The 114271-nt window shown below is 69.9% G+C and carries 103 protein-coding genes, 2 tRNA genes, 1 rRNA gene, 1 other RNA gene and 1 pseudogene (1 of these 108 cut by a window edge); 41 read left to right on the top strand and 67 right to left on the bottom strand.

Annotated features, from left to right (window positions below; translation table 11 throughout):
* Positions 1-447: the 3' portion of an NAD(P)-dependent alcohol dehydrogenase gene (locus ABZU76_RS09950; protein WP_354866981.1), read on the top strand. It extends 603 nt beyond the left edge of the window; the window shows 447 of its 1050 coding nt (coding positions 604-1050); its start codon lies beyond the left edge, outside the window; the stop codon is at positions 445-447.
* An 86-nt stretch (positions 448-533) separates the two neighbouring features.
* Here ABZU76_RS09950 and ABZU76_RS09945 read toward each other — a convergent pair whose 3' ends face one another.
* The 8 genes from ABZU76_RS09945 to ABZU76_RS09910 all read right to left on the bottom strand — a co-directional run bounded on the left by ABZU76_RS09945 (position 534) and on the right by ABZU76_RS09910 (position 12191).
* Entirely contained in the window at positions 534-1211 is a 678-nt protein-coding gene (locus tag ABZU76_RS09945; protein ID WP_354866979.1) for a GntR family transcriptional regulator, read from the bottom strand.
* Entirely contained in the window at positions 1208-3367 is a 2160-nt protein-coding gene (locus ABZU76_RS09940) for an alpha-galactosidase (protein WP_354866977.1), read from the bottom strand. The genes ABZU76_RS09945 and ABZU76_RS09940 overlap by 4 nt, the downstream gene beginning before the upstream one ends.
* A 27-nt stretch (positions 3368-3394) precedes the next feature.
* A complete protein-coding gene (locus ABZU76_RS09935) occupies positions 3395-4756 on the bottom strand; it encodes a sugar ABC transporter substrate-binding protein (protein ID WP_354866975.1) in 1362 nt (453 codons plus the stop codon).
* Between the two features lie 109 nt (positions 4757-4865).
* Complete coding sequence (locus tag ABZU76_RS09930; RefSeq protein ID WP_354866973.1) at positions 4866-5837, bottom strand: alpha/beta fold hydrolase; 972 nt, start codon at positions 5835-5837, stop codon at positions 4866-4868.
* Positions 5837-8206 carry a glycoside hydrolase family 95 protein gene (locus ABZU76_RS09925; RefSeq protein ID WP_354866971.1) on the bottom strand — a complete coding sequence of 790 codons (2370 nt, stop codon included), beginning with the start codon at positions 8204-8206 and terminating at the stop codon, positions 5837-5839. The genes ABZU76_RS09930 and ABZU76_RS09925 overlap by 1 nt, the downstream gene beginning before the upstream one ends.
* A gap of 10 nt (positions 8207-8216) precedes the next feature.
* Positions 8217-9086 (bottom strand): carbohydrate ABC transporter permease, encoded by an 870-nt coding sequence (locus ABZU76_RS09920; protein ID WP_255638692.1) that lies wholly within the window; start codon positions 9084-9086, stop codon positions 8217-8219.
* A 54-nt stretch (positions 9087-9140) separates the two neighbouring features.
* A complete protein-coding gene (locus ABZU76_RS09915; protein WP_354866968.1) occupies positions 9141-10106 on the bottom strand; it encodes a sugar ABC transporter permease in 966 nt (321 codons plus the stop codon).
* A gap of 57 nt (positions 10107-10163) precedes the next feature.
* Positions 10164-12191, bottom strand: coding sequence for a fibronectin type III domain-containing protein (locus tag ABZU76_RS09910; RefSeq protein ID WP_354866966.1), 2028 nt, complete (start codon positions 12189-12191; stop codon positions 10164-10166).
* A 532-nt stretch (positions 12192-12723) separates the two neighbouring features.
* On the opposite strand from ABZU76_RS09910, the gene ABZU76_RS09905 reads away from it, so the two are divergent.
* The 5 genes from ABZU76_RS09905 to ABZU76_RS09885 all read left to right on the top strand — a co-directional run bounded on the left by ABZU76_RS09905 (position 12724) and on the right by ABZU76_RS09885 (position 17676).
* The gene (locus tag ABZU76_RS09905) at positions 12724-13872 is read left to right on the top strand and encodes an AAA family ATPase (RefSeq protein WP_354866964.1); all 1149 of its coding nucleotides are present in this window, start codon (positions 12724-12726) and stop codon (positions 13870-13872) included.
* A gap of 271 nt (positions 13873-14143) precedes the next feature.
* Entirely contained in the window at positions 14144-14749 is a 606-nt protein-coding gene (locus ABZU76_RS09900; RefSeq protein WP_354867611.1) for a LysE family transporter, read from the top strand.
* Between the two features lie 63 nt (positions 14750-14812).
* On the top strand, positions 14813-16564 hold the full coding sequence (locus ABZU76_RS09895) for a sugar-binding domain-containing protein (protein ID WP_354866962.1): 1752 nt from the start codon (positions 14813-14815) through the stop codon (positions 16562-16564).
* A 24-nt stretch (positions 16565-16588) separates the two neighbouring features.
* Complete coding sequence (locus tag ABZU76_RS09890; RefSeq protein ID WP_354866960.1) at positions 16589-16987, top strand: carboxymuconolactone decarboxylase family protein; 399 nt, start codon at positions 16589-16591, stop codon at positions 16985-16987.
* Complete coding sequence (locus ABZU76_RS09885) at positions 16984-17676, top strand: epimerase (protein ID WP_354866958.1); 693 nt, start codon at positions 16984-16986, stop codon at positions 17674-17676. Before ABZU76_RS09890 ends, ABZU76_RS09885 begins: the two co-directional genes overlap by 4 nt.
* Here ABZU76_RS09885 and ABZU76_RS09880 read toward each other — a convergent pair.
* From ABZU76_RS09880 to ABZU76_RS09865, 4 genes and pseudogenes are all read right to left on the bottom strand, one after another.
* Positions 17624-18295: a TetR family transcriptional regulator gene (locus ABZU76_RS09880; RefSeq protein ID WP_354866956.1), complete on the bottom strand. Its 672-nt coding sequence runs from the start codon at positions 18293-18295 to the stop codon at positions 17624-17626. The genes ABZU76_RS09885 and ABZU76_RS09880 overlap by 53 nt on opposite strands.
* 544 nt (positions 18296-18839) lie before the next feature.
* Positions 18840-19232, bottom strand: a pseudogene (locus ABZU76_RS09875) (PGPGW domain-containing protein); the annotation flags it as partial.
* A gap of 138 nt (positions 19233-19370) precedes the next feature.
* Positions 19371-19796 (bottom strand): SRPBCC domain-containing protein, encoded by a 426-nt coding sequence (locus ABZU76_RS09870; protein WP_354866954.1) that lies wholly within the window; start codon positions 19794-19796, stop codon positions 19371-19373.
* On the bottom strand, positions 19793-20131 hold the full coding sequence (locus tag ABZU76_RS09865) for a metalloregulator ArsR/SmtB family transcription factor (protein ID WP_354866952.1): 339 nt from the start codon (positions 20129-20131) through the stop codon (positions 19793-19795). The genes ABZU76_RS09870 and ABZU76_RS09865 overlap by 4 nt, the downstream gene beginning before the upstream one ends.
* Before the next feature lie 166 nt (positions 20132-20297).
* On the opposite strand from ABZU76_RS09865, the gene ABZU76_RS09860 reads away from it, so the two are divergent.
* Both ABZU76_RS09860 and ABZU76_RS09855 read left to right on the top strand, forming a co-directional pair.
* Positions 20298-20654, top strand: coding sequence for a YciI family protein (locus ABZU76_RS09860; protein ID WP_354866950.1), 357 nt, complete (start codon positions 20298-20300; stop codon positions 20652-20654).
* A complete protein-coding gene (locus ABZU76_RS09855; protein WP_354867609.1) occupies positions 20651-21928 on the top strand; it encodes an RNA polymerase sigma factor in 1278 nt (425 codons plus the stop codon). The genes ABZU76_RS09860 and ABZU76_RS09855 overlap by 4 nt, the downstream gene beginning before the upstream one ends.
* A gap of 48 nt (positions 21929-21976) precedes the next feature.
* On the opposite strand, the gene ABZU76_RS09850 is transcribed toward ABZU76_RS09855, so the two are convergent.
* Complete coding sequence (locus ABZU76_RS09850) at positions 21977-22585, bottom strand: FMN reductase (RefSeq protein ID WP_354866948.1); 609 nt, start codon at positions 22583-22585, stop codon at positions 21977-21979.
* A gap of 28 nt (positions 22586-22613) precedes the next feature.
* Complete coding sequence (locus ABZU76_RS09845) at positions 22614-23729, bottom strand: LLM class flavin-dependent oxidoreductase (RefSeq protein WP_354866946.1); 1116 nt, start codon at positions 23727-23729, stop codon at positions 22614-22616.
* Between the two features lie 317 nt (positions 23730-24046).
* Between ABZU76_RS09845 and ABZU76_RS09840 the strand changes: the two genes are divergently transcribed.
* The 6 genes from ABZU76_RS09840 (at position 24047) to ABZU76_RS09815 (ending at position 32371) form a co-directional block, all read left to right on the top strand.
* Positions 24047-26098 (top strand): DNA topoisomerase IV subunit B, encoded by a 2052-nt coding sequence (locus ABZU76_RS09840; protein ID WP_354866944.1) that lies wholly within the window; start codon positions 24047-24049, stop codon positions 26096-26098.
* A gap of 29 nt (positions 26099-26127) precedes the next feature.
* On the top strand, positions 26128-29919 hold the full coding sequence (locus ABZU76_RS09835; protein ID WP_354866942.1) for a DNA topoisomerase (ATP-hydrolyzing): 3792 nt from the start codon (positions 26128-26130) through the stop codon (positions 29917-29919).
* A 102-nt stretch (positions 29920-30021) separates the two neighbouring features.
* On the top strand, positions 30022-30411 hold the full coding sequence (locus ABZU76_RS09830) for a hypothetical protein (RefSeq protein ID WP_354866940.1): 390 nt from the start codon (positions 30022-30024) through the stop codon (positions 30409-30411).
* Complete coding sequence (locus ABZU76_RS09825; RefSeq protein ID WP_354866939.1) at positions 30381-30659, top strand: hypothetical protein; 279 nt, start codon at positions 30381-30383, stop codon at positions 30657-30659. The genes ABZU76_RS09830 and ABZU76_RS09825 overlap by 31 nt, the downstream gene beginning before the upstream one ends.
* A gap of 42 nt (positions 30660-30701) precedes the next feature.
* Positions 30702-32015 (top strand): PepSY-associated TM helix domain-containing protein, encoded by a 1314-nt coding sequence (locus tag ABZU76_RS09820; protein ID WP_354866937.1) that lies wholly within the window; start codon positions 30702-30704, stop codon positions 32013-32015.
* Positions 32012-32371, top strand: a complete 360-nt coding sequence (locus tag ABZU76_RS09815; protein WP_354866935.1) for a hypothetical protein — start codon at positions 32012-32014, stop codon at positions 32369-32371. The genes ABZU76_RS09820 and ABZU76_RS09815 overlap by 4 nt, the downstream gene beginning before the upstream one ends.
* 87 nt (positions 32372-32458) lie before the next feature.
* Here the strand turns inward: ABZU76_RS09815 and ABZU76_RS09810 are convergent, their stop codons facing one another.
* Entirely contained in the window at positions 32459-33763 is a 1305-nt protein-coding gene (locus tag ABZU76_RS09810) for an RICIN domain-containing protein (RefSeq protein ID WP_354866933.1), read from the bottom strand.
* A gap of 73 nt (positions 33764-33836) precedes the next feature.
* On the bottom strand, positions 33837-35681 hold the full coding sequence (locus ABZU76_RS09805) for a glycoside hydrolase family 3 N-terminal domain-containing protein (protein ID WP_354867606.1): 1845 nt from the start codon (positions 35679-35681) through the stop codon (positions 33837-33839).
* Positions 35682-35847: 166 nt separating this feature from the next.
* Between ABZU76_RS09805 and ABZU76_RS09800 the strand changes: the two genes are divergently transcribed.
* Entirely contained in the window at positions 35848-36639 is a 792-nt protein-coding gene (locus ABZU76_RS09800; RefSeq protein WP_354866931.1) for a hypothetical protein, read from the top strand.
* Here the strand turns inward: ABZU76_RS09800 and ABZU76_RS09795 are convergent.
* From ABZU76_RS09795 to ABZU76_RS09770, 6 genes are all read right to left on the bottom strand, one after another.
* A complete protein-coding gene (locus ABZU76_RS09795) occupies positions 36636-36830 on the bottom strand; it encodes a hypothetical protein (RefSeq protein WP_354866929.1) in 195 nt (64 codons plus the stop codon). The two genes, ABZU76_RS09800 and ABZU76_RS09795, sit on opposite strands and share 4 nt — an antisense overlap.
* Positions 36827-37114: a YbaB/EbfC family nucleoid-associated protein gene (locus tag ABZU76_RS09790; protein WP_354866927.1), complete on the bottom strand. Its 288-nt coding sequence runs from the start codon at positions 37112-37114 to the stop codon at positions 36827-36829. Before ABZU76_RS09790 ends, ABZU76_RS09795 begins: the two co-directional genes overlap by 4 nt.
* Entirely contained in the window at positions 37098-37244 is a 147-nt protein-coding gene (locus ABZU76_RS09785; RefSeq protein ID WP_354866925.1) for a hypothetical protein, read from the bottom strand. Before ABZU76_RS09785 ends, ABZU76_RS09790 begins: the two co-directional genes overlap by 17 nt.
* Positions 37245-37322: 78 nt before the next feature.
* The gene (locus ABZU76_RS09780) at positions 37323-37640 is read right to left on the bottom strand and encodes a hypothetical protein (RefSeq protein ID WP_354866923.1); all 318 of its coding nucleotides are present in this window, start codon (positions 37638-37640) and stop codon (positions 37323-37325) included.
* Positions 37641-37719: 79 nt separating this feature from the next.
* A complete protein-coding gene (locus ABZU76_RS09775) occupies positions 37720-38520 on the bottom strand; it encodes a thioredoxin domain-containing protein (protein ID WP_354866922.1) in 801 nt (266 codons plus the stop codon).
* A gap of 5 nt (positions 38521-38525) precedes the next feature.
* Entirely contained in the window at positions 38526-39083 is a 558-nt protein-coding gene (locus ABZU76_RS09770; RefSeq protein WP_354867604.1) for a MauE/DoxX family redox-associated membrane protein, read from the bottom strand.
* Positions 39084-39171: 88 nt separating this feature from the next.
* Between ABZU76_RS09770 and ABZU76_RS09765 the strand changes: the two genes are divergently transcribed.
* The 4 genes from ABZU76_RS09765 (at position 39172) to ABZU76_RS09750 (ending at position 44229) form a co-directional block, all read left to right on the top strand.
* Positions 39172-40002 (top strand): glutamate ABC transporter substrate-binding protein, encoded by an 831-nt coding sequence (locus tag ABZU76_RS09765; protein WP_354866920.1) that lies wholly within the window; start codon positions 39172-39174, stop codon positions 40000-40002.
* Complete coding sequence (gene hrpB, locus ABZU76_RS09760) at positions 39999-42422, top strand: ATP-dependent helicase HrpB (RefSeq protein WP_354866918.1); 2424 nt, start codon at positions 39999-40001, stop codon at positions 42420-42422. The genes ABZU76_RS09765 and hrpB overlap by 4 nt, the downstream gene beginning before the upstream one ends.
* 104 nt (positions 42423-42526) lie before the next feature.
* Positions 42527-43441 (top strand): ATP-binding cassette domain-containing protein, encoded by a 915-nt coding sequence (locus ABZU76_RS09755; RefSeq protein ID WP_354866916.1) that lies wholly within the window; start codon positions 42527-42529, stop codon positions 43439-43441.
* A complete protein-coding gene (locus ABZU76_RS09750) occupies positions 43438-44229 on the top strand; it encodes an ABC transporter permease (protein ID WP_354866914.1) in 792 nt (263 codons plus the stop codon). Before ABZU76_RS09755 ends, ABZU76_RS09750 begins: the two co-directional genes overlap by 4 nt.
* 39 nt (positions 44230-44268) lie before the next feature.
* Here ABZU76_RS09750 and ABZU76_RS09745 read toward each other — a convergent pair whose 3' ends face one another.
* The gene (locus ABZU76_RS09745; protein WP_354867601.1) at positions 44269-44829 is read right to left on the bottom strand and encodes a TetR/AcrR family transcriptional regulator; all 561 of its coding nucleotides are present in this window, start codon (positions 44827-44829) and stop codon (positions 44269-44271) included.
* 45 nt (positions 44830-44874) lie between these two features.
* On the opposite strand from ABZU76_RS09745, the gene ABZU76_RS09740 reads away from it, so the two are divergent.
* Positions 44875-46011, top strand: coding sequence for an FAD-dependent monooxygenase (locus ABZU76_RS09740; protein WP_354866912.1), 1137 nt, complete (start codon positions 44875-44877; stop codon positions 46009-46011).
* A gap of 205 nt (positions 46012-46216) precedes the next feature.
* Here the strand turns inward: ABZU76_RS09740 and ABZU76_RS09735 are convergent, their stop codons facing one another.
* Both ABZU76_RS09735 and ABZU76_RS09730 read right to left on the bottom strand, forming a co-directional pair.
* Entirely contained in the window at positions 46217-46879 is a 663-nt protein-coding gene (locus ABZU76_RS09735; protein WP_354866910.1) for a response regulator transcription factor, read from the bottom strand.
* Entirely contained in the window at positions 46876-48438 is a 1563-nt protein-coding gene (locus ABZU76_RS09730; protein ID WP_354866908.1) for a histidine kinase, read from the bottom strand. Before ABZU76_RS09730 ends, ABZU76_RS09735 begins: the two co-directional genes overlap by 4 nt.
* Positions 48439-48512: 74 nt before the next feature.
* On the opposite strand from ABZU76_RS09730, the gene ABZU76_RS09725 reads away from it, so the two are divergent.
* On the top strand, positions 48513-48722 hold the full coding sequence (locus ABZU76_RS09725) for a hypothetical protein (protein ID WP_354866906.1): 210 nt from the start codon (positions 48513-48515) through the stop codon (positions 48720-48722).
* Positions 48719-49447 (top strand): hypothetical protein, encoded by a 729-nt coding sequence (locus tag ABZU76_RS09720; RefSeq protein ID WP_354866904.1) that lies wholly within the window; start codon positions 48719-48721, stop codon positions 49445-49447. Before ABZU76_RS09725 ends, ABZU76_RS09720 begins: the two co-directional genes overlap by 4 nt.
* Here the strand turns inward: ABZU76_RS09720 and ABZU76_RS09715 are convergent.
* Both ABZU76_RS09715 and ABZU76_RS09710 read right to left on the bottom strand, forming a co-directional pair.
* Positions 49429-49650, bottom strand: a complete 222-nt coding sequence (locus tag ABZU76_RS09715) for a hypothetical protein (protein WP_220246592.1) — start codon at positions 49648-49650, stop codon at positions 49429-49431. The two genes, ABZU76_RS09720 and ABZU76_RS09715, sit on opposite strands and share 19 nt — an antisense overlap.
* A gap of 10 nt (positions 49651-49660) precedes the next feature.
* Positions 49661-50791, bottom strand: a complete 1131-nt coding sequence (locus ABZU76_RS09710; protein WP_354866901.1) for an inorganic phosphate transporter — start codon at positions 50789-50791, stop codon at positions 49661-49663.
* 322 nt (positions 50792-51113) lie between these two features.
* Between ABZU76_RS09710 and ABZU76_RS09705 the strand changes: the two genes are divergently transcribed.
* Positions 51114-52562, top strand: coding sequence for a nitrilase-related carbon-nitrogen hydrolase (locus ABZU76_RS09705; RefSeq protein ID WP_354866899.1), 1449 nt, complete (start codon positions 51114-51116; stop codon positions 52560-52562).
* Between the two features lie 150 nt (positions 52563-52712).
* Positions 52713-53582 carry an alpha/beta hydrolase gene (locus ABZU76_RS09700; protein ID WP_354866897.1) on the top strand — a complete coding sequence of 290 codons (870 nt, stop codon included), beginning with the start codon at positions 52713-52715 and terminating at the stop codon, positions 53580-53582.
* A 5-nt stretch (positions 53583-53587) separates the two neighbouring features.
* Here ABZU76_RS09700 and hutI read toward each other — a convergent pair whose 3' ends face one another.
* The 5 genes from hutI to hutH are packed head-to-tail and all read right to left on the bottom strand — an operon-like array spanning position 53588 to position 60411.
* Positions 53588-54733 (bottom strand): imidazolonepropionase, encoded by a 1146-nt coding sequence (gene hutI, locus ABZU76_RS09695; RefSeq protein ID WP_354866895.1) that lies wholly within the window; start codon positions 54731-54733, stop codon positions 53588-53590.
* Positions 54721-56025 (bottom strand): formimidoylglutamate deiminase, encoded by a 1305-nt coding sequence (locus tag ABZU76_RS09690; protein ID WP_354866893.1) that lies wholly within the window; start codon positions 56023-56025, stop codon positions 54721-54723. Before ABZU76_RS09690 ends, hutI begins: the two co-directional genes overlap by 13 nt.
* A complete protein-coding gene (locus tag ABZU76_RS09685) occupies positions 56022-57218 on the bottom strand; it encodes an allantoate amidohydrolase (RefSeq protein WP_354866891.1) in 1197 nt (398 codons plus the stop codon). Before ABZU76_RS09685 ends, ABZU76_RS09690 begins: the two co-directional genes overlap by 4 nt.
* A complete protein-coding gene (gene hutU / locus ABZU76_RS09680; RefSeq protein ID WP_354866889.1) occupies positions 57215-58882 on the bottom strand; it encodes a urocanate hydratase in 1668 nt (555 codons plus the stop codon). Before hutU ends, ABZU76_RS09685 begins: the two co-directional genes overlap by 4 nt.
* Positions 58883-58884: 2 nt before the next feature.
* Positions 58885-60411, bottom strand: coding sequence for a histidine ammonia-lyase (gene hutH, locus ABZU76_RS09675; protein WP_354866887.1), 1527 nt, complete (start codon positions 60409-60411; stop codon positions 58885-58887).
* A 141-nt stretch (positions 60412-60552) separates the two neighbouring features.
* Here hutH and ABZU76_RS09670 point away from each other — a divergent pair, with 141 nt between their 5' ends.
* On the top strand, positions 60553-61338 hold the full coding sequence (locus tag ABZU76_RS09670; RefSeq protein WP_354866885.1) for an IclR family transcriptional regulator: 786 nt from the start codon (positions 60553-60555) through the stop codon (positions 61336-61338).
* 63 nt (positions 61339-61401) lie between these two features.
* On the opposite strand, the gene ggt is transcribed toward ABZU76_RS09670, so the two are convergent.
* From ggt to ssrA, 4 genes are all read right to left on the bottom strand, one after another.
* Entirely contained in the window at positions 61402-63189 is a 1788-nt protein-coding gene (ggt, locus tag ABZU76_RS09665) for a gamma-glutamyltransferase (RefSeq protein ID WP_354866883.1), read from the bottom strand.
* Between the two features lie 200 nt (positions 63190-63389).
* On the bottom strand, positions 63390-64196 hold the full coding sequence (locus ABZU76_RS09660) for a hypothetical protein (protein ID WP_354866881.1): 807 nt from the start codon (positions 64194-64196) through the stop codon (positions 63390-63392).
* Complete coding sequence (locus ABZU76_RS09655; protein ID WP_354866879.1) at positions 64165-65232, bottom strand: type IV toxin-antitoxin system AbiEi family antitoxin; 1068 nt, start codon at positions 65230-65232, stop codon at positions 64165-64167. The genes ABZU76_RS09660 and ABZU76_RS09655 overlap by 32 nt, the downstream gene beginning before the upstream one ends.
* A 304-nt stretch (positions 65233-65536) precedes the next feature.
* Positions 65537-65909: a transfer-messenger RNA gene (ssrA, locus tag ABZU76_RS09650) on the bottom strand.
* Positions 65910-66095: 186 nt separating this feature from the next.
* Here ssrA and ABZU76_RS09645 point away from each other — a divergent pair.
* From ABZU76_RS09645 to ABZU76_RS09625, 5 genes are all read left to right on the top strand, one after another.
* The gene (locus ABZU76_RS09645; RefSeq protein ID WP_354866877.1) at positions 66096-66782 is read left to right on the top strand and encodes a sensor domain-containing protein; all 687 of its coding nucleotides are present in this window, start codon (positions 66096-66098) and stop codon (positions 66780-66782) included.
* Positions 66779-67912 carry a sensor domain-containing protein gene (locus tag ABZU76_RS09640; RefSeq protein WP_354866875.1) on the top strand — a complete coding sequence of 378 codons (1134 nt, stop codon included), beginning with the start codon at positions 66779-66781 and terminating at the stop codon, positions 67910-67912. Before ABZU76_RS09645 ends, ABZU76_RS09640 begins: the two co-directional genes overlap by 4 nt.
* Positions 67913-67966: 54 nt before the next feature.
* Positions 67967-68608: a response regulator transcription factor gene (locus ABZU76_RS09635; protein ID WP_354866873.1), complete on the top strand. Its 642-nt coding sequence runs from the start codon at positions 67967-67969 to the stop codon at positions 68606-68608.
* Between the two features lie 79 nt (positions 68609-68687).
* Positions 68688-68924, top strand: coding sequence for a hypothetical protein (locus tag ABZU76_RS09630; RefSeq protein WP_354866871.1), 237 nt, complete (start codon positions 68688-68690; stop codon positions 68922-68924).
* Positions 68925-69018: 94 nt separating this feature from the next.
* Positions 69019-70356, top strand: coding sequence for an acyltransferase (locus tag ABZU76_RS09625; RefSeq protein ID WP_354866869.1), 1338 nt, complete (start codon positions 69019-69021; stop codon positions 70354-70356).
* Here ABZU76_RS09625 and ABZU76_RS09620 read toward each other — a convergent pair.
* The 9 genes from ABZU76_RS09620 to ABZU76_RS09580 form a co-directional block, all read right to left on the bottom strand.
* Positions 70346-71242: an amidohydrolase family protein gene (locus ABZU76_RS09620; RefSeq protein ID WP_354866867.1), complete on the bottom strand. Its 897-nt coding sequence runs from the start codon at positions 71240-71242 to the stop codon at positions 70346-70348. The genes ABZU76_RS09625 and ABZU76_RS09620 overlap by 11 nt on opposite strands.
* A complete protein-coding gene (smpB, locus tag ABZU76_RS09615; RefSeq protein WP_354866865.1) occupies positions 71239-71721 on the bottom strand; it encodes an SsrA-binding protein SmpB in 483 nt (160 codons plus the stop codon). Before smpB ends, ABZU76_RS09620 begins: the two co-directional genes overlap by 4 nt.
* Before the next feature lie 64 nt (positions 71722-71785).
* Entirely contained in the window at positions 71786-71971 is a 186-nt protein-coding gene (locus tag ABZU76_RS09610) for a hypothetical protein (RefSeq protein WP_354866863.1), read from the bottom strand.
* Between the two features lie 167 nt (positions 71972-72138).
* Positions 72139-73032: a permease-like cell division protein FtsX gene (gene ftsX / locus ABZU76_RS09605; RefSeq protein ID WP_220246575.1), complete on the bottom strand. Its 894-nt coding sequence runs from the start codon at positions 73030-73032 to the stop codon at positions 72139-72141.
* Between the two features lie 58 nt (positions 73033-73090).
* Positions 73091-73780, bottom strand: coding sequence for a cell division ATP-binding protein FtsE (gene ftsE / locus ABZU76_RS09600; protein ID WP_220246574.1), 690 nt, complete (start codon positions 73778-73780; stop codon positions 73091-73093).
* Positions 73781-73986: 206 nt separating this feature from the next.
* Entirely contained in the window at positions 73987-75090 is a 1104-nt protein-coding gene (prfB, locus tag ABZU76_RS09595) for a peptide chain release factor 2 (RefSeq protein ID WP_354866860.1), read from the bottom strand.
* Positions 75091-75153: 63 nt separating this feature from the next.
* Complete coding sequence (locus ABZU76_RS09590; protein WP_220246572.1) at positions 75154-75654, bottom strand: helix-turn-helix transcriptional regulator; 501 nt, start codon at positions 75652-75654, stop codon at positions 75154-75156.
* A 259-nt stretch (positions 75655-75913) separates the two neighbouring features.
* Positions 75914-75987: transfer RNA gene (locus ABZU76_RS09585), tRNA-Met, on the bottom strand.
* 53 nt (positions 75988-76040) lie between these two features.
* Positions 76041-76658 carry a TetR/AcrR family transcriptional regulator C-terminal domain-containing protein gene (locus tag ABZU76_RS09580; RefSeq protein ID WP_354866858.1) on the bottom strand — a complete coding sequence of 206 codons (618 nt, stop codon included), beginning with the start codon at positions 76656-76658 and terminating at the stop codon, positions 76041-76043.
* 77 nt (positions 76659-76735) lie between these two features.
* On the opposite strand from ABZU76_RS09580, the gene ABZU76_RS09575 reads away from it, so the two are divergent.
* A complete protein-coding gene (locus ABZU76_RS09575; RefSeq protein WP_354866856.1) occupies positions 76736-78142 on the top strand; it encodes an FAD-dependent monooxygenase in 1407 nt (468 codons plus the stop codon).
* Here ABZU76_RS09575 and ABZU76_RS09570 read toward each other — a convergent pair.
* The 3 genes from ABZU76_RS09570 to ABZU76_RS09560 all read right to left on the bottom strand — a co-directional run bounded on the left by ABZU76_RS09570 (position 78135) and on the right by ABZU76_RS09560 (position 83242).
* Complete coding sequence (locus tag ABZU76_RS09570; protein WP_354866854.1) at positions 78135-79343, bottom strand: cytochrome P450; 1209 nt, start codon at positions 79341-79343, stop codon at positions 78135-78137. The two genes, ABZU76_RS09575 and ABZU76_RS09570, sit on opposite strands and share 8 nt — an antisense overlap.
* 770 nt (positions 79344-80113) lie before the next feature.
* Positions 80114-80187: transfer RNA gene (locus ABZU76_RS09565), tRNA-Met, on the bottom strand.
* A 67-nt stretch (positions 80188-80254) separates the two neighbouring features.
* Positions 80255-83242 carry a UPF0182 family protein gene (locus ABZU76_RS09560; protein ID WP_354867599.1) on the bottom strand — a complete coding sequence of 996 codons (2988 nt, stop codon included), beginning with the start codon at positions 83240-83242 and terminating at the stop codon, positions 80255-80257.
* Between the two features lie 165 nt (positions 83243-83407).
* Here ABZU76_RS09560 and ABZU76_RS09555 point away from each other — a divergent pair, with 165 nt between their 5' ends.
* Positions 83408-83968, top strand: coding sequence for a PPA1309 family protein (locus tag ABZU76_RS09555; RefSeq protein WP_220246568.1), 561 nt, complete (start codon positions 83408-83410; stop codon positions 83966-83968).
* Between the two features lie 81 nt (positions 83969-84049).
* Here ABZU76_RS09555 and ABZU76_RS09550 read toward each other — a convergent pair whose 3' ends face one another.
* A complete protein-coding gene (locus tag ABZU76_RS09550; protein WP_354866852.1) occupies positions 84050-85171 on the bottom strand; it encodes a PDZ domain-containing protein in 1122 nt (373 codons plus the stop codon).
* An 89-nt stretch (positions 85172-85260) separates the two neighbouring features.
* On the opposite strand from ABZU76_RS09550, the gene ABZU76_RS09545 reads away from it, so the two are divergent.
* Positions 85261-86688, top strand: a complete 1428-nt coding sequence (locus ABZU76_RS09545) for a zinc-dependent metalloprotease (RefSeq protein WP_354866850.1) — start codon at positions 85261-85263, stop codon at positions 86686-86688.
* 688 nt (positions 86689-87376) lie between these two features.
* On the opposite strand, the gene ABZU76_RS09540 is transcribed toward ABZU76_RS09545, so the two are convergent.
* Complete coding sequence (locus ABZU76_RS09540) at positions 87377-87889, bottom strand: M48 family metallopeptidase (protein WP_354867596.1); 513 nt, start codon at positions 87887-87889, stop codon at positions 87377-87379.
* Positions 87890-88110: 221 nt separating this feature from the next.
* Here ABZU76_RS09540 and ABZU76_RS09535 point away from each other — a divergent pair, with 221 nt between their 5' ends.
* The 3 genes from ABZU76_RS09535 to ABZU76_RS09525 all read left to right on the top strand — a co-directional run bounded on the left by ABZU76_RS09535 (position 88111) and on the right by ABZU76_RS09525 (position 91575).
* Entirely contained in the window at positions 88111-89148 is a 1038-nt protein-coding gene (locus tag ABZU76_RS09535; RefSeq protein ID WP_354866848.1) for a hypothetical protein, read from the top strand.
* Between the two features lie 54 nt (positions 89149-89202).
* Positions 89203-90534, top strand: a complete 1332-nt coding sequence (locus ABZU76_RS09530; RefSeq protein WP_255638686.1) for an AarF/ABC1/UbiB kinase family protein — start codon at positions 89203-89205, stop codon at positions 90532-90534.
* Positions 90535-90636: 102 nt separating this feature from the next.
* Entirely contained in the window at positions 90637-91575 is a 939-nt protein-coding gene (locus ABZU76_RS09525) for a hypothetical protein (RefSeq protein WP_354866846.1), read from the top strand.
* Positions 91576-91994: 419 nt separating this feature from the next.
* Here the strand turns inward: ABZU76_RS09525 and ABZU76_RS09520 are convergent, their stop codons facing one another.
* The 6 genes from ABZU76_RS09520 to ABZU76_RS09495 form a co-directional block, all read right to left on the bottom strand.
* Positions 91995-92177: a hypothetical protein gene (locus ABZU76_RS09520; RefSeq protein ID WP_354866844.1), complete on the bottom strand. Its 183-nt coding sequence runs from the start codon at positions 92175-92177 to the stop codon at positions 91995-91997.
* Positions 92174-93175, bottom strand: a complete 1002-nt coding sequence (locus tag ABZU76_RS09515) for a class I SAM-dependent methyltransferase (RefSeq protein WP_354866842.1) — start codon at positions 93173-93175, stop codon at positions 92174-92176. Before ABZU76_RS09515 ends, ABZU76_RS09520 begins: the two co-directional genes overlap by 4 nt.
* A gap of 594 nt (positions 93176-93769) precedes the next feature.
* Positions 93770-94027, bottom strand: a complete 258-nt coding sequence (locus ABZU76_RS09510) for a hypothetical protein (protein ID WP_354866840.1) — start codon at positions 94025-94027, stop codon at positions 93770-93772.
* Positions 94024-94368 (bottom strand): WhiB family transcriptional regulator, encoded by a 345-nt coding sequence (locus ABZU76_RS09505; RefSeq protein ID WP_354866838.1) that lies wholly within the window; start codon positions 94366-94368, stop codon positions 94024-94026. Before ABZU76_RS09505 ends, ABZU76_RS09510 begins: the two co-directional genes overlap by 4 nt.
* 154 nt (positions 94369-94522) lie before the next feature.
* Positions 94523-94783: a hypothetical protein gene (locus ABZU76_RS09500; RefSeq protein ID WP_354866836.1), complete on the bottom strand. Its 261-nt coding sequence runs from the start codon at positions 94781-94783 to the stop codon at positions 94523-94525.
* Between the two features lie 210 nt (positions 94784-94993).
* On the bottom strand, positions 94994-97087 hold the full coding sequence (locus tag ABZU76_RS09495) for an ATP-dependent DNA helicase UvrD2 (protein WP_354866834.1): 2094 nt from the start codon (positions 97085-97087) through the stop codon (positions 94994-94996).
* Between the two features lie 64 nt (positions 97088-97151).
* On the opposite strand from ABZU76_RS09495, the gene ABZU76_RS09490 reads away from it, so the two are divergent.
* Positions 97152-97880, top strand: a complete 729-nt coding sequence (locus tag ABZU76_RS09490) for a DUF4191 domain-containing protein (protein WP_220246559.1) — start codon at positions 97152-97154, stop codon at positions 97878-97880.
* 64 nt (positions 97881-97944) lie between these two features.
* Here ABZU76_RS09490 and ABZU76_RS09485 read toward each other — a convergent pair whose 3' ends face one another.
* The gene (locus ABZU76_RS09485) at positions 97945-98430 is read right to left on the bottom strand and encodes an RDD family protein (protein WP_354866831.1); all 486 of its coding nucleotides are present in this window, start codon (positions 98428-98430) and stop codon (positions 97945-97947) included.
* Positions 98431-98605: 175 nt separating this feature from the next.
* Between ABZU76_RS09485 and glnA the strand changes: the two genes are divergently transcribed.
* Both glnA and ABZU76_RS09475 read left to right on the top strand, forming a co-directional pair.
* Complete coding sequence (gene glnA, locus ABZU76_RS09480; protein ID WP_354866829.1) at positions 98606-100030, top strand: type I glutamate--ammonia ligase; 1425 nt, start codon at positions 98606-98608, stop codon at positions 100028-100030.
* Between the two features lie 263 nt (positions 100031-100293).
* Entirely contained in the window at positions 100294-102426 is a 2133-nt protein-coding gene (locus ABZU76_RS09475) for a hypothetical protein (protein ID WP_354866827.1), read from the top strand.
* 165 nt (positions 102427-102591) lie between these two features.
* Here ABZU76_RS09475 and ABZU76_RS09470 read toward each other — a convergent pair whose 3' ends face one another.
* The 3 genes from ABZU76_RS09470 to ABZU76_RS09460 are packed head-to-tail and all read right to left on the bottom strand — an operon-like array spanning position 102592 to position 106161.
* Positions 102592-104763 (bottom strand): xanthine dehydrogenase family protein molybdopterin-binding subunit, encoded by a 2172-nt coding sequence (locus tag ABZU76_RS09470; protein WP_354866825.1) that lies wholly within the window; start codon positions 104761-104763, stop codon positions 102592-102594.
* Complete coding sequence (locus ABZU76_RS09465) at positions 104760-105722, bottom strand: xanthine dehydrogenase family protein subunit M (protein ID WP_354866823.1); 963 nt, start codon at positions 105720-105722, stop codon at positions 104760-104762. The genes ABZU76_RS09470 and ABZU76_RS09465 overlap by 4 nt, the downstream gene beginning before the upstream one ends.
* Positions 105709-106161 carry a (2Fe-2S)-binding protein gene (locus ABZU76_RS09460; RefSeq protein WP_354866821.1) on the bottom strand — a complete coding sequence of 151 codons (453 nt, stop codon included), beginning with the start codon at positions 106159-106161 and terminating at the stop codon, positions 105709-105711. Before ABZU76_RS09460 ends, ABZU76_RS09465 begins: the two co-directional genes overlap by 14 nt.
* 217 nt (positions 106162-106378) lie before the next feature.
* On the opposite strand from ABZU76_RS09460, the gene ABZU76_RS09455 reads away from it, so the two are divergent.
* On the top strand, positions 106379-106945 hold the full coding sequence (locus ABZU76_RS09455) for a TetR/AcrR family transcriptional regulator (RefSeq protein ID WP_354866819.1): 567 nt from the start codon (positions 106379-106381) through the stop codon (positions 106943-106945).
* A gap of 67 nt (positions 106946-107012) precedes the next feature.
* Here the strand turns inward: ABZU76_RS09455 and ABZU76_RS09450 are convergent, their stop codons facing one another.
* The 6 genes from ABZU76_RS09450 to ABZU76_RS09425 form a co-directional block, all read right to left on the bottom strand.
* Positions 107013-107645, bottom strand: coding sequence for a class I SAM-dependent methyltransferase (locus ABZU76_RS09450; RefSeq protein ID WP_354866817.1), 633 nt, complete (start codon positions 107643-107645; stop codon positions 107013-107015).
* Entirely contained in the window at positions 107642-108073 is a 432-nt protein-coding gene (locus ABZU76_RS09445; protein ID WP_220246551.1) for an acyl-CoA thioesterase, read from the bottom strand. The genes ABZU76_RS09450 and ABZU76_RS09445 overlap by 4 nt, the downstream gene beginning before the upstream one ends.
* Positions 108074-108094: 21 nt before the next feature.
* Positions 108095-111070 (bottom strand): bifunctional [glutamine synthetase] adenylyltransferase/[glutamine synthetase]-adenylyl-L-tyrosine phosphorylase, encoded by a 2976-nt coding sequence (locus tag ABZU76_RS09440; protein WP_354866814.1) that lies wholly within the window; start codon positions 111068-111070, stop codon positions 108095-108097.
* Between the two features lie 55 nt (positions 111071-111125).
* On the bottom strand, positions 111126-112256 hold the full coding sequence (locus ABZU76_RS09435) for an inorganic phosphate transporter (RefSeq protein WP_354866812.1): 1131 nt from the start codon (positions 112254-112256) through the stop codon (positions 111126-111128).
* A gap of 94 nt (positions 112257-112350) precedes the next feature.
* Positions 112351-113100 carry a type 1 glutamine amidotransferase gene (locus ABZU76_RS09430; RefSeq protein WP_354866810.1) on the bottom strand — a complete coding sequence of 250 codons (750 nt, stop codon included), beginning with the start codon at positions 113098-113100 and terminating at the stop codon, positions 112351-112353.
* Positions 113097-113525 carry a rhodanese-like domain-containing protein gene (locus tag ABZU76_RS09425; RefSeq protein WP_354866808.1) on the bottom strand — a complete coding sequence of 143 codons (429 nt, stop codon included), beginning with the start codon at positions 113523-113525 and terminating at the stop codon, positions 113097-113099. Before ABZU76_RS09425 ends, ABZU76_RS09430 begins: the two co-directional genes overlap by 4 nt.
* A gap of 125 nt (positions 113526-113650) precedes the next feature.
* Here ABZU76_RS09425 and ABZU76_RS09420 point away from each other — a divergent pair, with 125 nt between their 5' ends.
* Entirely contained in the window at positions 113651-114094 is a 444-nt protein-coding gene (locus ABZU76_RS09420; RefSeq protein ID WP_354867594.1) for an Lrp/AsnC family transcriptional regulator, read from the top strand.
* 85 nt (positions 114095-114179) lie between these two features.
* On the opposite strand, the gene rrf is transcribed toward ABZU76_RS09420, so the two are convergent.
* Positions 114180-114271: ribosomal RNA gene (rrf, locus tag ABZU76_RS09415) — 5S ribosomal RNA — on the bottom strand; the annotation flags it as partial.

Below are 114271 nucleotides of genomic sequence, written 5' to 3'. Positions count from 1 at the left end.
GTCACCGTGCTGAGCCAGAGCCTGAAGAAGCAGGAAGATGGCCTGAAGCTCGGCGCCAAGGACTACTACGCCACCAGCGACGAGGCCACTTTCGACACCCTGCGCGGCCGGTTCGACGTCATCCTCAACACCGTGTCCGCGAAGCTGCCGGTGGACCTCTACCTCGGCCTGCTGCGGGTCGGCGGCGCGATGGTGAACGTCGGCGCGCCCGGCGAACCCCTGTCGTACAACGCTTTCTCGCTGCTGGGTGGCAACAAGACGCTGGCCGGCTCGATGATCGGCGGCATCGCCGAGACACAGGAGATGCTCGAGTTCTGCGCCGAGCACGGCATCGGCGCCGAGGTCGAGACGATCTCCGCCGACCAGGTCAACGAGGCCTACGAGCGCGTGGCCACCAGCGACGTGCGCTACCGCTTCGTGATCGACGCCTCCACCATCACGGCGTGACCGACCCCAATGTGGCGTTCGGTGCGCTCAACGCACCGAACGCCACATTGGGTGCGCTCAACGCAACCAACGCCACATTGGGGTGCTCACATGCGGGACAACAGCCGGTCGCGCGCCACTTCCAGGTGCGCGGCCATCGCTTTGCGCGCCGCCACCGCGCTGCCCGACACGAGCGCCTCGACGATGTCGCGGTGCTCCGAGATCGTCTGCTCGCCGAACGGCTGGTTGTAGTTGAGCCGGAAGAAGTGCAGGTGGCAGTGGGTGCGGGCGAACGCCTGCTCCACCGCGGCGTTGCCCGCGATGCGCAGCACCAGCTCGTGCAAGCGCGCGTCGTGCGCGGTCAATGCCTTGTAGTCGCTGTATGCGTCGTGCGCGGGCGCGGCGGGGCACGTCGCCAGCTCCGCGCGCAACGCCGCCGAATGGCCGTCCGACATCGCCTTCGCGGCCAGCCCGGCGCTCGGCGGCTCCAGCAGCATCCGCAGCGAGTACATGTCGTCGACCTCGCGCCTGCTCAGCAGCTCGGTCACGCGATAGCCACGCAACGGCAGGCGGCTCACCAGCTCCTCGGATTCGAGGCGCGCCAACGCTTCCCGCACCGGCGTGCCCGAGACCCCCAGCTCCCGCGCGATCTCGTCGATGTTCACGCGGGCGCCGGGCGCGATGCCGTCGTTCATGATGAGGGCGCGGAGCTGCTCGTAGACGCCGTCGGCGAGCACCTGCCGGGCCGGCAGCGCGACGAGCCCGCGCTCCGCGCCCGGCTTCATGCGCGGTCCACAGTGGACAGGTCGAGCAGCAGCGCCTGCGCCGGGTCCAGCACCGGCATCGGCAGGCCCGCCACCGCGAGCACGGCACCCGAAAGTTCCAGCGGCCCGTCGACAGCCCGCGTGAACCACTCCGGCGCCGCCACCTCGCGCAACGACGGCAGCCCGGCTTCGGTCCGCACGCGAACGCGATACAACCGCGACCGGTCCAGCCCCGGCAGCCGCACGCGTCCGGGCTGTCCCGCCGCGCCCGTCGCCAAGCGGGCCCAGCAGAACAGCGCACGGGTGTCCGAAACCACGCCGTGCAGGTACGCGTCGGCGTCCGGCAGGTCGGCGCGGACCACGCGTCCGCCGTGCAGCAGCGGCCGGAACTCCTTGTACAGCCGCGCCCACGCCGTGAACGCCGCCAGCTCCTCCGGCGTGCTGCGCGTGAGGTCGGCCTCGATCCCCGCGTGGCCGAACAACGCCGTGACCAGCCGGAACGACAGGTCCGTCACGCGTGCGGTCGTGTGGCTGCGCTCGGCGCCGACGTGCGAGCCGATCACCTCCGGCGGGATCAGCTGCGCGGTCCAGCGCTGGATCGCCTGCCGTTCGAGCGGGTCGATGCAGTCCGACGCCCACACGCGGTCAGTGCGGCTCAGGATCCCCAGGTCGACGCGGCCGCCGCCGCTCGCGCAGCTCTCGATCTCCAGCATCGGATGGCGGAGACGCAGCTCGTCGAGCAGCCGGTACAGCGCGAGCGTCTGCGCACGCGAGCCCGCCCGGCCCGTGACCCGGTCGTACGCCTCGTGCAGCTCGCGGTTGTGGTCCCACTTGAGGTAGTCGACGCCGTACTCGCCCACCAGCGCGTCGAGGGATTCGAGCAGGTACTGGTACGCCTCGGGGTGCGCGATGTTCAGCGGGTACTGGTTGCGCGAAGGCGCGCCCAGGTCAGCGGGCCCGAGAAGCCACGAAGGGTGCTCCCGGGCCGTGTCGGAGTCGAGGTTCACCATCTCCGGCTCGACCCACAGCCCGAACTCCATCCCCAGCGCGTGCACGCGTTCCACCAGTGGCGTAAGGCCTTGCGGCCAGACGGCGCGGTCGACGGTCCAGTCGCCGAGGCCCGCAGTGTCGTCGCGTCGGCCGCGGAACCAGCCGTCGTCGAGCACGAGCCGTTCCACGCCGGCCTTCGCGGCCAGCTCCGTGAGCTCCAGCAGGCGGTCGAGGTCGTGCTCGAAGTACACGGCTTCCCACGTGTTCAACGTCAACGGCCGCGGTTTGCCCGTGTGCGTGGCCCGCGCGCGGTGATACGCGTGGAACCGCGCGGCGAGCCCGTCGAGTCCTTCGTCCGACCAGGCGAAACACACTACGGGCGCCACGTACGACTCCCCCGCTGCGAGCCGGACCTCGCCGGGCCGCAGCAGTTCACCGCCGCCGAGCACGCTCGCGTGCACGCCGGCGCCTTCGGGCAGCTGCTCGGCGAACCACTTCTGGTCGCCGCTCCACGCCACGTGCATACCCCAGACTTCCCCTGAGGCGAAGGAAAACCCGGGCTCGCCGACCGTCAACAGGTACGGCGAGTCCGCGCCCGGCTTGCCGCGGCGCACCTCGCGCACGTGGCCCCCGTACGCCAGCGGCACCCGCTGCGGGCTGCGTTCCCGGCACCACTTGCCGGTGAAGTCGAGCACCTCCGCCGCCCGCCGGGGCAGCGGCAGCACGGCCACCACCCCGGCGAGGTCGTACGGTTCGGCGCCCGCGTCCGCGTGGCGGGTCACCTCGGTCGCGACCTCCAGCACCCCCGAAGGGGTCAGCCGGTAGGTCAGCTCCACGTCCAGCCCGGACGACGCGTCGGTGAGCTCCAGCGTCAACGCACCGTCGTCCTGGGAGAAGCCCCGCAGCACCGGCCGCGGCACCGCGCCGCGCCCGGCGGTGTGGCCCGACACCGCGGGGATGCCGGACCACGTTTCCGCTTCCGTGGGCCACACGGAAAACGGGCGGGGCACGTCGGGTGCGTTGTTGAGCACCGCTCCGCCGGCGGTCAGCCGCAGTGCCTCGGCGTCCACTTCGGACAGCACGCCGAGGTCGGCGCCCCAGTGCAGCACGCGCGGCACCGGCCGGCCGAGTTCCACGGCGAAACTCGTGCCGGCGGCCCGCAGGCCGACCACCGTAGGGCTGGACATGTCCTCACTCCTGACTCCCGGGCGTTCCTACTTCTTGGCGAGCAGCGAAACGCTCTGCTTCTCCATGTCGGGGAACACGTCGTCGTTGCGGTTGTGCGAGTAGAACGACTCGAGCAGCGGCTCCTCCGCGGCCTGCACGGCGGCGCCGTTGGCGTAGACCTCGGCCGGGTAGAGCGAGCCGTTCTTCAGCATCGCGGTGAACACCGACAGGTCCACACCCTGCGGCTTCATGGCCGCGGTGGTCGCGTCCATCGAGGCCGGGATCGACGGGAAGAACGTGCCCGTCTTCGACGCCGCGGTCTGGCAGTCCTGCGAACCCATGTACGAGACCCACTTCCAGGTCAGGTCGGGGTTCTTCGTGCCGGCCCAGATCGTGTTGCCGTTGGAGTTCGACGTCAGCGCGCGGGTCTTGCCGTCGGGCCCGGTGGGCGGCGCGGCGATCCCGATCTTCACACCCGGCAGCTTCGCGAAGCTCGGCGCGGACCAGGAACCCGAGAGCTCCATGGCGACCTTGCCCGAGCCGATGAGGTCGGCGTCGCTGACGGTGGCCTGGCCGCCGCCGGTGGTGAACGTGCCGAGCTTGGGCGCGAGGCCGCGGTCGGTGAGCGTGCGGATGTAGTTCACGGTCTTGACGAACCGCGGGTCGCTGTAGTTGAACTTCGTCGGCCATTCCGGCTTGTCACCGAGGCGCCAGCCCAGCGTCGAGGCGAACGCGCTGAAGGTCACCTGGCCGATGAAGTCCTTCGCCGCGAGCTGGCCCATGCCGTAGGTGGCGACGTTGTTCTTGTCGAAGCCCGGCTGGTCGCCGCGCACGCCCTTCTTGTCGACACTCAGGTGCGCCACCATCTTGTCGAACGTGCCGCCGTCGTCGGGATTCCAGCTGAGGTTCTGCACGTCGGCGGCGGTGTAGCCGGCCTTGGTGAGGGTATCGGTGTTGTAGTAGAGACCGGCCGACGCCCAGTCGAGCGGCAGGCCGTACTGCTTGCCGTCGGTGAACTTCCACGAGTCGACGCCCACGGAGAACTTCTTGAGGTCGAAGTTGTCCTTTTTGATGTAATCGTCGAGCGGCAGCAGCTGATGCTGGCTCGCGTAGGCCTGCAGGAACTGCACGCTGTCCTGGAACGCGTCGGGCGCGGTGCCCGCGACGAACCCGGCGGTGAGCTTCGTGAAGTAGTCGGCCACGGTGTACTGGGAGATCTTCACCGTGGTGCCGGGGTTGGCCTTCTGGAAGGCGTCGGCGCACACCTGGTAGGCGGCGGCCTGGTGGTCGTCCCAGGTCCACCAGTTCACGGTGTTGCCGCCGGCGTCGGCCGAGCCACCGCCGCAGCCGGCCAGCACTGCTCCGAGCACCGCCGCCAGCCCGGTGGCGGCCCAAGTGCGGATCTTCATGGGATTCCTCGATTCCGCGCCACTCGGACGCTTCTCCACTCCACTGTGGAATTGAAACTGGGGATGTGAAACTGTGAATTTCAAAACTGCGGATCTGAAAAGGCGAGTTTCAGCTGCCCGGGTTGAGCAGCGGCGCGAACGTGGCGAGCACGTTCTCGAGGTCCTGGCCCCCGCCGGCCTCGTGCCCGTTGTACTCCCACACGTCGAGGTGTTTCCGGCCGCGATAAGCGTTGTAGGCGCCGAAAACCGTCGACGGCGGGACGATGTCGTCCATCAGCCCGATCGAGAAGTGCGCCGGGGCGGTGGCGCGGCTCGCGAAGCCGACACCGTCGAAATAGGACAGCACCTCGAACGTCCGCTCGACCTCGTGCCGTTGTGCGGCCAGGTAACCGGCGAGCTCGGTGTACGGCGCTTTGCCCGCGATCAGCGAGGCGCGCCGGAGGTCACACAGGAACGGCGCCTGCGCGTAGAGCGCCGCGACGTCGGGCACGAGTGCCGCCGCGGCCAGCGCGATTCCGCCGCCCTGGCTGTTGCCCGCCACCGCGACCCGGTCCGGGTCGACGACGTCGAGTGCCCGCGCGGCCTCCACCGCGCGCGCCGCGTCGATGAACACGCGGCGGTAGAAGTAGGTTTCACGGTTTTCGATCCCGCGGGTCAGGAACCCGGGGAACGACGGGCCGCTGCCCACCGGGTCGCCGGTCGTGCCACCCGCGTGAGCGCCGCCTTGGCCGCGCACGTCGACCTGCAGCTGCGCGTAGCCCGCGCAAGCCCAGACCAGCTCTTCGAGCGCGCTGCCGCGGCCGCTGCCGTAACCGTGGAACTGCACGACGGCGGGCAACGGGCCGGGCTGGTTCCGAGGCACGCGCAGCCAGGCGTGGATGAGGTGGCCGCCGAAGCCGGCATAGGTCACCTCGAACACGTCGAGCGTCCGCAGCGCGGTCTCGACCGGCGTCGCGGTCACGTCGAGCTCGAACTTCGCCGCGTCCGCGAGGGTTTCCCGCCAGAAGTCGTCGAAGTCTTCCGGAGCTTGGTACGCGCTGGTGTAGGTACGCAGCTGCGCCAGCGGCAGGTCGGTCAACATCAGAACTCACCGTCCAATTCGGACACTTCACCGGCGGCGACCTTGAGCGTCGTGCCGCCACCCGGCCACCGGACCACGACGTCGTCGCCGGCCTCGCCGGACAGCCGCGTCACACTCGCCGACACGACCTTTCCGGCCTGCCAGCTGACGTCGACCGCGAGCCCGCCCCGAGCCCGTAGCCCGTGCGCTGTGCCGTCCGGCCAGGCCGAGGGCAACGCGGGCAGCAGGTCGATCGCGCCGGCGTGGCTCTGCACCACGAGTTCCGCGAGCCCGGCCGGGAAGCCGTAGTTGCCGTCGATCTGGAACGGCGGGTGCGTGCTGAACAGGTTGGGCAGCAGCCCGCCCCACTCGGAGCCGTCCACGGGCGCGTCGCGGTGGCGGTCGCCGGTGAACGGCTGGGTCGCCTCGGAAAGCAGCGAACGCGCGGTGTCGCCGTCGCCGAGGCGGGCGCGCAGCGCGATCTTCCACGCCCACGACCAGCCCATCGCGCCCGGTCCGCGGCGGTCCATCAACACGGTCGCGGCCGCGCCGAGCTTCGTGCCGGCGGTGATCTGGCCGAGCGGGTAGACGGCGATCATCTGCGACATGTGCCGGTGCTGGGGGTCCTGCTCGGGCGGATCCTCGGCCCACTCCGCGAGCCAGCCGCCGTCCGTCACGCGCAGCGGACGAAGGCGCGGCAACGCGGCGGTGATCTCGGCCGTCACCGGGTGCTCGATGCCGAGCGCTTCGGCCGCCGCGAGCGTGCGGGAGAAGACCGCGCGGATCAGCGCCGTGTCCATCGCGACGGACCAGGTCAGCGACTCGGGCTCGCCGGCTTCGGAGACGAACAAGTTCTCGGGCGACGTCGACGGGATCGTGTCGAGGAAACCGTCCGGGCCCTCGGTGAGCCAGTCGAGGCAGAACTCGGCGCAGCCCTTGAGCAGCGGCCAGGCCGTGTCGCGAAGGAACGCGGTGTCGCGCGTGAAGTCGTAATGGTCCCAGGCGTGCTGGACGAGCCAGGCGCCACCCATCTGCCAGATCGCCCACGACGGGTTGCCGTGGCCCATGCCCACCGGCAGCGCCCAGCCCCACGGGTCGGTGTTGTGGTGGGTGACCCAGCCGCGGGTTCCGTAGAGCTCACGCGCGACGTCGGCGCCGGTCACGGCGAGCTTGCGCAGCAGGTCGAACAGCGGCGTGTGGCATTCGCCGAGCCCGGTCGTCTCGGCGGCCCAGTAGTTCATCTCGGTGTTGATGTTCACCGTGTAGTTCGACGACCACGCCGGGCGGAGTTCTTCGTTCCAGATGCCCTGCAGGTTCGCGGGTGGCGCGCCCGGCCGGGACGACGTGGCCAGCAAGTAGCGGCCGTAGGCGAACATCACCGTGGCGGTGAGCTGTTCGTCCTTTCCGGACAGGACGTCGGCGGCCACGTCGTAGGTGCCGGCGCGGTGGTGCCCGAACCGCAGGCCGGCCGCGGCGAGCAGTGGCCGGAGGTCGGCTTCGTGCGCGCGCAGCAGCTCGTCGGCGCCTTCGGCCAACGAGGTCGCGGCGGTTCCGGCGGCCACGGCTTGGTGACGTTCGCGCGAACGCGGCGCCGTGCCCGTCCAGACGTCGGCGGCGTTGGTGGAGCTGGACACGGTGAGCAGCACCCGGGTGGCACCGTCGATCGCCAGCCGTTCGTCCGCCGTGGACACTGAACCGTCGGTGTCGAGCCGGAGAGCGAGCGCTCCGAACGGGTCGTAGCCCGGCCTCGCCCGGTCGGCGTACCGCAGCGGCTCGGCGACCTCCGGTTCGTGCTTCGGCGCGCCGTCCACTGGCAGCTCGATGCCGAGCGTGATTCCGCTGTCCTCGACGAGCCGCGTCACCTCACGCAGGGGCGTGCTCAGCTCGACGCCGAGGGCGATCGGCGCCGACGTCGTCAACGACACCACCAGCGCACCGGCGGGCCGGCTCGCCCACACGGAACGGTCCACAGTGGTCTCGCCGAGCGACAACCGTTCAGTCACCACGCCGTTGGCCAGGTTGAGCTGACGGCCGTGGCTTTCGCCGTCCGGCAGCGTCACCCAGACGTCGCCCCACGGCAGGAATTCCTGGCTGTACGGACCTTCGAACGACATCAGCAACGCTTCGGCCCGCCGGTAGTCCCGCGCCCGCACCGCCTCGCGGACCTCCGCCAGCCGCGGCGGTCCGGCACCCGCGGCGACGACGTCCGCCAGCGCGTCGACCGGGCCCGCGGGAGTGCCGGACCAGACCGTCGAGTCGTTGAGCTGCACGCGGCTACGGCCGGCGCCACCGAACACCATCGCGCCGAGCCGGCCGTTGCCCACGGGGCTCGCCTCGGTCCACTCGGAGGCGGGCGCGGCCCAGCCGAGGCACAGATCTTCGTTCGTCACAGCAGTTCTCTCACTTGAGCCCGGTGAACCCGATGGAGTTCACGATCCGCCTGCCGAACACCATGAACACGAGCAGCATCGGCAGCGCGGCGATGATGGTGGCGGCCATCAGGCCCGACCAGTCGAGCGCCTCCTGCGGCGAAGACTGCTTGAACACCGCCAAAGCCAGCGTCAGCGGGCTCGTGGACGTGTCCGAGGAAACGAGCAGTGGCCAGAAGTAGTCGTTCCAGGTGTTGATGAACGTCAGCAACGCGAGCGTCGCGATCGGTGCCGAGCACATCGGCAGCACGATCCGGAAGCACACGCGCAAGGGTCCGGCGCCGTCGATGATCGCGGCTTCCTCGATCTCCGTGGAGAGCCCGAGCATGAACTGGCGCAGGAAGAAGATGTTGAACGCCGAGAAGAACGCGTTGGGCAGCACCAGGCCGGCGAACGTGTTGAGCAGGCCAAGGTCCTTCACCAGCACGAAGTTCGGCAGCAGCGTGAGCACCTGCGGCACCATCAGCGCCGTGAGCAGGATGGAGAACACGGTGTTGCGCCCGCGCCAGTGCAGCCGCGCGAACGCGTAGGCCGCGATGGCGGAGAAGAACACCGTGCACACGGTGAGCAGTGCCGCGTAGATGATCGAGTTGCGCAGCGCCAGCGTCAGGCCGAGCGACGCGCCGGAACCGCCCTGCGCCGCGGCTTCCGCCGGTGAAGCCAGCCCGAGCGCGCGCTTGAAGGCGCCGAAGGTGAAGTCGACCGGGAAGAACGACGAAGGGTCGGTGGAGAGCGAATAGTTGTTGGACAGCGCGGTGCGCAGCATCCAGTAGAACGGGAAGATCGTGATCAGCAGGATCACCACGACGTAGGCCCAGGCGAGGATCCGGCCTGCGGACACGGGCTTGCGTGTGCGGGCGGGTGCCGGTCGAGTCAGCGTAACCATGTCCCTGCCCTAGTTCGTGTCGGATTCGTTGGCGCGCGCCATGCGCAGCTGCGTGAACGTGATGGCTATGAGAAGGACGAACAACGCCAGCGACATCGTGGCCGCGTAGCCGAAGTCGAACTGGCGGAACGCCTTGTTGTAGATGTACATCTGCAGCACGTTGGACGCGTTCTCCGGCCCGCCCTGCGTGGTCACGGCCACGATGTCGAAGATCTGGAACGAGCTGATCACCGTGAGGATCACGACCATCACGAGGATCGGGCGCAGCAGCGGGATCGTGAGGCGGCGGAACATCTGCACCTCGCTCGCGCCGTCGATGCGGCCGGCCTCGTAGATCGTGGCCGGGATCGTCTGCAGGCCCGCGAAGATCAGCACCGCGTTGTAGCCCATGGACTTCCACACGTTGATCGCCGCCAGCGTCGGCACGGCCCAGCCGCCGGAACCGAGGAACAGCACGGGGTGGCCGAAGATCTTGGTGAGCAGCACGTTGAGGATGCCGAGGCTCGGGTCGAGCATCAGCGACCATGTGAGCGCCGTGACCACGCCGGAGATCAGGAACGGCAGGATCATCAGGCCACGCACGGTCGTGGAGGCCGCGAGCCGGTGCAGGATCACGGCGGTCAGCAGAGACACGAGCATGCCAAGGACCACCGACAGCACCACGAAGTAGATCGTGACGAGCAGCGACTTCCAGAACACCCCGTCGGCGACGAGCTCGGTGAAGTTGTCGAGCCCGATCCACTTCGGCGCGGACAGCACGTGGAACTCGGTGAAGCTCAAGTAGATGCCGCGGATGGTCGGGTAGGCGAAGAACACGCCGAACCCGAGGATGGCGGGCAGGACCAGCAGCCACGCGATCTTGGCGTCGTGCCGGTGCGCGGCCGCGCCGGGCTGTCGTTTGCGGGGTCTGTCCACACGGGACGCCGTGGTGGCGCCTCGCACGGGAAGGCTGTTGTTGTGCGTGGTCACCACCACGGCGTCTCCTCACTCGTGTCCGTGAGTGGCGGCTCTCACCGCCACTCACGGGGGTTGTCAGACGGTCAGCTGGTCCACGTCGAACACGCTGTCGCTCGGGTTGCCGAAGATGACCTGGTTGTTGCCGGCCATCAGGTAGATCGGCACCGTGATCGTGCGTGCGGTGTTCCAGTCGTTGTCGTTCGTGCCCGGCGCCGGCAGCCGGAACGAGCTGCCGTTGACCGTGACCACGGCCGAGCGGCTGGTGTCACCGTCGACGTAACCGAGCTTCACCAGGTACGTGCCTTCGGCGGCGACCTTGATGTTGTTCATGGTCAGCAGACCGCTGCCGCCGATGTAGCCCACCTTCTTGCCACCGGAGCAGGCGCAGTCGTACACCGTCGCGCCGCCGCCGGGGCTGCCGTTCTCCGCCTCGTAGACGACCGGGCCGTAAGCCGCGGGCGTCACGTAGGACACCGCGGTGCTCGCTGCGGAGCTGCGGCCGAGGCGGTCGTGGGCCACCACCGTGAAGGTGTACGACGTCGAGGGCTTGAGGCCGTTGACGGTCGTGCTGGTGCCGGTGGCGGAAGCGACCTTGTGGCCGCCGGCGAACACGTCGTAGCCGGTCACCGGGGCGAGCTTGCCCGCCGACGCGTCCCAGGCCAGCGAGACGCTGGTCGGGGTCGAGGCGGTGCCGTGGACCACGGCGGGCGCCGAGACCTGCACCGGGTTGACCGGGGTCAGGCGCAGCAGCCTCGAGCCGTGGACGGGCAGGTTCGCGGTGAAGGAACCGTTGGCGAGCCCCAGTTCCTGGTGGCTCCAGAGGTCACGAGCCTTGGCCGCGCCGGTGAGGCCGAAGTCGCCGAAGTTCGCGGTGACCGACGTCGGGGCGGAGCCGAGGTTGAACAGCGCGACCGTGTAGCTGCCGTCGGCGTTGCGGGCGTACCAGACCTGCTGGTCGCTCTTCTGGCTCACGGGCTTGGCCGGCACACCGGCCTGATCCACGGCGATGACCTCGTCGTTGGTGAGCAGCTTGGTGCCGTAGTCGTCGAGCTGCGTGAGGTCGTCACCCAGGTAGAGCGGCGCGGCTTCGATGGCCCACAGCGTCATGTAGCTCTGGCGCTCGGCCTCGGTGATGCCGTCCATCTTGCCGCTGCCGACATCGAGGGAGTCGAGGTTGTTCCAGTGGCCCGGGCCGGCGTCGGGGATGTACTGCACGACGTCGTTCCAGCGGCCCTTCACCGAGTTGTTCCAGGTGACGAGGGTGTCGCAGTAGCACTCGACGTCGGTGTCGATGCGCCAGCCGTTGGAGTTGGCCTTCCAGGTGTCGATCTGGTTGTGCGACAACGACCACGACAGCACGAACTGCATGGGCCGGCCGGTCTTCTTCAGCGCGGCGGACCAGGCCTTCACGTCGGGGGTGTTGTCGTGCGCCGCGTCACCCTTGAACGAACCCGGGCCGACGCCGTCGAGCTTGAGGAAGTCGACCCCCCAGCCGGCGAGCACGTCGGCCTCCGACTGGATGTAGGCCTGGGCGCAGGGGCTGGCGAAGTTGATCTGGTACGACTGGTTGTCCCAGCCGCTGGTCTGGCGCAGGTCGGGGTAGACGAGGTCGCGCGTGTGGCAGTCGGTGGTGCCGAAGATCGGCGAGTTGCCGTCGTTGTAGGCCTTGAGGTCCAGGCCGACCGCGAGGTAGGAGCCGAGCTTGAGGCCCTTCTTGTGCACGTAGTCCGCGACGTAGGCCATGCCGTCGGGGAACTTCTTCGCGTCGACGACCGGGCGGCCGTACTGGTCGAAGGAGCCGACCCAGCCGGCGTCGATGTTCACGTACTCGTAGCCGTGCTGCTTGAACTTCGCCGCCAGGATGTCGGCCTGCTGCAGCACGTGCGCTTCGTTGAGCCAGCTGCCGCCGCCGGTCGGGTTCACGCCGGGGTAGTTCGTGGACTCGAGGCTCCAGCTGCTCCAGCCCAGGTAGGGCTTCTGGGCGATCTGGGTGCTGTTGCTGTTCGAGGCGGTGCTGTCCTGGGTGGGAGCCGCCGGTGCGGCCGTGGCGGGGATCTGGATCGCCGAAAGCGTCAGCACCGAGGCGGCGATCCCGGTGAGCACGGCGAACTTCCGTCTCCCGGTTCTGCCCGATGTTGGCCTGACAACCATGACCACTCCTTTGAGGTCGGACCTTGGCACCGGACGGCCCGCGCGCCGCCCGGCGTTCCTGCTGACTTCAGCCACTTCGGGGGTGGGCTTCAGTCGCTGTACGCGCCCAGACATCGGAGGTCCCGGCGCGGAAAGTCACTCGTTGACGGCGTTCTTCGCGAAGCGCTTCCGGGTGCGCGACGGTGACAGATCGCCGTCCCGCATCCCGGGACCTCGACCTTTCGCCCCGCTGCCACCACAGACACCTCTTTCGAACCGCAGATCCTATAGGATATGTGAAACGAGATTCTCACCTCGCGCTTCGGCGGTGTCAACGAGGTCGCGGACAAAGATCTGACGAATACGGCCCGGAGTCCAGCGGCCGCGAACACGGGCAGAATTAATTTGACAACTGACGGTGAGAGCCGCAGGTGGGAGCACCCGGGGTCGGGAGCTTCGTAGTCACGATCGTTATCTGTCGGTGCGGGCGGATAGCGTCGGCCGCGTGCTGAAAACCCTTGCCGTGGAGAACTACCGGTCGTTGCGCGATCTGGTGCTGCCGCTGTCGGAGCTGACGGTGGTCACCGGCGCGAACGGGAGCGGGAAGTCGAGCCTCTACCGCGCCCTGCGCCTGTTGGCCGACGCCGCGCACAACGGCGCCGTCGCCGCGCTGGCCCGCGAAGGCGGCCTGCCCTCCACGCTGTGGGCCGGCCCGGAGGCGATCGGGCGCGCGGTCCGTTCCGGGCGCTCCCCGGTGCAGGGCACGCGCCGCACCCAGCCGATCGGCCTGCGGCTGGGGTTTTCGGACGACGAGTTCGGCTACGCGCTGGATCTGGGCCTGCCCCGCCCGGGTCCTTCGATGTTCTCCCTCGACCCGGAGTTCAAGCGCGAATGCATGTGGTCCGGCCCGGTGTTTTCGTCGCGCGCCGTCCTCGTCGACCGCGCGGGCCCCACGCTGCGGGCCCGCGACGACACCGGCGCGTGGCCGGCCGAGCCGCAGCCCATCGGCCTGACGGACAGCATGCTGAGCTCTTTCCCCGCCCCGGAGCTCCTCCTGCTGCGCGAACGCATCCGCGCGTGGCGCTTCTACGACCAGTTCCGCACCGACGCCACCGCGCCGGCCCGCGAATCCCGCATCGGCACCCGCACCCCCGTCCTCGACCACGACGGCGCCGACCTCGCGGCGGCTCTGCGGACGATCCAGGAGTTCGGTGACTCCGCGGCGCTGGAGTCGGCTGTCGACGATGCTTTTCCGCGGGCCTCGGTGGACATCGGCTCGGCGGACGGTCGGTTCGAGCTGCGGTTTCAGCAGCACGGGTTGCTCCGGCCCCTGACGGCGGCCGAGCTTTCGGATGGGACGTTGCGGTATCTGTTGTGGGTTGCCGCGTTGCTGAGCCCGCGGCCGCCGGAGCTGCTGGTGCTGAACGAACCTGAGACGAGCCTGCACCCGGAGCTGCTGCCGGCGTTGGCGGCGTTGATCACCCGGGCGGCCCGCCGGACGCAGCTGGTGGTGGTGTCGCACTCGCAGCCGCTGGTCCGAGCGTTGGACTCGACGGGCGCGGCTTTGCTGGAGTTGGAAAAGGACTTCGGGGCGACTGTCCTTTCCGGACAGGGTCGACTGGATCGACCTTCGTGGCACTGGCCGAAACGCTGATCTTTCCCGCCACCCAGCGGCGAAAACGCACCCGGGCAACGATCTCCGACCGGCGTAGAGCCCAGCGCGCCCTCCGTGCCGCGTCCTTTGCGGACTCGGTAGCCCGTGCCGTCGTGGCCCTGCGCGGTGAAAATCGGTTGCCCACCGAACCATCCGGGGTCAGGCTTCCGGACATGACCACTACCACCACACCGCACCGCACGCCGATCGCCCCTGCCCGGGTGCGGCGTGGGCAGCAGTGCGAGCCACGGGGGTGTGGTCGGGCGCGGTCGTGACGGCGGCGGTGGTCGCCGGGGCGCTCGCGGGGTACGGGATCGCCGTGCCGGTGGGGGCGGTCGGGGCTGTGCTGGTGGGGCTGGCGGCGCGGACGTCGCCGCGGGTCGCCGCGGCGGCGGCGCTCGGGGTGGCCAGTGCGGATGGCGTCTACGCCGTCGTCGCGGTGAGCGGTGGGGCGGCGCTCGCGCCGGTGTTGGCGCCGGTCTCGGGGCCGTTGCGGTGGGCGTCCGTGGTGGTGCTCGTGGCACTCGCGACACACACGGCGGTGGGCGGGTGGCGGAGGTACCGCGCCGGCGCAACGCCCGAAGCCGAGGCCGCCCCACCGGGACCAGCGCGCGCGTACGTGAGTTTCCTCGGCCTCACCCTGCTGAACCCGGCAACGATCGTGTACTTCACGGCCCTCGTGGTCGGCGGCACGGCGACGGGCACGGTGTTCGCGCTGGCCGCGTTCGTCGCGTCGGCAAGCTGGCAGCTGCTGCTCGCGGGCGGCGGGGTGTTGCTGGGCCGCGTGCTCGCCGGCTGTCGCGGGCGGTTGGGGACCGCACTGGTGTCGAGCGTCGTGATCGTCGTGCTGGCCGTCCGCCTGGTCTTGCCGGAGTGAGCGATTTACATCCGAGCCGGCAGCCGGTAGAGATGATCATCAAGTGAACCGGAGGTTCCGACGATGGTGCGTCCTGCCGTAGTTCTCGCGGTGCTGCTGTTCGGGCTTTCCGGCGTGACCCCGGTCGCGCAGCCGCAGTGGCACCGGCAGACGCCACCGTTGAGTACACCGTGGACGGACGCCGTCTCCCCCGCCAACGCGTTGCCGGAGTACCCGCGCCCGCAGCTGACCCGCGACGAATGGCAGAACCTCAACGGAGTCTGGGAGTTCGAGACCGGGACCCCCGAACCACCCTTCGGACGGCAGCTGCCGGAACGGATCCTCGTCCCCTACCCCGTCGAATCGGCGCTGTCCGGCATCATGCGCCACGAGACCCGGATGTGGTACCGCCGCACCTTCGACGTCCCGGAATCCTGGCTCTCCCAACGGATCCTTCTGCACTTCCAGGCCGTCGACTACGACACCACCGTCTACGTCAACGGCCGCGAAGTCACCCACCACATCGGCGGCTACGACTCCTTCACGGCCGACAGCACCGACGCCCTGACGACCGGTCCGCAGGAACTCGTCGTCGGCGTCACGGACACGACCGGCAACGGGCAGCCGCTCGGCAAACAACGCGCACCAGGCGCGGGAGTCTTCTACACCCCGTCGTCCGGAATCTGGCAGACGGTGTGGCTGGAACCGGTGGCGCCCGTGCACATCACACGCGTGGACACCACTTCGAACACCGCAACCGGCGAGGCCACCCTCACCGTCCAAGGCGCCGACGGCACCCCGTTCCAAGCCACCGCCTCCGACCACGGCCACGTCGTCGCCCGAGCCGAAGGCACCGCCGGCCACCCCACCACGATCACCCTCCCCCATCCCCGCCTGTGGTCGCCCGACGACCCTTTCCTCTACGACCTCCGCGTCACACTGTCCACAGGAGACACCGTCGGCTCCTACTTCGGCCTGCGCTCCATCGCGGTCGAAAACCACCGCATCCTCCTCAACGGCAAGCCGTCCGTCCAGCTCGGCCCGCTCGACCAGGGCTTCTGGCCCGACGGCCTCTACACCGCCCCCACCGACGCCGCCCTGGAATTCGATCTACAGCAGGAAAAGGCCCTCGGCTTCACCATGGTCCGCAAGCACCTCGAGGTCGAACCCGACCGCTGGTACTACCACGCCGACCGCCTCGGCCTCCTCGTCTGGCAGGACATGCCGGCGATGACGGAAAACGTCACCCCGACACCCCCGGCCCGCGCGAACTTCGAGGCCGAGCTGCGCCGCGTGATCGACCAGCACCGCTCGTTCCCCTCCATCGTCACGTGGGTCCCCTTCAACGAGGGCTGGGGCGACTTCGACGTCGCCCGCGTCGCCGACGAGATCGCCGCCTGGGACCCCACGCGCCTCGTCGACGCCGAATCCGGCGTCAACTGCTGCCGCTCCCAACCCGACACCGGCCACGGCGACCTCCTCGACGACCACACCTACCCCGGCCCCGGCACCCCACCGCCGGACCCCGTCCGCGCCACCGTCGACGGCGAGTACGGCGGCCTGGGCCTCAAAGTCCACGGCCACGAGTTCGACCCGCCAGGCAGCTTCGCCTACGAACTGGAACCCGACAGCGCAGCTCTGACCACGCGTTACGTCGAGCTCCAGCACCAGCTCGTCACCGAGGTCCGCCGAGGCCTCTCCGCCGCCGTCTACACGCAGCTCACCGACGTCGAGAAGGAAGTCAACGGCTTCCTCACCTACGACCGCCGCGTCCGCAAGCTCGACTTCGCGGTGGCCCGCCGAGCGAACCTCGCCGTGCGATCCGCCGCGCGGTGACCCCCGATCCCATACGGTCGGAGCATGACCGAAGAAGAGCGTTACGCACTCGGCCTCGACACCATGAACGCCGTGAACGAAGGCAGCGCCCAGAAGGTGCTGGACGGGCTGGGCGACATCGCGCCCGACATGGCGCGGCAGATCGTGTCGTGGGGGTTCGGGGAGATCTACTCGCGGCCGGCGCTCGGGCCGCGCGACCGGCAGCTGCTGACGATCGGCATGCTGACCGCGATGGGCGGGTGCGAGCCGCAGCTGGAGCTGCACATCGGGACGGCGCTGAACGTCGGCCTGACGCCCGCGGAGATCGTCGAGGCGCTGCTGCAGTCGGCGGGGTACTGCGGGTTCCCGAAGGCGCTCAACGCGACCGCCGTGGCGAAGAAGGTCTTCGGCGAGCGCGGCCTGCTGCCGGTGGGTGAAGCGTGAAGGTCGTCCTGTTCGGGGCGACCGGGATGGTCGGCCAGGGCGCGCTGCGGGAGTGCCTGCTGGACGATCGCGTGGAGCGGGTGCTGACCGTCGGGCGGGCGGCGACCGGCACCCAGCACCCGAAGGTGACCGAGCTGGTGCCCGACGATCTCGGCGACCTGAGCCCGCACGCCGAGGAGCTCGCGGAATACGACGCGTGCTTCTTCTGCCTCGGCGTCTCGTCGGCCGGGATGCCGGCTGAGGAGTACGAGCGGATCACCTACGCGCTCACGCTTTCCGTTGCCCGCACCTACGCGCAAGCGCGGCCGAACGCGACCTTCCTCTACGTCTCGGGCGCCGGCACCGACAGCACGGAACGCGGCCGCGTGCGGTGGGCGCGGGTGAAGGGCGCCACGGAAAACGCCCTGGCCCGGCTGCCGCTCGACGCGTACGCGTTCCGGCCCGGCTTCATCCAGCCACAGCACCGCATCACGTCGAAAACGCCGCTGTACCGCGGGATCTACCGCGTCACGGCGCCGCTTTTCCCGCTGCTCCAACGGTTCCCGGCGATGTTCATCACGACCGAGGTGCTCGGGCGCGCGATGATCTCGGTCGCAGCCGACGGCTACCCCCGGCGGATCCTGGAGTCGCGCGACCTCAACGACCTCGGGCGACGAGACCGGCCAGGAGGTTCGCCAGGCCTTCGGTGAGGTTCTCCGCGAACAGGTCGGCGCCGGGGGCCACACCCATTTCGGCGCTGGCCGTGGCGACGGCCTCGGTCGGGTTGGCGTAGGGCCACAGGCCGGCGACGATCACGAACACCGCGCCCGCGAAGTGCGCGGCGCCGGTGCGTGAGAGTTCCGGGACTTCGTCGCGCACCAACCCGGCCAGCCGGTCGATGTTGGCGGCCGCGCGGTGTTTGAAGCTGCGCGCGGTGTCCACGGAGATGTTGCGCTCCAGCACCGACGCCATGGAGCTGATCAGCTCGCACAGCAGCCGGTCTTCCTGAAGCGTGCGGGCGATCGTCGCGGCCACGCGTTCCTCGCGCACGAAGCCGGGGCCGTCGACCGATACGACGGTGAGCGCCCGCGCGGCGACGTCCAGCCACCGCCGCCACACCTCGTCGAGCACCTCGAGGAAGATCGCTTCGCGGCTGTCGAAGTAGCGCAGCACGTTGGACTTCGCGAGGCCGACGCGATCGCTGAGCTCACGCAGGCTGATGTCGGCGACCGGCCGTTCGCGCAGCATCGCCGTCGCCGTCGCGAGGATCGTGGCGCGCCGGGCCTCGACCTGCTCGGGGCGGCGGGCACGCTGGAAACCGGTGCTCACGGGCCTGAGGTTAGCAGCCCAGCAGTCTGTTAACCCGTCGAGATGGCCGACTGGCGGACGATAAAGAACCACTGGCCTCTTGAGTCGAACGCTGTGGCCCATCTCCCACGAACCCGCGGACGTCCGGCTTCCCGAACGTCCTCGGGTTCGCGGTAAAAGCGGGTCAGGAGATGACGAGGCTGGCGATCTTGCCCTCGCGCAGGTCGATCGTCATCGTGCCGGTGCCGTTGAAGCGGTTGCTCTTCACGCCGAGCGTGAGGACGTAGTTGTCCGCGCCCTCGCCGGGCTTGATGCCCTTCACGGTGAAGTTCGCCCCGACCCCGATGTTGTCGGTTTCGTTCCAGCTCAGCACGCCTTCGTGGCCGTGGAACTTGCGTCCCCAGTCCTCGAGGAACGCGTCGGAGGTGAAGGCGTCGACGAAGCTCTCGGCGTCGGCCTTGTTGGTGGCGTCCACGAACTGCTGGATCGCGGCCGGCACCTGCGGGGAGTCCGAAGTGGTCATACTCGGATTCTGCCCGGAGGGCGCCGAAAGCGCCTCCCCCTCACGGGACTTGACCCGCCGGTAGCTCCAGATCAGCAGAACGAACAGGATGACGCCGGAGAGGATGACGCTCGACCCGGTGCTCCAGCCGCTGAACGGCAGCCAGTCGACCGTGCCCCACACGATGCCGGCGGCGAAGAGCGCCAGGCCGGCGAGCACGGAACCCGCGATCCGCAGCGGCGAGGCCACACTGTCCTCGGCGGCCTTCATCGCCCGCGTGCGCACCGGGTCGACGAACCGTTCCAGCGCCGGGAACTGCGAGGCCAGCACGACCAGTCCCGCGAGCACCAGCAGCAACCCGGGTCCCGGCAGCACCAGCAACGCGACCCCGACGAGGACCAGCACGCCGCCCACCACCGCGGCGATCGCCTGCTTCACCGGTTTGCCGAGTTCCACGCGGCCCCCTTCTGTCCGTTTCAGCCAGTGTGCCTGGCTCACGGACCGGGCGCCCGGAGAAACTCCGGATCACCCCGGGATCGGCGCACGCGTCCGAAGTGGACCGACCGCGGAATCGGCCGCGGTCCCGAACCGGTATCAGGCCTGCGCGCCGAGGTGCGCGCCGAGCTTGTCAAGCCAGTCACCCGTGCCCTGCTCGCGCCACGCCGGCTCCTCGTGTCCGTCGAGGAACGTGCCCTGTTCGGTGAGCACCAACCGCGTGCCGGCGCCGTCCGGGACGAGCTCCACCGTGGTGACCGACACCGTGGTCACCGTGTCGGGACGGCTCAGCGTCGAGGCGTAGACGATCCGCTCGCCGTCGACGATGTCGTGATAGTCGGACGTGAACGTGAGGTCGCCGCCGTGGTTGACCTCGCGCCCACCCACGCGGAAGTCGAGCGAGTGCTCACTGCCGCCGAACCAGCTCGCCTTCGCGGCCGGATCGGCCCACGCGGCGAACACGCGCGCGGGCGGCGCGGGGTAACGGCGTTCGAGAGTGAACGTGGAATGTTTGACATCGGTCATGACGTGTTGCCTTCCTGTCGGTCGATGGCCAGAAAGCCACCGAGACGGTCGAGCCGCTGTTCCCAACCGGTGCGCTGCTCGCGCAGCCACTGCTCGGCCAGGCGCAGGCCCGCCGGCTCCAGCCGGTACGTGCGCACCCGACCGGCCTTCTCCGAAGCCACCAGCCCGCACGACTCGAGCACCCGCAGGTGCTGCATCACGGCAGGCAGCGACATCGCAAACGGTTGCGCCAGCTCCTTCACCGCGGCGGGTCCGGTGACCAGCCGCGCCACGAGCTCGCGCCGGGTCGCGTCGGCGAGTGCCTGGAACACCCGGTCGAGCTGATGGTCAACCATGTGCTTAACCATGCGCCCGTCGCGCCCGATAGTCAAGTGGATGCTTAACTAAAAATTCCCCGCATCGCTGTCGGTCCGGGCGGTCCCCGGTGGTCGCAGAGACGAACCACCTCGACTCCCGCGCCCCGGCGCGGTAGGAAACCACCAGAGAGAAGGGGCGAACCCGATGCGCTACCTGATGCTGATCTGCGGCACGAGCCACGACGAGTCGAAACCGCTGCCGTCGGAGCCGATGGACACGGCCACCGAAGCGTGGGTGAAGGAGATGGACGGCCGCGGCGTGCGCCTGATGGGCCAGCGCCTGCGGCCCGCGAGCATGGCGACCACCATCCGCGTGAACGACGGCGAGGTGCTGCTGACCGACGGGCCGTTCGCGGAGACGAAGGAGCAGATCCTCGGCTTCGACCTGCTGGATTGCGAGAACCTCGACGAGGCCCTCGAAGTCGCGGCGAAGCATCCGTCCGCGCGGCACGGAGCCGTCGAGGTCCGGCCGCTGTGGCCCTTCGCCGGGGAAGAAAGCTGAACTCGAACCCCGCCGAAGCCGCCGAAGCCGCTGACGCCGCTGACGCCGTCGAGGCCGCGGTCACGGCCGCCTTCCGCGAGGAGGGCGGCCGCGTGGTGGCCACGCTGATCCGGCTGACGGGCGACTGGGACCTGGCCGAGGAGTGCGTGCAGGAGGCACTGGCCCGGGCGCTGGAACGCTGGCCGCGCGACGGCGTGCCCCGGCGGCCGGCGGCGTGGCTCACCACCACCGCGCGCAACCACGCCCTGACGCGTCTCAAACGCAGCACCACGGAAGCCGCGAAGCTGCGTGAAGTCGCCGCCCTGGCGCCGACGGACGAGCCCGAAGCCGACCCCAGCGGCGTGCGGGACGACCGGCTGCGGCTGATGTTCACGTGCTGCCACCCGGCGTTGCCGCTCGACGGCCGCGTCGCGCTCACGCTGCGGACGCTCGCCGGCCTGACGACGGCGGAGATCGCGCGCGCGTTCCTCGTGAGCGAGCAGACGATGTCGCAACGGCTCGTGCGCACGAAACGCAAGATCCGCGAAGCCGGCATCCCCTACCGCGTGCCGCCCGCGCACCTGCTGCCGGAACGCACGGCGGCCGTGCTCGGCGTGCTGTACCTGCTGTTCAACGAGGGTTACGCCGCGACCGCCGGCGACGCGCCCGCGCGCCACGACCTCTGCGCCGAGGCCATCCGGCTCACCCGGACGCTGCTGACGCTCATGCCCGACGAGCCCGAGATCGAAGGCTTGCTGGCATTGCTGCTGCTCCAGCACTCCCGCCGCAGCGCACGGCTCGACGACGACGGCGAGCTCGTGACTCTGGAAGACCAGGACCGCTCACGCTGGGACGCGGTGGCGATCGACGAAGGCCTCGCCCTCGTGGACACGGCGCTGCATCGCGGCTCGCCCGGCCCGTACCAGCTCCAGGCGGCCATCGCGGCCTGCCACGCGGCCGCGCCTGCCGCTTCGGACACGGACTGGCCGCAGATCGCCGCGCTGTACGGGGAACTCGCGAAGCGCGTGCCGTCGCCGGTCGTGCAGCTCAACCGCGCGGTGGCCGTCGCCATGGCCGACGGCCCGGCCGCCGGCCTGCCGCTCGTCGACGCGATGGCGGGCGACCTCGACGGCTACCACCTGCTGCCCGCCACGCGCGCCGACCTGCTGCGCCGCCTCGGCCGTCGCGAGGAAGCAGCGGACGCGTACCGCGCGGCGCTCGCGTTGGCCGGCAACGAAGCCGACCGTCGCTTCCTGCGCCGCCGCCTGAGCGAAATCTCCCCCGAAACGCAGTGAAGGGCACCTTGGGGGAAGTCCTCCAAGGTGCCCTTCACGGACTGTCGGCTAAAAGCCCTCGCCGGCGAGCAGCTGCTCGAACGGCAACGACGTCAGCTCGTCCGAAGCCTTCGCCTCGGGTGCGGCCGAGACCGCCGCCGCCAGCTCGCCCGCCGCACGCTCGACGCGCCGCTGCAGCGTGCCGGTCGAGTTCGCGCTGCCCCAGTCCGACGATGCGGCGTACACGCCCGTCGCGACGGGATTCGCGCGCAGGTAAGCGAAAAGCGGCCGCAACGCGAAGTCCAGCACGAGCGAATGCCGTTCCGTACCACCGGTCGCGGCGATCAGCACCGGCTTGCCCTCGAGTGCTTCCTTGTCCAGGACGTCGAAGAAGGACTTGAACATCCCGCTGTACGAAGCGGTGAAGACCGGCGTCACGGCGATGAGACCGTCGGCGTGCGTCACCGTGTCGATGACTTCCTTCAGCTTCGGGCCGGGGAAACCGGTGAGCAGGTTGTTGGTGACGTCCACGGCGGTGTCACGAAGCTCGATCACCTCGACCACGGTGTCGGGGCCCAGTGCGGTGCGCGTCGCGTCCGCCAGCCGGTCGGCCAGCAGCCGCGTGGACGACGGCTGGCTCAGCCCGGCGGTGACCACGGCGATGGTGCGTGCGGTCATTTCTGCCTTCTTCTTTCCGAAACGGGGTTCAGACGCGGGTTTCTTCAGCGGTTTCTTCGGCGGCTTCTTCAGCGTCGCGCGCGGCCTTCAACGACTCGTGGTTCGGCGCGTCGGGCACGTGCGCCGGGCGCATCGACTCGAGCTCCTTGCGCAGCACCGGCACCACCTGCTCGCCGAGCAGGTCGAGCTGCTCCAACACGGACTTCAGCGGCAGGCCGGCGTGGTCCATGAGGAACAGCTGGCGCTGGTAGTCGCCGAAGTGCTCGCGGAAGGTCAGCGTCTTGTCGATGACCTCCTGCGGGCTGCCGACGGTCAGCGGCGTCTGCGACGTGAAGTCCTCCATCGAGGGGCCGTGCCCGTACACCGGCGCGTTGTCGAAGTACGGCCGGAACTCGTTCCACGCGTCCTGCGACTTCGGCCGGATGAAGGCCTGCCCGCCGAGCCCGACGATGGCCTGGTCGGCCTTGCCGTGGCCGTAGTGCTCGTAGCGCTGGCGGTAGAAGCCGATCAGCTGCTGGTAGTGCGAGGTCGGCCAGAAGATGTGGTTGGCGAAGAAGCCGTCTCCGTAGTACGCGGCGAGCTCGGCGATCTCCGGGCTGCGGATGGACCCGTGCCACACGAACGGGGGCACGTCGTCCAGCGGGCGCGGGGTGGAGGTGAAGCCCTGCAGCGGGGTGCGGAACTTGCCTTCCCAGTCCACGACCTCTTCGCGCCAGAGGCGGCGCAGCAGGGCGTAGTTCTCGATGGTGAGCGGGATGCCCTGGCGGATGTCCTGCCCGAACCACGGGTACACGGGGCCGGTGTTGCCGCGGCCCAGCATGAGGTCCACGCGGCCGTCGGCCAGGTGCTGCAGCATCGCGAAGTCCTCGGCGATCTTCACCGGGTCGCTGGTGGTGATCAGCGTGGTGGACGTCGACAGCGTGATCGTCTTCGTCTGCGCGGCGATGTAACCGAGCATCGTGGTGGGCGACGAGGGGACGAACGGTGGGTTGTGGTGCTCACCGGTCGCGAACACGTCGAGGCCGACCTCTTCGGCCTTGAGGGCGATCCGGACCATCGCCTTGATGCGCTCGTGCTCCGACGGCGTGGTGCCGTTGGTGGGGTCGGTCGTGACGTCGCCCACCGAGAAGATTCCGAACTGCATGACCGCTCCTCAGCCGGGTAGTTCGTGGTGCTGCTTCCTTGCCTGCACAACTGCTCGCGCGAAAGAAGTATTCCACAGTGACAATGCGGGTGACCCGGCGCACTCCCCTGCCCGTACCCCTGACGCACGGGACTCTCGCCACACCGGGGCCCGAGGGCGCGGAAGCTGTCGGGGTGTGCGGATATCCTGCAGTACGGTGTCGGCTCGGGGCCTGCCCGGGACGCCACCGTCCACAGGCACTGGACCCTGAACCACCTGCCTGACCGACCAGCCTGAACAACGCCGTACAGCGAGCCAAGATCCGGGAGAGCGACCTCGTGACTGCTGAGACTCTGTACGGGGCCGACGACCTCACGCACCTCGAGGGCCTCGAAGCCGTCCGCAAGCGCCCCGGGATGTACATCGGCTCCACCGACAGCCGTGGCATCAACCACTTGTTCTCGGAGATCATCGACAACTCCACCGACGAGGGCGTGGCAGGCCACGCCACCCGCGTCGTCGTCACCCTCCACGCCGACGGCAGCGTGCAGGTCGACGACGACGGGCGCGGCATCCCCACCGGCGTCCACGCCAAATCGGGCCTTTCCGGCGTCGAACTGGTGCTCACGCGGCTGCACGCCGGCGGCAAGTTCGGCGGTTCGGGGTACAAGACGTCCGGCGGCCTCCACGGCGTGGGCGCCTCGGCGGTCAACGCGCTGTCGCACCGCTTCGACGTCACGGTGAAGCAGGACGGCAAAGTGCACCAGATGTCGTTCGCGCACGGGGTGCCCGGCACGTTCGACGCGCCCGGCCCGAAAGCGAAGTTCACGCGGCATTCCGGCCTGAACCTCGTCGGCAAGATGAAGCGCGGCGAGCGCAGCGGCACGTCGATCCGGTACTGGTACGACACGCGCTACTTCGAGACGGGCGCGTCGCTCGACGTCGAGGGCGTGCGCGCGAAGCTTCGCAACACGGCGTTCCTGGTGCCCGGCGTCACGTACGTGCTGCGCACGGCCATCGAGGACACCATCACCGAGGAGACCTTCCACTACCCCCACGGGCTGGTGGACATGGTCGACTTCCTCACCCCGTCGGGCGAAAAGCCGGTGTGCGGCACCGTCGTGATCACCGGTGAGGGCACGTACAAGGAGAACGCCGCCGACGCCAACGGCGTGATGCAGTCCAATGTGGAGCGCCACGCCGAGGTGGAGGTCGCGCTGCGCTGGGGCACCGGCTACGAGCGCACGGTGGAGTGCTTCACCAACACCATCCGCAACGTGCACGGCGGCACGCACCGCCGAGGCTTCGACCGCGCCGTCACGCGCGCGCTACAGGACGCGATCGGCAAGACCCGCGGGCTGCTCAAGCCCAAGGAGGACCCGCCGACGCTCGAAGACGTGCTCGAAGGCATGACCGCGGTGATCCACGTGCGCCTGCCGGAGCCGCAGTTCACGTCACAGACCAAGGACGAGCTGTCCACGGCCGGCATCACTCGCGTGATCCAGGCCATCGTCGACAAGCACGTGAAGGCGTGGGTCGACGACCGCAGGACCAAGTCCGAGGCGAAGGTCGTGCTGCAGAAGGTGGTCGACGCCGCGCGCGTGCGGCTCACCCAGAAGCAGCAGAAGGACGCCGCGCGACGCAAGACCGCGCTCGAGGGCGCGGCGATGCCGCCGAAGCTCGTCGACTGCCGCACTACGGGCGTCGCCCGCAGCGAGCTGTTCCTCGTCGAGGGCGACAGCGCTTTGGGTTCGGCCCGCATGGCGCGCGTGTCGGAGTACCAGGCGCTGCTGCCGTTGCGGGGCAAGATCCTGAACGTGCAGAAGGCGTCGCTCGGCGACACGCTGAAGAACGCCGAGATCGCGTCGATCGTGCAGGTGCTCGGCGCGGGCACCGGCCGCACTTTCGACCTCACGACGATGCGCTACGGCCGCGTGATCCTGATGGCCGACGCCGACGTCGACGGCTCGCACATCCGCACGCTGCTGATCACGCTGTTCGCGAAGTACATGCGCCCCGTGATCGAAGACGGGCGGCTGTACGCGGCGATGCCGCCGTTGCACAAGCTCGTGACCAAGGGCCGCAACCCGGAGACGCACTTCACCTTCACGCAGCGCGAGATGGAGACGAAGTTCGCGGAGCTGGAGAAGGCGGGCAAGAGCATCATCACGCCGGTGCCGCGGTTCAAGGGCCTCGGCGAGATGGACGCCGACGAGCTGTGGGAAACCACCATGAACCCCTCCACGCGCTCCGTCCGCCGCATCACCATGGACGACGCCGAAGCCGCCGAAAGCGCGCTCGAACTGCTGATGGGCGAAAAGGTCGAGCCCCGGCGCAATTGGCTCGTCGCCTCCTCCGACCGCGTCGACCGCGACGCCATCGACGTCTGAGTTTTCCTTAGCTACCAAGGAGTTCTACCGTGGCACGCCGCAAGGGCACCACCACCAAGGTCGATCCCAGCGCGTTCGACTCCGCCGGGGCCAACGTCTTCGACAACTCGCTCAAGACGGAGATCGAAGACTCGTACCTGGAGTACGCGTACTCGGTCATCCACTCGCGCGCGCTGCCTGATGCGCGGGACGGGTTGAAGCCGGTGCACCGGCGGATCTTGTTCTCGATGCACGAGCAGGGTTACCGGCCGACACACGCCTACGTGAAGTCGTCCCGCGTGGTCGGCGACTGCTTCGTCCGCGGCGCCCTGGTGTCGACCCCGGACGGCTTGCGCCCGGTCGAGGACATCGAAATCGGCGAGCTCGTGCTCGACGGTCGCGGCAAGGCCGTTCCCGTCACCGAGGTCTACGAGAACCCGGTGTCCGAGCTCGTTCGCGTCACCTGGTCGAACGGGCACGCGATGACGGTGACCCCCGGCCAGCGGTTCCGGACTGTGGCGGAAGACTCGACGTTGACCTGGACCGACGCCCGCGACCTCACCGGGCGCCTGACCGTGGCCTACGGAAGCGCACGCCGGGCGGAAAAGCCCGCGGGTGGCGATCTCTACGCCTACCTCCTCGGCCTGATCACCGCCGAGGGGTTCGCCGTCGACCGGAACCGCGAGGCCGACGGCCGGGTGCGCATCCACATGTGCGACATCGAGCCGCTCGACGCGGTCTACGAGTGGGCGAAGGACCGCGGGCTGGGCGTGACCCGCGGCAACCGGGCCGCGGCGAAGCCGGGATGGCGCGACCAGCACATCCTCACCTTCTCGCGGCACGAAGGCCTCCTTGCCGCGGGGAGCCCCCTCAGCGACGCGAAGACCGTTCCGGCGGAGGTTCTCGCCGATCGGTCGGCGTGGGCACCGTTCCTGGCCGGCATCTTCGACGGCGACGGCTACATCCGCAAGAACCAGCGGGAGCTCGTCTACGTCAGCACGAGCGAAGCACTCATCCGGCAGGTCTACGCGATGCTCGCGGATTCGGGCATCCACGGTCACCACTGGACCAACCCGAAGCAGAACGGTCACAAAACGCTGCTGGGCCTTTCCATCAGCGGATCCGATGCCGCGACCTTGGCATCCATTCTGTTGCCGTGGACCAAAATCGGCTACAAGAAGAGCGATCTCGAAAAACTCACGGAAATCAGCTACGGCTACGGCGGCAAGCAGGGCAACGACCGGCTGCCGAACAAAGCGGTCATGGCCGAATTCTCCGCCTCCCACATCGGCGGTGGCTGGTTCCGCGACACCGAGGGAATCGCATTCCGCGCCTCTTTGTCGGCCGCGAGCGGAGCCAAAGTCCGCTACGGCAAGGACCGGCACGGCACCGCACTGGCCGACCGCTCGTTCCCACTCGCGCGGGCGCACCAGGACGGGTGGATCGACAAGCTGCGCCGCATCGGATCCCCGCTAGCCGAACGACTCGACGCACTCAACGGGTTCTCGTTCCTCGAGGTGGTGTCGGTCGAGCCGGTAGCACCGGACACCACCTACGACATCCAGGTGGGCACGGATGAGCACGAATTCGTGACCGAGGGATTCGTCGTTCACAACTGCATGGGTAAATACCACCCGCACGGCGATACCGCAATTTACGATGCCATGGTTCGATTGGCGCAGGATTTCTCCCTGAATGCGCCGCTCATCGACGGGCACGGCAATTTTGGTAGCCCAGACGATGGACCGGCCGCTTCGCGATACACCGAAGCCCGCATGTCTCCCGAAGCAATGCACCTGGTCGGCGAACTCGGTGAAGACACCGTCGACTTCCGGCCCAACTACGACGGTTCCCTCGAAGAGCCGTCGGTGCTGCCCGCGGCGTTCCCGAACCTGCTGGTCAACGGCACGTCCGGCATCGCGGTCGGCATGGCGACCAACATGATCCCGCACAACCTCGGCGAGGTCATCGCGGCGGCGCGGTGGCTGATCACGCACCCGACGGCGACGCTCGACAAGCTGATGGAGTTCGTGCCCGGTCCCGACCTGCCGACGGGTGGCAAGCTGCTCGGCCTGGACGAGGTGCGCCGCGCGTACGAGACGGGTCGCGGCGTGGTGCGGATGCGCGCGAACGTCGAGACCGGGCCGCTGGAAGGCAGCCGCGGGCGGCAGGCGATCACGGTCGTCGAGCTGCCCTACGGGGTGGGCCCGGAGAAGGTGATCGAGAAGATCACCGACGAGGTCAACAAGTCCAAGCGGCTCACGGGCATCGCCGACGTCAAGGACCTCACCGACCGCGAGAACGGCACGCGGCTCGTGATCGAGTGCAAGGTCGGCGTGAACCCGCAGGCGCTGCTGGCGGACCTGTACCGGCTGACGCCGCTGGAGCAGTCGTTCGGCATCAACAACCTGGTGCTCGTCGACGGTCAGCCGCAGACGCTCGGGCTCAAGGAGCTGCTGGAGGTCTTCCTCCGCCACCGCTACGACGTGGTCACGCGGCGCACCAAGTTCCGCCGCCGTAAGCGTGAAGAGCGGCTGCACCTCGTCGACGGCCTGCTGATCGCGCTGCTGAACATCGACAAGGTCATCAAGCTCATCCGCGAGAGCGAGAACGCGCAGGCGGCCAAGGACGGCCTGATGACGCGCTTCAAGCTCTCGGAGATCCAGGCGACCTACATCCTGGACACGCCGCTGCGCCGCCTGACCAAGTACGACCGGCTGGAGCTGGAGTCGGAGCAGGAGCGGCTGCGCGAGGAGATCGCGGAGCTGACGACGATCCTCGACGACGACTCGGTGCTGAAGAAGCTCGTGTCGTCGGAGCTGGCGAAGATCGCGAAGGACTTCCCGACCGAGCGGCGCACCGCGCTGATCGACGGTGACCTCAAGGAGGTGCTGGCGGCGTCGAAGCCGTCCGGGCCGCTGGAGATCACCGACGACCCGTGCCAGGTCATCCTGTCGGCCACCGGCCTTGTCGCCCGCACGGCGGCGGAGTCGGAGGAGTCGTCCGAGGTCAGGCGGCGCAACGGCCGCGTGAAGCACGACGCCGTGTCCGCCATCGTGCACACGACCGCGCGCGGGCAGGTGCTGCTGGTGACCAGCCGCGGGCGCGCGTTCAAGACGGACGTGCTGCCGTTGCCGGTGCTCCCCGAGCAGGCCGGCACGGTCTCGCTGCGCGGCGGCATGGCGGCGCGCGAGCTGGTGCCGCTGGAGAAGGGCGAGACGGTGGTCGGCGTCGCCCCGCTGGGCGAGCAGTCGACGGGTTCGCCGGGCCTGGCGATCGGCACGCGCGCCGGCGTGGTGAAGGTGGTCGCGCCGGAGTGGCCGGTGCGGTCCGACGAGTTCGAGATCATCACGCTCAAGGCCGGCGACGAGATCGTCGGCGCCACCTGGCTCACCGATGGTGAGGAAACGCTGGCGTTCATGTCGTCCGAAGCGTCGCTGCTGCGCTTCGCCGCGTCCCTGGTGCGGCCGCAGGGCCTGAAGGGCGGCGGCATGGCCGGCATCAACCTGAGCGCCGGCGCTTCGGCGGTGTTCTTCGGCGCCGTCCGCACCGATGACGACGACCACGGCGAGCCCATGGTGGTCACGGCCACGGGCCAGTCGGTGAAGGTCACGCCGTTCAGCGAGTACCCCGCGAAGGGCCGCGCCACGGGCGGCGTGCGCGCCCACCGCTTCCTCAAGGGCGAGGATTCGGTGGCCGTCGCCTGGATCGGTCCCCGCCCCGCCGCCGCGGCCCGCAACGGCGACCCCGTGGAGCTCCCCGAGGTCGACCTCCGCCGCGACGGCTCCGGCCACGCCCACCCCGGCCCGGACGTCGTGGGCCACACCATCGAGCGAGACTGAGTTCTCTTCCGGCGGGGCACTTGCCAGGTGGCGGGTGCCCCGCTTTTTCTTGTCCCTCGATCGTGCGACGCGTTATATATCGCCTTACGATACATTGGAGCTATGACCACTCCTCGCGGCCGCCAGCGGTTGAGGCTGGGTCTCGGCGGGAGGGGTCATCGTGAACGGCGCCGAGCCGGAACCGAAGAACGCAGCGAGCTGGCGCTTGTGGCGGAGCTGTTGTGGTTGCCCGCGTTGGCCGCGCTGCTGGCCGGACGGAGGAAACTCGCTGCGGCGTTCGCCCCGGCGGCCACCATCGGCACGTTTCTGACCCTTCCCAGCAACTGGGGCCAACTCGTGCTGCAAGTCGCGACACTGGCGGCGATCGCCGGATATCCCAAGCCCGTGACCGTCCACACCCGTGGCCGGCTGCCACCGGGATCACCGCTGTCGTGGCGTTTGCCGTGCGGTGGCTGGGAATCGTGGACGAGGTCGGCGTGGCGGGGGTTCTGACGATCGCCGTCGGGCTCGTGCTGCTGATCATCGCACGGCCGGCAGCACGCGAGACCTGGCTGGCCGCGGCGACCATCGTCATGATCGCCGTGCTGGCCACCGTGCCCAGCCTCGTCGGACACCTCGTCCCGATCGCATGGGCAGTGATCGGAGCCCTCGCCATCACCGCCGCCGCGCTGGCCATCCGAACCAGGAGGACCCACAAAACCACCCGAGCATCACACCTCCACCCTTTACGTGAGAATTAAGTAAGGCTAACCTCACTTCGATCACCGGATCGAGGGGGACGGATGAGCACCGACGAGCTGACGCGCGCCCAGGCGCCGGCCCGCTCCGGCAAGTTCAGGCGCTGGCTGAGGCGCAAGCCCGTGCGGCGCGTGTTGGTCGTGACGCACCGGTGGACGTCGCTGGTGCTGGGGTTGTTCCTGGTGCTCGAGACGACGTCCGGAGCGATCCTGCTGTACCGCGGCGAGTACTTCCGCGCGACGCACAGCGACTTCTACCACCAGACGCCCACCGAGCACCCGATCGGCCTCCAGCAGGCGCGCGACATCGTGGCCATCGCGCACCCGGAGTTCTCCCCCGCGTGGGTGAGCAACGACGGCGGCGTGATCGCGGTCGGTGACCCGGACTTCGCCGAGGCGTACGCCGTCGACCCCGGGACCGGGCACATCAACGGGAGCACCCGGCTCGAGAGCGGGGTGATGGGGTTCCTCGCGAACCTCCACGACTGCGGCCTGACGTGCGAGGGCTACCCGGGCTACGTGTCGTGGCTCGCGAAACCCGTGCCGACCATCGGGTTCGCCTGGCCGCCCGGCACGAACTGGGGGCTGCTGCTCGTGGTCGTGCTCGGGCTGTTGATGGTGCTGCTCGCGATCACTGGCATCGTCGTGTGGTGGCCCGGCGTCCGGCGCTTCTCCCACGGCTTCCGCGTCCGCACGGGCAAAGGCCGCTTCGCGCGTGACTACGACCTGCACAACGTGATCGGCATCGTCGCGGTGCCGTTCGTGCTCATGTGGGGCGTCACGGGCGCCGCCTTCTACTTGCCGCCGGTCAAGGACGCGTGGCTCGCGGTCACCGGCGGGACGGCCGCCGACCCGCAGAAGTACTCGTTCACAGCCAACGCCGCCGCGGCCGGCACCCCGGAAATCGGCGTCGACCAGGCGGCCGCCGCGGCCCTGGCCGAAACCCCCGGCGAAATCAGGTACCTGACCACGCCGCAGGACGGCTACTACAGCGTCTCCATCGCCAGTGAGGGCTACCAGCCCAACGGCGCCCGCACGTTCTTCGGCGGCGACCACACCGTGTACGTCGACAGCCACGACGCCACCCACGTGTCCGATGTGGACGCCAAACCCGAGCCGGGCGCGAACTCGTTCTACGACAAGGTCTTCGAGCCCGCCCACTTCGGCTGGCTCGTCGGCGGCTGGTGGCGGATCGTCTGGTTCGTCCTCGGCCTCGCGCCGCTGGCGTTGATGCTCACGGGGATCTCGACCTGGCTGTTGCGCTCCGGCTCGAAACGCCGCCGTCGCAAAGCCCGGGCACAACGGGAAACCCGGCGCGAAACACCGGCGAACACAGAACCACGCCAGGCAACGGCGTGATCGAAACACTGGCCTTCGCCACCACGGTGGTCTGCGTGGCCGGCGGGCTCGCCGTGCTCAGCACCGGGCTCGCCGGCCGCTACCGCCGCGAAAAGGCACTGCCGGCACTCGCCGTCGTGGAGCTGGCCCTCGTCGTCCAGGCTATCGCCGACGTCACCGGCCTTCTCACCGGAGACCGCCCCGCCGAACTCGGCACACACCTCGCCTATCTCGCGACGTCCCTCGTCCTGCTCCCCGCCGCCACGGCGTGGTCCGCCAACGAACAAGGCCGTTGGGCCGCCGTCGTCATCGCCGTCGCATTCCTCGCGCTCGCCGTCGTCGTGATCCGCGCCCAGACCACCTGGCGACCGGCATGAAAAAGGCCGCCCCGGGGCAGAAACCCCGAGGCGGCCCCGAGCCGGGCCAGCCGCCGCGTCAAGGCGGACCCGGCACGTACCGAAAAATCAAGCGATCTTGAAGGACTGCGCCGCCCCGCCGTTGCAAGTGGCCTGCACGAGCCGCACGGAGTCGGCCGTCGAACCACCGGGCACCGTCAGGCACTTGCCGCTGTGCCGGGCGGTCAGGTGGTAGTAGCCGCCGCCCTCGGACACCGGAAGCCACTGCTGGTTGGCGCCATTGCTGTAGGACCACAGCTGGATGCCGGCGTTGTCCGCAGTGGACACGTCCTGGACGTCGAGCACTTCCGCCGCATTGCCACGGTTGTTCACGCGCACGTACCCGTCGCTGGTCGGCTGGAACTGGTACTGCTGCGCGTTGGTGGCGTTGCAGGTGTACTGCTGCACCACCGTTCCGTTGGTCGTGCCCGCCGCGGCCGCGTCGACGCACTTGCCGGTGGCCTTGTTCACCACCGGGTACCACGCGGAGGGCGAAATGCCGCCGGCGGGCGGTGTGGTGCCACCGTCACCGGTGGCGCCGCCGAGCCAGCGCAGGCCGTCGAGCACGAAGCGGTTCTGGTCGGGGCTGGCGAACGTCGACGACAGCGCGGTGTTCGTGTCGTAGTTCATCTTGTTGTGGCCGAAGTTCGCGTAGATCATCTTGTAGCTCTTGTTCGTCCACATGATCGGGTAGTACCCGCTGTACCACGTCTGCGACGGGTCGTCGCCGACCGGGAACGTGCCCGGGTCGAGCGAGGCCAGGATCGAGATGTTCGGGTTCTGGCGCAGGTCATTCTGCCAGGAGTACCACTCGCTCACCGAAGACTGGATCGTCGCCGGCAGGTTCACCGTGGACGGGTGCGTGCGGTTCTCGATCTTCAGCGTCTCACCGGTCGGGCCCCACGAGTTGGAGACGAACCGGCCGGTGCCGAGGAAGTCGTTGTGGAACCAGTTCGAATAGGACGGTGACGAGTTGTCGTTGTACGCCGTCACGTGGAAGCCGAAGAACCCGCCGCCGGAATCCATGTAGCGCTTGAACCCGTCGAACTGCGCCTGCGACTGCGGCTGGTCGTCGAGGAACATCACCACCGCGGCCTGCGAGGTGGTCAGCGAGGTGAGCTGGTTCCAGTTGTTGGTGGCCGTGAACGTATAGCCGTTGGCCGCCGCCTGCTGCTGGAACCACGGGCGCGCTTCGTTTTCGAAGCTGATGTGCGCCGCGTCGTACGTGCCGCTGTAGAAAGCGAGCACTTTGAACGGCGTCGCCGCGGCGGCGTGCGGCGTCAGCGCGGGCGAACCGTACGCGAGGCCGAGGCACGCGGCGAAGAACACCAGCGCTTTCCCGACCAGCCCGAACGGGCGTCGTTTGGCGAACATGGGCGATCCTTCCGGTGGGGGAGGGGGGCAGGGGGAGGGGGAGAGGAGATGTGGAAGGGTTACTTCTGGTGCATCACCACGGGAAACGCTGGTGGTAGCGCAGCCCGTAGCCGAAGGGGAACAGCGCGGGCTTCCCGTCGCCGACGTTGATCGGCTGCTGGTCGGCGCTGCGCATCCAGGTGACCGGCAGCTTGCCGGTCGGGTTGTAGTCGCCGAAGAGCACGTCGGCCACGCCCTGGCCTTCGCTGCCCGGCAGCCACGATTCGATCAAACCGGCCCAGTCCGGCAGCTGCTTGGCGATGTCCAGCGGACGGCCCGACACGAGCACGACCACCGTCGGCACGCCCGAGTCGTGCAGCTTCTGCAGCGTCGCGAGGTCGGTGGCGTCGAGGCCCATGTCCCCCGGCCGGTCGCCCTTGGTCTCCGCGTACGGCGTCTCCCCCACCACGGCGACGGCGACGTCGTAGGACTTGTCGATCCCGCTGCCGTCCTTGCTGAAGGTGACGGTGGACGATTTCTTCACCGTGTTCTCGATGCCCCGCAGGATCGTCGTCCCCGGGATGACCGGTCCCGACGTGCCCTGCCAGCCGACGGTCCAGCCGCCGGCCTGGTTGCCCATGTCGTCGGCGCTCTTGCCCGCCACGAAGACCTTGCTGCGGCTCTTGTCTAGCGGCAACACGTTGTGTTCGTTCTTCAACAACACCTGTGACTCCCGCACCGCCTGGCGCGCGAGGTTACGGTGTTCCTGACTTCCGATGGTGCCGAGGTAACGCCGGTCGGTGAGTGGGTGTTCGAAAAGCCCCAGCTGGAACTTCTTCGTGAGGATGCGCCGGTTGGCGTCGTCGATACGCGACATCGGCACCTTGCCGTCCTGCACAAGAGTGCGCAGGGTGTCGATGAACTTCTGCCAGTCATACGGCACCATCACCATGTCGATGCCCGCGTTGATCGATGCCTCGACCTCGTCGGGTGTGAAGCCGGTCTGGCCGTCGATCTTGTCGACGCCGTTGTAGTCCGAGACGACGATGCCGTCGAACCCGAGCTCCTTCTTGAGGACGTCGGTGACGAGGTATTTGTTGGCGTGCAGCTTCACATCGTTCCAGCTCGAGTAGCTCACCATCACCGAGCCGACTCCGCGCTTCACCGCCTCCTTGAACGGCGGCAGGTGGATGGCGCGCAGTTCCTGCTCGCTGAGCTGCGTGTTGCCCTCGTTCACGCCGCCGGTGGTGCCGCCGTCGCCCACGTAGTGCTTCGCTGTCGCCAGCACCGACGCCGGACCGCCCAATGAGCGGCCCTGCAGCCCGGTGATGATCGACGTCATCTCAGTGGCGAGCTGCGGCACCTCGCCGAACGACTCGTACGTCCGCCCCCAGCGGTCGTTGCGCGCGACGCACAGGCACGGCGCGAAGTCCCAGTCGATGCCCGTGCCGGACACCTCTTCCGCCGTGGCGCGGCCGATCTTCTCCACCAGCTTCGGATCGCGAGACGCACCGAGCCCGATGTTGTGCGGGAACACGGTCGCGCCGTACACGCCGTTGTGGCCGTGCACCGCGTCGACGCCGTAGATCAGCGGGATGCCCAGCGGTGTCGCCAGCGCGGCCTTCTGGAAGCCGTCGTACATGTCGACCCAGGTCGCCGGCGTGTTCGGCGTGGGCTGCGAGCTGCCGCCCGACAGCAGCGACCCCAGCCGCCCCGTCGTCACGTCCGCCGGCGATTTCACCCCCAGCCGCTCGGCCTGCATCATCTGGCCGAGCTTGTCGTCGAGTGTCATGCGCTTCATCAAATCCGCGACGCGCACCGAAACCGGCCGCCGCGCATCCTTGTACGCAGGCTGGTTCCCGGCCAGCGCCGGCGCGTGCGCGCTCACCGCCAGCGCCGCGGCCAGCACCCCCAGCGTGATCGAACGACCAACGCGCATCTGGCTACTCCTCGTCGAGGGACCAAACTTCACGTCTTGAATTAATACACAGGTTTCACGAGTGGTCCAGACCTTGCGGACAAACCGGTTGCCGGTGACCGGGACCGCCGAAAGAGCGAACAATGCGGCTGTACCGGGTAATCTGGCCTCGGCCTGGGGAGGGACCATGACTCGCAAGTTCGTCGCGCCCGCACTCATCGTGATCGCCGTGCTGGTGATCGGTGCGCTCGTTTACACCTTTTCGCGAACGACGCCGGAGGCACCCGCCGCTTCGACCGCCCCGCAGAACTGGGTCACGTTCGCCGCACGGGTCGACGGCATCGACCCCGGCCCGGACCCGGCCTCGGTCGTGATCCACGTGCTGCTGCCCGCCGGCGGCCCCGGCTGCTCCCGTTCACCGCGCGTCGAGCCGATCCCCGGAGCGACGGAGACACCGGACGCTGTGAACACCAATGTCGTCTATGAGTCGTCGAACTCGGCCTTCGGCGGCTGCCCGACCCAGCAACTCGCGGATGTCCCGTTCACCGCGGCAGGCCCGATCGGCAACCGAGCGCTGGTGCTGAACACCGAGGCCTGGCACCGCACGGGCGCCACGTTCGCCCGCTGCGACGAGTTCCTCGGCTGCACACCGCCGGCCGATCACTGCGCCGACGCGTGGGTCGACCGGGCGGTGTTCGACCTCGACGTGCCGGTGAAGCACCTGAACGGCGTGCGCGACGTGCTCGTGTGCGACGGCCGGTGGCTGGTGCTCGACCTCAACCGGCACGTCGGGGACTGCCCGGTCGGCAACACGAGCTGCGTCCCGCCGGCCGGGCCGGTGCAGCGAATCGTCTACGCGTGGGACCCGCGGGGCTGGAAGCAGGAGAACGGCACGAAAACCGGGACCTGCGAAGAAATCCGCGCCGCGCTGCCGGAGTTTCCCCAGGCGTTGTGCGAAAAGCTGCCGCCGCGCGGTTAGTCGGACCAAGGTGACGCGTTGTCGAAGTACGCGTCGTCTTCGGCGGAGGATCGTGCAGAGGGGCGTCGGGTGAGCCGGGCGAGCCGTTGCGAGCGGAGGCGTTGGAACTCCTCCACCGTCATGCCCGGGTCGTCGTCCGGGGAGCGCGCCGGGGCGGGTTGGCCGGAGAGCTGTTCAATCAGCAGCGTCACGTCTTCGCCCAGCTGGAGCGCGACTTTGTTGTAGCAGTCCTGCGTGGCCTCGACCATCGCCGGCTGCGTGACCTCGACCTGGCGGCCAGCCGCAACGGGTCCGCGTCGATCACCGACGGCGCCAGCCACAGCCGGCGCAGCGCGCCCAGGGCGTCGACGGTGACCTCGACCGTGCCGTCGAGGGCGTGGGCCGAGCCGCGCGCGTCGGCCATCAGGGCAGCGACCTGAGACAGCGCGGCCTCGCGGACGCGGGCCTGGCCGATCAGGTCACGAGTACTGGGCATCGGGATCATCCTCGGTCAACCGTTCGTACCCCAGCGACGCCAGCTGGTCCTGGTCGAGCACCAGCGAAAGGACCTTCTCCAGGCCCTGCGAGGTCGCGGTCGCGCGATCGGCGCGCACCGTTGACGGCACCCGGGTCGTGCTTGAGCTTGGCCGCGAACTGGTTCGTGGTGTCCAGCCCGCCGCGCACGACCTGCTCGACCTCGACGGTCACCGAAGCCTGCGGAGCGCGTCGCCGTGCTCCTCCCCCACCGCGGCGAAGTTGCCCTGCGTGCGCCGCGCGGCCTCGCCGACCTCGTGCCACCCGCCGCCGAGGGCGTGCAGCCGCTGCAGCAGCGAACGCATGCGCGCGCCATACGCGCCGGAGAAGCCGGACTCGTGGCCCATGTCGGAGAATCCGACCGTCACGTGCGGGGCGATGTGCCGCGAGCCCGCTTGCCGGACGTCGTCGCCGAATGGGTCGACCTGGCGCGCGGACGCCTCGTAGGCGCCGCCGTCGGCGTGAAAAACCGGAATGTCCGGACACAACCCGCCCCTCCCCTGAGCCGAGATGGCCAGGTCAACGGACGGGTTGTGCCCGGACAGGCGAAATGACCGGATCAGGTGGTCAGCTGCCGGTGCCGTTCAGCACGCCGGTGAGCCAGTCGCCCTGGGTCGAGATGGCCTTGCCGTTGACCGCGACGGTCGGCGTGCCGAAGCCGTGCGCGCCGTTCGGGAAGTCCTGGGCCAGGTTCGGGTCGTTCTCCGTCTGCTGGAAAGCGGCCTGGATCTGCTGGTCGTAGGTCCCGGCGTTCACCGTCTGGTCGAACTTCGGGTCGGTGATGCCCAGGTCGTGGCCGAGCTTGATCAGCTGCGCCTTGTCGTAGCCACGGCCGCCTTCTTCCGGCTGGCTCTTGAACAGCGCGTCGTGGAACGCGGTGAACTTCTGCGACGAGACCGCGGCCAGCGCCGCGTTGGCCGAGTCGAGCGAGTAGCCCGGCGGGTCCGAGTTCTCGTTGAGCAGCGTCACCATGTGGTACCGCACGGTCAGCTGGCCGCTGTTGACCGCCTGCTCCATCTTCGGACCGTAGGTGTCCTGCAGCTGCTTGCAGTACGGGCACAGGAAGTCGGCGTACAGGTCGATGGTCTTGGGCGCGCCGGGCTTGCCGACGGAGACGACCACGCCGTCGAGCTTCTCGACCACGCCGGGGCCGAGCGTCGTGGACGTGGTCGGCGCGATGGCCGTGCCCTCGGTGGAGTTCTTGCTCGAGTTGATCCACACGACGCCGCCGATCACCACCGCGGCGACGACCACGACCGCCACGACGACGGCGATGATCTTGTTCCGGTCGCTCGAGGCACCCCTCGCCTGCGCGACCGACTTCGCGGCCTGCGCCTGGCGTTGGCGCTTCCGCGCTGCTTCACCCACGGTTCCTATTTCCCTTCAGCGATGCTCGGGGAGTACTCGTCCCCCAGCGCCGCGGAGCTCCCTGTCTCCGCGGAATCCTCCACAGCGGCATCCTCCACTGCCGCGCGCCGCCGTCCCCAGCCGAGCCAGCCGTCGACCGAGAAGAACGAACGCGGACGCACAATCAGCCACACGGCCAGCACCGCGAACCCGGTGTCGCGCAAGATCTCCTGCGGGTACTCGGTCTGGCCGGCGGCCACGTGCCCGCCGCCGCCGAAGCAGCCGCAGTCGATGCTCAGCCCGCGCGCCCACGACTGCGCGATGCCCGCCACGAGCACGGCCAGCATGACCAGCGCCGCGGTGGCGACCCAGCGCGTGGCCAGCCCGAACAGCAACAGCAGGCCCAGCACCAGCTCGACCAGCGGCAACGCGGTCGCGACCGGCCGGACCAGCGCGCTCGGCAGCACGTCGTAAGCCTGCACGGCGATGAAGGTCTGCCCCGGCGAGGCCAGTTTTATGGCACCCGAAACGAGCCACACGGCCGCGAGCCCGAGCCGGGCGAGGGTGCCGATGGTGTCGAGCACGGGTTGGGACAGTCGTCGCACACGCCTAGGCTAGCCGCCGGACCTGAGAACTTCGTGAGTTGTCAACACCCACCGACGGGAGGCGGGCATGCGAGTTCGCGCGGTGGTCGCCGCCCTGTTGTTGCTGGTCACGTGCGTGGCCTGCGGTCCAGGCACGGTTTCGCCCGGCGATTCGCTCGTCAAACGCGCGCGTGACGGTGACCACCTCACGATCGGGATCCGCTTCGACCAACCCGGCCTCTCCCAGCGCACGGTCGACGGCCGGTTCGTGGGCTTCGACGTGGACGTCGCCGAGTTCGTCGCCGGCGAGCTGGGCGTGGACCCGGCCCACCTCACGTGGCACGAGACCACGCCGGCCACGCGCGAATCCGACGTCACCTCCGGCAGCGTCGACCTCGTGGTGGCCACGTACTCGATCACCGACAAGCGCAAGCAACTCGTGTCGTTCGCCGGGCCGTACTTCGTGACCGGCCAGGACCTGCTGGTGCGGCGCACGTCGTCGGACATCACCGGCCCGGAGAGCCTCAACGGCCGACGGCTGTGCTCGGTCACCGGCTCGACCCCGGCGCAACAGGTGCGCGACAAGTTCGCGCAGGCCGTGCAGCTCGTCGAGTACCCGCGGTACCCCGACTGCGTCACGGCCCTGCTTGCCGGCCAGGTCGACGCCGTGACCACCGACGCGGTGATCCTCGCCGGCTACGTCGCGCAGGACCCCGAGCTGCTGCGCGTGGTGGGGCACCCGTTCTCGACCGAGCGCTACGGCGTGGGCCTGCGCAAGGGCGACGCCGAGGGCCAGCACGCCGTGGACGACGCCATCCGCAAGATGGTCTCGGACGGCGACTGGCTGCGGTCGCTGCAGGCCAACATCGGCCCGTCGAACTACCCGTTGCCGAAGCCGCCGGAGATCACCGAGCAGTGAGCCGCCTGGAAAACCTGCCCGACCTGCCCGTGCGCGCGGTGCTGCCCGACGTGCTGGCGGCGCTCGCGGACCATGGCACCGCCGTGCTGGTCGCGCCGCCCGGCACCGGGAAGACCACGCTCGTGCCGCTCGCGCTGGAGAACGGCGGGGGCCGTGTCGTGGTCGCCGAACCGCGCCGACTGGCCGCCCGAGCCGCGGCTTCGCGGATGGCCGCGCTGCTGGGTGAACCGGTGGGCGAGACGGTCGGGTTCTCCGTGCGCGGCGACCGGAAGGTGTCTTCGCGCACCCGCATCGAGGTCGTGACGTCCGGCCTGCTCGTGCGGCGCGTGCAGAACGACCCCGAGCTGGCCGGCGTGTCGACGGTGCTGCTCGACGAGTGCCACGAACGCCACCTCGACGCCGACCTGCTGCTCGCCCTCCTGCTCGACGTCCGCGCCGGCCTGCGCGACGACCTGCGGCTGCTCGCGACGTCGGCGACCGTCGCCGCCGGACGGCTCGCCGAGCTGCTCGGCGACGCACCCGTGGTGACCGCGCACGCCCGCACCTACCCCGTCGAGCTCACCTACCGCGCGCCCGCCCGCGGCGCGCGGATCGAGGCCACGGTGGCGTCGACGATCCGGCTGGCACTGTCCGAAGGGGACGGTGACGTGCTCGCGTTCCTGCCCGGCGCCGGGGAAATCGCGCGGACGACCGCGCAGCTGGGCTCACTCGACGCCGACGTGCTGCCGCTGCACGGCCGCCTCACCGCCGCCCGCCAGGACGACGCGCTGCGGCCCCGTGACCGCCGGCGTGTGGTGCTGGCCACGGCCGTCGCGGAGTCGAGCCTCACCGTGCCCGGCGTGCGGTCCGTTGTGGACTCCGGGCTGGCCCGCGTGCCGCGAGTGGATCACCGGCGCGGCCTCGCCGGGCTGGCGACCGTGCGCGTGTCCGCGGCCGTCGCCGAGCAACGAGCCGGACGCGCGGGCCGTGAAGCACCCGGCCGCGCGTACCGCTGCTGGCCGGAGCACGAGCAGGCGACGCTGCCCGCATACCCCGAGCCGGAGATCCGCACGGCCGAGCTCGCGCGGTTCGCGCTGGAGCTCGCGTGCTGGTCCACCCCGGACGGCAGCGCCCTCGCCTGGTGGGACCCGCCGGGCGAGGGCGCGCTGGCCGCCGCCCGGACGTTGCTGGTCACGCTGGGCGCGACGACCGCCGACGGCACCATCACCCCGCGCGGACGCCGGATGGCCGACCTCGGCCTGCACCCGCGGCTCGCCCGCGCGCTGCTCGACGGATCCGCCGCGGTGGGTACGCGGGTGGCCGCCGAGGTCGTGGCCCTCCTCGACGCGGGAGCGCAGCTGACCGACGTCGAGGCCGAGCTGCGGCGCCTGCGCGGCGGCACAGACGACGCGGCGCGGCGGTGGAAAACGGAGGTCCGGCGGCTTTCGGGGTTGGTGAAATCCCCTGGCAACGCGGGCAAACCCGACGCCGCGTTGGTCGTCGCCTTGGCTCACCCCGAACGGCTGGCGAGGCGTCGGCCGGGAAGCGCACCCGTGTACCTCATGGCCGGCGGTACCGCGGCCGAGCTCCCCGCGGGCAGCGGTCTCGGCGACGCCGAATGGCTGGCCGTCGGCGAAGCCACACGCGACCCCGGCCGCGTGCAGGGCACGATCCGGCTCGCCGCCGTCGCCGACGAAACCCTCGCCGTGCGAGCCGCGCCCGCCGTGGTGTCCGAAGCGGACGAAGTCGCCTGGGACGGCGACGTGGTGGCCCGGCACGTCCGCCGCCTCGGCGCCATCGTGCTCGCCGAACGCCCGCTGCGGTCGCCGAAGCCGCAGCTGGTGCACGAAGCCCTGGTCACCGGCCTGCGCGCCGAAGGCCTGAGCCTGCTGCGCTGGAGCGAAGACGGCCGGCGCCTGCGTGAGCGGATGGCGTTCCTGCACCGCGTGCTCGGCGCCCCGTGGCCGGCCGTCGACGACGACACTCTGTTGTCCGAAGTGGACAGCTGGCTCGACCTATCCCGCGCCCGCCGCCGCGCGGACCTCGCCACGGTCGACGTCGGCAGCGCCCTGCGCGGCCTGCTGCCGTGGCCCGAAGCCGCGCGCCTCGACGAGCTGGCGCCCGACCGCCTCGAAGTCCCGTCCGGCTCGCGTTTGCGCGTGGACTACACCGCCGACCAGCCCGTGCTCGCGGTGAAGCTGCAGGAGACCTTCGGGTGGACGGCCACCCCGACCGTCGCCGACGGCCGCGTCCCGGTGCTGCTGCACCTGCTCTCCCCCGCCGGCCGGCCCGCCGCCGTGACGGCCGACCTGGAGTCGTTCTGGCGCACCGGGTACGCGGCCGTGCGCGCCGACCTGCGTGGCCGTTACCCGAAACACCCCTGGCCCGAGGACCCCGCGACGGCCACGCCGACGCGCCACACCACCCGCCGGTCGCGCTGACCCCTGTCGAAGGTCGGGGGTAGCGAGAGCCGGAAGTCCGATGTCCGCGGCGCCCCGCGAATCGCAGACTTCCTACCCAAGGGATCGAACCCATGGGAGGGCACATGATCACGCTTCGCGGACTGACGAAGCGCTACGGGGAGAAGACAGTCGTCGACGGGCTCACGTGCGTCGTCGCACCCGGCAGCGTCACAGGGTTCCTCGGGCCGAACGGTTCGGGCAAGTCGACGACGATGCGCATGACGGTGGGCCTCGACCGGCCCACGGCGGGCAGCGTGCTGGTGAACGGCAAGCCGTACGCCGAGCTCAAGCACCCGCTGCGGGAGGTCGGCGCACTGCTCGAAGCGAAAGCGCTGCACCCGGGCCGCAGCGCCGGGCGGCACCTGCTCGCGATGGCGCGCAGCAACGGCATTCCCGCGTCGCGCGTCGAGGAGGTGCTCGCGACGGTCGGGCTCACCGACGTCGCCGGCAAGCGGGCGGGCCAGTTCTCGCTCGGCATGGGGCAGCGGCTGGGGATCGCGGGCGCGCTGCTCGGCGACCCTGGCGTGCTGATGTTCGACGAGCCGGTGAACGGCCTCGACCCCGACGGTGTGCGCTGGGTGCGTCAGCTCATGCGCTCGCTCGCCGAGGAGGGCCGCACGGTGTTCGTGTCGAGCCACCTGATGAGCGAAATGCAGCTGACCGCCGACCACCTCGTGGTGATCGGCAAGGGAAAACTGCTCGCCGACGCGCCCGTCGACGAGTTCATTGCCGGCAACTCGCTCAGCTCGGTTTCGGTGCGCGTGCCGACGCCCGTCGAACGCGACACGCTCGCCCGGCACCTGCTGACGCGCGGCGCGGCGGTTGAGCCGGGCGAGGCAGACGAGCTGGTGGTGACCGGCGCCGGTGTCGGCGAAGTCGGCGATCTTGCGCACGAGCTGGGCGTGCGGCTGCACGGCCTCGGTGAGCGGACGGCTTCGCTGGAGCAGGCGTACATGGAACTGACCGCTTCGTCGGTGGAATACGGGGTGACGGCATGACGACCACGCAGGTACGCGCGGGCGGCGGGCTTTCGGGGGCCGTCGCGTCGGAGTGGACGAAGTTCTGGTCGGTGCGCAGCACGTGGTGGAGCCTCGCCGGCGGGGCGCTGCTGATGCTGCTCTACAGCGCCGTTTCCGGGCTGTCGCAACGGGTGGGCGACACCGAACCACCGCAGGGCCCGCACGACATCGTGGTGAACGGCTCGATCTACCTCACCGAGTTCTGCGTGATCGCGGTGGCCACGCTGTTCGTCACAAGCGAGTACGCCAGCGGCAGCATTCGCTCGACGCTGCAATGGGTGCCGGTGCGCTCGACCTTGGCGCTCGCGAAGGCGGCCGTGCTAGTGCCGGTGCTCTTCGCGTACGGCGTGGTGGTGGCGCTGCTCGGCATGGCGACCTCGGCGGTGCTGATGCCGGGTTCGGCCGTGACGACGACGTTCGGCGACGGGTTCGCGGCGACCGCGGGCATGGGGGCGTTCTTCGCGCTGCTGGGGGTGCTGTGCGCGGGCATCGGGTTCGCGCTGCGCAGCGCCGCGGGGACGATCGTGGTGACGATGGTGCTGCTGCTGCCGTTGCCGATGCTGCTTTCCGCTTATGTGGCACCGGAAATCATGAACTACTTCCCGGCGTTCGCGGGACTCAACGGGATGGTGCCGGCGGGCGAGACGAACCCGCTGCTGGGTGGGGTTTCGCCGTACTCGCCCTGGGTGGGAGTGCTGATCTGCCTGGTGTGGGCGGCAGCGGGGCTGTTCTTCGGCACTTCGGTGCTGAAGCGGCGTGACGCCTGATTTTCTTTGCTGGAGGGGCCCCTCGTGCGAGGGGCCCCTTCACCGCGTGAGGGGCAGGCCGAGTCCGGTGAGGACCGCGCGGGCGCCGTCGGCGAGTTCCTGCTTGCCGGGAGGATTTGTCGACCCGGCGCCGGCGAGCGCGTCGAAGATCGCGCCGTCGAGCCAGTTGAGCAGCACGCGGGTGTGCTGCTCAGCCCGCGGCGAACCGGCGGCCGCGAGCAGTTCGACGCAGCGGTCCCGGATTTCACGGCCACCTTCGGCATAGGCGGCGCGCAACTCCGGGCGGCGCGTGGCTTCGAGCGCGAACTCGTAGCGGGCGAGCATGCGGGTGCGGCCGGCGGTGATGGCGGCGTGGACCGTCGCGGCCAGCACGTCGGCGAGGTCGCGCGCGTCGGGATCGATCACGGCCTGGTCGAGCTCCACCATCCTTGCCATGGCGAGCTCCAGCAGCGCGAGGCGGGTGCGCGCGTAGTACGACGTCGAGCCGGCCGGCAGCCCCGCCGCCCGATCGACGGCGCGGTGGGTGAGCCCGCGCATGCCTTCGGCGGCGATCACCTCGATGGCCGCGTCGCCGATCGCCGAAATCCTGTCCACGATCATCACTCTACAGGTGTAGAGTCCTCTACAGACGTAGAGGAGGCGGTCATGCGACACGCGGTCGTGATCGGCGGCGGCATCGGGGGACTGTGCGCGGCGATCGGCCTGCACCGCACGGGCTGGCGAGTCACGGTGTACGAGCGCGCGCCGGAGCTCACCGGCATCGGCGCCGGGATTTCGATCTGGCCCAACGCGCAGCGGGCGCTCACAGAGCTGGGTGTCGAGGCGCCGCTGAGCCCGCAGCGCGACGGCGCCGTGCTCGACCCTCGCGGCCGGCGGCTCGCGGGCTGGGACATGAGCGCGTACGTCCGGCGCTACGGCCTGCCACTCGCCGCGATCCACAGGGCGGATCTGATCGAGGCGCTGTGCTCAGTGCTGCCGGAGTCGAGCCTGCACACCGGGGTCGAAGTGCTCTCCGCCACGCCCGACGGCGTCGTCCGCCACGCGAGCGGCTCGATCCGCGCCGACCTGGTCGTGGCCGCCGACGGCATCCGCAGCCCCGTGCGGCAGTCCCTGCACCCGCACGCCCGCCTCGCCTACAGCCGCGGCACGGCGTTCCGCGGCATCGCCGAGGTGCCGTCTCGCTTGAGCACCGCCTGGGGTCGCGGCACCGAAGTGGGGATCCTGCCCCTGCTCGACGGGCGCGTGTACTGGTGGATCGCCGAGGCCCGCCCGGAAGGCCTCCGCCACGACGACGTGCGCGCCTACCTGCTGGACACCTACGGCGACTGGCACGCCCCCGTGCGCTCCCTCATCACCGCGACGCCGGAGATCCTCCACCACGACCTGTACCACCTGGCCACGCCGCTGCCGACCTACGTCTCCGGTCGCCTCGCGCTCCTCGGCGACGCGGCCCACGCCATGCCGCCCTACCTGGGCCAGGGCGGCTGCCAGGGCATCGAGGACGCGGTAGTGCTGGCGGCTACTTTGGCTTCGACCTCCGACGTCGCCGCGGGCCTGCGCGAATACGACGCGTTGCGCCGGCCGCGGAGCCAGCGCGTCTGGCGGACGTCGATCCGGGCGGGCTCGATGGGGCCGTTGCTGCGCAACCCGGTCGGGGCCGCCGTGCGCACCGCGGTGCTGCGACTGGCCCCGCCGTCGGCGATGGCTCGGGCGGAGAGCTGGATCAACGACTGGAAGCCGCCGCCCCTGCCCCGGGCCAGCACTGCGGCCGACCACTCGTGAAATGCGTGTTCTCCTGGGCTCCACTGCTCACGGCACGGTGGCGCGGCGAACCTCTTGCTGCGCTGCCGGCCGGCGGTTGCGGGGGTGGTGAAGCGCCCCCAATGTGGCGTTCGGTGCGTTGAACGCAACCAACGCCACATTGGGTGCGCTGGACGCAACCAACGCCACATTGGGGCGATGAGAGCTTCGGCGATCAGCGACTCGGCTACTCCGCTTCTCCCCCGACCAGCCCAGCTTCGTAAGCCGTGATCGCCGCCTGGACGCGGTTGCGCGCGCCCAGGCGGGTGAGGATGGTGCTGACGTGGGCTTTGACCGTGCCTTCGACGACGAACATCCGCGAGGCGATGTCGGCGTTGGACAGGCCGGTCGCCAGGAGGGTCAGGACTTCGCGTTCGCGAGCTGTCAGTGCGGCGATGCGGTCGCGGGCCGCGGCGCCGCGGGTGAGGGCGCCGCCGGAGAGGCGGGCGATGACGCGGGACGCGACTTTCGGGGAGAGGAACGCGGCGCCGTCGGCGACGGCGTGGATGCCGGAGAGCAGTTCGCGCGGGTCGCCGGCCTTCAACAAAAACCCGCTGGCGCCGAAGCCAAGGGCGCGTTCGATGTAGGCGTCTTCGCCGAACGTCGTCAGGATGATCACCCCGACGTCCGGCAGCACGCGGCGGATCTCGGCGCCCGCGGCGAGGCCGTCGAGGACCGGCATGCGGATGTCGAGCAGCACCACGTCGGGGCGGGTGGCGAGGGCTTGGGCCACGGCTTCGCGGCCGTCGGAAGCCTCTGCGACGACCTCGATGTCCGCGTCGGCCGCCAGGATCGCCGCGACGCCCGCGCGGATCATGGCCTCGTCGTCGGCCAGCAACACCCGGATCACGGTTCGTCCTCACTGTAGAGATCCTTCGTCACGAGCCGGTCGCCCTCGAAGCAGAGCCGGATCGCGGCGTAGCGCACGTTCCACCAGCTGCGCGAAGTGCCGTAGTACTCGCACGTGCTGCCCGCGGGCTTCGGCGGCTCCCCGTACTGCGGTTTCGACAGCCGTTGCTGCGCAGGCAGCAGCGGCGCGATCGACGCGCGCGTCGCCCCGAGCCGGATCTGCTGGTAGACCCCCATCGACACCTGCGAGCCGTACCACTGCACGAGGAACGCCACCCCGCTGCCGCCGATCACCACGCCGAACAACGCCAGCGGGATCACGATCGCCTGCACCAGGCTGCGCCGCACGTCGCGCCGCGCCAGCTCCCACTCGCGCGCCGACTCGGACTGCTCGACGTCGGCGTCGGCCTCGGAAGCGGGCCCTGGAGCGGCGTCGTGCGGCAGCGTGGCCGCGACCTCGAAGCCGCCGGCCTCATCGGGCCCCGCCCGCAGCGCACCCCCGACCAGCCGGACGCGTTCGCGCAGCCCGATCAGCCCACGCTTGCCCGACGCCCCCGGCAACGGACCCGCGGGCGGCCGCGCGTTCACCACCCGGATCTCGGTGCTCGCCGGCGAGCTGAGCACCCGCACGGTCACGGCCGCGCCGGGCGCGTGCTTGGCGACGTTCGTCACCGCCTCCTGCACCACGCGATACGCCGCCCGCGCGACCATCGGCGGCGTCGCCTCGAGACTGTCCACTTGCGACTCGATCAGCAGCCCCGACGCGCGGGCCCGCTCCAGCAGCTCCCCCAAGTCACCCTGCACCGGCTCGATCGGCGCCGCGTCCTCGCGCAGCACGCCGATGATCTCGCGGAGCCGCCCTGTCGCCGTGGCGGCGTTGGCGCGCAGGTCACCGGCCGCGGCGCGCTGCGTGTCGTCGAGACCACCCGCCACTTCGAGAGCCGCGGCGCGCACGGCGATGAGGCTCAGCTCGTGACCCAGGGAATCGTGCATGTCGCTGGCGATCCGCGCCCGTTCACGCAACCGGGCCTGGTCGGCGACGAGCTGCTGACGGCTCTCCATCTCCTCCGCCCGCCGCCACCCCGCGCGCGCCAGCTCGCGCCGAAGCCGCACGTGGCGCCCCAGCAGCCACGGCGCGACCCCCGCGAACGCGAGCACCCCCAGCATCGCGCCCCACGCGCCGAACCCCGCCGAAGGCAGCACCAGCGCCACGGGCAGTCCGGCCAGCGCGATCGCCGAACACGTCAGCACGGCCACGCGCACCTGCGTCATCCGCAGGCCGGCGAGGTACCCCACGGTGACCATGAGGAAGACCTCCCACACGGCCACGCGCCCGCCCCAGCCGAACGCCACCACCACGGCCGTGGCCATCGTGAGGATCAGCGACACCGTCGGCAGCCGGCGCCACGCCGCGACCGACACCGTGGTGGCGGCCAGCCCGAAGATCAGCTCCCACGGGTTGGGGTTGTTCGAGGCGTCGATCGCGACGACGCCGGACAGGAAGACCCAGAGCAGGACGTCGAGCACCACCCGCCACCTGCGCCTGGTCACCTCCTTCATGCCGCTGACGCTACAAGGCCCGCGGCGGCGGTCACCACTGTCGAAAGTCAACCGCTGAGGCATGATGGCTCACCATGGCTGAGCGCACACTCGCCGAGCAGCTCGGCGGCCCCCTGCCCGAAGGCATCGAAGCCCTGCCCGAGGACGCGCGGCAGGACCTCGCCGCCGCGTTGCGCGACGCGCGGCACCGGCAGGCCACGGCCCTCGCCCAGGCTGGTGAGGACGGGCTGAAGTACGTACCGGCGCTCCTGCGCGGCGCCGTCCGCAAGGCGGTCGGTCTGTGAATCCGGAGATCCTCAAGCTCGCGCGAGTGCTCGACGTCGAGCCCGAACGGCTGGCCTACCTCGCCGACGTGGACGTCGCCGACCTGCAGCTGTTCCGCGAACAGGTGACGACCACGCTGTTCGACGCGAACCTCGTGGTGCTCGAACGGATGGCGCTGGCCAGCCGGCTGCTGCCCGCGCCCGTGGTCGCGAAGATCGCCGAGAAGGTGTTCGGACCACTGCTGTGCGCGCGGATCGCCGGGTTGGTGGACGTGTCTCGCGGTGTGGACGTCGCGAAGCGGCTGCCGCCGAAGTTCCTCGCTTCGGTGGCGGCGGAGCTGGACCCGCGGCGCGCGACGTCGATCATCACGCGCATCCCGCTCGACACCGTGGTCGCGGTGGCCGCGGAGCTCACGCGGCGGGAGGACTGGATCACGCTCGGCCGGTTCGTCGGGCACTTGCCGGACCCGACCGTGCGTCGCAGCCTCGCCGTGCTCGAAGACGCCGCACTGCTGCGCACCGCGTACGTGCTGGACGACAAAACGCGCATCGACCACGTGATGGGCCTGCTGCCCGAGGGCCGGCTCCCGCGGCTGATCCGCACGGCCGGCGCCGACGAATCGCTGTGGGAGCCGGCGCTCGACGTGTTGGCCAACATCGGAAAAGCTCGCCGGGAAGCGGTGTTCCCGCTTCTCGACGAGCTTCCGGACGAACTACGCGGCCGTGCTCAGGCCGCGATCAGATAAATCCCGTACGCGACCACCGCGGCGCAGACCACGAAGCACACGATGGAGCCGGTGAACTGCGCGACGCCGGAGCCGCCTTGTTCACGCGCGGTTTCGCGCGCCGAAAGCCCGCGGATGCCGTAGGCGAACAGCACCGTGAGCACCACCGCCGCGGCCAGCGCGACGATGAAGACGGTGCCGAGGGCACCCCAGTCGATGTTCATTTCCGCTCCCTCAGGCCGCGACCGGAGCGGCCTTGGCGGCTTCCGGCTCGTCGTTGACGGTGTTGGCGCTCACCGGGTTGCGGCGCGACGCGAGCCAGATGCCCAGCGCTACGAGTACTCCGAGAGCGCCGATGAGGATCGTGCCCCAGCTGCCACGGGTCGAGACCGCCGCCGCGACGGCACCGACGATGGCGGCCGCCGGCAGCGTGAGCACCCAGGCGATGACCATCTTGCCCGCGACGCCCCAGCGGACCTCCGCGAGCTTGCGGCCGAGGCCCGAGCCGATGATGCCGCCCGAAGTGACGTGGGTCGTCGACAGCGCGAAGCCGAGGTGCGACGACGCCAGGATCACGGCCGCGGAGCTGGTCTCCGCGGCGAAGCCTTGCGGCGTCTGGATCTCGGTGAGCTTCTTGCCCATGGTCTGGATGATGCGCCAGCCGCCGAGGTACGTACCGGCCGCGATCGCGAGGCCGCACGCCCCGATGACCCACAGCGGCGGGTTCGAACCCGGCGCGAGCGTGCCGCCGGCGATGAGCGCCAGCGTGATGACACCCATCGTCTTCTGCGCGTCGTTGGTGCCGTGCGCGAGCGAGACGAGGCTGGCCGAGAGGACCTGGCCGGTCTTGAAACCCTTGCCCACCACGCGTTCCTTGGCCTTCTCGGTGATGCGGTAGGTCAGGAACGTGCCGATGAGCGCCACGACCCCGGCCACGATCGGCGACGCGACCGCGGGGATCAGCACCTTCTCGACGACCTTGCCGAAGTGCACGGCGTCCGCGCCCGACGCGATCCACGTCGCGCCGATCAGACCGCCGAACAGTGCGTGCGAAGAGCTCGAGGGCAGGCCGACGAGCCACGTGACGAGATTCCAGATGATGGCGCCGACGAGCCCCGCGAAAATCACCACCGGGGTGACCTTCGTGTCGTCGACGATGCCGCCGGAAATCGTTTTCGCGACCTCGATCGACAGGAACGCCCCGACCAGGTTCAGCACGGCCGAAATGGCGACGGCGATTCTGGGCTTGAGGGCTCCCGTGGCAATGGAAGTGGCCATGGCGTTGGCCGTGTCGTGGAACCCGTTGGTGAAGTCGAAGGCGAGTGCCGCGACGATCACCACCAGGACAATGAGGGAAAAGTCCATGGGCGTTTCTCCAGCTCGGTGGTCGTGCTGTTGAGAAGTTACCCATCAACCGAGCGACGCCTAATCTCGTACGAGTGGCCTCTTGTTGAACTCTGTGTAAACGAGTGCGCGCGCGGGCAGGTCCATTTCCCGCATTCACCTGGTGATCAACGGATCGACTAGCCAGGTTGGGTGAATCCGTGTTTGCACTGTTAATTCGTTATGTCGGAATCATGCGCTTTCGGGTGGTGCCAGCCCTACCACGAATACTCCGGTGCAGCCCAGTGCTTCGGCCGCGGCCGGCTGCGACGATGGTGGTCCCACGGCGAGAGGGGTCGCCCGGATGACCGCCACAGCAAGCGTTTCCACGTCCACTGCCACTGGTGTGCACCGCCACCTCGGCTGGGCGCTCGCCGCCACCGTCGCGTCCGGCGTGCTGATCCACTTCGGGCTGGGGTTCGAACCGGTCGCCGTACTGGCGTGGCTGGCGCCGCTGCCCGTGCTTCTCCTGGCACCGCGCGCGGGCGCGTGGGTGGCGAGCACGGCGGCGTTCCTCGCCTACCTGGGCGGGAGCGCCGGCAGCTGGCACTACTTCCTGAACTCGCAGTCGGTGCCGGTGCCGGGCGCGCTCGCGATCCTGCTGGGGTCGCCGGTGCTGTTCGCGGCGACGGTGGCGCTCTTCCGCCGGCTCGTGCGGGTGGGCCGGCCGGTGCTCGCGACCGTCGCGGCGCCCGCGGTCTGGACCGCGGTGCTGTACGGCGTCTCGGTGGCCAACCCGTTCGGCGTGATGGGCACGTTCATGACCAGCCAGGGCGACCAGCCCGACGTGCTACGCCTCGCGTCGGTGCTCGGTGGGTGGGGTGTGGAGTACCTCGTACTGCTGGCGCCGGCGGCACTCGCCGCGGTGCTCGCGCCCGGCGTCCGGGCTTCGGCGCGGGTCGGCATCACCGTGGTGACGGCCGCGGCGGTCGGCGGTGTGTTGGCTTTCGGGGCGACGCCCGCTGCGGCTTCCGTGAGTCAGGTGCGCGTCGCCGTGGTGGCTCGCAGTGAGCCGGCGTGGGCGGCGGATCCGGACTCTCCTGCCGGCCGGCGCGTTCTTCAGTCCTATGTAGATGCCCTTACCGCGTTGCCCGCGGACGTCCGCATCGCCGTGCTCCCGGAAGCCGCGTTCGGCACCGACCGCGCCCGGCTGGCCGGCCTCACCGGGCCGTTGGCCGACGTCGCCCGGGCCAAGAACCTCCACGTCGTGACCGGCGCGATCGTGAAGGACCCGGGTCACGAGGCGTACAACACCGCCCTCGACGTGCCCCCGGCCGGCGCGACCGTCGAATACCACAAGTGGCGCAACGGTTTCTCGCCCGTCACGTCCGGCCACGACCTCGCCCACCTCGCCGGGCAGCCCCTCGGCCTCGAGGTCTGCATGGACGTCAACGGCCCGTCCCCCACCCGCGACTACGCCCGCACCGGCACCGGACTGGTGCTGATCCCCGCGTCCGACGAGGACGTCGACGGCTGGCAGCACAGCCGCACCGCCCTGCTCCGCGGCGTCGAGAACGGCGTGTCCGTGGCCTGGAGCGCCGCCCGAGGCAACTCGATCCTGAGCGACCCCCGCGGCCACGTCCTCGCCCAGACGCGCACCGGTCCGACCCCGATGGCCGTCGCCGTCGCCGACGTCCCTCTCGGCACGGGCGACACGCTCTACAGCCGGTTCGGCGACTGGTTCGCCTGGCTCTGCTGCCTGGCCGCCGTGGCCGGGCTCGCCTTCACCCGCGGCCGCGCCGCTCGCCCTTGAGGGCGCCGCTCGCCTTCGAGGGCAGCGACCGTGCCCCCGCTCGCACTGGCGTTCCATGATCATCACGGCCTACGGTGGGAGAGTGAACTACCAGGGCACCCGCGTCACCCGCAGTACGCACTCCCGCTCCGCGACCGTGCGAGCGCGCCGGTGAGCCAACTGCGCGAGGTGACCCTGCGGGCCGGCGACCACCAGCACACGGCACTCGCCGCGGGACCGGAGGACGGCGAACCCGTCCTGCTGCTCCACGGCTGGCCCGAGTTCGCCGACTCATGGACCGCCGAACTCCACACCCTCGGCGACGCCGGCTACCACGCCGTGGCGGTCGACCAGCGCGGCTACGCCCGTGAGGCCCGCCCGACCGGCGTCGAGCACTACTCCATCGACGCCCTCGTCGCCGACGCACTGTCCTTTGCGGACACGCTCACCACCGGCACCGCGGCCCCGAGGCGCTTCCACCTCGTCGCCCACGACTGGGGTGGCATGGTCGCCTGGGTGTTCGCCACGCGGTACCCCGAGCGGCTCAAGTCGCTCACCGTGCTGTCCACGCCGCACCCCGGCGCGCTGAAGCAGGCGGCGAAGGACGAGGAGCAGCAGAACCACGACCTCGACTACGTCCGCTTCTTCCGCGCGCCCGGCGGTGTCGCCGAGGCGTCGATGCTGGCGGACGGCGCCGCCCGCCTGCGGGCGGCCTACGCGGGCCGCGTCGCGGAGCACCAGGTCGAGCGCAACGTCGCGCGGCTCACCGAGCCGGGCGCCCTCACCGCGACGCTCAACTGGTACCGCGGCGCCACCGACGACGAGTTCACCGTCCCCGCCGGCCGCATCACGGTGCCGACGCTCTACGTGTGGGGCGCCCAGGACACCAAGCTCGGCCGCACGGCCGCCACGAACACCGCGGAGTTCGTGGACGCCGCCTACCGCTTCGAGGTCTTCGACGACGCCGGCCACTGGCTGCCGGAGGAAGCGGCCGACCGCGTCAACCCGCTCGTGCTCGCGCACCTGTCAGCGCACAGCTGAGACCTTCAACCCATCCGCTCACCCCGCCGCCACACCGCGTGTGTGAGCGGCACCCCCGGCCGGTAGGCCAGGTGCGTCGCCGAAGGCGCGTCGAGCACGTGCACGTCGGCCCGCGCGCCCGGGCGCAGGTAGCCGACGTCGTCACGCCGCAGCGCCCGCGCGCCCCCGGCTGTCGCCGACCACACGGCTTCGGCCACCGTCATCCGCATCTGCAGCACGGCCGTGGTCACGCAGAACGCCATCGACGTGGTGTACGAGCTGCCCGGGTTCGCGTTGCTGGCCAGGGCGACGGTCGCGCCCGCGTCGAGCAGCCGCCGCGCCGGCGCCAGGGATTGCCTTGTCGACAAATCGCACGCCGGCAGCAGCGTCGCCACCGTGTCCGACGCCGCCAGCGCCTCGACGTCCTCGTCACTCAGGTACGTGCAGTGGTCCACGCTCGCCGCGCCCAGCTCCACCGCGAGCCGCACCCCGGGGCCCTCGCCGAGCTGGTTGCCGTGCACCCGTAACCCCAGGCCATGTTCGGCCGCCGCCTTGAGCACCCGGGCCGACTGGGCCTCGTCGAACGCCCCCGTCTCGCAGAACACGTCGGCCCACCGCACGTGCGGCGCCACCGCGTCGAGCATCTCGCCGCACACGAGGTCCACATAGGACTCCGCGTCGGCGCCCGGCGGCACGAGGTGCGCGCCCAGGTAGGTGACCTCGTCGGCCACCGTCGCCGCGATCCGCGCCGAGCGGGCCTCGTCGGCCACGGTCAGCCCGTACCCGGTTTTCGTCTCCAGACAGGTGGTGCCCTGGCCGGCCGCTTCTTCGACGTGCCGGCGCAGGTTCGCCGCCAGCTGCTCGTCCGACGCTTCCCGCGTCGCCCCGACCGTGACAGCGATTCCTCCCGCCGTGTAAGGCTTTCCGGCCATCCGCGCCTCGAACTCGGCCGTGCGGTCACCCGCGAACACGAGGTGCGTGTGGCTGTCGACCCAGCCGGGCAGCACCGCGCGCCCCTCGACGTCCACACGCTCGTCGGCCGCCGGCGCCTGCGCGGCAGGTCCGGCCCACGCGACGGCACCGCCGTCAAGCACGAGCGCCGCGTCGTGCAACTGGCCCAGCTCGGGGTCGTTGGTGGTGAGCTCGCCGATCCCCGTGATCAGAATTGCCACAGCGCCTCGATCTCCTCGGCCAGTACGGTTTCCGGTCGCTCCATCAGCACGTGCGCACCCTCGCGCACCACCTCACGACCCGCCACCACGACGTGGCGCACGTCCGCGGACCCCGCGGCGAACACCACCCCGGACGGCTCGATCCCCGCCGTCCGCACGGAATCCAGCGCGACCGTGACCAGGTCCGCCCCGGCATCGACGCCCAGCCGACCCACCTCAGGCCACCCGACGGACGCGTGGTCGGTGCCCGCCGCCAGCAGCTCGTCTGCGTTGAACCGGCCGCGTTCCTCGCTGGCCAGGCGGTCGTCCAGCTCCAGCGCGCGGGTCTCCTCGAACGCGTCGACCACCGCGTTGCTGTCGCTGCCGACACCCAGCCGCACGCCCGCGTCGAGCAGCTGCCGCGCCGGGCCGATGCCGTCGCCGAGGTCGCGCTCGGTCGTCGGGCAGAAGCACGCGGCGGACCGCGCGTCACCCAGCCACTTCACGTCCTGGTCCGTCAGGTGCGTCGCGTGCACCGCGACCAGACGCTCACCCAGCACGCCGTGCTCCTGCAGCAACCCGGTCGGCGTCCAGCCGTACGCCGCCTCGCACTGCTCGTTCTCCGCACGCTGTTCGGACAGGTGGATGTGCAACGGCCGCTGGCCGGGCACCCCCTGGTTCACGGTCGACAAATCGTCCGCCGGCACCGCGCGCACGGAGTGGATGGCCCCGCCGACGCGGAACAACTCGTCCTCGGCCAGCGACGCCACGCGCGAAGCCCACTTCTCGGCCGAGCCGTCGGAGAACCGCTGCTGCACCTCGTCCGGCGGCACGCCGATCCCGCCCGCGAGGTAACACGTGTCCAGCAGCGTCAGCCGGATCCCCGCGTCCCGCGCGGCCTGGCGCAGCGCGTCGCCCATCGCGTTCGGCGACGCGTACGGCTTCCCGCCCGGCGCGTGGTGCAGGTAGTGGAACTCGCCGACGCTCGTGTACCCGCCGAGCACCATTTCCGCGTAGACGCCGCGCGCGAGCCGGTAGTACACGTCCGGGTCGAGGCGCGCGGCCAGCGAGTACATCCGCTCGCGCCAGGTCCAGAAGGTGCCACGCTCGTGGTGCGTCCGGCCCCGCAGCGCGCGGTGGAACGCGTGCGAGTGCCCGTTGGCGAACCCCGGCAGCGTGAGCCCGGCCAGGACGGTCCCGGACTTCGGTGCGCCCGACGTGACCGACATGATCCGCCCGTCGCGCACCACGAGCAGCACGGCTTCGGCGATCCCGTCGGGCAGCCAGGCCCGTTCGCACCAGTACGTGGTCATGCCGCCAGCCGCTCCAGCACCTCGGCCAGCGCCCGCGCGCCGGCCTCCACGTCGTCGGCCTCGGCGAACTCCTCCGGCGAGTGGCTGATGCCGGTGGGGTTGCGCACGTAGAGCATCCCGGCGGGCACGAACCCGGCCAGGATCGCCGCGTCGTGGCCCGCTCCGGTCGGCAGCTCGGGCACCTCGCCGAGCCACTCCCCCAGGTCACGCCGCAGCTTCTCGTCGAACACGACGTCGTCGGAGTACGACTCGCGCGTGACGCTCAGCGAGCAGCCCTCCGCTTCCGCCGCGGCCCGCGCCGCCTGCGAAATGTCCTCGACGAGCTCCGGCGTCACCGTGCCGGGCACGCGCGCGTCGAGCCAGAGGTCCACAGTGGACGCGATGACGTTGGTACCACCCGGCGTCGGCACGAGCCGGCCGACGGTCGCCCGCGCGTCCGCCCGCGTCTTCGCCAGCCGCCGCACGGCCACCACGGTCTCGGCCGCGGGCAGCATCGGGTCCACGCGGTCGGCGATCAGCGTCGCGCCGGCGTGGTTTCCCTGACCGGAGAACGAGAACCGCCACCGCCCGTGGGCGATCACCGTGCTGCCGACCGCTACCGCCGAACCGAGGTCGATGAGGCCGCGGCCCTGCTCCACGTGCAGCTCCAGGAACCGGCCGATGAGCCCCAGCCGCTCGGGCTCCGCGCCGATCCGGTCCACGTCGAGACCGGACTTCGCGGCCGCCTCCCACAACGTGACGCCGTCCGGGTCCCGCAGCGCTCGCGCTTTGCCGGCGTCGATCGTGCCGGTCATCAGCCGCGAGCCGAGGCAAGGCACACCGAACCGGCCGCCTTCCTCCTCGGCGAACACGACCACGGCGAACGGCTTGGCCGGCCGGAACCCCTTGGCCTGCAAAACTTCCACGGCCGCCAGCGCGCTCGTCACGCCGAGCGGACCGTCGAACGCACCGCCGCCCGGAACCGAGTCGAGGTGGCTGCCGGTCACCACGGCGTCCGGCCCCGGCGCGCCCCACCAGGCCCAGAGGTTGCCGTTGCGGTCGGTCTCGACGTCCAGGCCCAGCCGCTGCGCGCGTTCGACGAACCACGTGCGCAGGTCGTGCTCCGGCGCGTCGAACGCGTGCCGCGAGTAGCCGCCGCGCTTCACGTCGCGCCCGACGTCGGCGATCTCGCCGAGCAGCCCCGTCGTGCTCACGCGTTGTCCCGCATGGGAATCCGCACGCCGCGGTCATCGGCGACCTCGGCGGCGTGGTCGTAACCGGCGTCGACGTGGCGGATCACGCCCATGCCCGGGTCGTTCGTGAGCACGCGCTCGAGCTTCTGCGCGGCCAGCGCCGTGCCGTCAGCGACGCTGACTTGGCCCGCGTGGATCGAGCGGCCCATGCCGACGCCACCACCGTGGTGGATCGACACCCAGCTCGCGCCCGAGGCGGTGTTGACCAGCGCGTTGAGCAGCGGCCAGTCGGCGATCGCGTCGGAGCCGTCGGCCATGGCCTCGGTCTCTCGGTACGGCGACGCGACGCTGCCGGAGTCGAGGTGGTCGCGCCCGATCACCACGGGCGCCTTGAGTTCGCCGCTGGCCACCATCTCGTTGAACCGCAAGCCCGCGAGGTGACGCTCGCCGTAGCCGAGCCAGCAGATCCGCGCCGGCAGGCCCTGGAACGCCACGCGCTCGCCGGCCAGCTTGATCCAGCGGGCCAGGGACTCGTTCTCCGGGAACAGCTCCAGCATCGCCCGGTCGGTGGCCGCGATGTCCTCGGGGTCGCCCGAGAGCGCCGCCCAGCGGAACGGGCCGTTGCCCTCGCAGAACAGCGGACGGATGTAGGCGGGCACGAAGCCGGGGAAGTCGAACGCGCGCTCGCAGCCGCCGAGCTTGGCCTCGCCGCGCAGGGAGTTGCCGTAGTCGAAGACCTCGGCGCCGGCGTCGAGGAAGCCGAGCATCGCGTTCACGTGGTCGGCCATCGACTCGCGCGAGCGGTCGGTGAACTCGTCGGGCTTCTTGGCCGCGTAGTCGTGCCAGTCGTCCACGCTGACGCCCTTGGGCAGGTACGACAGCGGGTCGTGCGCGGAGGTCTGGTCGGTGACGATGTCGACCTCGACCCCGCGGCGCAGCAGCTCGGGCAGCACCTCGGCGGCGTTGCCGACCACCGCCACCGACAGCGGGCGCCGCTCCTTCTTCGCCGTGGTGACGCGCTTGATGGCGTCGTCGAGGTCGTCAGCCACCTCGTCGAGGTAGCGCGTCTCGACGCGGCGGTGCGCGCGCTGCGGGTCGCATTCGACGACGAGCGCCACGCCGTCGTTCATGGTCACCGCGAGCGGCTGCGCGCCGCCCATGCCGCCGAGGCCCGCGGTCACGGTGAGCGTGCCGCGCAAGGTGCCACCACTGTGTCCCTTCAAAGCGAGCTTCTTCGCGACGGCGGCGAACGTCTCGTAGGTGCCCTGCAGGATGCCCTGCGTGCCGATGTAGATCCACGAACCGGCCGTCATCTGGCCGTACATCGTGAGGCCCTGCTGCTCCAGGCGGCGGAACTCGGGCCAGGTCGCCCAGTCGCCCACCAGGTTCGAGTTCGCGATCAGTACGCGCGGCGCCCACTCATGCGTGCGGAACACGCCGACCGGCTTGCCCGACTGCACGAGCAGCGTCTCATCATTGTCCAAAATGGTCAGTTCACGCGTGATCGCGTCGAAGCTCGGCCAGTTGCGCGCGGCCTTGCCGGTGCCGCCGTAGACGACCAGGTCCTCTGGCCGCTCGGCGACCTCGGGATCGAGGTTGTTGTGGAACATCCGCAGCGCGGCTTCGGTCTGCCACGACTTCGCGGTGAGCTGGGTGCCGCGGGCGGCACGGACGGTGCGAGACATTCTCAGGCCTCCAGACGGGCGGCGGCCAGGACGGCGCCGGAGCGGACGAGTTCTTCGGCGGCCGCGATCTCGGGCGCCAGGTGCCGGTCGGGGCCCGGGCCCGCGACCTTCGTGCGGAGCAGGTCGCGCACCGCGCCGGTGACCGGCGACGGTTCCAGCGGCGCGCGGAAGTCGAGCGCGCGGGCGGCGGTGAGCAGCTCGATCGCCAGCACCGTGTTCAGGCCTTCGACGGCCTTGCGCAGCTTGCGCGCCGCGGACCAGCCCATGGAGACGTGGTCCTCCTGCATCGCGCTGCTCGGGATGGAGTCGACCGACGCCGGCACCGCGAGCCGCTTCAGCTCGCTGACCACCGCGGCCTGGGTGTATTGCGCGATCATGTGCCCGGAGTCGACGCCCGGGTCGTGCGCGAGGAACGGCGGCAGGCCGGCCGAGCGCGCCTTGTCGAGCATCCGGTCGGTGCGCCGTTCGGCGATGCCGGCGACGTCGGCGACGGGGATCGCGAGGAAATCGAGTACGTACGCCACGGGCGCGCCGTGGAAGTTGCCGTTGGACTCGACACGGCCGTCGGGCAGTACCACGGGATTGTCCACAGCGGACCGCAGCTCACGGTCGGCCACGAGCTCGGCGTGCGCGAGCGTGTCGCGCGCGGCGCCGTGGACCTGCGGTGCGCAGCGCAGCGAGTACGCGTCCTGCACGCGGTTGCAATCAGGCCCGCGGTGGCTTTCGACGATCTTCGAGCCCTGCAGCGCCGCGAACATCCGCGCCGCGCTGACCGCCTGACCGGGGTGCGGCCGCAGCGCCTGCAGGTCGGCGGCGAAGGCCCGGTCGGTGCCCAGCAGCGCCTCGACGCTCATCGCCGCGGTGAGGTCCGCGACGTCGAGCAGGTTGTGCAGGTCGGCGGCCGCGAGCAGCAGCATGCCGAGCATGCCGTCGGTGCCGTTGGTGAGCGCCAGGCCTTCCTTCTCGGCCAGCACGACGGGCGCGATGCCGGCCGCGCGCAGAGCGTCGGCGGCGGGTTTGCGCTCGCCTTCGTGGTCCACTTCGCCTTCGCCCATCAGCGCGAGCGCGATCGCCGCCAGCGGCGCGAGGTCACCCGAGCAGCCGAGCGAGCCGTACTCGTGGACGACGGGGGTGATCCCCGCGTTGAGCAGGCCCGCAAGCGCTTGCGCCGTCTCCGGCCGCACGCCGGTGTAGCCGCTTGCGAGCGTGCGCAGGCGCAGCACCATCAGCGAGCGCACGACTTCTGTCTCCACCGCCGGCCCCGCGCCCGCGGCGTGCGAGCGGATGAGGCTGCGTTGCAGCGCGGTGCGGCTCTCCAGGGGGATGTGGCGCGTCGCGAGCGCGCCGAAGCCCGTCGAGACGCCATACGTGGGCGAGGTCGCGTGAGCGAGGTCCTCGATGTGCTGGCGGGTGGCGGCGAGGTTCTTCTCGGTCGCCTCGGTGAGCCCGACGTGCGCGTGTCCACGGACGACGTCGACGACGTCGGACGCGGTCATCGGCTTCGAGCCCAAGAGCACTGGTTCCGGCATGGTTGCCATTGAAACAACGATCAGCGCCCGGGCGGGAGAGCGGAGTTGGCGGTAGTGTCTGGTATCCAAGACACAGCGAGGTTGGAGCTTCGGTGCCTGGCACGAGTGTCCCGCTCGTGCACCAGTGGCGGAAGGAGCGAGGTGAGCAGTTCGGACGTTCCCGCCCTGCGCAACGGCCTTGCCGTGCTGCGGTTGCTCGCAGGCCACGCCGGTCCGGTGTCCGCGGCGACCGTCGCCCGGGACCTGCATCTGCCCCGTTCGACGACGTACCACCTGCTCAACGAGCTCGTCGCCGCCGGTTTCGTCGCCCACCTGCCTGCCGAACGCCGCTACGGCCTCGGGATCGCCGCGTTCGAGCTCGGGTCGGCGTACCTGCGCCACGACCCGCTCGAACGGCTGGCCGCGCCCCTGCTGCGCAAGCTCGTGGACCGCGTCGGCCACAGCGCGCACCTGGGCGTGCTGCACGGGAACGAGTCGCTGTACCTGATCAAGGAGCGACCGGCGCGGCCGGAAACCCTGGTCACCGACGTCGGCGTGCGGCTGCCCGGGCAGCTCACGGCGTCGGGGCGGGCGATTCTGAACCACCTGCCGGCCGCCCACGTCCGCGCGCTGTTCCCGATGGCGGCGTCGTTCGTGCTCCGGACCCGGCGTGGGCCGGATTCGCTGGCCGCCCTGCGCCGGACGTTGGCCGCGGAACGACGGCTCGGGTGGGCGGTCGAGGACGGTCACGTGACGGACGGGTTCGCGTCCGTCGCGGCGCCCGTGTTCGACCACGGGGCGCGGCCGATGGCGTCGATTTCGGTGACGCTGCGCCATCTTTGTCCCGACGACGGGCCGTGCGGCGAGACTTTTCCGGAGTTCGCGGCGGCGGTTGCCGAGACGGCCGCGGAGCTGACGAGCCGGATCGGGGGCACGACGCCGCAGTGAAAAGGCCCGCTTCGCCGCTCCTTGGATTCCAGGAGTGGCGAAGCGGGCCTTTCGACAGGCGAATCAGCGGTGCGAAGAGACCACCATCGCCGAGGTGCCGCCCCGGCGGACGGGTTCACCGGCCGCGAGGATCTTGCCGCCCGGCTTGAATTCCAGCCCGGCCGCGACACCGATGGAGCTGACCTGGCTGAAGCTCTGCCCCAGCGCTTCGAGCCCCTTCGTGGTGGGCAACGCGAGGAACGCCGGCTCCGCGTCGGACGTCTTCGCGTTGCGCTGCGACGCACGCGGCGCGGCGATCGCGTCCGGCAGGCTCATGCCAAGGTCGAGGCGGTTGACCAGGACCTGCAGCACCGTCGTGATGATCGTGGCGCCGCCCGGGGAGCCGACGGCGAGCACGGGCTTGCCGTCCTTGAGCACGATCGTCGGGGACATGCTGGACCGCGGGCGCTTGCCGGCGGCCGGCAGGTTGGGGTCGGCCGCGGTGCCCTGGGTGGGCGTGAAGTTGAAGTCCGTGAGCTCGTTGTTGAGCAGGAAGCCGCGGCCCGAGACGGTCATGCCGCTGCCGGCGAGCTGCTCGATCGTGTTGGTGTAAGAGACGACGTTGCCCCACTTGTCGCTGACGACGAAGTGGTTGGTGTGCTGCTCGTTGCTGTCGGACGAAGCGGCGGGCGCGGTCGTGCAGCCACCCTTGTGGGAGTACGGGTCACCGGGCGCGACGGGGCTCTGACCGGCCTTGTCCGGGTCGATCTGGCAGGCGCGCGTGGCCGCGAACTGCTTCGACAGGAGCTGCTGCTGCGGGACCTTCACGTACCGGGAGTCGCCGATGTAGCGGTTGCGGTCTGCGAACGCGAGGCGGCTGGCCTCCAGGTAGTGGTGCAGCGCCTGCGTGCGGTCCATCTTGGACAGGTCGTAGTTGCCGAGGATGTTGAGCGACTCCCCGACGGTGATGCCGCCGCTGGAGGACGGGGCCATGCCGTAGACGTCGTAGCCGCGGTAGTTCACGCGCGTCGGCGAGCCGTCGAGGGCACGGTAATCGCGCAGGTCCGACAGCTGCATCGGGCCGGACATCGGCTTGATCGGCGCGCCCTTGGCGAGCGGCGGGTTCTGGACGGTCTTGACGAGGTCGCGGCCGACGGAACCGCCGTAGAACGCGCCGATGCCCTGGCGGCCGATCTGGCGGTAGGTGTCGGCGAGGTCCGGGTTGCGGAAAACGGAGCCGACCTTCGGCGCGTCGCCGCCCGGCAGGAACAGCGCGGCGCTGGGCGCGAAGTGCGACAGCTTGTCCTTGAGCGAGGCCGTCTCGGAGGCGAACTCGGGGTTCACCACGAAGCCGTGTTCGGCGACCTGCACGGCGGGCTTGAGGTTGTCGGCGAGACTGAACTTGCCCCAGCGTTGCAGCGCGCGCTGCCACGTGGCCAGCATGCCGGGCACGCCCACGGACCGGCCGCTCTCGACGGCGGTCTCGAAGTCGTAGGCCTTGCCGGTGGCCGGGTCGACGAACATGTCGGACCCGTCGGCGGCCGGCGTGGTCTCACGCCCGTCGATGGTGGACACGCGCTTGGTCTTGGCGTCGTAGTAGACGAAGTAGCCGCCACCACCGGGCCCGGCGACGTACGGATCGGTCACCCCGAGCGTCGACGCCACGGCGACCGCGGCGTCGGCCGCCGTGCCCCCCTTGCGCAACACGTCGATGCCCGCCTGGGTGGACTCGAGGGTGTCCGAGACGACCGCCCCGCCGTACCCCTCGGCGACCGTCTGCTTGCCCCCTTGCTGCGCCTGGGCCGCGGGCACCGCGGTCCCCACGGCGACCCCCGCGGCCAGCAGAACGATGAGTATTCGACGACGGCGCATGGCACTCCCTTTCTCAGACCACTCAGGGCCTTCCGGGACTCCCGACGAGGTACGGACCACACCACGCGCTCGCCGGTGAGCTTCGTGGTCGGAGGTTTACCACCCGTTGGGCTTCGACAGGAAGCTGACTTGAGGCGGATTTAGGGTGGTTGCTCCGTACGCCCACTCTCGTCCCGTCTGCCCCACGCCGCACGCCGGGCTCACTCCCCTTGAGCAGCCACCTCCTTGATGCCCTCAGCCAGAGCGAGAACGAGATCCGAACTGCGGGCACGGCGAACCTCGGTGGCCAATCGCGCCAATACATCGTCATCGCCGACGATGTCGAGCAGCACGGCGACGCCCTCGTGGTCAAGCAGGCCAGGCATGTGTGAACCCAGAAGCCAGGCTCCCGCGAGCTGGGGGTCGAAGCCGTTCCGCTCGAGAACTTCGAGTTCCTCGTCGTATATGCGATCCAGGTATGGCCCGCACGAGTACCAGCCGATCATCATTCCGAGGTCGATGGCATCGTGCGTAGTCGTGAGGCGTCGATCCCACCAGGTCAGGAGCTTGAGCAAAGCCAAGGCCGGTACTGCGGGAACCTTGATGACGAGCCCACCGGGCAGGCGCACCTGCTCGGCTGTTGCCACAGCTTCGCTCAGGCCGCGGACATTCATCCGGTGGTCGTCGGGCCAGAGGATGGTCCGGTCTGCCCCCTCGATGCCACCGTAAGGCACCACATCAACCTCGACGCCCTCCACGAGGAACGAATGGAAGCTCCGGTCACGCCGTTCGAGTTGGCTCACGAACCGTTCGAAGTCGTCCCAGGTACCCATCGCAGCGGCGATGTCGATGTCCCGGGTGGCCCGTTCGGGTGGGCCACCAACCAGCCCGATCGACAGGATCGTGCGTGCGGTCGCCCCGACCACGAGATAGTCGACTTCTTCCCCGCGGGCGACGACATCCACCCGGGCCAGCACTCTCGCGGCGAGAAGAAGATCAGGTTCGGTCGATGCGCTTAAGTCGATCATCACCACTCCTGATCCGGTCTCCGTGCTCACGCTGGCGGGGATCGCCGGACGCCAGCAGGTCTGCGTAAATCAACGGGGCCGGCACAATCCAGGACTCCGGCTCGGGCGACTGCCAGAATCGCGTCCGGATATGTACGTTTGCGTCGTTTTCCGCCCGAGCCAGACGGTGCCGGCCGATGAGCTTGACCGGCAGCCGGTCGGCGTAGAGCGTGAGTGAGGCCGGCCGCAGATGCCGGTCGATGAGGCTCGCTCCCGCTTCCCCGCCGACCTGGACTCCCAGGGAGAGCATCTCCACTTTCGCCTTGCTCCACCACGAAAGGTCAGCCGTGACGAACTCGGCCAGGACGAGCGAGGAGGCCAGGGTGGTCGAGTAGGCCTCCGACCAACGATCGAGAAGCTCGGCTCCGTGAGCGAGCCGCCGCTCGTTCCGAGCCTCATACAGGTAGCCAGCACCGGAGAGCTCATCGATCACTGTCTTGACCGTGCCGAGCGAAACACCGCTTGTCTCAGCCAACCGACGGTACGGAAAGGCGATCGCCTCCGGCCAGCTGAGCAGGGCAAAAAGGACCTGAAGTCCGGCCCGGCCAAACGCCCGCGCACCTCGCAACGAGGTTCGTCCGGCAGACTTGGCGGGCTTGCGGCGGCCTCGGACGTCGATCAGGACGTCGTCCCAAACGAGGTGGGCATTGCCCGCGGTGTCCGCATAGTCGATCCCCCGGGAACGCAGCACCTCGGCGACCGGTTCGCCGAGGTGCGTGGTGAACAGCAGAGGCGGAAGGACCGGCGGAAAATGGACTGCCGTGGCAAGCTCCGCGGTCACCCGCTGCTTGGCCTCGACGACGTACGTCCGGGTGGCACCGGATGCCGTACTGAGCTTCACGACGGCATCCATCCGATGCCCTCGCAGCGCATCGGTCTCCCGCACCTCGGTGTTCAGCACTTCGACCCGGAGACCCAGTTCCTCGAGTCGGGAGCACACCTCGGCAGGCCAGCCCATCGCGTTCAGCAAACCTTCATGTTCATTCGAATTGAACATGCTCATATTTTGAACGCGACCACGCCTCCCCGCAACCTGCCACGCCGGACAGGCGCCCACCCGCACACAACAACCAGCCCGCGGGCCAACAAAGACGAAGCCCCCACCCCTACCACCCGCACCCGGCAACGCACGCCCCTCACCACAATGGGGCCTGGCAGCCGCACCCGGCAACGCACGCCACTCACCACGATGGGGGTCCGGGGGCCCGCCCCCGGGCGGGGTCTGGGGGTCGCACCCCCAGAAAAACACTCCGACACAAGAAAACCGGCTCAAGCTCCCCGCGAGCATGAGCCGGCCATTCTTGTGGAGGTGCCGGGAATTGAACCCGGGTCCTCTAGCGTCTTGACAGGGCTTCTCCGTGTGCAGTCCACTCTGTCTCTACTTGGCCCCTTCAGTCACGTGAACAAGCTGAAGTGACGAGCCCAGCCACTGTTTGCTTCCCAACCAGGCCCCGTGACCGGGACTGGCGGTGAGCCTCCTAGCTGATGCCGGCTACCGGGTCGGAGGCGATCCCGGGCCGACAGACTCACTCTGCTACTTAGGCAGCAAGAGCGAAGTCGCGCTGGCTATTGGCCTTGGCGCTTATTGGTTTGCGATGACGCTTGCGGTGGTCTCTCGCCTGCACCGACACGCTTCCCCTGACTCAACGTCCAGAGTCGAAACCGTTCACCCCCTTGTAGGTGCTGCATAACCTGACCATCATAACGCGTGCGGCAACCTGGTTGATTCCCGGAGGCGCGAGGAGGCACGGGGGCGGGGTGGGGCTGGCCCTACCCGGAACATGCCCGCGCGCCCCATTCAGGCGAGAGCCTTCCGAAGCGATGCTGAGCAGGTCGTTCGCTTGGAGAAGGAGCCCCGCCATGGTCACCGTGTCCGCCGCGAGGAGGCGCCACCCGCCGTTGGGTCGGGCGCTGGCGTTTCTGCTGCTCAACCTGCCCTTGGGCATCGTCTCGTTCACCCTCATCACGGTGCTGCTCTCGGCCGGCGCCGGGACGCTCGTCGTGTGGCTGGGGGTGCCGCTGCTGGGGCTGCTCGTCCTGCTGGCCCGCGGGGCCGGCCGGATGGAGCGGGCGCGGGTGTTTTCGCTGCTCGACACGTACGTGGACAGCCCGTATCTGCCGCTGCCGCCCACCGGCCAGCGCGCTCGCTGGACCACGCGGTTGAAGGACGGCGCCACGTGGCGCGACCTGTCGTACTTCTTCCTGCTCTTCCCCGTCGGTCTCGTCGAGTTCGTGCTGGTCGTGACGTTCTGGGCGACGAGCCTGGGCCTGGTCGCGCTGCCGATCTACTACCGCTTCCTGCCCGAGGGCGCCTGGTACTTCCCGGGATACGATGTGCGGTGGCTCACCGTCGACTCGACGGTGAGCGCGCTGCCCTGGGCGGCGCTGGGGGTCCTGTTCGTCGCCCTGTCCGTGGCGCTGACCAGGGGCCTGGCGGCACTGCACGGCGGGCTCGCCGTGGCTCTGCTGCGGCCGACCGTGTCCCAGCGCCGGCGCATGGAGCGCTCGTGGCAGGAACTCGACGAGACGAGCACGGTGACCGGATGACCACGGAGCAGCAGCTGCCGGAGCATCCCCGGCCGAACCCCGCGCGCACGATCGTCTACATGATCACGAGCTTCGTGTTCCGCCTGGTCCAGTTCGTGCTCATCGTGGTGGGCGCGACAGTGGGCGTCGGCACGGTCGTGGTCTGGGTCGGGTTCCCGATCCTGCTCGCGACCACGGCGTTCGTCCGCTGGTCGGGCGACGCGGAGCGCCGGTGGGCGCACACGATGCTGCGGACGCCACTCACCAAGGTCGAGCGGCTGCCGCTCGAGGGCCAGTCGATGACGCGCCGCTGGCTCACCCGCCTCACCGACCCGACGACGTGGCGTGACCTCGCGTACCTGATGATCGCGTTCCCCCTGGCCTGCGTGGAGCTGCCGGTGGCGATCGCGTCGATCGTGCTGCTGCCGATGGCGATCTGGGTGACGCCGTGGCTGGGCTGGCTCCACGGCAATCTCGCCCTGTCCCTCCTGGGCCCGAACCGCACGAAGAAGCTCGAGGAAAAGGCCGAGCACCTGCAGGCCTCCCGAGCCCGTGGCGTCGACGCGGCCGAGGCCGAGCGGCGACGCATCGAGCGCGACCTGCACGACGGCGCACAGCAGCGGCTCGTCGCCGTCGCCATGAGCCTCGGGCGCGCGAAGTCGAAGTTCGACAACGACCCCGCTGCCGTGCGCGACCTCATCGACGAGGCCCACGCCGACGCCAAACTCGCCGTCTCCGAGCTGCGCGACCTCGCCCGGGGCATCTATCCCGCCGTGCTCGGCGACCGCGGCCTCGACGCCGCGCTTTCGGCCCAGGCCGCGAAGTCGCCGATCCCGGTCGACGTGAGCGTGGACGTCGAGCCCCGCCCGCCGGCCGCGGTGGAGACCACCGCGTACTTCATCGTCGGCGAGACGCTCACCAACATCGCCAAGCACTCCGGCGCCACCGAGGCGGTCGTGAAGGTGTGGCGCAGCGAGACGCACGTGATCGTCGAGATCACCGACAACGGGCACGGCGGCGCCGAGGTGCGTCCCGGCGGCGGGCTCGCGGGCCTGGCCGACCGCGCCGCGACCATCGACGGCGTGATCACCGTGGTCAGCCCCGTCGGCGGACCGACCGTGATCCGGGCGGACCTGCCGTGTCAATGGTGACCCGCTCGTGAGTGAATAGCCCCGGAGCTTTTCTCTCACGAGCCTGGGGGCCTGATGCGAGTAGTGATCGCCGAAGACGCCGTGCTGCTGCGGGCGGGGGTCACGCGCCTGCTCGCCGACGAGGGCATCGAGACCGTCGCCGCCGTCGACAACGGTGACGACCTGCTCGGCGCGGTCACCGAACACCGGCCCGACCTCGCGATCGTCGACGTGCGCATGCCGCCGACGTTCACCGACGAAGGTCTGCGCGCCGCCCTCGCCGCGCGCGCCGCCGTGCCCGGCTTGCCCGTGCTGGTGCTTTCGCAATACGTCGAGGAGAGCTACGCCGTGGAGCTGCTCTCCGGTGGCGCCGGCGGGGTGGGTTACCTGCTCAAGGAACGCGTCGCCGACGTCGCCGACTTCCTCGACGCCGTGCGCCGCGTCGCGGGAGGCGGCACCGCGATCGACCCGGACGTGATCGCGCAGCTGATGGCCCGCGGGCGCCGCAACCCGCTCGACGCGCTCACCGCGCGCGAATCGGAAGTGCTGGGCCTGATGGCACAAGGGTTGTCGAACACGGCGATCGCCAACCGGCTCGTGGTGTCGCACGGTGCCGTCGAAAAGCATATCGGCAACATCTTCTCCAAGCTCGGTCTCGAAGCCAGCTCGGAAGAACACCGGCGGGTGCGAGCGGTCCTGACGTACCTGGGCCGCTGACGGCCGTCACCCGTATTGGCGGCAGCACGCGCGTGAGGGCCTCGCTTACCATGGACCAATGTCTGGTGAGGAGTTCCCGGTGACCGACCGCAGCGTCCGCTTCTTCGGCGGTCCGCTCGACGGCCGTGTCCAGGAGCTCGCAGACGAGGAACCGGTCCCAGGCACGATCGTGCGCCACATCCACCTCCACGGCGGTCCGAAGATCGAGACGCTGTACGAGCTCGGCATGACCGACCACGGCTGGGAGTACCGCGTGAGCGCCACCACGCACTCGGAACCCTCGCACTCCGAACCGGAGTCCGACGGCCTGAGGTAGGGACAACCCCCGTATCGACCACGGGCTGGCCGGAGGTCGAACTCGGCGGCTCACCCCGCTGTCTCAAAAGCCCGCGGCGACCAGCCTTAGAGGCATGACGACGAGCCTGCTGCGGGTCAGCACACCGGTCGCTCCCGGCGGCCGCGACAAGTTCCTCGACGTGGTGCGGGCAGGCGCGATCCTGGCCGTGATCACGCAGCACTGGGTGATGCCGGTGCTTTCCTACTCCCACGGCACGCTGGTGACGGGCAACGCGCTCGCGACGCCCGGCTGGTGGGTCGTGACGTGGCTTTCGCAAGTGATGCCATTGGTCTTCTTCGCCGGCGGCGCGGCGAACCTGATCTCCTTGCGCCGCGCGGAATCCTCCCGCGCGTGGCTCGCCGCGCGCGTCCGAAGGCTGCTGGTGCCGGTGCTTCCGCTGCTGGCCGTGTGGCTCGTGGTGCCGGATCTGCTGCAGGGCATGGGAATTCCGGCGCAGCCGCTGCAGGTGGCGAGCTCGATCGCCGCGCAGCTGCTGTGGTTCCTGTCCGTCTACCTGCTCACGGTGCTGCTCACGCCGCTGATGGTCGCGGCGCACCGCCGCTGGGGCCTGTGGGTGCCGCTGGTGATGGCCGTGGCGGGCGCGCTCGTCGACGTCGCGCGATTCGCCGACCTCGGCCTGATCGGGTACGTCAACGCGGTGTTCGTATGGGTCGCCGTGCACCAGCTCGGTTTCGCTTACGTGGAAGGCCGGCTCGGTGAGCTGACCCGCCGTGGCGCGCTCGCGTTGTCCGCCGCCGGTTTCGGGGTCACGGCGCTACTGGTCGCGTTCGGTCCGTACCCGGCCAGCATGATCGGCATGCCGGGCGCGCCGGTGTCGAACATGAGCCCGCCCACCGTGTTGCTGCTGTTCCTGGCCGTGGGTCAGCTCGGTCTGCTGCTCGCGTTCCGCCCGCAACTCAACGCGCTGGCCGCCCGGCCTGGTGTGGGCACCGCGCTGAGCTGGATCGGCGCGCGGTTCATGAGCGTGTACCTCTGGCACATGCCGGCGCTGATCGTCGTCTCCGGCGTGACGGTGCTCGGCCTCGGGTACGCGACGCCGGCGCCCGGTTCGGTGCTGTGGCTCGTGATGGCACCGGCCTGGTTCGCGCTGTGCGCCGCCGTGCTGCTCGTGCTGCTGCGGTTGTTCTCCCGCTTCGAAACGCAGCGCGACGACGTGGTGGTCACCGCTCGGACGCCGCAGCTCGTGCTGGCCGGGCTGCTCGCGTCCGGTGGCCTGCTCGGGCTCGCCGCGCACGGGTTCCAGCCGCTGAGCGAAGGCTTCGCCCACGGCCCGATCCCCTGGGTCGTGCTGCTCGCCACCGGGTTCGCGCTGGCCGGCCGTCAGGTGTCGCTGACGCCGCTGCTCGGCCGGGCCGTCGCGATCACGGAGGCGGCGAAGATCAAACGCTGAGCAGCTTCGCGGGGGTGTCGTGCAGCACGGCCCGCAGGAACGGCTCCCCCAGGCGATCGTCGGCCGCCCAGCCGGCGATCGCCTGCAGCTGCGTGGCGTAGGAGTACGGGATGTTCGGGAAGTCCGTACCCAGCACCACGCGGTCGGCGAACTCGACGAGCCGGTCGGTCCAGTCGGGCGGCAGCGGCGACATCTTCTGCGCGAACGGCACGCCGACCATCGTGGTGTCGATGTGCACGCGCGGGAAGCGCGCCATCAGCTCGAACGCGCTGGTGAACTCGGGCATCGCCGCGTGGGCCAGCACGGCCGTGAGGTTCGGGTGCCGTTCGAGGACCTCGGCGAACACGTTCAGGCCCGTGAAGTCGCCGCGCAGCGGCCCATGTCCACAGTGGACGACGACGGGCACGCCCGCGTCGGCCAGCGAACCCCACACCGGCTTCAGCAGGTCGTCTCGCGGGTCGTACTTGCCGACCTGCACGTGGGCCTTGAAGCACCGCGCGCCGGCCCGCAGGGTGGCGTCCACTGAGGACGCGGCGGCCGGCTCGGGGTAGAACGTGCCCGTGGGCACCGCTTCGGGCACCTGCTCGGCGAACTCCAGCACCCACGACGTGAGCCACTCCGCCATCCCCGGCTTGTGCGGGTAGACCAGCGGTGCGAACTGCGTCACACCCAGCTCGCGCAGGGTCTGCACGCGCTCCTGCTCCGCCGTCCGGTAGTGCACCGGCCATTCGGTGCCGTAGTGCTCCTGCGCCTGATCGAAGTAGGCCCAGACCTTGTCCATCACGGACTTCGGCAGGAAGTGCACGTGCATGTCGACGAGCCCGTCGAGGCCGAGGGCAGCGGTCCACCGAGCGACGTCGGCGTCCGAGGTAGGACCGAGCGTCACTCCGTGAACCGGCCCTTCAGCGCGCGGCCCATGGCCTTGCTGATGGCGCGTTCGGCGTCGCGTTTGGCCAGCGTCTGGCGCTTGTCGTAGGCCTTCTTGCCCTTGGCCAGCGCGATCTCGACCTTGACCTTGCCGTCCTTGAAGTACATCGACAGCGGCACCAGCGAGAGGCCGCTCTCCTTCGTCTTGCCGATCAGCTTCTCGATCTCGCCGCGGTGCAGCAGCAGCTTGCGCGTGCGCCGCGGCGTGTGGTTGGTCCAGGTGCCCTGCGTGTACTCCGGGATGTGCACGTTGCGCAGCCACACCTCGCCGTCGTCGACGGTCGCGAACGCGTCGGCGAGCGAGGCCTTGCCCTCCCGAAGGCTCTTCACCTCCGTGCCCTGGAGCACCAGTCCCGCTTCGTAGGTGTCCAGGATGGAGTAGTCGTGCCGAGCCTTGCGGTTCGACGCGATGACCTTCTGTCCACGTTCCTTGGGCATGATGTCAACTCTACGTGGTTTTCCCCGCGGGAGCCGACAGGGTTTCCCCGCACCGCTCCCCTGGTCAGGACACCGCGCTGGGCCACCGATCCGGCGTGCCGGACTCGTCGGCCTGGATGCAGCTCCGCAGCTGCGGCAACCGTGGAGACGGGCCGACGCCCAGCTCACCTTCGAGCCTCGCGTGCAGCTCGTCGAGGCGGTGCGCGGCCGGCAACACGCAGGCGCGGGCGGCCAGCCCCTCGAACCGCACGGCGTCGAAGCCGGTGGTCGCCGTCGTCCGCCCCGACGGTCCCCTGCACGCGCTGCCGGCACCGTCCCAGGTGGACGAATTGGACGCCGTACTGGCCGCCGTGGGCTGAAAACGACAACGCCGCGTGGGCTGGACCGAAATCCTGCCCACGCGGCGTCGAGGCGAAACTAGTGGCGGACGTACAGGCGGAGCGTGACGTACCCGGTGATCGCCGAGATCACAACCGACACGGCCAGCAGCATCGGCGCCACGGGGAACAGCAGCTCCAGCGTGGTGATCTGCGGGAAGACCTCACCGGTGAGCACGGAGTCGAGGAACGTGAGCTTGGCAGCCAGCAGGAACAGGATGCCGAGCACGGCACCGACCACGCCGGCGACCACCGCCTCCAGGAGGAACGGTAGCTGTGTGTACCACCGGGTCGCGCCGACCAGCCGCATGATGCCGACCTCCGTGCGCCGGGTGAACGCCGACACCTGGATGGTGTTCGCGATCAGCAGCAGCGCCGCGATGGCCATGATGAGCGCGATCCCGAACGCGATGTTGCGGATGCCGTTGAACACGTTGAACACGCGGTCGAGGAACTTCTTCTGGTCGTCGACCTTGCGCACACCGGGCTTGCCCGAGTACTCCGCGATGATCGCGGCGCTGCGGTCCGGGTCCTTCAGCTTCACCTGCAGCGACGCCGGCAGCGCCTCCGGGCCGGTGAGCTCCAGCAGCTCGGGCTGGCTCGCGAAGATCTTCTTGAACCGGTCGTAGGCCTGGTCGCGGTTCTCGTACACCACAGACTCGACGCCGGGGTTGTTCTGCAGCGACTCGCGCAGCCCGCTGCACAGCGGCTGCGAGCAGTTCTTGTCGTTGGCGCTGATGTCCTCGACCAGACTGACCTGGACCTCGACCTCGGCGAGGAAGTTCGCCTTCATCTTGTCGATCGTCCGCACGGCCAGGAGGCCACCGCCGAGCATGGCGAGGGAGACCGCCGTGGTGAGGATCATCGCGATGGTCATCGTGACGTTCCGGCGCAAACCGGTGAGGACCTCGCTGAAGACGAAACTGGCACGCATCGCAGGTGTCTGTCCCTTGTTGGGTCGGGGCTGTCGGGGAAGGCGGGCGGCGGGTCGCTCAGCGACCGATGCCGTACACCCCGCGGGCGTCGTCGCGGATCACGCGGCCGAGCTGCAGCTCGACGACCCGGCGGCGCATCGAGTCCACGATGGAGTGGTCGTGGGTGGCCATCAGCACGGTCGTGCCCGTGCGGTTGATGCGCTCCAGCAGCAGCATGATGTCCTGGCTCGTGTCGGGATCCAGGTTCCCGGTCGGCTCGTCGGCCAGCAGCACCAGCGGCCGGTTCACGAACGCGCGCGCGATCGCCACGCGCTGCTGCTCGCCACCGGAGAGCTCGTTGGGCAGGCGGTCGGCCTTGCCCTCCAAGCCCACGAGCTCCAGCACCTCCGGCACGACCTTCTTGATGGTCAGGCGCGGCTTGCCGATCACCTCGAGCGCGAACGCGACATTCTCGGCCACGGTCTTGTTGGCCAGCAGGCGGAAGTCCTGGAAGACGCAGCCGATCGTCTGGCGCAGGCGGGGGACCCTGCGCCGCGCGAGCTTGGCGACGTCGAAGTTGGACACCATCACGCGGCCCTTGCTCGGGACCTCTTCGCGCAGCAACAGGCGCAGGAACGTCGACTTCCCGGAACCCGAAGGGCCGATGAGGAAGACGAACTCACCCTTGTCGATCTCGACCGACACCCGTTCGAGGGCAGGACGGGTCGAGGTCTTGTAGACCTTGGAAACCTCTTCGAGCCGGATCACGGTTCGGCATACTACCCATGGGCCTCGTTAAGCCCGGGTTGCCCGTGCCCCCGAAACGAGCAAGGGACCCCCGCCGTCGCCAAGCGTGGCGTTTGCCGCGCCGGACGGTAGCTGAAGTCCCTTGCCCCGGAATCGGTTCCGGGTGTCGACAGTGGATCCCTGCCGCCTGTTTCGATCAGGCGACAGTGGACTCACGCAGCCGGTGGTTACGCGACCGCGGCCTGCTTGCGCCAGCGGATGCCCGCCTCGAGGAAGCCGTCGATCTCGCCGTCGAGCACGGCGCTCGGGTTGCCGACCTCGAAGTCGGTGCGCAGGTCCTTGACCATCTGGTACGGGTGCAGCACGTACGAGCGCATCTGGTTGCCCCAGCTGGAGCCGCCGTCCTTGAGGGCGTCCATTTCGGCCCGCTCCTCTTCCTTCTTGCGCAGCATCAGGCGGGCCTGAAGGACCTTCAGCGCCGCGGCCTTGTTCTGCAGCTGCGACTTCTCGTTCTGGCAGGAGACGACGATGCCGGTCGGCAGGTGCGTGATGCGCACCGCGGAGTCGGTGGTGTTCACGCTCTGTCCACCGGGGCCCGACGAGCGGTACACGTCGACGCGGATGTCCTTCTCCGCGATATCGACGTGGTCGACCTCCTCGACCTCCGGCAGCACCTCGACGTGGGCGAAGGACGTCTGGCGGCGGCTCTGGTTGTCGAACGGCGAGATCCGCACCAGGCGGTGCGTGCCCTGCTCGACCGAGAGGGTGCCGTAGACGTACGGGGCGCTCACCTTGAACGTCGCCGACTTGATGCCCGCCTCTTCGGCGTAGGAGATGTCGTAGACGTCGGTGGGGTAGCCGTGGCGCTCGGCCCAGCGCAGGTACATGCGCAGCAGCATCTCGGCCCAGTCGGCCGCGTCGACGCCGCCTGCCTCCGCGCGGATGGTGACGACGGCGTTGCGGTCGTCGTACTCACCGGACAGCAGTGTGCGGACCTCGAGCGCGTCGACGTCCTTGCCGAGGTCGGTGAGCTCGCCTTCCGCCTCCTGCATGCTGCCGGCGTCGCCCTCGGCCTCGGCCAGCTCGTAGAGCACGCCCAGGTCGTCGAGGCGCGAACGCAGGTCGGAGACGCGGCGCAGCTCGCTCTGGCGGTGCGAGAGCTGGCTGGTGACCTTCTGCGCCTCCTCCGGGTTGTCCCAGAGGGTGGGGCTGGAGGCCTGGCTCTCGAGCTCCGCGACCTGCGCACGCAGCGCATCGAGGTCCATCACCGACTCGATCTGCGTCAGCTTGCCGGTCAGGTCCTTGAGGGCCGCATCGAACTCATCACTCACGTTTACCAAGGTTACGGCAAAACCCACGACCGGTTGCGAACCGGTCGTGGGCTGTGGCGTGGGTCAGGCCGACGGGATGGCGTCGAGCAGCTTCAGAGCGGCCTTGGCCTGCGCCTGCGCGAATTCGGCGACGGCCTTGGCGTAGGGGCCGTCGGCCGACTTGGTGGCCGTCCTGGCCTCGTCGAGCTGCACCTGGTAGGTGCCGCGGGCGGTCTCGAGCAGAGCGGTGCGCTGCTTCGCCGTGAGCGAACCGGCGTGCACGAGCCGCAGGATGAGCGGGCTGCGCAGGTGGTCGGGACCGGCCTCGGACGTGAGCCACGTCTTGAAGGCCTTCTTGCCGGCCGCGGTCAGCACGTACTGCTGGCTCGAGCGCGGACCCTGCTTGCCCAGCCGGACGAGGCCCTCCTTGGACAACGCCGGGAGCTCGCGGTAGACCTGGCTGCGGGTGACACTGAAGAAGGCGCCGAAGCGCTCGTCGGCTCCCGCGACCAGCTGCCCGCCCGTGGCGGGACCGTCGTGGAGGAGACCGAGCAGAGCGGCGGCTGTTGCATTCAATTCGGACACACCTCTACGTTCCCACTTCTTCGGCGGTATGTCCACAGTGGCCTCGGGATCTGTCCATTGTGGCTAGTGTTATCCCCTCGTTCGGCCCAATCCGGAAGCAGGTCCACTGTGGACCCGGACACGCTCCGCAACCGCGAGGGCGCTAGTTCCGGCGCAAAACGACCAAGGGGTCCGAGCGCAACCACCACCCGAGCGAACCGGCAGGTCAGCGCACGAAAAAGCCCGGCTTGCACCATGTGCAAACCGGGCTTTTCGACAGTAGCGGGGACAGGATTTGAACCTGCGACCTCTGGGTTATGAGCCCAGCGAGCTACCGAGCTGCTCCACCCCGCGTCGTTGTGTTAATAGATTACATGGGGGCTCCAGGGGTTTTCAGGCACCCCCACTTAAGGGCTTTGCGATGTCTCCACCTGCGACGATGGCCCGTCGAGCCACAGCCGGGCCCCGGCGAGCACGATGGCCAGCCCATCGGAAAATCCGGCTTCGGGGTCGCCCAGCACAGCGGCGGCCGCGTCGTCGGGGCCGTAGCGCTCGTCCCGCTGGCCGCGCACCGGGTACACGGCCTGCTCTTCGATGGTGAACCCGATCACGAAGCTGTAAACGGCGAAGTGCGCCCGGGCGGCGCGCACGGGGTCGAGCCCGGCGTCGATCCGCTCCTGCAGCGGAGGCGGGCCGACCAGGCTCGTGTCGGTGAGGAACGTGCCGGAGAAGACCTTCGCACCGTCGCGGTAGGTCAACAGCGCGTCGCGCAGACGCGTGGCCAAGTGCTCCAGGCGCTGCCACGCGTCGAGCCCGTCCGGTGGCACGCGCTCGGCCGCGGCGTCGGCGAGCATCTGCGTGGCCATCTCGTCGAGCAGCTCCTGCTTGTTCTTGACGTGCCAGTACAGCGCGGGCGCCTTCACGCCGAGGTCGCCGGCGATCAGGCGCAGCGTCAGTCCGTTGAGGCCCACCTCGTTGAGCAGGCGCAGTCCCGAGCGCGCGATGTCCCGCCTGGTCAGTGCCACGGGTTACCTCCTTGACAATTTAACGATGTTAAGGGCACTGTGGCGACGGGTCAATTTAACAAAGTTAAGGAGTGGTCATGAACGAGCTGCACGCCGATGTCGTCGTCGCCGGGGCCGGCCCGACGGGCCTGATGCTGGCGGCCGAGCTGCGCCTGGCCGGCGTCGACGCCGTGGTGGTCGAGCGGCTGCCCGAGCGCACCGGCCTGTCGAAGGCGCTGAACCTGCAGCCGCGCACGGCGGAGGTGCTGGACCTGCGCGGACTGCTGCCGAGAGCGGAGGAACGCGCGTTCGCCACCGTCCAGGAGGGACACTTCGCTGCCGTCCCGATCAGCTACGCGGGGTGGGACACGCGGCGCCCGTACCAGCTGGGCATCCCGCAGGCGCAGGTCGAGGAGCTGCTGGAAGAGCGGTTCTCGGAACTCGGCGGCAAGGTGCTGCGCGGGCACGAGCTGGTGGGGCTGTCGCAGGACGCTTCGGGCGTTCGCGTGGTCACGCCGGAGCTCGTCTTGAGCTGCCGCTACTTGGTCGGCTGCGACGGCGGCCGCAGCACCGTGCGCAAGCTGCTGGACGTGCCCTTCGAAGGCGAGGACGGCAACGGCTACGGCGTGGTCGCCGACGTCGTCGTCGACCGCGTCCCCGACCGCGCGGCCGGCACGTGGACGTCGATGCGCGGAATGGTCCAGTCCACCGGCGCCACGGGTTTCTGCGGCCTCATCCCCCTCGCCGAGCCGCTCCTGTACCGCCTGACCTTCGGCGATCGCGCCCGGCGACCCGCGACGTTCGGCTCACCGGTCACCGAGGCCGAGGTCCACACGGCCTTCGCGGCGACCTACGGCCCGGCGGTGATCAAGGAAATCCGCTGGATGTCCCGCTTCTCCGACGCGTCCCGCCTGGCCGCGCAGTACCGCGTCGGCCGCGTCCTCCTCGCCGGCGACGCCGCCCACATCCACTTCCCCGCCGGCGGCCAGGGCCTCAACCTGGGCGTTCAGGACGCCGCCAACCTGGGCTGGAAGCTCGCCGCGGCCCTCAACGGCTTCGACGACGTGCTCGACACGTACGAGCCCGAACGCCGCGCCGTCGGGGCCGCCGTGCTCGACAACGTGGCGGCCCAGAACGGCCTCATCCCGCAAAGCCGCTCCAGCCGCGCCCTGCGCGCGCTCTTCACCACGCTCGCCGACCTGCCCGAGGTGTCCCACCACCTGTCCGGCCTGGTCTCCGGCCTCGCCGTCCGCTACCCCGCGCCCCCGCACGCCCACCCGCTCACCGGCACCCGCCTCCCCGACTTCCGTCTCCCCGGCGGCGCCTGGGCCAGCACCCTGTTCCACACGGGCCACCACGTTCTGCTCACCACCCCGGGCGCCGACCTGTCAGGCCTGCCTGCGGTTCCGGGCCCACTGTCCACAACGGACCTCCCGGACCTGCCGTTTGCTTCGGCCGCCTTGGTCCGTCCGGACGGCTACTTCGCCTGGCTGCCCGTCACCTGATCGCGACGGGCAGCGTTTGCAGGCCCCGCAACGTCACCGTCTCTGCCCACGCCGGCTCGCCGGCCAGCCGCAGCTCCGGCGCCCGGCGCGCGAGCTCCCGCAACACCGTGCGCCCCTGCAGCCTCGCCAGCGGAGCGCCCAGGCAGAAGTGAATCCCACGCCCGAAAGCCAAATGCCGCCCCGGCGCGCGGGTGATGTCGAACCGGTCCGGCTCGTCGCGCACTCGCGGATCCCGGTTCGCCGCGCCCACCAACACGAGCACCGTCGTCCCCGCCGCCAGCTCGACGCCGCCCAAAGTCGTGTCGGTCAGGGCCGTTCTCATCGTCAGCTGGATCGGCGAGTCATACCGCAAAATCTCCTCGACGGCCCCCTCGGCCAACGCCGCATCGCGCGCCTGATCTCGAGCCAGAGCCGCGTACTGCTCCGGATTCCGCAGCAACGCCAACACCCCGTTGCCGATCAGGTTCGTCGTCGTCTCGTGCCCGGCCACGAGCAACAACGTCAACGTGACCAGCAACTCCCCCTCACTGAGCCGTTCCCCCTCATCCGACACCGCCACGAGCGCCGACAACAGGTCGTCCGCCGGAGCCCTTCGCCGCTCAGCCGCCAACTCCCTGAAGTACGCCACGAACTCCCGCCGCGCCCGCGCCGCCGCCTCCGCAACTCCGGGCCCCAGCAAGAACCCGGGCTCCGCCGCCCGCGCCATCGCCCCCGACCACGCCCCGAACCGCTCCCGATCCTCGACCGGCACCCCCAGCAGCTCCGCGATCACCGTCACCGGCAAGGGCACTGCCAGCTCCACCATCAGGTCGCTCTCGCCGGCCTCCACCACCCGACCGACGAACCTCCCCACCAACTCCTCCACGCGCGGCACCAGCCCCTCCACCGTCCGCGCCGTGAACGCCTTCCCCACCAACTTCCGCAACCGCGTGTGATCCGGCGGATTCAGGAACGCGAACGCCCTCACCACGCGTCCGGCCTCATCCACCGGCAAATCCGGATCCCCACCTCCGACCACCTCCGGCTCCGGATGCCCGAACTCCGCCCCCGTCACCACCCGCTCGGCCTCCCCGAACCCGAGCACCACCACAACCCCTTCAGCGACCCGCACCACAGGCGCCCGCCCCCGCCATTCCCCATACGCCCCATACGGATCCGCCCCCCTCGCCGCCCCGACCAACTCCCCCAACGTCAACGCCAACCCCGCGGACCCCACACCTTCACCCATCCCCGCACCCTATTCCCGCCCCACCCCAACACCCCCCGCTACTCGCGGGGGCCGTCTGGAGCGGCAATGTGAGCGGGCTGAGGGATCCACGGTCCCGTCCGGAGGACCACGCGCAGGGAGAGCTACCGGATCGGCCCGAATGGTGTGCGGAATCCCCACGGCCGGCGCTGCGAAGGAGCCGCCCCGCAGGGCCAAAGAGTCAGGGCGTACGAGGAGAAAGACGGCCCTCTCTCGATTGCGCTCCAACCCCAGCAACAACTCACCAACGGCCACCGCACCACCCCAGGCAACTCACTGCGGAAGCCAAAGGGCACAGCCCCTCACCAACCGCACATCACAACCCACGCAACCTCACCGTGAGTTCCCAGCGGCACAGCACAACGACCACCGACCACATCGCCACCCGAGACACCACACCCACCAACGCGAGTCAGGACGTTCCCTCACGCCCAGGCCAACCCACCAAGCGCCCCAACACAGCTCAGCCACCAACCAGCCCCGAACCTTCACCGCTCACCAACCGCCACCCCACACAACTCACCAGGGGTTCCAAGGCAGCTCAGCCACTGGCGAGCCCGAAAGTTAACTCACCACCCACCACCACCTCACCACCCAAGGCGACCTCACCGGGGGGTCCAGGGGGGCGAAGCCCTCCCTGGCGGGGGTCCGGGGGTTCGACCCCCGGGGAAAACACGAAAGAGGCCCGGCTTGCGATCTCCGCAAGCACGGGCCTCCTACCTCTGTAGCGGGGACAGGATTTGAACCTGCGACCTCTGGGTTATGAGCCCAGCGAGCTACCGAGCTGCTCCACCCCGCGTCGTGACACCTACCTTACGCCTGGGTTTCAGCCAGGTGCAAAGCGGGTGCCACTACCGTTCGCGAGGTCACCCGCCGGGTTGCTGCGGGGCGCCGCTGCCGGACGGCGGGGTGGCGGGTTTGGCCGCCTCGTACCGCTTCGCCGCGTCGTCGAGGGCCGCGAGGGCGGTGCCTTGATCAGCGAAGTTGCCCGACTGTTGCGCGGCCTTGAGCTTCGCCAGCGCCGACTGGATGTCGGTCACCGCCTTGTCGAGGGCCGGGTTCGAGCCGCCCGAGTTGGCCGGCGGGGTGGTCGGCGTGGTCGGCGACGTTGAGGTCGGCGGTGTCGACGAGGACGGTGGTGCCCCTTCGACCGGTGTGGTCGCCGCCACACCGGTGCCCTTGCCGAACACCTGGTCCAGTGCCTCGTTGAGCGTCGGCGCGTAGCCGACCTTCGAGCCGAACGACACCAGGATGCGGGCCAGCTGCGGGTAACTCAGCTGGTTGCGCTGTCTGATGTACACCGGTTCGACGTAGAGGAACCCGTCGGCGACCGGCAACGTGATCATGTTGCCGTAGATGGGGATCACGTTGGGGTTGTTGAGCAGTGTCCGGTCCGAAGCGACCTGTTGGTCGCTCTGGAACCTGTTCTGCACCTGAACCGGCCCGTCCACTTGATTCGCACCGGTGATCGTGGGTAGTCGGAGCACGCGGATGGTGCCGTAATCCCCGGGATCGGACGACACCGACATCCACGACGCGAGGTATTGCCGTTGCAGACCGGTGAGCCCGCTGGTCAGCTGGAACGTCGGTGTGCCTTCACCCGCTGCGTCGGCGAGGACGTAATAGCCGGGTTGGTTGGCAACGTTCGCCGCCGCTGTGGTCGCGCTGCCGTCTTCCGTCGGGTCCTGCGGAACGCTCCAGAACGACTGCTGCGCGTAGAACTGCTGTGGGTTGTCCACGTGGTACCGGGCGAGCAGCTCACGCTGGACCTTGAACAGGTCCTCGGGGTAACGGAAGTGCGCACGCAGGTCCGGCGGGATCTCCGAGCTCGGCTTCACCAGGCCCGGGAACACCTTCTCCCACGCGTTGAGCACGGGTTCCTTGTCGTCGATCGAGTACAGGGTGACCGTGCCGTCGAACGCGTCGACGGTCGCCTTCACCGAGTTGCGGATGTAGTTGATCGAGTTGTTGGCCTGGCGCGTGACGCCGTTGAGCGAATCGTTGGTGGCGTCGCCGAGCTGCGTCTGCTGCGCGTACGGGTAGTTGTTCAGCGTGGTGTACCCGTCGACGATCCACACGATCTTGCCGTTGACGACCGCCGGGTACGGGTCGCCGTCGAGCGTCAGCCACGGCGCGACCTTGCTGACGCGGTCACGCGGGGTGCGGTTGTACATGATCTTCGAGCCGTCGCCGATGGCGTCGGAGAAGAGGATGTTGCGCTCGCCGTACTCGGCCGCGAAGGCGAGCCGGTTGAACCAGTTGTCGAGCGGGACGCCGCCCGTGCCGTTGTAGTAGTAATTCTTCTGGTCCGGGGAGTCGGACTCGCCCGGCGCCTTGCCGGGGGTGCCGCCGACGATCGCGTAGTCGTTCTGGTCGGCCAGCTCGCCGTAGTAGATGCGTGGCTGGTCGACCTTGATGCCGGGCTTGCCACCGACCGAGCCGGCACCGGTGGGGTTCTTCGTGTCACTGGTGCCGATGAGCGGGTAGCCGGCGCTGCTCGTGTCGGACACGTCCGTGACAGCGCGGTTGATGGTGTTGGCCGGCGCGGCGACGAAGCCGTTGCCGTGGGTGTACACGAGGTGCTTGGTGATCCAGTTGGTCTGGTTGCCCGTGAGCCCGTCGGTCTTGATCTCCTTGGCCGCCACGATGTAGTCCTGCGTGGAGCCGTTGACGGTGTAGCGGTCGATGTCGAGCTTCGCCGGGAAGCCGTAGTAGTTCTGGCCGCCGGCGAGCTGGGTGTAGGTGTCGGACAGCACGTTCGGGTCGAGCAGCCGGATGTTGGACACGGTGCCCGTGTCGGCCTTCACCTGGTCCTGGCTCGCCTGGTTGCTGCCCTTGTAGTCCTCGTACTTCACGTTCGTCAGCCCGAACGCCGAGCGCGTCGCGTCCATGTTGCGCTGGATCGACGTCGCTTCCTTGTCGTTCGCGTTCGGCTTCACCGAGAACTGGTCGAGGATCGCGGGCCACGCGACACCCACCAGAACGCCCGAAAGGATCAGCAGCACGAGCGCGATCGCCGGCAGCTGCAGGTTGCGCAGGAACGCGCCCGCGAAGAACGCGATCGCGCAGATCACCGAGATGCACAGCAAGATCAGCTTCGCCGGCAGCACCGCGTTGAGGTCGGTGTAGGTGGCGCCGTTGAACAGCGGCATGTCGCGGTCGGACAGCAGCAAGTTGTACCGGTCGAAGAAGTACTCGGCCGCCTTCAGCAGCACGAAGATGCCGACGGTGATGGCGAGCTGGGCGCGCGTCGGGCCCGCCAGCTGGCCGCCGCGGCCGGCGAGGCGGATGCCGCCGAAGATGTAGTGGGCGATCAGCGCGCCGAAGAACGAGACGACGACCGTGACGAACAGCCAGCCGAGCAGCCAGTTCACGAACGGCAGGGTGAACGCGTAGAAGCCGATGTCGATCCCGAACTGCGGGTCTTTCTGGCCGAACGACGTGCCGTTGAGGAACAGCTGGATCGTCTGCCAGTCGCCCATCGCGGACGCGCCGGCGATGAGTCCGGTGATCACCGGGATGCCGATGCCGAACAGCCGGATGCGGCTCACGATCATCGAGCGGTAGCGCGAGAGCGGGTCGTCGCTGCCCGAGACGGGCACGAACACCGGACGCGTGCGGTAGGCGATGATGAGGCTGATCGCGAGTGAACCGCCCACGAGGAGCCCGACGGCCACGAAGAGGACTATCCGGGTGAGGAGTTCCGTGGTGAACACCGAGCGCGCGTGGACCTCGCCGAACCACAGCCAGTCGACGTAGGTGTCGAGCAGTCTCACACCCAGCAGCAGCGCCAGCACGATCACCGCGGCGATGATGAGGAGAATCCTGCTGCGGCGGGACAGCTTCAGGCTCACCGGGGGCCGAGTCGCCACGGCAACGCTCCTGTCTTCGTGAACACGTTCGCGGGGACGGCGTCGTCCCCTGACGGTCTAACTCTACGGATGGGTTCCCGAGTTCCCGGGACCGCCCGAATCGGACGTCGCACGACAGCGCGGGGACCGGCCTGCGACGATGTCGCCATGCAGCCGAGTGAGCCGCCCGCCGCCAACCCCGTCGCCGGCCTGGCCCGGGAAGTCGAAGAGTTCGTCGCGTCCGGGGGCTGGGACCAGCCACCGCAGCTGTTCGCGCTGGTGCCCACCGCGGCCCTGCTCGACGAGCAGCCCGAGCTGGCCGGCCAGCTCGACCGTGCGAACCCGCTGACGCCCGTGGCGCAAGAAGCGTTGCCAGAAGGTGACCTCGCCGAGTCGCTCGGCCGGATCGCCTGGCCCGAGATCGTGGTGGGCTGCGCGCTCGCGCAGGAGATCATCGTGTTGCCGCCCGACGTCGAGGCGGAGCTCGAAGGCCTCGCGGAGGCCGACGCCGAACGCCTGCGCCGCGCGGCGGCCGACCACCCGCGGCGCACGGAGGCGCGGCTCGTGGCGGCGGTGCTGCGCGAGGGCGACGTGGCTTGCGTGATGCGGCTGCGCGGGACGCGACCCGACGATTCTGCGGCCGAGGTGGACGCCGTCGACGAGATCGTGGAGAGCCCCGACCTCGCGCCGAACCTGCTCGACGCGTTGAAGACGACCTTCCTGCCCTGAGTCCTGCCGTGAGCCCCGTCGAGCCGGGGGCATCCGCGTGGGGGCCTCCGGTTCAGGACAGGTGCTGGCACTTCTTCTTCCTCAGCAGTGCGCCGTGGGCCGGCCGGCCTTGAGGTTCTGGAGCTGGGTGAGCGCGTCGTCCAGAGTGGACACCTTGATCAGGTTGAGCCCGTCCGGCACGGCCGACTTCGCCTCGGCGCAGTTGTGCTCCGGCACGAGGAAGTCGGTCGCCCCGGCCTCGCGCGCGCCCACGACCTTGAACGAGATGCCGCCGATCGGGCCGACCTCGCCGGTCTCGGAGATCTCGCCCGTGCCCGCGATGTGCCGGCCGCCGGCGAGGTTGTTGTCCGACTTCCCGGGCGGGGTGAGGCGGTCGATGATCGCCAGCGTGAACATCAGGCCGGCCGAGGGGCCGCCGACGTCCTGCAGCGAGATGTTGACGTTGAACGGTGCGATCGCGTGGTCGACGGCCGTGAGGCCCATGAAGCCCTGCGTGCGGTCGTCGCGCTTGGCGAGCGTGATCGGCACGGTGCGTTCGGGCTGGCCGTCGGCCTGGAAGGTGATCTGCACGGTCTGGCCGGGCTTGGTGTTGGTGAGGGCCTTGGCGACGTCGGCGGCTTCGGTGACCTTCGTGCCGTTGACGGTGACCAGCTTGTCGCCGGGCGCGAGCACGTGGTCGGCGGGGCTGCCGGACACGATCTCCTTGGCGAGGACCTCCACGGGGTAGCCGAGGTGGCGCAGGGCGGCGACCTGGGCGTTGCTCTGGGAGTCCTGAAGCTGCTGGATGTTCTCCTGCTTGACCTGCTCGTTGGTCTCGCCGGGGCGGTAGTACTCCTCGCGCGGCGCGAGCGCGTAGCGGCCGCTGGCCCAGAGGCCGAGCGCGGTGAAGAGGTTGATCCCGTCGTTGAGCGACACGGTGGTCATGCGCAGCTCGCCGTTGGTCTGGTACGTCTCGTGGCCCTTGACCTGGACGACTTCGTTGCCCGCGGCGTCGCGACCGAGCGTGTCGTACGTCGGACCCGGGCTGATGGCCACATACGGCACCTGGACCAGAAAACCGGTTACGACGAACACCAGGAACAGCGCGCCGCTGACCAGCAAGGTCCAGCCGCGGCGCGTCAGGCGGCGCTCGTCGCGCGCCGGTTCCCTCGACGGCTCGGTCCGGCTGCTCGCGGTCGCGGTCTCCTCGTCGGGTTTGGTCACGAGCGACAGCGTACGGTGACCGTGTTCGCTTCCCGGTGAAGGCCATGGTTGACGCGCTGGGAGAGGCCCTACCCGCGTACGGTGGACGTATGAGCAAACCCCCGTTCGGTTTCGGACCGCCCGATCCCGACAGACGAGGCGACAACGACCCCTCGGAGCAGCCGTCAGGCGCGGAGGCGTTCAACCAGCTCGGGCAGATGCTGAGCCAGCTGGGCCAGATGCTCAGCCAGGCGGGCTCGTCGAGCGGGCCGGTGAACTACGACCTGGCGAAACAGATCGCACTCCAGAACCTGAGCGGCAGCGACGACGGCAAGATCGGCTTCGCGTCGGGCACTGGAGACTCGTCCACGGCCGTGCGCGACGCCGCGCACCTGGCGGAGCTGTGGCTCGACGCGGCGACGATCCTTCCCGCCGGCGCGAACACCACCGTCGCGTGGTCCGCGCGCACGTGGGTCGAGAAGACATTGCCCACGTGGCAGCGGCTCTGCGATCCGGTCGCGCAGCAGGTGTCCGGCGCGTGGATCCAAGCGCTGCCCGAGGAGGCCAAGCAGGCCGCCGGGCCACTGCTGTCCATGATGGGGCAGATGGGCGGGATGGCCTTCGGCTCCCAGCTCGGCAACGCACTCGCGCAGCTGGCCCAGGAGGTGCTGACGTCCACGGAGGTCGGCCTGCCGCTGGGCCCGGCCAACACGTCGGCGCTGCTGCCCGCGAACATCGAGAAGTTCACCGAGGGGCTCGAGGTCCCCAACAGCGAGGTACTCGTGTTCCTCGCCGCGCGCGAGGCCGCGCACCAGCGCCTGTTCGCCCACGTGCCGTGGCTGCGGCAGCGGCTGCTGGCGACCGTGGAGGAGTTCGCGCGCGGGATCACCGTCGACACGTCCGCACTGGAGTCGCTGGCCGGCCAGATCGACCCGTCGAACCCGGCGAGCATCGAAGAGGCCATGTCCTCCGGGCTGTTGGAGCCGAAGACCACGCCCGAGCAGGAGTCGGCTCTGAAGCGGCTCGAAACCCTGCTCGCCCTGGTCGAGGGCTGGGTGGACGTCGTGGTCGCCGAGGCCATCGGCGACCGCTTGCCGGGCGCCGACGCGCTGCGCGAGACGCTCCGCCGCCGCCGCGCCACGGGCGGCCCCGCCGAGCAGACCTTCGCGACCCTCGTGGGCCTCGAACTGCGCCCCCGCCGCATGCGCGCCGCCTCCTCCCTGTGGAAACTCGTGGGCGACCGCCACGGCGTCGACAAGCGCGACGGCCTCTGGTCCCACCCGGACCTCATGCCCACCGCCGAGGACCTCGACGAGCCCCTGGACTTCGCCGACCGCCTCGGCGAGACCCCGGTCCTGGGCGAGGACTTCGATCCGATCGCGGAGCTGGAGAAGACGGAGAAGCGCGAGGCAGCGGAGTCTGGCTCTGCTTCAGCGTCTTCGCCGGCCTCTGGTTCGGACTCGGGCTCGGGCTCGGATGTCAAGCCGGACTCGGCCTCCGACTCGGACCAGGACAAGGGCGACAACCCGACCTCCTGATCCCCTCGGTCCAGCCCCGGTCCTCCGCCGCCTTCGCGACGGAGGACCGGATGCTTTGCGGGCTCTCAACAACTCCCTGTTGCACCCCCTCAGCGCAAGACGGCCGCCAACCCCGGCGTCTGACCAACGTTTGCCCGCCACCGAGCGCGGCCGCCTCGTACGTCGCCGCTAGGTGGCGAGCTGTGCTGCCGAGTGGGCCCGAATCCATTCGGCATGCTCGATCAAGAACGCCCGCAGCGGGCCGACCGGCCCCAGCCATTGCCGCCAGCCCGCCCGCCCGACTGCACGACTGCACGACTGCACGACGAGACTCGGCTGCCTGCGAAGCACTGTGGACCGCCACCCGGCCGCCACAACAGCCGCTCGCCCACGCGCCGGTGTCGTGGCACCTGCTCAGTCCGAGCCATTCCGCAAGACGGCCGGACCCCGTGGCCCAAGCCGCTCGCCAACGAGCCTGCGTTGCACACTTCGGCAGCGATGTCCGTTGCCGTCGCGCTCAGATCCAATCGGCCTGCTCGACCAAGACTGCCCGGAGTCGGCCGACCCGATCCATCTCCTGCGAGCCGGCCCAGCCGTGGCACGAACTCTCGATCGCCCCAGCTTGCTGCCAAGCCTTGGGCCGCAGCCTCACCGCCTGTCCGCGCTCGCGAGCCACTGTCCCCAGCTCAGGCAAAGGGACCAGTTCCGCTCAGTCCTCCTCGTCCGAAATCCCCCACCCGGCCGCCGCCGACAGCCCCTCCAAATACCCGATCGCGCGTTCCGTCTTCGGGTACCGGTTGACCAGCGACCAGAACGCCGCGTCGTGCCCCGGTTCGCGCAGGTGGGCGAGCTCGTGGACCAGCACGTAGTCCAGGACCCACTGCGGCACGCGCGTCAGGCGGTCGCTGACGCGGATGGTCGCGTCGACGGGCGTGCAGGAGGCCCAGCGGGTGCGCATGGGCGGCACCCAGCGCACGCTCGCGGGTATCGCCCGTGGATCGACGTACTTCGCCGCCAGCAGGGCGCAGCGTGCCAGCAGCGCGTCGTCCGAGGACTTCGGCGACGCGACTTTCCGCGGTTCGGTGCGCAGCAGCCTGCGCTCCATTTCCGCGACCCAGTGCCTCTCTTCCGCGCGGGTCATCCGTGCCGGGATGAGCACCACGAGGGTGTCGTCTTTCCAGTACGCGGTGACCGTCCGGTGCCGGCGCGCGCTGCGCCGCACCTCGACCTTGTGTTCAGGAGTGTCCGACGGGGGGTTCGTTCCGCCCCGGCCCCGCAGTGCGGGCATCCGTGCTTCGACCACCCGACAACGGTAAGGCCACCGACCGACAACTTGGGAGCGTCGAAAGGTCACAGCCCCGAGTTGTCCACAACTCGCCTTGCCTGTGGATAACTCGGCTTTGAGCGCCAGCCGGCCGCCGCGGAGGTGTCAAGCTGATCATCATGACGCTGTCCACAGTTCCCCCGCCGAACGTCCTCCTCCCGACCTACCCCACGCTGCTCCCGGGCCTCCACGTGCTCGAACGCGGCAACGACGAAGTCCAGATCGGCCTCGACCCGCGCCACGGCGTGGTGGCCACCGGGCTGGCGCCGAGCGTCGTCGCGCTCGTGCGCCGGCTCGACGGCAGCCGCCGCCTCGACGCGGTGCTCGCCGAGAGCGAACACCGCGACCAGCTTCAACTTCTGCTCAAACAGCTCACCGCGCTGGGCCTCGTCACGGAGGCGCCGAGCCCCGCGTCCAGGCGCGTCGAGACCGGCTTCTGGTCCCTGCGCGCCCGCCACCACCAGACCGCGCTCACCGAGCGAAGACGCCAGAGCCTGGTGGCCGTCCGGGGTGATGGCCGGATCGCCGTGGCCGTCGCCGTGCTGCTGGCCAACGCCGGGGTCGGGCACATCGACGTCCGCTCCGGCGGCGTCGTCACCGAAGCCGACCTCGGCTCGGGCTTCACCGCCGCCGAGCTGGGCCTGCCGCGTCGAAAAGCCACCCAGAACGTGCTGGCCCGCGTCTCGCCCGAGGTCAGCACCGCCCGCAACCTGCAGCGCGCGCCTGACGTCGTGGTGCTCACCGACGCCGTCGTGCCCGCCCCGGAACTGGTGGCGGAGCTGGTCGACGACGGCGTCGCCCACCTGCCGGCCCGCGTCCGCGACGGCACGATCCTCGTCGGCCCGCTCGTCGTGCCGGGGCGAAGCACGTGCCTGCGCTGCTGCGACCTGAGCAAGACCGACCTCGACGACTCGTGGCCGCGCCTCGCGACCCAGCTCGTGGACGTCGACCAGCGGCCCGATCTCGGGTCCGTCCAGGCGTGTGCGTCGCTGGCCGTGGCGCAGGCCCTGCGCGTGCTGTCGCCGAGCGCCGAGCCGCCGCCGACGTGGAACAGCACGCTCGAGCTCGATCCGTTCGAAGGCCACCTGCGCCACCGCTACTGGGAACCGCACCCGGACTGCGATTGCGGAGCGCCCGAAGCACCGCCGGAGACGTAGCCCACACCCCCTGGCAGGCTGCGGCCACCAAGGTCACCAAGGCAGAATCGGAGGGTGACCGACTCCGCAGACCGCGAATCCGCAATGCCGCGCCGAGGTGCGGCGCGCACCGCGAAACTCGCCAGCATTCCCCTCGGGATAGCCGGCCGAGCCGTCGGCGGATGGGGCAAGCGCCTCGCGGGCCAGAGCGCGGAACAGGTGAGCGCGACGCTGTCGGCGAAGGCCGCGGAGCAGCTGTTCGAGGTGCTGGGCACGCTCAAGGGCGGCGCGATGAAGTTCGGCCAGGCCCTGAGCGTCTTCGAGGCCGCGGTGCCCGACGACATGGCCAAGCCGTACCGCGAAGCGCTGACCAAGCTGCAGTCGGCCGCGCCGCCGATGTCGGCGCAGCAGACGCGCCGAGTGCTGGCCCAGCAGCTCGGCCGTTCGTGGGAAGGCCGGTTCAAGCACTTCGACGACGTCCCGGCGGCGTCGGCCAGCATCGGCCAGGTCCACCGCGCCACGTGGCACGACGGGCGCGAGGTCGCCGTGAAGGTCCAGTACCCGGGGGCCGACGAGGCGCTGCGCAGCGACCTGCGGCAGCTGCAGCGTTTCAGCAGGCTGTTCCAGGCGTTCGTGCCCGGCACCGACGTGAAGCCGCTGATGGCGGAGCTCGCCGACCGCATGGACGAGGAGCTCGACTACCTCAACGAGGCCGACAACCAGCGCGCGTTCGTGAAGGCGTTCGAGGGCGATCCCGCGTTCCTCATCCCGCGCGTGGTGGCGAGCGCGCCGAAGGTCGTGGTGACCGAGTGGGCCACGGGGACGCCGTTGGCCAAGGTCATCGCGGGCGGCGACCAGGAGACGCGCAATCTCGCGGGCCGGCTGCTGATGGAATTCCACTACTCGTCGCCGGCGCGGGCGCACCTGCTGCACTCCGACCCGCACCCCGGCAACTTCATGGTCACCGACGACGGCCGCCTGTGTGTGCTCGACTTCGGCGGCGTCGCGAAGCTGCCCAACGGCATTCCGCGCCACCTCGGCGAGATGACCCGCCTGGCCCTCGACGGCGAGTCCGACGACCTCATGCGGCTCCTGCGCGAGAACCGTTTCGTCCGCACCGACTCCGACCTCGCCGCCGACGAGGTGCTCGCGTATCTGGCGCCGTTCACGGAACCGCTGGCCACGCCGACGTTCCACTTCACGCGCCGCTGGATGCAACGCCAGGCCGGCCGCGTCGGCGACACCCGCGGCAGCGACTTTCGCGTCGGCCGGTCGCTGAACCTGCCGCCGGAGTACCTGATGATCCACCGCGTCACGGCGGGGTCCACCGGCATCCTCTGCCAGCTCGACGCGGAGGTCCCGGCGCGCGGCATCGTGGAACGCTGGCAGCCCGGTTTCGCTCGCTGAGTTGTCCACAGGCCGGGCGGTGCCACGGGCCTGTTTCACGGAGTTATCCACAGATCTGAAAAGCCGGTTCCACTCGGATGGCCGAGCGGTCATCCTCGAATCATGACGACTACCGCAAGCATCCGGGACGTGGCTCACCGTGACTCCACGTCGATCGGCGTGATCGACCTCAAGAAGCTGCGCAGCGCCGGGATCTCGACCCGTAGAGCCGCCAGGATGGCGCGGCCGGGCGGGCCGTGGCGCCGCGTGTACCCCGGCGTCTTCGTGATCCAGGACAAACCGCCGACCCGATTACAGCTGTTGCACGCCACGATCGCGCGCTACGGCCCCGACGCCATCATCACGGGCACCGACGCGCTGCGTGCCCACGGCGTCACCCACCCGCTCACCGGCGAGATCCACCTGCTCCTGCCGCACTACCGTCGTCCGGGTTCCGAACCCGGTGTCCTGACCTACCGCACCGCCCGCATGCCCGAGCCCGTGATCATCGACGGCCTCCCCTACGCCGACGCCCCGCGCGCCGCCCTTGACCTGGCGCGCCGCGAGAGCGACCCGAAGGCCGTCGAACGCCTGGCAACGCTCCCGCTGTTCTGGGGCCTGTGCGACCGCGCCGAACTCCTGGCCGAACTGAACGCCGGCAACCAACGCGGGTCGTCAGCGGTCCGCGCCGTGCTGCGCGGGTTGGACGACCGCGAAACCTTCACCCACGGCCAGGCCCTGCGCCTCCTCCGCCAGACTCCCCTGCCGGCCCCCCAGTGGAACGTCACGGTCTGCGACCTGCGCGGCCGCCGCATCGGCGTCGCCGACGCCTGGTGGGACCAGGTCGGCCTCGCCTGGCGCTACCGCACGGCCGCCGGCCCCACCGACTTCAGCCACCTCGCTCTGACCGCCACCGGCACCGTCCTCGTGCGCTGCACGCCCCGCCAACTCAACGACACCCCGGCCGACATCACCCAAGAACTGGTCCGCGCCTTCACCCAGGCCGCCCGCACGCCCCGCCCGAAGGTCCGCGCGGTGCACCGCCGGGAGACAGCAGCATGACGCCGGGGTGAGCGCCCACGACGGGACTGGCGGCCGGGGGCCGGTCACGCCGACCGCCCGGGCGGGCATGGCCAGCGGTTCGCATGTTGGTCACGCCGGTCACGCGGGCATTGCCGGAGGTTCGCACGGAGCGAGGGCCGCGCCGAGCCTCCCCGCAAAGCACGCGCGGCTCGGCCGAACACCACGCGCGCACCGCCGGAGCTGACCGGCCCACCAGCCGACCTGGAAGGTCCAGACGGAGACGGCGGCGCCAGCGCCTCCGCCAACAGCCCGGGCGGCCGGCGAGCGCAGGCCTACCGGCTCGTCCCCACGGCGACCCCGCCCGCGGGCCGGTCCGAAGGGTCCTGGCAAGTAGGCAAAGAGCGCGCGGTCGGCTCCGGCCCTGACAACCAGCGAAAGGAAGGTGAGTCGCCCGAGGGTCACCAGTACTCGTCGGGGAGTTTGGCTTCGATGTCGCGGACGTGGTCGCGGGCGCAGCTCGCGCAGAGCCACTGGGCGCGGCCGTTGTCCTTGGTCGAGACCCAGGACAGCGCGGCGAGCGGGTCGGGCTCGGCGGAGCGGGCGTGGCCGCAGCGGGAGCAGGTGGGGTCCGGGGCGGTCACGGGCGGCGGCCACAGTGGACGGTCTTCGCGCCGGTGAGGTAGAGGTCGCGGCGGGCGGCGAGGTGGTGGGGGCTGTTCGGGTCGAGGAGGGAGGTGAGGGTTTCGCGGTCGTCCGGGGTGAGGTACTCGCCGCCGAACTCGAAGATGCGGGCGACGCGGTGGACGACGTAGTCCGCGAGTATGGCGGGGCCCGGAGCGGGGTGGTGCACGAGCGCGCCGAAGGAGTCGACGTCGGTGAGCCCGGCGCGCTCCAGCGCGACGGACCAGCCGTAGGGCATCGCGACGGTGCCCTCGATCCCCTCGCGCATGCCGATGAACCACTCGGCCTGCGCGGCGAGCAGCCGATCCTCGAGTCCGGGCCTGCCGACGCCCAGGTCCCAAGGCAGGCAACGGAAGTCGAGCCCGCCCTCGGCGAGCGCGACCAGCCCGCCCGCCTTCGCGACCGCCGCGACCGTCCCCAAGGCTTCCTGCTGGTCCGGCAAGTGGTGCACCACGCGCGACGCCCACACCAGATCCGCCGCGGGCAACGACCCCGGCAGCCCGGCATCCGCGAGGTCACCCCGCACCGCCCGGATCTCGACGGCGCCGGCGGCCGCATTGGTCGAACCACCGTCCGCGCGGTCGCCCGACGCCGGCCGGCTTCCGGCCGAACCGGGGCCTACAACGTCGTCGGGCGCGGTCTGCGCATCGGCCGCGCCGTCAACGTTCGAGGCGGTGTCGACGGCTGCCCGGACCGACTTCTCGGCTTCGGCGAGCAGCTCCGGCGTCGCGTCGACGAGGACGAGGGTGCCGCCGCCGTGGGCGGCCAGGGCGCGGGCGAAGTGGGTGCTCATGCCGCCCGCGCCGCAACCGAGGTCGACGATCGTCGGGGTCGGGGGCAGGGCGGCGACCAGCCGTTGGGCGATGGCCGAAAGGGCGTTGGCGTCGAGGGCGTCGGCCGTGCGGAGCTGAGTCAGCCGGTCGGCCCAGTCGATGTGGTCGTGCGTATGAGCGGACACGACCTCATTCAACACCCGAAGCCCCACCGGAACCGAGCCGACAAACCGGCTTCTGCGACCGGAAAATGCCCGCGGTGACCCGGCAGCACTGCGGGGAACAGATGAGGCGCCAAGTGGCTGACCGGTGGCTACCGACCAAGAACGCCCACGCTGCACAGTTCGAGCGGCCGAAGCGACGAACTTCGCGGCCGGGAAGCCGAATCCGGCAGGGATCCGCCCCGCGAACCGGAACCGCAGCGACAGCCGCGAAGCACCGAAGCACCGAAGAGGCCGACGCGGCTGCCCGCATCCCCGATGCTGACAAACCCAAAATGGCCGGAGGGCCGGTCACCACACGGGTGACCGGCCCTCCACACGGACAACAAACCGAGGACTTCGAAGGCCCAAAGACCTCAGAGACTCCGAAGGAATCTGAATGACCTCCACGCCCCGAGACTCAGCGCCTCAGAGGGCTGCCAACCTCAAGGACGTCAAGCCTCCAAGACCCTCCGAGCCTCAACGCTTCAGCGCATCAAGGACCCGAGACTCAGCGCCGCAGAGGCTTACCAGCCTCAGCGACGTCGAGCCTCAGAGCCTCAAAGGCCGGAAGATCACTCAGTCCTCAAACCTCTTCGAGCGGTCCGCCGCCCAGCGGGCGAGGCGAGACCACCGGCGGGCGGCTCGGGCGCGGCGCCAGGGGCGCAGCGCTTGGGATTCTTGGTGGAAGTCCCGTATTCGGGCCCGGGACAGTTCTTCGTGAAGCAACATTTCGCTGGTCTCCTGAGTATCGAGCTGTTTGGGTAGCGGGTGCGCGCGGTCGGGTTCGCGGGTGCGCGCTTCGTAGTCGCGGATGGTGATGAGTTCGACGGTCATGCGGCGGCGCTCCGGGCTGCGGCGGCGGGCTCGAGGGCGGCGTTCTTGCGCGGGCGGCCACGGGGCCGCTTGCGCGCGATGACGGCACCGCGCTCGAAGATCTCGCCACCCCAGACGCCCCAAGGCTCGCGCCGGGCGAGGGCACCCGCGAGGCAGGCCTCGCGGACGGGGCAGTCGGCGCACAGGGCCTTGGCGCGCTCGAGCTCGGCGGGAGACTCGGCGAACCAGAGGTCGGCGTCGCGGGAACGGCAGGGCAGGTCGAACTCGGGGGCGGCGACCCCGTCGAGCAGGTCGCCGATACCGAGGTCGAAACCCTCGGCGAAGGCGATGGCGGACGACATTTCCGTGCTCCTTCTTGTCGTTTCGGTGGTTTTGGGACTGTCGATCGAACTGGACAACTTGTTCCTCGTGGGGGTTGTGCAGCCAAAAAAACACGAAGGCCGCGGATCCGGTTACCGGTTCCGCGGCCTTCGTGAGCCTCGTGTCCTGACTAGGTCAGGAACTTCGCTCCCGTATCGACAACGGAACACGGAACTGCTTGATGGTCGGCAGATCGACATCAACCTGCGGGTACGCGCCAACGAGGGCGGCGTTGGCCAGGGTGACCTCAACCGCGGTCCACGTACGCTCGTCAATCCGACGGAATCCGCCGAAATGGGCGCTCGTGGACACATCGGTACCCTGGCGCGAAGCGGGGATGAGACCGCAGCCGGACAGACCGGTGCCAGGGTTCGAGAGCATCATGTTGCTGATCATTTCACCGGCACCACCTTCCGCTGTCCGGACGTTCGCCACCCGAGGCGGCGCGCGTCATGTGAATCCCCAGACCGGGGGCTTCCCACCCGGGTAGGAGCAGATTATTGCCCCTCGCACACCGGGGCAACTTATTTTCCCGAAAACTCTCCGAAGCTACGAAGATCGCCTCCGAGCAGCGGGTTCGCCGCACCGATCAGGGTGCGGACGCGGTCAAGACCGCATCGAGGCGCGAACCACGTCGAGCACCTCCGCGCCGAAGCGTTCGAGCTTCGTCGCGCCGATGCCGGAGATCGACACGAGCGCTCCGTCGTCGGTCGGTCGCTGTTCGGCGATGGCCATGAGTGTCGCGTCGGTGAACACCACGAACGCCGGCACCTTCAGCTCCCGCGAACGCTCGCCGCGCCACGTCTTCAGCTTCTCCAGCAGCCCTTCATCCACTGTGGACGGGCACTTCGAGCACCGCCCCAGCTTCACCTCGATCGTCTGCAGCAGCGGCCCGCCGCAGAGCCGGCAGCGCGCCGCCTTCGAACCCGGCGCCGACGACGTCTGCTGCGACCGCGCGACGCGGGCGGCCGGGTGGTCCTCCGGGATCAGCCCGTAGAGAAAGCGGCTGCGGCGACGATTGCGCCGGCCACCCGGCGTACGCGACAGCGACCACGAGAGTGACAGGTGTTCCCGCGCCCGGGTGACGCCGACGTAGAACAACCGCCGCTCCTCCTCGATCGCGGCTTCGTCGTCGCCCGCGTGGAGGATCGGCATCGTGCCCTCGGACAGGCCGACGAGGAACACCGCGTCCCACTCCAGGCCCTTCGCCGCGTGCAGCGACGCCAGCGTGACGCCCTCGACCGTCGGCGGGTGCTGCGCCGCCGCGCGCTGCTCCAGCTCCGCGACGAGCCGCGGCAGGTCGGCGTCGGCGACGCTCGCCGCCAGCTCCTCGGCCAGCTCCACCAGCGCGAGCAGCGCGTCCCACCGCTCCTTCGCCGCACCGCCGGCGGGCGGCTGCTCGGTGAGGCCGACGCGCGCGAGCACCGACCGCACCGCCGTCACCAGGTCGAGCGACGTCGGATCGGCCGACGCCACTCGCAGCGCCGACATCGCCTGCCGCACCTCGGCGCGTGAGAAGAACCGCTCGCCGCCGCGCACGAGATACGGGATGCCGGACTCGGACAGCGCCTGCTCGTAGGCCTCCGACTGCGCGTTCACGCGGAACAGCACGGCTATCTCGCTGGCCGACACTCCCCCGTCGAGCAGCTCGCGCATGCGTCGCGCGACCGCCGCCGCTTCGGCCGACTCGTCCTCGTACTCGGCGAACCGCGGCTCGGGCCCCGGCGGCCGCTGGCCGACGAGCTTCAGCCGCGACCCCGCCGGACGCCCGCGCGCAGCACCGATCACCCGGTTCGCCAGCCCGACGACCTCGGGCGTCGACCGGTAGTCGCGCTCGAGCCGCACGACGGTGGCCTCGGGGAAGCGCCGCGTGAACTCCAGCAGCGGCCGCGGCGAGGCGCCGCCGAAGGAGTAGATGGTCTGGTTTGCGTCGCCGACGACGGTGAGGTCGTCGCGGCCGCCGAGCCACGCGTCGAGCAGGCGCTGCTGCAACGGCGTGACGTCCTGGTACTCGTCGACCACGAAGCAGCGGTAGCGGTCGCGGAACTCGACGGCGACGGCTTCGTGTTCTTCGAGCACGGCGGTGGTGTGCAGGAGCAGATCGTCGAAGTCGAGGACCTGCGCGGAGGTCTTGATCTCCTCGTACAGCCGGTACACCTGCGCGACCTGCGCCACCGGCGCCGGGGTGTCGCGCTGCGTGCGCGCGGCGACGGCCGGGTAGTCGTCGGGCGAGACGAGCGAGGCCTTGCTCCACTCGATCTCGCTCGCGAGGTCGCGCAGCACCTCCGTCTCCGTGCTCAGCCGCGCGCGCTGGGCGGCCTGCGCCACGAGCCGGAACTTGTTGTCGACGATGTCCCACGGCCGGTCGCCGACCACGCGCGGCCAGAAGTACCGCAGCTGCCGGCGCGCGGCGGCGTGGAAGGTGAGCGCCTGCGCGGCGTCGACGCCGAGACCACGCAGCCGCGTGCGCATCTCGCCCGCCGCGCGCGTGGTGAAGGTGACGGCGAGTACTTGCCCGGCGGAGACGTGACCTGCGCCGACCAGGTGCGCGATGCGGTGCGTGATCGTGCGCGTCTTGCCCGTGCCGGCGCCGGCGAGAACACAGACGGGCCCGCGCGGCGCCGAGGCGGCGGCTCGTTGCTCGGGATCCAGCCCGTCGAGCAGGCCCTGGCGACTCTTCGGAGACGATGCGCTTGCCACCCCTCGATCCTCGCAGAGGGGGCCGAGGGATTCGTGGCAGGGCACGCGGCCGTATCCTGGTCAGATGGCGGGAAAGCAGGACAAGGAAGCGGCCAAGCTGGCCAAGCAGGAGAAGCGCGCGGCCGGCAAGGCGCGGCGCGGGCAGCTCTTCGAGGCGTTCAAGATGCAACGCCGCGAAGACCCGATGCTGATTCCTTGGATGGCCGGCTCGATCGTGGTCGTCGCGGGCGTCCTGTTCGGTGTCGGGTTCATCTTCAACGTGCAGTGGGCGCTGCTCCCGCTGGGCATCGTGCTGGGCGTGCTGCTCGCGGTGATCATCTTCGGCCGCCGCGTGCAGAAGACCGTGTACACGAAGGCCGACGGCCAGCCCGGCGCCGGCGCGTGGGCGCTGGAGAACATGCGCGGCAGCTGGCGCGTGACGCCGACCGTCGCCGCGACCACGCAGCTTGACGCCGTGCACCGCGTGCTCGGCGCGCCCGGCGTGATCCTCGTGGCCGAGGGCGCGCCGCACCGCGTGAAGGCGCTGCTCTCTCAGGAGAAGAAGCGCGTGTCACGCCTGATCGGCGACACCCCGATCTACGACTACACCATCGGCAACAGCGAGAACGAGATCCCGCTCAAGAAGCTGCAGAGCACGCTGATGAAGCTGCCGCGTAACCTCAAGCCGCCGCAGGTCGACGCGCTCGAGGCCAAGCTCGCGGCGCTCGGCAACCGCGGCGCGGCGATGCCGAAAGGCCCGATGCCCGCCGGCGCGAAGATGCGCAACGTGCAGCGGACGATCCGCCGTCGCTGACCCTCTTACCGCTGAAAAGGCCTCCCGCTCGCACTGAGCAGGAGGCCTTTTTGTTCGGGGACGGTCAGCGCATCCGGATCACGACGGTGCCGGTCACGCGGTCGAGCCAGCTGCGGCCGTCGGTGTTGCGGACGAGGGCGGGCACGATCACGACCGTCAGCACCATCCGCACCACCGCGCGCCAGGGGCCGACCATCGAGGCGCCGTCGAGGCGCGCGACGCGCACGCCCACGGCGCCCATGCCCGGCGTGAAGCCGAAGAACATCGCCGGCACGGTCGTGATGACGGCCCAGACGACGCCGGCCCACCAGTTGAACGTCTGCATCGCGGCGACGTCCTGCACGTCGTAGCGCACGAACAGCGTGGTGATCAGGCCCGCGAGGACCAGGTCGATGACCAGCGCCAACAGCCGCGACCCGAAGCCGGCAACGGAGCCGACACCCGATTCGGGCAGACCGAACGTTTCACCGGGCCATTTCGGCACGGTTCGGTTTTCCGACCCCGGACCGCTGCCGGTCCCGGGGAGCCATTCGCCAGTCCATCTCGCCACCCGTCCAGGGTATGCCGGTGGCGCGCGCCACATCTGCCCTGGTCGGATGGCGCGTGTCACGCCACCCGTTAACGTGTGTGAAACATACGGGTGACGGTCGGGCAACACCGCACTCTTAGCGTGAGCCGAAGAGAGTACTGCCGAGCGAGCTCGATCGAAGAAGGAGTCACCGAGGGTGCCCACTACTCCAGACGACATCCAGCGCCTGATCGCCGACGAGAAGGTGGAGTCCATCGACGTCAGGTTCTGCGACCTGCCGGGCGTGATGCAGCACTTCACGGTGCCCGCGAAGGCCTTCGACCTCGAAGCCTACGAGGACGGCCTCGCCTTCGACGGCTCGTCCGTCCGCGGCTTCCAGTCGATCCACGAGTCCGACATGCTGCTGCTGCCGGACCCCGAGACCGCGCGCATCGACCCGTTCCGCAAGGCGAAGACGCTCTCGCTGAACTTCTTCGTGCACGACCCGTTCACGCGTGAGGCGTACAGCCGCGACCCGCGCAACATCGCGCGCAAGGCCGAGCAGTACATCGCCGAGTACGGCGTGGCCGACAACGTGTACTTCGGCCCGGAGGCGGAGTTCTACATCTTCGACTCCGTGCGCTTCGACTCGGCCGAGCACGCGTCGTTCCACGAGATCGACTCGGTCGAGGGCTGGTGGAACACCGGCACCGACGAGCCGGGCGGCAACCAGGGCTACAAGACGAAGTTCAAGGGCGGCTACTTCCCCGTCCCGCCGGTCGACCACTTCGCCGACCTGCGTGACGACATCGTCCGCCAGCTGCAGGGCTCCGGCTTCGAGATCGAGCGCGCGCACCACGAGGTGGGCACCGCCGGCCAGACGGAGATCAACTACAAGTTCAACACGCTGCTGCACGCTGCCGACGACCTGCAGCTGTTCAAATACATCGTGAAGAACACCGTGTTCGCCGCCGGCAAGACCGCGACGTTCATGCCGAAGCCGCTCGCCGGCGACAACGGCTCGGGCATGCACTGCCACCAGTCGCTGTGGAAGGACGGCCTGCCGCTGTTCCACGACGAGTCCGGCTACGCGGGCCTGTCCGATACGGCGCGCCACTACATCGGCGGCCTGCTCAAGCACGCGCCGAGCCTGCTGGCCTTCACGAACCCGACGGTGAACTCGTACCACCGCCTCGTGCCAGGCTTCGAGGCGCCGGTTTCGCTGGTGTACTCGCAGCGCAACCGTTCGGCGTGTGTCCGCATCCCCATCACGGGCAACAACCCGAAGGCCAAGCGCGCCGAGTTCCGCTGCCCGGACTCGTCGGGCAACCCGTACCTGGCCTTCTCCGCGATGATGATGGCCGGCCTCGACGGCATCAAGAACAAGATCGAGCCGCCGGAGCCCATCGACAAGGACCTCTACGAGCTCCCGCCCGAGGAAGCCAAGAACGTCAAGCTCGTCCCCGGCGACCTCGGCACGGTCCTCGACACCCTGGAAGCCGACCACGACTTCCTGCTCGAGGGCGGCGTCTTCACGCCCGACGTGATCGACACCTGGATCTCCTACAAGCGCGAAAACGAAATCGACCCGCTGCGGCTGCGTCCGCACCCGTACGAGTTCTCGCTCTACTACGACGTGTGATCCTGGAAGTCCGCACAATGTCCTGACCAGCGGAAACGCTGGCAGGCCACTTCCCAGGCCGTCTGAACGCGAAGTCATGGCCCGCCGACGCTCCGTCGGCGGGCCATGACTTTTTCTCTGTCACGACGCGAACGCCGAGCGCTTCAGGGGACTTCCTCCACGATGCCGCGCGCCCCTGCTGCTCCTTCGCGACGGGTCGGGGCTCAGCCCCTAGGCTGTGCTTGTGCTCGCTTTGGACACGTTCGACCTCGGTGAGATCGCGGATGCCCGCTTTCCGCCGCTTCAAAGACCAGCCGTACAGCGACTATCCCGAACTTCCTTCCTTTGGCACGCCTTCCGTGACGTACAGCGAGGACCGTGAGACCGCGATGCGCACGTATTTCGAGCTTGAAGACACCGACGCGTTCGAAGCGGCCAAGGCCCTGCTGATACGTCGCTGCGCGGCCTGGGCAGAGCACGAGGACGTCGATCCGGTGGCGCTGGAAGCGGCGTTGGAGTTCCGGCACTACAGCGTCGACGGGCGCCTGGGGTACTGGACCACCGGCCTGGTCGAGGAATTTCTGCTGTCGCACACGCCTCGAACGCTGTCGGCCACCCCGGAGGACTCGGCCCATGTCCCGGATGGCCTGCGGCTACTTCTGCGTTATCTGCACGCGACCGGACTGGCCGACCCGACCGGTGATCCACTGGCGGATCTCGAGGCGGCTGTGACGAAAGCCGGCGCCGAATTCGCTGCGGCAATGGCCGATGAACGCAACTTCGGCGTGTCCAAATTCTGGGTGATGAACGCGTTCCGGCACGGAATCGATCCCGTTGACGAAACCGCCATGGACAGCTTCGTCAACGAGGTCCGCGAGGGCCGGGTCGACTACGACGACGAGGTGCTCAGCGAGATCGCCGCGCGACACGTCCTCGCCGGTGACAGCCGGCCCGAACGAGCAATGGCGCAGCTTCCGGTATCGCTTCCCCCCGATGCAGAACTCGCGGCAGCCGCCGAGCAGACGCCGGTCGTCACCTGGTTGCGCACATTGGTCGAATGGGCTGGCAACGGACGAGCGCTGACACCGACCGGCAACCTCAAACTGGCTGATGCACGCGAGCTCGTGACACTGCTGGACACCGGCGACGAGCTCGATCCGAGGATCGGGGACCGGACCTATCGGACCCAGAGCAGCGCCGATCTGCCCGTCTTGGCCAGTCTGGTCGAGCTCGCCAAGAAGATCCGCGTAGTCCGGGTGATCAAGGGCAAGCTGGTACGGGTGGAGAAGAACGCGCGGCTGCTGCGCGAAGGCCTGGCACTCTGGACCGCAGCGTTCGACGCACTACCCTCCCCCGACCTCGTCAGGCGCGGGCGTGGCTGGGTACCCGAGTACACCTTCATGCTCGGCAGCATCATCGACGAAGTGCTACCCGACGTCCTCAACACCCTCTACAGCTTTCCCGAACCGATTCCGGTGGTCCGGCTCGAAGAGAGCGTCTGGCTGTCGTTTGGCGAAGCGTTCTACCTCGACGAGCTGGATGAGACGACCGAGACGGCCTGGCGCGAGGGAGTCCTCGCGGACCTGCGCCGGCTGTTCACCACGCTCGCCGACTTCGGTGCGGTCAAACTCACGACCGGTGACCCCGATCCAATTTTCGGCGCGGACCTCGGACGGGACGGACCTGACGTGTTCCCGCCGGATGCAGCCGATCGCCTGCGGTCCGCGCTCTCCGCCGGCGCCGTGGACCTGATGACCCTGACGCCACTCGCCGCTCGGGCGGTACGCACCCGCCTGGTTGAAGCGGGCCGCCACGCGCCGCTGGTCGGGGAGCTGTCCAACGCCGAACCCGCCGGGCTGCTGGGTGCGCTCACCGAGCACTACACCCCGGAGACGGCGGAAGCGGAACTCGCCGGATGGCTGGACACCCACGGTGGTCTGGAGCGTGGTCTGTCTCTGCTGCTGGATGCCATCCGCAACTGCCCATTCCGTTCGCGCGCAGGCGCAACGCTCGACGTGTTGACCCAGGCCATTCCCGACGGTTCCACGTTCCTGCGGGGTCTGCGTCAGGACCGGCAGCTGGGCCCGATCGTCGTGCAGATCCTCGTCGGCAACGGAGAGCTCGCGGTGGAGGAGCTCAGCGACGAGGAAAGACTGTGTGCCATGGCTGAGCAGTTCATCCTCCTGCTTGAGGTCGGCGGCCCCGACGCCATTGCCGACGCCCTCGCCGCGATCCCTCCCGACGAGGCTCGCAGCCTGACTGCGGAACTGCTGGCCTGCGGCCATCCGAACGAGCCCGGGATAGCGGAGCTGCGGGAGATATTCACCAAACGGCGGTCTGGGCTTGCGACTGTGCACCCGCTGGCCGGAATGCCACGGCCGTCTCGAAAGGTCCGGGGGAAGCGGAAGAGCCGGTGACGTTGAGGGCGTTCGGTCACAAAGGAGCAGGTCCGCGCGGCGGAGTCGCTGTACCGCGACGTGTGCTGGGCGGCCCTGGACCGACGGCCCCATAGAACGCGCGGGACGGCGGCCGAGGGGAAACCCCAGCCGCCGTCCCGATTTTCACGCCCCCGCCGAAAAGCTTCAGTCCACCAGCAGGTCCTCCACCATGATCGGGATGTGGCGGACCCGTACGCCGGTCGCGTTGTAGATGGCGTTGGCGATGGCGGCGGCGACGCCGACAGTGGCGATTTCGCCGATGCCGCGGGCGCCGACGGCGTTGTGGAAGGTGTCGGGGTACTGGACGAAGTGGACGTCGATGTCGGGGATGTCGGCGTTGACCGGCAGGAGGTAGCTCGCGAAGTCGCCCGTGGCGAAGCGGCCCCAGGTGTCCAGCTCGAGAGCCTCGTGCAGCGCCGCGGAGACGCCCCAGATCATGCCGCCCTTGATTTGGCTGCGGGCGAGCTTGTCGTTGATGATGCGGCCGCCGTCGAAGACACCCAGGAGGCGCGAGACGCGGGCCTCGCCGGTGAGGCGGTGGACGCGGACCTCGCAGAACTGGGCGCCGAACGAGCTGAACGAGTGTTTGGTCAGCTCCTCGCCCGGCGCCGAGGAACCCGTGGCGGACAAGGAATCCTGGCCGACGGCGCGGAGCAGTGAGCCGAAGGGCATGGTTTCGGTGTCGCCGTGGATGTGGCCGTCGGCGTAGGTCACCTCTTGGCCCGCGAACGGGGCGCCTGGCGCAGAAGCCAGAGCCAGCAGCGCGTCGAGCACCTCGCTCGCCGCGAGCATGATCGCGGTGCCGACGCTGGCCGTCGCCGTGGAGCCACCGGACATGCCGCCCGGGGGGAGCTTGGAGTCGCCCAGCCGAGGGGTGATCCGGGACGGCACGAGGTCCAGCGATTCCGCGCCGACCGACGACATCACGTTCAGCAGGCCCGTTCCCGGGTCGGCGCCGCTGGTCGCGACCTCGGCGGTGCCGTCCGCGTTGAGGGTGATGCCGACCGTCGCGGGGAAGCGCAGGGCGGGGAACATCGCCGTCGCCATGCCGACACCGACCAGCCAGTCGCCGTCGACGCGGCCCTGCGGCCGCGGAGACCAGCCGAACTCGCGCGCGCCGACGGCGAAGCACTCGTCGAGGTGCTTGCTCGACCACTGCAGGTCCTTGCCGGGCGGGGCGAGCGAGCTGTTGCGCATGCGCAGCTCGATCGGGTCCATGCCCAGCGCCACGGCCAGTTCGTCCATCGCGCTCTCCAGCGCGAACGAGCCCGGCGCCTCGCCCGGCGCGCGCATGAACGTGGTCGGCGGGATGTTGAGCGGCACCATCTTCTGGCTGATGGACAGGTTCTTCGTGGCGTACCACTCGCGCGAGGTGCCGTGCGACGTCGGCTCCACGAATGACCGGTCCATCGCCGTGCTCGACCACGAGTCGTGGCGCAGGCCGAGGATCGTGCCGTCGGCGTCGGCGCCGATGGTGACCTTCTGCAGCGTCGCGGCTCGCGTGGCCGTCGCCGTGAAGACCTGCTCGCGCGTCAGCGCCGCCTTCACCGGCCGGCCCAGCTCCTTCGCCGCCGCGGCCGCGAGGAACGCGGGCGTGGACGTGCGCCCCTTCCCCCCGAACGCGCCGCCGACGTAGGGGTTGATCACGTGCACGGCCGAGACGTCGAGCGCGAGCGCGCCGGCGAGCTCCATGGCGACGAGGTTGCTGCCCTGGTTGCCGGTGTAGACCGTGAGCTCGCCGTCGCCCCACACCGCGACGGCCGAGTGCGGCTCCATCGCGGCGTGGTTCTGCGTGGCCGTGCGATAAGCGTGGTCCACCACGAACGGAGCGGCGGCGAAAACGTCCTCAATGGACTCGACGTCGTCAGCCAGCACCTCGATCTGCGGCGGGTTCCCGCGCGACTCCGGCGCGTCCTCGGCCGAGGCGAGCCCTTCGTCGAACGAAACCAGCGCCGGCTTCTCGTCGTACGTGACGTCCACCAGCATCGCCGCGTCGCGCGCCTGCTCGAACGACTCCGCGACGACGAACCCGATCGGCTGCCCGTAGTAGTCGACGTCGGTGTTGCGCAGCGGCACCCAGGTCTCGCCCATGATCGGCGACACCGGCGGCGTGCGCAGGTCCAGCCGGTCGAACGGCGTGTAGACGGCGAGGACGCCCGGCGCTTCCTTCGCCGCATCGGAGTCCATGCTCTCGACCTGGCCGTGGGCCACGGTGCTGACCACGACGTAGCCGTAGGCCATGCCCGGGAAGTTGTGGTCCATCGCGTACTTCGCGCGCCCAGTGACCTTCAACGGCGCGTCGAGCCTGTCGGTCATCGACGGCTCCCTTCGGTCAGCTCCAGCAGCGCGCGCACGACGGTGCGCTTCACCAGGGACACCTTGAACGAGTTGAACGCCAGCGGCCGCGCGCCTTCCGCGGCCAGGGCAGCTGCCTGCTCGAACGATTCCTGCGTGACAGGCTTGCCCCGCAACGCTTCCTCCACCGCCGTGAGCCGCCACGGCACGGTCGCCACCCCGCCGACGGCCACCCGTGCGTCGGCGATCACGCCGTCGCGCACGTCCAGCGCAACCGCGGCCGACGCGAGCGCGAACTCGTACGACTGGCGGTCGCGAATCTTGACGTAGGTGGAGTTCTCCGCCCAGTCCAGCCTCGGCACGTGCACCTCGGTGATCAGCTCGCCGGGGCGCAGGTCGTTCTCGACGTCCGGCGTTTCGCCTGGCGTGCGGTAGAAATCGGTGAGCTTCACCGTGCGCTTGCCGGTCCTGCCGGTGAGTTCCACCTCGGCGTCCAGCGCGACCAGCGCCACCGCGACGTCGCTGGCGTGTGTCGCCACGCAGGAGTCGCTGGTGCCGAGGATCGCATGCATGCGGTTGACGCCCGCCAGCGCGGAGCAGCCGCTGCCCGGGTCGCGCCGGTTGCACGGCATGGTGACGTCGCGGAAGTACGAGCACCGGGTGCGCTGCATGAGGTTGCCGCCGATGCTGGCCATGTTCCGCAGCTGCTGCGAAGCGCTCAGCAGCAGCGCGCGCGAGATCGCCGGGTACACGCCGGGGTGCGCGGCGATGTCACCCATCCGTTCCAGGGCCCCGAAACGCAGGCCGTCGGTGGTGTCGATGCCGCGCAGCGGGAGGTCGTTGATGTCCAGCACCCGCTGCGGGGTGAGGACGTCGAGCTTCATCAGGTCGACGAGCGTGGTGCCGCCGGCGAGGAAGGTTCCGGACGCGTCAAGCGCGTCTTCGACGGTGGTGGGCGCGGTCAGCTCAAACGGTCGCATCGGCCCGCCTCGCCTGCTCGACCGCGGCCACGATGTTCGGGTACGCCGAACAGCGGCACAGGTTGCCGGACATGAACTCGCGGACATCCGTGACGTCGTCGCGCACGGCGGCGACGGCCGACATCACCTGCCCGGACGTGCAGAAGCCGCACTGCAACGCGTCCTGGTCCACGAACGCCTGTTGCACGGGATGCAATCCGTCCTCAGTGGACAGACCTTCGACCGTGGTGACCGGCCGGCGCACGGTGGCCGCGAGGGTGAGGCACGAGAGCACGGGTTTGCCGTCGACGTGCACGGTGCAGGCGCCGCACTGGCCGCGGTCACAGCCCTTCTTGGGGCCGGTCACGCCGAGCCGTTCACGCAGCGCGTCGAGCAGCGTGACGCCGGGTTCGACGGCGAGCTGTTCGACTCGTCCGTTGATTTCGAGGGAGATGTCCACTGGAACTCTTTCCCGCAGGATGGGGTTGTGGTGGGAGAAGCCGGCGACTCGGAACGCGAGCGCCGGGTAGGCTAGCGGATAGTCATCCGCTCAAGCTCGCGTTTCCGAGGTTATCGGATTACTATCCGCTTCGCAACGAGGTGCAGGTCCTGGAGCTGCTCCAAGCCCTGCACTACAGTCCTGAGCAGGGGAGACGCCGCTTGGAACGGGAGGAACGATGTCGACGGGATCGGTCAGCCCGCGACGCGCGGACACCCGGCGCAACCACGAGCGCATCCTCGCCGTCGCGGCCCAGTCGCTCGCGTGCTCGGGCGCGGTCTCGTTCAACGCCATCGCGAAGCAGGCCGAAGTCGGCGTCGGCACCGTCTACCGCCACTTCCCCACCGCGGCCGACCTCATCCTCGCCGTGTACGAGCGGGAGGTGTGCCAGCTCGTCAACGTCGTGCCGACGCTGCTGGAGCGGTGCCCGCCGGAGCAAGCGTTCCGGGTCTGGGCGCGCGAGCACCTCGCGCACTACCTGATCACCAAACGCGGCCTCGCCACGGCCCTGCGCGCGGCCTCGAGCAGCGCCCAACTGCCGGCCCACGCGTACAAATCCCTGGTCGGCGCCCTCGACACCCTGCTGAAGGCCAACGTCGCCGCCGGCACCGTCCGCCCGGACATCTCGGTGGAGACGGTGATGCGCGCCATGGCGGGCTTGCTGCTGCTCAGCCCGGACGAGGACTGGAAGGCGGCCACGGAAAGCCTGGTGGACTTCGTGTGGCGAGGGATGCGCGCGGACTGACCGCCGAGCGCCACGTCCGCAAATCCGCGGTGCCGGCCGTAGCCGCGCCAAGCGAGGCACTCGTCAGCTATTGGGACTGACCTGCCCGCGCGATGACCACGCCGCCGGGGACGCGAGCGTCCGGGTCGAAGAGGGTTTCCGATTCGATGGTGAAGCCGGCGGCGCGCAGGAAGGCCGACATGGTGGCGGGGCGCCGGCGGTGGATGTGGACGTGCATGGGGTGGCCGCCGTAGCCCGAGGTCTTGCACGTGGTCGTGTCGCCGACGTGGAAGCCCGCGAGGACCACGCCGCCGGGGTGGAGGGCGCGGTGGAAATGCGCCAGAACCGTCGGCAGGGCGGCGTCGGGGAGGTGGATGAGGGACCAGAAGGCGAGGATGCCGCCCAACGAATCGGTCGGGATGGGAAGGTCCGTCATCGAGCCGACGGCGAAGGGGACGCCGTCGTGGGTGCGGCGGGCGAAGGCGATCATCTCGGATGAGAGGTCGAGGCCGAAGGCGTCGACGCCGAGGGAGTGCAGGTGGGCGGTGACCCAGCCCGGGCCGCAGCCGACGTCGGCGACGCGGCCGTCGGTGAGTTCCGCGAAGAGGCCCAGCAAGGAGCGCAAGTGCGGCTTGCCGGCGAGGGTGTCGCGCAGTTGGGCCGCGTAGCTGGGGGCGACAGTGTCGTAGGAGGCACGGATCTCCGACAGCCAGGAAGTCACTGCTCCCCCGTCGAGAGGACCTTGAGGTTCAGGCCGGCGCGTTCGAAGCGGCCGCGGGGGTCGTCGACGAGGCGGCGGGCCGCCAGGTCCATCAGGCCCACCGTGCAGGTGATCTCGGCCGAGAGGGTGCCGTCGAGTTTGAGGATGCGGGAGGTCATCCAGAAGACCTTGCCGTCGCCGAAGCGGGCGTCGCAGGTGACGTCGACGGTGTCGCCGCCGCGGAGTTCGCGGCGGTAGACGATGTGGGACTCCAGCAGGACCGGCGCGAGGTTTTCCTCGCGCAGCCGCGAATCGCCCGCGGATTCGAAGAGTTCGATGCGCGAGACCTCGCCGTAGGAGTGGTAGACGGCGTGGTTGAGGTGGCCCAGCGAGTCGAGCTCGTAGTGGCGCACCTTGATGCGGGTGCGGAACGGTTCGCGATCGGTCACGTGCCCCACTCTAGGTAAAAGCTAGTTCTCGTAGAACAGCTCCTCGACCACGGCGTGCGCGCGGCGCGTGACGCGTCGGTAGGTGTCGAGGAACTCGCCCGGGTCGTCGTCCACGGTGTAGCCGAACACGCGCGCCACGGCGGCCAGGTCGCGGCCCGAGCCGGGCACCTCGTCGACGGCCTTGCCGCGCACGAGCATCCCGGCGTTGCGCACGCGCGTGGCCAGCAGCCACGCCTCGCGCAGGTAGTCGACCGACTCCGAGGGCGCCAGACCCGTTTCCGCGAGCGCAGTCAAAGCGTCGAGCGTCGACGCGGTGCGCAGGCTCGGCTGCTCGTGCGCGTGCTGCAGCTGCAACAGCTGCACGGTCCACTCGACGTCGGCCAGCCCGCCGCGGCCGAGCTTCGTGTGGCGTGTCGGGTCGGCGCCGCGGGGCAGGCGCTCGGTTTCCACGCGCGCTTTGATACGGCGGATCTCGCGGGCCTTCGTCGCGTCGAGGCCGCCCTCGGGGTAGCGGACGGGGTCGATCATCGTGATGAACCGCTCGCCCAGCTCCTCGTCGCCGGCGATGAACCGCGCGCGCAGCAGCGCCTGTGCCTCCCAGACCTCGCCCCAGCGCTGGTAATACGCGCGATACGAGTCCAATGTCCGGACCAACGGCCCGCTGCGTCCCTCCGGCCGAAGGTCCGCGTCGACGACCAGCGCCGGATCCGAACTCGGCGCGCCCAGCATCTTGCGCACGGTCTCGGCCACCGACGAAGCGAACTTCACCGCGTCGGAGTCCGACACACCTTCCGCGGGCTCGCAGACGAACAGCACGTCGGCATCCGAGCCGTAGCCCAGCTCCGCGCCACCGAGCCGGCCCATGCCGATCACGGCGACGGTCGACGGCGTGCGCCCCAGCTCCGCCTGGCGCTGCCGGTACGCCGCGGCCAGCGCACCCTGCAGCACGGCGACCCACACACTCGACAGCGCCTCGCACACGGCCGGAACGTCCAGCAGCCCCAGCAGATCCGCACACGCCACGCGCAGCAACTCGTGCCGCCGCAACGAGCGCGCTGCCGCCACCGCCGCGTTCAACCCGGGCTGACGCCGGACGGCCGCCCGCAACGACGTCGCCACCTCCGCCGGCCTTCGCCCCGTCAGCCGAGCCGGTTCTCCCAGCAGCTGCAGCACTTCCGGCGCACGCACGAGCAGGTCGGGCACCAGCTTCGACGTGCCCAGCAGGAACGCGAGCCGCTCCACCACTGTGCCCTCGTCGCGCAGCACGCGCAGGTACCACGGCGTGTCCTCCAGCGCCTCTGACACCTTCCGGTACGACAGCAGACCGCCGTCGGGATCCGGTGTGTCGGCGAGGAAATCGAGCAGCACGGGCAGCAGTGCCTGCTGGATCGCCGCGCGCCGCGAGACGCCCGAGGTCAGCGCCTTGATGTGCTGTAGCGCGCCCTCCGGCGCCGCGTAACCCAAGGCGGCGAGCCGGCTCGCGGCCTGCTTTGTCGTGAGCCGCAACGCTTCCGTCGGCACGTTCGCCACCGACTGCAACAGCGGGCGGTAGAAGACCTTCTCGTGCAGCCGGCGGATGCCCTGTGCGTGGCGGCGGAACTCGGCGAGCAGCTCCTGGCCCTGGCTCCGCCCGCGCACCGCGCGAATCCCGCACGCGCGCGCGAGGATGCGCAGCTCGTCGGTGTCGCTCGACTCCGGGAACAGGTGCGTGCGCCGCAGCCGGCGCAGCTGCAGCCGGTGCTCGACGGTGCGCAGGAACTCGTACGAAGTCCCCATTTCGGCCGAGTCCGCGCGCCCGACGTACCCGCCCTCACCCAGCGCCGCCAGTGCCTCCATTGTGGACGGTGAGCGCAGCTCGGGGTCCACGCGCCCGTGCACGAGCTGCAGCAGCTGCACGGCGAACTCGACGTCACGCAGCCCGCCGCGGCCCAGCTTCAGCTCGCGCTCGGCGTGCTCCGCGGAGACGTGGTCCTCCACGCGCCGACGCATCTGCTGCACCTCGGTCACGAAGTTCTCGCGGTCGGCGGCCGCCCACACCATCGGCGCGACCATCTCCGCGTATTCCTCGCCCAGCCCGGCGTCACCCGCGACCGGGCGCGCTTTGAGCAGCGCCTGGTACTCCCAGGTCTTCGCCCACTTCTGGTAGTACGCCGTGTGCCCCTCGAGCGTGCGCACGAGCGCGCCGCTCTTGCCCTCCGGCCGCAGCGCCGCGTCGACCTCGAAACACGCCTTGCCGACCACCCGCATCATCGTGCTGGCCAGCCGCGTCGCCACGCCGAGGTCGCCGGCGCCGACGAAGATCACGTCGACGTCACTAACGTAGTTGAGCTCGCGCCCGCCGGTCTTGCCCATCGCGATCACGGCCAGCGCGCCCTCGGCACTCGCCCCGACCTCCTGCTCGGCCACGGCGAGGCCCGCCTTCAGCGCAGCCTCGGCCAGAAGCGTCAGCTGGTGGGTGATGTCCTTGAACGACGGGTGGTCGAGCCCCTCCTCCACGAGGTGCCCGAGATCGACGGCCGCGATGCCGAGCAGCAGCCGCCGGTACCCCGTCCGCAGCGCCTGCTCGGCGGCCAGACCGGTGACGTACGTGCCGTCGTCTTGGCGCACGTCGTCGAGCAGCCGGTCGGCGAACTGCTCGGGCACGGTGCAGCGGTGGTCGGCGAGGCAGTGCCACTCACCGGGGTTGGCGGCGAGGAAGTCGCCGAGCGCGGTGGACGTGCCGAGCACCCCGAGCAGGCGGCCGCGAAACGTCCGGTTGTCGCGCAGGGCGCGGTCCAGCTCGGGCCACGCGCCTTCGTCGGCTTCGCGGATGCGGTCGAGACCCTGCAACGCGAGGTCCTGGTCGGCGGCGCGCGAGAGGGCCGCGAGCACGTCGGCGGTGCCCTCGACCGGTCCCGCGGCGTCCCACCAGCCCGCCGCACGCAACTGGGCGTCGGCCTTGTCGTCGGTGAAGCCGTACCGGGCCGCCGATGCGGCCGTCCGCGCGCGCTCTGCCATCTCGTTCACCGTAGCCGGATCCAGGTCGGCTGAGCAGGCAGGCACGCGTCCACTTTCAGGCGGCGAGGCGGTCGGGTTCCGTGTCGGCGGCCGAGGGCTCCGGCACCTGGAAGCTGTGCGCGGTGATGGGCCGGCGGCGCGAGAGCACGTAGATGCCGACGCCGATGGCGATGCCCACGACACCGACGCCGATTGTCCCCGCCGTACCGAGCGACGCGAGCTTCCCCGCGGCCGCGCCGACGAGGGCGGCCGCCGGCAGCGTGAACAGCCAGGCCACGACCATGCGTCCGGCCATCCGCCAGCGCACCGGCGCCTCGCGACGGCCGACACCCGAGCCGACGATCCCGCCGGAGCACACGTGCGTGGTCGAGAGCGGGAAGCCGAAGTGCGACGACAGCAGGATCACGGCGGCGCTGCTCGTCTGCGCGGCGAAGCCCTGCGGGCCCTCGATGTCGGTGAGGCCCTTGCCGAGCGTGTGCGTGATGCGCCAGCCGCCGAGGTACGTGCCGAGCGCGAGGGCCGACGCCGCGCTGATGATCACCCAGATCGGCGGCGCCGAGCCCGCGGGCAGGCCGCCGGCGCTGACGAGCGTCAGGGTGATCACGCCCATGGTCTTCTGGGCGTCGTTGGTGCCGTGCGCGAGGGAGACGAGCGACGCGGACAAGATCTGGCCGACGCGGAAGCCGCGTCCGCCGCGCTTGCGGACGAAGAGCTTGTAGACCAGGTACGTGAAGCCGGCCGCCACGAGGCCTGCGATGATCGGCGACGCGGCAGCCGGCACGAGGACCTTGTCCACGATCTTGCCGAAGTGCACCGAGTCGGCGCCCGCCGAAACCCAGGTGGCGCCGATGAGGCCGCCGAACAGCGCGTGCGACGAACTCGACGGCAGGCCGACGTACCAGGTGACGAGGTTCCAGACGATCGCCCCGATCAGCCCGCCGAAGACGATCGACGGTCCGATCTTGGTGTCGTCGACGAGGCCGCTGGAGATCGTCTTCGCGACCTCCACCGACAGGAACGCCCCGGCGAGGTTCAGCACCGCCGAGATGGCTACCGCGACCCGCGGTTTGAGCGCGCCCGTGGCGATGGAGGTAGCCATCGCGTTGGCCGTGTCGTGGAAGCCGTTGGTGAAGTCGAAGACGAGGGCCGTGCCGATGACGACGACGACCACTAGCGAGGGATCCACCCCGGTCCTCCATACCTACGGGAGCATCTCTCGCAAGGTACCTGACCGATCGAGTGAATCGTCAACGCTGCGTTAGTGATCCGTGCATCATCCGCTAAGCGAGTGGCAATGTGTGTTGACTCTCCGCCGCCGCGTCGAGCTCTCCGGCGGCCAATCGAACGAACCGGTGCGCGAACGGCCGCCAGGTCTCGGCGATGTCCGCGTGCACAGAGATCAGCTTCTCCGGCGTGAGCGCCCCCGGACGGGTGAGTTCCGCCATCTCAGGCTCCTCCTCGGCCCAGTGGCGCACGAGGTCCGGCGTCGTCTCGATGTGGAACTGCACGCCGTAGACGCAGCGGCGCAGGCGGAAGGCCTGGTTCTGGTACAGCGGCGCGGACGCGAGCAGCTCGGCGCCGGGCGGGAGGCGCTTGATCACGTCGTTGTGGAACTGGATCACGTCCTGCATCAGCGGCAGGTCGGCGAACAGCGGGTCGGTCCAGGCGGCGTCCTTCTTGGAGACGAGCGCGGGGCCGACCTCAGGCCCGTCCTCGCCGACCACGACCTGGCCGCCGGTGGCCGCGGCGAGCAGCTGCGCGCCGAGGCAGATGCCGAGCGTCGGGAGCTGCCTGCCGGTGGCCTGGCCGAGCAACTTGCGGACTTCTGCGAGCCACGGGTGGCGCTCGTCGTCCAGTGCGCCCATGCCCCCGCCGAGGCAGACGACACCCGCGTAGCCGTCGAGGTCGGCGGGCAGCTCGTGCTCCGGTGGGTTTCGGACCTCGAGCTCGGCGCCGGCCTCGGTCAGCCAGTCACCGAGCGGGCCGAGGGGGTCGCCGACGTCGGGTTGGATGATCAGCAGACGTGTCACCTCTCCAGGGTACGGAGTGGGGTGAGGAGCGCGGTCTCGGTGGGGTGGCCGGCGTTCTGCCACGTGGTGATGCCGCCGGAGAGACGCTTCGCGGTGAAGCCGAGGGCCGAAAGGCGGAGCGCGCCTTGGGTGGCGGCGTTGCAGTGGATGCTTTCGCAGTAGCAGACGTAGACGAGGTCCTTGTCGAAGTCGCGGGTGCTGTCCTCGGTGATGTTCTTGTAGGGCAGGTGGATGGCCCCGGGGATGCGCGCTCTTGCGTAGGCCTCGGCCCCGCGGGTCTCAGCCAGGACGTACCCGTCGGTGCGACCCTCGGCGAGGTCTTCGGCCAGGTCGACGGGGTCGACCTCGAAGCCGAGCTCGCGCCCGAAGTAGGTGACGGCTTGGTTGGGTGCCGGGGTCTCGAACTGGAGGATGCGGGGTTTCATGGGGTCAATCGTCGCTTGGCGCGGGGTGTTCGCCACAGAGCCGAACCCTGGTGATCGCGTTGGTTAGCCTGGGATTTCCTTGTTCGGGCCGCGCTCTGCCGGGAGTTTGTTCTGTGAACCATTTCGTGGACCTCGACACCGTCGACTGGCAGCTGATCCAGCTCCTGCAGTCCGACGGCCGCCTCACGTTCTCCGAACTCGGCCGGCGGGTGTCGCTGTCCGCCCCCGCCGTAACCGAACGCGTGCGCCGGCTCGAGCAGCGCGGGGTGATCACGGGCTACGCCGCTCGCGTCGACGCGTCCAAGCTGGGCCTGCCGATCGAGGCCATGGTCCGCGTGCGTGTCCGCAGCCTCGACGGCCCGCGGTTCCGCGCGACGATCCTGCCGCTGCCGGAGGTTGTCTCCGCCGACCACATCACGGGCGACGAATGCTGGCTGCTGCGCGTGCGCTGCCGTTCGACGGGCGAACTGGAGACCTTCGTGGAGCGCGCCCAGCGCTACGGCGAGACGACGACCTCACTGGTCTTCTCGTCTCCCGTGGTGAGCCGGCCGATCACCCGCCCAAGCTGAGCCGGCGGGCGAAAAGGTCTGGAAATAGAGTTAGGCCCCGGGAGAACCGTGAAGATTCTCGACCGGGGCCTAACCCTGACATTTAGTTCGGCGGCGTCCTACTCTCCCACAACCCTTCGGTTGCAGTACCATCGGCGCTACCAGGCTTAGCTTCCGGGTTCGGAATGGGACCGGGCG

It is taken from the genome of Amycolatopsis sp. NPDC005232 (assembly GCF_040607795.1).
Taxonomy (GTDB): Bacteria; Actinomycetota; Actinomycetes; order Mycobacteriales; family Pseudonocardiaceae; genus Amycolatopsis.
Note: the sequence above shows the minus strand (reverse complement) of the source record. Positions and strands in the feature narration are given on the sequence as shown.

Excerpts from the sequence above, each read along its gene's own strand:
- ABZU76_RS09945 (WP_354866979.1), bottom strand. The coding sequence starts at position 1,211 with ATGAAGCCGGGCGCGGAGCGCGGGCTCGTCGCGCTGCCGGCCCGGCAG.
- ABZU76_RS09940 (WP_354866977.1), bottom strand. The coding sequence starts at position 3,367 with ATGTCCAGCCCTACGGTGGTCGGCCTGCGGGCCGCCGGCACGAGTTTC.
- ABZU76_RS09935 (WP_354866975.1), bottom strand. The coding sequence starts at position 4,756 with ATGAAGATCCGCACTTGGGCCGCCACCGGGCTGGCGGCGGTGCTCGGA.
- ABZU76_RS09930 (WP_354866973.1), bottom strand. The coding sequence starts at position 5,837 with ATGTTGACCGACCTGCCGCTGGCGCAGCTGCGTACCTACACCAGCGCG.
- ABZU76_RS09895 (WP_354866962.1), top strand. The coding sequence starts at position 14,813 with ATGGTGCGTCCTGCCGTAGTTCTCGCGGTGCTGCTGTTCGGGCTTTCC.
- ABZU76_RS09890 (WP_354866960.1), top strand. The coding sequence starts at position 16,589 with ATGACCGAAGAAGAGCGTTACGCACTCGGCCTCGACACCATGAACGCC.
- ABZU76_RS09870 (WP_354866954.1), bottom strand. The coding sequence starts at position 19,796 with ATGACCGATGTCAAACATTCCACGTTCACTCTCGAACGCCGTTACCCC.
- ABZU76_RS09865 (WP_354866952.1), bottom strand. The coding sequence starts at position 20,131 with ATGGTTGACCATCAGCTCGACCGGGTGTTCCAGGCACTCGCCGACGCG.
- ABZU76_RS09860 (WP_354866950.1), top strand. The coding sequence starts at position 20,298 with ATGCGCTACCTGATGCTGATCTGCGGCACGAGCCACGACGAGTCGAAA.
- ABZU76_RS09850 (WP_354866948.1), bottom strand. The coding sequence starts at position 22,585 with ATGACCGCACGCACCATCGCCGTGGTCACCGCCGGGCTGAGCCAGCCG.
- ABZU76_RS09845 (WP_354866946.1), bottom strand. The coding sequence starts at position 23,729 with ATGCAGTTCGGAATCTTCTCGGTGGGCGACGTCACGACCGACCCCACC.
- ABZU76_RS09830 (WP_354866940.1), top strand. The coding sequence starts at position 30,022 with ATGACCACTCCTCGCGGCCGCCAGCGGTTGAGGCTGGGTCTCGGCGGG.
- ABZU76_RS09820 (WP_354866937.1), top strand. The coding sequence starts at position 30,702 with ATGAGCACCGACGAGCTGACGCGCGCCCAGGCGCCGGCCCGCTCCGGC.
- ABZU76_RS09810 (WP_354866933.1), bottom strand. The coding sequence starts at position 33,763 with ATGTTCGCCAAACGACGCCCGTTCGGGCTGGTCGGGAAAGCGCTGGTG.
- ABZU76_RS09805 (WP_354867606.1), bottom strand. The coding sequence starts at position 35,681 with ATGCGCGTTGGTCGTTCGATCACGCTGGGGGTGCTGGCCGCGGCGCTG.
- ABZU76_RS09800 (WP_354866931.1), top strand. The coding sequence starts at position 35,848 with ATGACTCGCAAGTTCGTCGCGCCCGCACTCATCGTGATCGCCGTGCTG.
- ABZU76_RS09790 (WP_354866927.1), bottom strand. The coding sequence starts at position 37,114 with ATGCCCAGTACTCGTGACCTGATCGGCCAGGCCCGCGTCCGCGAGGCC.
- ABZU76_RS09765 (WP_354866920.1), top strand. The coding sequence starts at position 39,172 with ATGCGAGTTCGCGCGGTGGTCGCCGCCCTGTTGTTGCTGGTCACGTGC.
- ABZU76_RS09755 (WP_354866916.1), top strand. The coding sequence starts at position 42,527 with ATGATCACGCTTCGCGGACTGACGAAGCGCTACGGGGAGAAGACAGTC.
- ABZU76_RS09750 (WP_354866914.1), top strand. The coding sequence starts at position 43,438 with ATGACGACCACGCAGGTACGCGCGGGCGGCGGGCTTTCGGGGGCCGTC.
- ABZU76_RS09745 (WP_354867601.1), bottom strand. The coding sequence starts at position 44,829 with ATGATCGTGGACAGGATTTCGGCGATCGGCGACGCGGCCATCGAGGTG.
- ABZU76_RS09740 (WP_354866912.1), top strand. The coding sequence starts at position 44,875 with ATGCGACACGCGGTCGTGATCGGCGGCGGCATCGGGGGACTGTGCGCG.
- ABZU76_RS09730 (WP_354866908.1), bottom strand. The coding sequence starts at position 48,438 with ATGAAGGAGGTGACCAGGCGCAGGTGGCGGGTGGTGCTCGACGTCCTG.
- ABZU76_RS09725 (WP_354866906.1), top strand. The coding sequence starts at position 48,513 with ATGGCTGAGCGCACACTCGCCGAGCAGCTCGGCGGCCCCCTGCCCGAA.
- ABZU76_RS09715 (WP_220246592.1), bottom strand. The coding sequence starts at position 49,650 with ATGAACATCGACTGGGGTGCCCTCGGCACCGTCTTCATCGTCGCGCTG.
- ABZU76_RS09710 (WP_354866901.1), bottom strand. The coding sequence starts at position 50,791 with ATGGACTTTTCCCTCATTGTCCTGGTGGTGATCGTCGCGGCACTCGCC.
- ABZU76_RS09705 (WP_354866899.1), top strand. The coding sequence starts at position 51,114 with ATGACCGCCACAGCAAGCGTTTCCACGTCCACTGCCACTGGTGTGCAC.
- ABZU76_RS09690 (WP_354866893.1), bottom strand. The coding sequence starts at position 56,025 with ATGACCACGTACTGGTGCGAACGGGCCTGGCTGCCCGACGGGATCGCC.
- hutU (WP_354866889.1), bottom strand. The coding sequence starts at position 58,882 with ATGTCTCGCACCGTCCGTGCCGCCCGCGGCACCCAGCTCACCGCGAAG.
- hutH (WP_354866887.1), bottom strand. The coding sequence starts at position 60,411 with ATGCCGGAACCAGTGCTCTTGGGCTCGAAGCCGATGACCGCGTCCGAC.
- ggt (WP_354866883.1), bottom strand. The coding sequence starts at position 63,189 with ATGCGCCGTCGTCGAATACTCATCGTTCTGCTGGCCGCGGGGGTCGCC.
- ABZU76_RS09660 (WP_354866881.1), bottom strand. The coding sequence starts at position 64,196 with ATGATCGACTTAAGCGCATCGACCGAACCTGATCTTCTTCTCGCCGCG.
- ABZU76_RS09655 (WP_354866879.1), bottom strand. The coding sequence starts at position 65,232 with ATGTTCAATTCGAATGAACATGAAGGTTTGCTGAACGCGATGGGCTGG.
- ABZU76_RS09645 (WP_354866877.1), top strand. The coding sequence starts at position 66,096 with ATGGTCACCGTGTCCGCCGCGAGGAGGCGCCACCCGCCGTTGGGTCGG.
- ABZU76_RS09640 (WP_354866875.1), top strand. The coding sequence starts at position 66,779 with ATGACCACGGAGCAGCAGCTGCCGGAGCATCCCCGGCCGAACCCCGCG.
- ABZU76_RS09635 (WP_354866873.1), top strand. The coding sequence starts at position 67,967 with ATGCGAGTAGTGATCGCCGAAGACGCCGTGCTGCTGCGGGCGGGGGTC.
- ABZU76_RS09625 (WP_354866869.1), top strand. The coding sequence starts at position 69,019 with ATGACGACGAGCCTGCTGCGGGTCAGCACACCGGTCGCTCCCGGCGGC.
- smpB (WP_354866865.1), bottom strand. The coding sequence starts at position 71,721 with ATGCCCAAGGAACGTGGACAGAAGGTCATCGCGTCGAACCGCAAGGCT.
- ftsX (WP_220246575.1), bottom strand. The coding sequence starts at position 73,032 with ATGCGTGCCAGTTTCGTCTTCAGCGAGGTCCTCACCGGTTTGCGCCGG.
- ABZU76_RS09575 (WP_354866856.1), top strand. The coding sequence starts at position 76,736 with ATGAACGAGCTGCACGCCGATGTCGTCGTCGCCGGGGCCGGCCCGACG.
- ABZU76_RS09555 (WP_220246568.1), top strand. The coding sequence starts at position 83,408 with ATGCAGCCGAGTGAGCCGCCCGCCGCCAACCCCGTCGCCGGCCTGGCC.
- ABZU76_RS09545 (WP_354866850.1), top strand. The coding sequence starts at position 85,261 with ATGAGCAAACCCCCGTTCGGTTTCGGACCGCCCGATCCCGACAGACGA.
- ABZU76_RS09535 (WP_354866848.1), top strand. The coding sequence starts at position 88,111 with ATGACGCTGTCCACAGTTCCCCCGCCGAACGTCCTCCTCCCGACCTAC.
- ABZU76_RS09525 (WP_354866846.1), top strand. The coding sequence starts at position 90,637 with ATGACGACTACCGCAAGCATCCGGGACGTGGCTCACCGTGACTCCACG.
- ABZU76_RS09510 (WP_354866840.1), bottom strand. The coding sequence starts at position 94,027 with ATGACCGTCGAACTCATCACCATCCGCGACTACGAAGCGCGCACCCGC.
- ABZU76_RS09505 (WP_354866838.1), bottom strand. The coding sequence starts at position 94,368 with ATGTCGTCCGCCATCGCCTTCGCCGAGGGTTTCGACCTCGGTATCGGC.
- ABZU76_RS09500 (WP_354866836.1), bottom strand. The coding sequence starts at position 94,783 with ATGATCAGCAACATGATGCTCTCGAACCCTGGCACCGGTCTGTCCGGC.
- ABZU76_RS09490 (WP_220246559.1), top strand. The coding sequence starts at position 97,152 with ATGGCGGGAAAGCAGGACAAGGAAGCGGCCAAGCTGGCCAAGCAGGAG.
- ABZU76_RS09475 (WP_354866827.1), top strand. The coding sequence starts at position 100,294 with ATGCCCGCTTTCCGCCGCTTCAAAGACCAGCCGTACAGCGACTATCCC.
- ABZU76_RS09470 (WP_354866825.1), bottom strand. The coding sequence starts at position 104,763 with ATGACCGACAGGCTCGACGCGCCGTTGAAGGTCACTGGGCGCGCGAAG.
- ABZU76_RS09465 (WP_354866823.1), bottom strand. The coding sequence starts at position 105,722 with ATGCGACCGTTTGAGCTGACCGCGCCCACCACCGTCGAAGACGCGCTT.
- ABZU76_RS09455 (WP_354866819.1), top strand. The coding sequence starts at position 106,379 with ATGTCGACGGGATCGGTCAGCCCGCGACGCGCGGACACCCGGCGCAAC.
- ABZU76_RS09440 (WP_354866814.1), bottom strand. The coding sequence starts at position 111,070 with ATGGCAGAGCGCGCGCGGACGGCCGCATCGGCGGCCCGGTACGGCTTC.
- ABZU76_RS09425 (WP_354866808.1), bottom strand. The coding sequence starts at position 113,525 with ATGAAACCCCGCATCCTCCAGTTCGAGACCCCGGCACCCAACCAAGCC.